Genomic DNA, 90206 nt, shown 5'->3' with positions numbered 1-90206 from the left:
TAACAAGCGCACTCAGCAGTTCATCGTCCGCGATCGTAGGGGCTAATCGACCATGGCACGTTCACTCAAGAAGGGCCCGTTCGTCGATCACCACCTCGTCAAGAAGGTGGAGGCCGCTGCGGGCAGCAAGAAGCCGATCAAGACCTGGTCGCGCCGTTCGATGATCCTGCCTGACATGGTAGGCGTCACCATTGCCGTGCATAACGGCAAGAACCACATTCCGGTTCTCGTCAACGAGAACATGGTCGGCCACAAGCTCGGCGAATTTGCCATCACCCGGACCTTCAAGGGTCACGGTGGTGACAAGAAGTCGGGCAAGTAAGGAGAGATGACAATGGAAGCGAAAGCCATCCTGCGCACTGCGCGCATCTCCCCGCAGAAGGCTCGTCTGGTCGCTGACCAGGTGCGCGGTCTGCCGGCCGAACGTGCGGTCAACCTGCTGAAGTTCTCGGACAAGAAGGCTGCCCACCTGATCAAGAAGGTGGTGGAGTCGGCTATTGCAAATGCCGAAAACAACCAGGGCGCCGACGTCGACGAGCTGAAGGTTCAGACCATCATGGTTGATGAAGGTCCGACCCTGAAGCGTTTCATGGCGCGGGCGAAAGGCCGCGGTACCCGCATCCTCAAGCGCACCAGCCACATCACTGTGGTTGTGGGCGCCGCCAAGTAAGCGGATAAGGAAAAGACCATGGGTCATAAAGTTCATCCGATTGGTATCCGCCTCGGCATTTCCAAGGACTGGAACTCCAAGTGGTACGCCAACAAGGCCGAGTTCGCTGGTTACCTGGCAGCCGACCTGAAAGTGCGCGAAATGCTGCGCAAGAAGCTGGCTCAGGCCGGCATCAGCAAGATCCTGATCGAGCGTCCGGCCAAGACCGCTCGCGTGACGATCCACACCGCCCGTCCGGGCGTGGTGATCGGCAAGCGCGGTGAGGACATCGAGAAGCTGCGCAAGGAAGTGAGCGAGATGATGGGCGTCCCGGCGCACATCAACGTCACCGAAGTGCGCAAGCCGGAACTGGACGCTCAGCTCGTTGCCGAGTCGATCGCCCAGCAGCTGGAGCGTCGCATCATGTTCCGCCGCGCCATGAAGCGCTCGGTCGGCAACGCGATGCGCCTGGGTGCCCTGGGCATCAAGGTCAACGTGGGTGGCCGCCTCAACGGTGCAGAAATCGCCCGTTCGGAGTGGTACCGCGAAGGCCGCGTGCCGCTGCACACCCTGCGTGCCGACATCGACTATGGCTTCGCTGAAGCCAAGACGACCTACGGCATCATCGGCATCAAGGTCTGGATCTACAAGGGCGAGGTCTTCGATTTCTCCCAGGTTGGCCAGGAAAAGCAGGACGACACCCCGTCGCGCAACGATCGTCACGATCGCGGTGACCGCGGTGACCGTCAGCGCCCGGCTCGTGAAGCGAGGTAACGACAATGTTGCAACCCAAGCGAACCAAGTACCGCAAGGTGCACAAGGGCCGTAACGACGGCCTGAGCTGGAGCGCCAACGCTGTCAGCTTCGGCGAATACGGCCTCAAGGCAACCGCCCACGGTCAGCTGACCGCGCGTCAGATCGAAGCGGCCCGCCGCTCGATCAGCCGCTACGTGAAGCGCGGCGGCAAGATGTGGATCCGTGTGTTCCCCGACAAGCCCATCACCAAGAAGCCCATCGAAGTTCGAATGGGTTCGGGTAAGGGCAACGTGGAATACTGGGTGGCCCAGATCCAGCCCGGCCGCATGATCTATGAAATCGAGGGTGTTTCGGAGGAAGTGGCACGCGAGGCGTTCCGCCTGGCCGCCGCGAAGCTCTCGGTCACCACCACTTTCGTGACCCGGACGGTGCGCTGATGGAACTCAAAACTCTCCGTGAAAAGTCGGCTGACGAACTCAAGGCCCACCTGATCGACCTGCGTAAGGAACAGTTCTCTGTCCGTATGCAGCAGGTCACCGGCCAGCTGCCGAAGACCCACGACATCCGCCGGGTCCGTCGCGAGATTGCTCGCGTCAAGACCCTGCTCGGCAGCACGAAGTAAGGATGGCCGCTATGAGCGACAATACTGAAAACAAGACGCTGCGCACGGTCGAAGGCCGTGTCGTCAGCAACAAGATGGACAAGACGGTTACCGTCCTGGTTGAGCGTCAGGTCAAGCACGCGCTGTACGGCAAGTACATCAAGCGCTCGACCAAGCTGCACGCCCACGATGCCGACAACGCCTGCAAGGAAGGCGATGTCGTCCGCGTGACCGAGATTGCTCCGATGTCCAAGACCAAGAACTGGCGCGTGGTGGAAGTCATCACGCGTGCGGCTGAATAAGGAGTCTGAATCATGATCCAGATGCAGAGCTACCTTGACGTCGCGGACAATTCGGGTGCCAAGCAGGTGATGTGCTTCAAGGTGCTGGGTGGTTCCAAGCGCCGTTACGCCGGCATCGGCGACATCATCAAGGTCACCGTGAAGGATGCGATTCCGCGCGGCAAGGTCAAGAAGGGTGAAGTGTATGACGCCGTCGTGGTGCGTACCCGCAAGGGTGTGCGTCGCGCCGACGGTTCGCTGATCCGCTTCGACGGCAACGCTGCCGTCCTGCTCAACAACAAGCAGGAGCCGATCGGCACCCGTATCTTCGGGCCGGTGACTCGTGAACTTCGTTCGGAGAAGTTCATGAAGATCGTCTCGCTCGCTCCCGAAGTGCTGTGAGCGACAGGAGATAATCATGGCTAACCGTATCAAGAAGGGCGACCAGGTTGTCGTCAACGCTGGCAAGGACAAGGGCAAGCAGGGCGAAGTCGTCCGCGTCGACGGCGACCGTGTGGTCGTCGGCAACGTGAACATCGTCAAGCGCCACACCAAGCCGAACCCGCAGGCAGGTGTTGCCGGCGGCGTGGTCGAGCGCGAAGCTTCGATCCATATCTCCAACGTGAATGTGCTGAACCCGGCTTCGGGCAAGGGCGAACGCGTTGGCTTCAAGGTGCTGGAGGATGGACGCAAACTGCGTGTGTTCCGCTCCAGCGGTGAGGCGCTTGACGCCTGAGGAATGAGAAGATGAGTTCCCGTCTCGAAAAGTTCTACAAGGAAGAAGTGGTACCGGCGCTGATGAAGCAGTTCGGTTACACCAATCCGATGGAAGTGCCGAAGCTTGTCAAGGTCACCCTGAACATGGGTGTCGGCGAAGCGGCCACCAACAAGAAGATCCTGGAAAACGCCGTCGGCGACATGACCAAGATTTCCGGCCAGAAGCCGGTTGTCACCAAGTCGCGTGTGTCGGTTGCGTCGTTCAAGATCCGTGATGGTTGGCCGATCGGCTGCAAGACCACGCTGCGTCGCCACAAGATGTACGAGTTCCTGGATCGCCTGATCAACATCTCGCTGCCGCGCGTGCGCGACTTCCGTGGTGTGTCCGGTCGTTCCTTCGACGGTCGCGGCAACTTCAACATGGGTGTGAAGGAACAGATCATCTTCCCGGAAATCGACTTCGACGCTGTCGACGCGATCCGCGGCATGGATATCGCCATCACCACCACTGCGAAGACCGATGCGGAAGCGAAGGCGCTGCTGGCAGCGTTCAAGTTCCCGTTCCGTAACTGATCCGTCGAGGAATCCGAAATGGCAAAGACCTCCATGGTCAACCGCGACATCAAGCGGGAAAAGCTGGCAAAGAAGTACGCTGAAAAGCGTGCTGCTCTGAAGAAGATCGTGTCCTCCGTGGACGCGACCTACGAAGAGAAGATCGACGCCGCAACCAAGCTGGCCAAGCTGCCGCGCGATTCGTCGCCGAGCCGCCAGCGCAACCGTTGCGAGCTGTCGGGTCGTCCGCGTGGCGTCTACAGCAAGTTCGGCCTGGGCCGTAACAAGCTGCGTGAAGCCACCATGCGCGGCGACGTCCCGGGTCTGCGCAAGGCCAGCTGGTAATCCCAGTCAGCCCTGCGATCAGGGGCCCCTCCGGGGGTTCCTGAACCGGGCAGGGGAGGCGTTCAGCCTTCCTTGTGCAAAAAAACCGAAGAGCCCGGCGCAAGCCGGGCTCTTTTGGCGTATACTCCCGCGTCTTGCTCTGTGCAAACGGGGTAGCAGGGCAGGCCTTCGGCCTGCTGCAACAAGGGACCTGGCCCGTTTCCAGGAGACAACAGATTTTCGCGAAAGCGGATATCGGTGCACTCAAAGGTACTCATATGAGCATGACTGATCCCATCGCCGACCTGCTGGTCCGCATCAAGAATGCGGCTGCGGTTGGCAAGCAGACGGTGAAAGCCCCGTCGTCCAAGATCAAGGTTGCGATCGCCCAGGTCCTGAAGGACGAGGGTTACATCACCGACCTGCGCGTGACCCAGCTGGAAAACAACAAGTCCGAGCTGGAAATCGTGCTGAAGTATTTCGAAGGCAAGCCGGTCATCGCGACCCTGAAGCGCTTCTCGCGTTCGGGCCTGCGCCAGTACCGCGGCAAGAGCGAGCTGCCGAAGGTCATGAATGGCCTGGGTATCTCCATCATTTCCACCTCCAAGGGCATCATGACTGATGCGCAGGCGCGCCAGCTGGGCGTCGGCGGCGAAGTCCTGTGCTTCGTGGCCTAAGGCGAAAGGAGTAATACTATGTCCCGCGTAGCCAAGAAGCCCGTCACCCTGGGTAAGGTTGAACTGAACGTCCAGGCCGAGTCGGTCACCGTCAAGGGCCCGAAGGGCACCCTGTCGCTGCCGAAGCCGGCTGGCATTGCCATCAACGTCGACAACGGCGTTGCCACCCTGAGCACCGAGAACGCTGACCTGGTCCCGCTGACCGGCACCGTCCGCGCCATCCTGTCCAACATGGTCAAGGGTGTCTCCGAAGGCTTCGAGCGCAAGCTGGAGCTGGTCGGCGTGGGTTACCGTGCTGCCATGCAGGGCAAGGACCTGAGCCTGTCGCTCGGTTACTCGCACCCGATCGTGTTCGTGGCGCCGGAAGGCATCACCATCACCACCCCGACCCAGACCGAAATTCTGGTGCAGGGCGCTGACAAGCAGGTCGTCGGTGAAGTCGCCGCCAAGATCCGTGCGTTCCGCAAGCCGGAACCGTACAAGGGCAAGGGCGTGAAGTACTCCGACGAAGTCATCATCCGTAAGGAAGCCAAGAAGGCCTAATCAGGCGCTTCCGCTTTCAAGGAAAAAAATCATGAACAAGAACATCGCCCGCCTGCGTCGCGCCAAGTCGACCCGCTCCCACATCCGTGAGCTCGGTGTCGCCCGCCTGTCGGTGCTGCGCACCGGCCAGCACCTGTACGCCCAGGTCTTCACCGCCGACGGTTCCAAGGTGCTGGCTGCTGCCAACACCACCCAGACCGACGTCATGGAAGGCCTGAAGAACGGCAAGAACGCCGATGCCGCCGCCAAGGTCGGCCGTATCGTTGCTGAGCGCGCCAAGGCCGCCGGCATCGAGAAGGTTGCCTTCGATCGTTCGGGCTACCGCTACCACGGCCGCATCAAGGCCCTGGCAGAAGCCGCCCGCGAAGCCGGCCTGCAGTTCTAAGGGACAAGGGCAGGGAACCTCTGGTTCTCTGCCCGCCTGCTCGCCCGCCTGAGTGAGGCGGGGCGGCGCCGCTCTTCTGCAGCGGCCCACCGCACCAGCGCGTTACTTCACAACCATAAGCGGCCTCGAGCCGTACATACCCAAACTACCAAGGAATCAAGATGGCAGAAGAACGTCAGCAGCGGGGTCGCGATCGCGACCGTAACCGCGAAGAGAAAGTCGACGACGGCATGATCGAAAAGCTGGTCGCGGTCAACCGCGTCAGCAAGACCGTCAAGGGTGGCCGCCAGTTCACCTTCACCGCCCTGACCGTGGTCGGCGACGGCGAAGGCAAGGTCGGTTTCGGCTATGGCAAGGCCCGCGAAGTGCCGGTCGCCATCCAGAAGTCGATGGAACAGGCCCGCAAGAACCTGGTCAGCGTTGACCTGAACAACGGCACCCTGTGGCACACCATCAAGGATGGTCACGGCGCAGCCCGCGTGTTCATGCAGCCGGCTTCCGAAGGTACCGGCGTCATTGCCGGCGGTGCCATGCGCGCCGTGCTGGAAGCGGTTGGCGTGAAGAACGTGCTGGCCAAGGCCACCGGTTCGCGCAACCCGATCAACCTGGTGCGTGCCACCGTGAAGGGCCTGTCTGCTGCGCAGTCGCCGGCTCGCATCGCGGCCAAGCGCGGCAAGAAGGTGGAGGAACTCAACCATGGCTAATGAGTCCAACAAGACTGTGAAGGTGCGCCTGGTGCGCGGCCTGCGTGGTACCCAGTCGCGTCACCGCCTGTCGGTGCGTGCCCTGGGCCTGAACAAGCTCAACGATGTCCGTGAACTGAAGGACAGCCCGCAGGTTCGCGGTCTGATCAACACCGTTCACTACCTCGTCAAGGTTGAGGAGTAATCGATCATGACTCTGCGTCTCAATGAACTGAGCCCGGCACCGGGCGCCCGCACCGAGCGCACCCGCGTCGGTCGCGGTATCGGCTCGGGCCTGGGCAAGACTGCCGGCCGCGGCCACAAGGGTTCGTTCGCCCGTAAGGGTGGCGGCAAGATCAAGGCTGGCTTCGAAGGCGGCCAGACCCCCATGCAGCGTCGTCTGCCGAAGATCGGCTTCCGTTCGCCGATCGCCAAGGACACCGCTGAAGTGCTGCTGTACGCGCTGGACAAGCTGCCGGCCGGTGAGATCGACTTCGCCGCCCTGCGTGCTGCCAAGCTGGTCCCGAGCACTGCCAAGAAGGCCAAGGTCGTCGTCAAGGGCGAAGTGACCAAGGCGTTCACCCTGAAGGGTATTGCTGCCACGGCCGGTGCCAAGGCTGCAATCGAAGCTGCCGGCGGCAGCGTGACGGAGTAAGAAAATCATGGCGCAAGCTGGCATCGGTAACCTCGCGGGCGGAATGGGCAAGTTCACTGAACTTCGCCAACGTTTGCTGTTCGTCGTCGGGGCTTTGATCGTCTATCGCATCGGCTGCTATGTGCCGGTGCCGGGCGTCAATCCCGATGCCATGCTTGCCATGATGCAACAGCAGGGCGGCGGCATCGTGGACATGTTCAACATGTTCTCGGGCGGCGCCCTGCACCGTTTGAGCATCTTCGCGCTCAACGTGATGCCGTACATCTCGGCATCGATCGTGATGCAGCTGGCCACCCACATCTTCCCCGCCCTGAAGGCGATGCAGAAGGAAGGTGAGTCCGGCCGTCGCAAGATCACCCAGTATTCGCGCATCGGCGCCGTGCTGCTGGCGGTGGTGCAGGGCGGTTCGATCGCCTTGGCGCTGCAGAACCAGGTGGCACCGTCGGGCGCTCCGGTCGTGTACGCACCGGGCATGGGCTTCGTGCTCACCGCCGTGGTCGCGCTGACCGCCGGCACCATGTTCCTGATGTGGGTCGGTGAGCAGGTCACCGAGCGCGGCATCGGCAACGGCGTGTCGCTGATCATCTTCGCCGGTATCGTGGCGGGCCTGCCGGGTGCGGTCATCCACACCTTCGACGCCTACCGCGACGGCAACATCCAGTTCATCCAGCTGCTGCTGATCGCCATCGTCGTCCTCGCCTTCACCTTCTTCGTGGTGTTCGTCGAGCGTGGCCAGCGCCGGATCACGGTCAACTACGCGCGCCGCCAGGGCGGTCGTAACGCGTACATGAACCAGACCTCGTTCCTGCCGCTGAAGCTGAACATGGCCGGCGTCATCCCGGCGATCTTCGCCTCGAGCCTGCTGGCCTTCCCGGCCACCCTGGCCATGTGGTCCGGCCAGGCCGCCAACCAGAGCGCTGTTGGCCAGACCCTGCAGAAGGTCGCCAATGCCCTGGGTCCGGGCGAGCCGCTGCACATGATCGTGTTCGCTGCGCTGATCACCGGTTTCGCGTTCTTCTATACCGCGCTGGTGTTCAACTCGCAGGAAACCGCCGACAACCTGAAGAAGTCGGGCGCGCTGATTCCGGGCATCCGTCCGGGCAAGGCCACCGCCGACTACATCGACGGCGTGCTGACTCGCCTGACCGCTGCCGGTTCGGCCTACCTGGTGATCGTCTGCCTGCTGCCGGAACTGATGCGCACGCAGCTGAACGCCTCGTTCTACTTCGGCGGTACTTCGCTGCTCATCGTGGTGGTGGTGGTGATGGACTTCATCGCCCAGGTGCAGGCGCACCTGATGTCCCACCAGTACGAGAGCCTGCTGAAGAAGGCCAATCTGAAGGGCGGCAACCGCGGCGGTTTTGCCCGCGGCTGACAAGCCTGTTATACTTTCGTCTTCCTGACGTGATGGTCCTCCGCTTCGCGGACTCTGGCCACACAAACGAAGGGCGGCCCCCGCAGCGGTTCCGGGTGGGGGTGTGGCGAGGTGGTCCTGCGCTGGAGTAGCGCGGGCGGCCCCGGGGAAACCCAGGTCCAACCTTGCCCGGCGCCGGAGCCTGGGCACACTCCCCAGGCCGGGTCCATGAAACTTCATTGTTTCACGGGCTTCCATGTAAACCGGAACCTTGTTAGTATCGCTAGTTCACTTTTTTGATCCATCCTGCCGGATTGGCGTGCCCGAGGCGCGCTGTCGGCCATCACTCAGCTGGAGAACCGCGTCATGGCGCGTATTGCAGGCGTCAACCTGCCAGCCCAGAAGCACGTCTGGGTCGGGTTGCAAAGCATTTACGGCATCGGCCGTACCCGTTCGAAGAAGGTCTGCGAAGTCGCAGGCGTTGCTTCGACCACCAAGATCCGCGATCTGTCGGAGCCGGAAATCGAGCGCCTGCGCGCCGAAGTCGGCAAGTACATCGTGGAAGGCGATCTGCGCCGTGAAATCGGCATCGCGATCAAGCGCCTGATGGACCTGGGCTGCTACCGCGGCCTGCGTCACCGTCGCGGCCTGCCGCTGCGTGGCCAGCGCACCCGTACCAACGCCCGCACCCGCAAGGGCCCGCGCAAGGCGATCAGGAAGTAAGGGACCTATAAATGGCTAAGCCCGCTGCTAAGACCAAGAAGAAGATCAAGCGCGTCGTCACCGACGGCGTTGCCCACGTCCACGCTTCGTTCAACAACACCATCGTGACCATCACCGACCGTCAGGGCAACGCTCTGTCGTGGGCGACCTCCGGTGGCGCTGGCTTCCGCGGTTCGCGCAAGTCGACCCCGTTCGCTGCCCAGGTGGCTGCCGAAAAGGCCGGTCGCGCTGCGCTGGACTACGGCGTGAAGTCGCTGGAAGTCCGCATCAAGGGCCCGGGTCCGGGCCGTGAGTCGGCCGTGCGTTCGTTGAACAACGTCGGCTACAAGATCACCAACATCATCGACGTGACGCCTATCCCGCACAACGGGTGCCGTCCGCCGAAGAAGCGTCGCGTCTAAAGGGAGCGATAAGAAATGGCTCGTTATATCGGTCCTACCTGTAAGCTCGCCCGTCGCGAAGGCGCCGACCTGTCCCTGAAGAGCCCGGCGCGTGCGCTGGACTCCAAGTGCAAGCTGGAGCAGAAGCCCGGCCAGCACGGCGCCACTGCCCGTAAGGGCAAGCTGTCCGACTACGCCACCCAGCTGCGCGAAAAGCAGAAGGTCAAGCGTATCTACGGCCTGCTGGAGCGTCAGTTCCGCAACTACTACAAGAAGGCCTCGACCAAGAAGGGCAACACCGGCGAGAACCTGCTGCAGCTGCTGGAAACCCGCCTGGACAACGTCGTCTACCGCATGGGCTTCGCCGTGACCCGTCCGGCTGCCCGTCAGCTGGTGTCGCACCGCGGCGTCACCGTGAATGGCAAGTCGGTCAACCTGGCTTCGTACCAGGTCAAGGCTGGCGACGCCATCGCTCTGTCTGAAAAGGCTGCCAAGCAGCTGCGCGTCCAGGAAGCTCTGACCGTCGCCGCCCAGCATGACCTGAGCCCGTCGTGGGTTGAAGTGGATTCCGGCAAGTTCACCGGCATCTTCAAGGCTGTTCCGGATCGTTCGGATCTGCCTGCGGACATCAACGAAGCGCTGATCGTCGAGCTGTATTCGAAGTAATTCACATTGGAGAGCCCCCGGCGACGGCCGGGGGTTCACTAGGAGAACCCGCAACATGACGGTTACCGCCAACCAGGTTCTGCGTCCTCGCGGTCCGCAGATCGAACGCCTTACCGACACCCGTGCAAAGGTCGTTATCGAACCTTTGGAGCGGGGTTACGGGCATACGCTGGGCAACGCCCTGCGTCGCGTGCTGCTGTCGTCCATCCCGGGCTTCGCCATCACGGAAGTCGAAATCGACGGCGTGTTGCATGAGTACACCACGGTCGAAGGTCTGCAGGAGGACGTGCTCGAAGTCCTGCTGAACCTGAAGGACGTGGCCATCCGTATGCACTCCGGCGACAGCGCCACCCTGTCCCTGTCCAAGCAGGGCCCGGGCGTTGTCACGGCTGCTGACATCAAGGTCGACCACAATGTGGAGATCCTGAACAGCGACCACGTGATCTGCCACCTGACCAAGGATACGGCGATCAACATGCGTCTGAAGATCGAACGTGGTTTCGGCTACCAGCCGGCTGCCGCGCGTCGTCGTCCGGACGAAGAAACCCGCGCCATCGGCCGCCTGGTCCTGGATGCCTCGTTCTCGCCGGTCCGCCGCGTCGCCTATGCCGTGGAAGCGGCCCGCGTCGAACAGCGTACCGACCTTGACAAGCTGGTCATCGATATCGAGACCAACGGCACCATCGATGCCGAGGAAGCCGTGCGCACCGCCGCCGACATCCTCAGCGACCAGCTGTCGGTGTTCGGTGACTTCACCCACCGCGACCGCGGTGCGGCCAAGCCGGCCAACAACGGCGTGGATCCGGTGCTGCTGCGCCCGATCGACGATCTGGAGCTGACCGTGCGTTCGGCCAACTGCCTGAAGGCTGAAAGCATCTACTACATCGGCGATCTGATCCAGAAGACCGAAGTGGAGCTGCTGAAGACCCCGAACCTGGGCAAGAAGTCGCTCACCGAGATCAAGGAAGTGCTGGCTCAGCGCGGCCTGTCCCTCGGCATGAAGCTGGAGAACTGGCCGCCGGCCGGCGTCGCCAGCCACGGCATGCTGGGCTGATATCGGTAATGCCTGGAGGCTCCACCGTTCGCGGTGGAGCCTTCAACGCAACACAACATGCCACGACGAACAACAGGTTCGCGGGCAGGTCGTCCAGGACGGGCGGCCAGGACCATCCGCAGTCCGCGCAGTAACGCCAGGATGGCGACAACGATCCGCACAGCCTCATCATTAACCAAGGAATATCACCATGCGTCACCAGAAGTCTGGCCGTAAGTTCAGCCGCACCAGCGCCCACCGCGAAGCGATGTTCAAGAACATGGCCGCCTCGCTGTTCAAGCACGAGCTGATCAAGACCACCCTGCCGAAGGCCAAGGAACTGCGCCGCGTTGCCGAGCCGCTGATCACCCTGGCCAAGGTCGACTCCGTCGCCAACCGCCGTCTGGCCTTCGCCCGCCTGCGCGACAACGAAGCCGTGGGCAACCTGTTCACCATCCTGGGCCCGCGCTACGCGAACCGTCCGGGCGGCTACCTGCGTCTGCTGAAGTGCGGCTTCCGCGCCGGTGACAACGCTCCGATGGCCTACGTCGAGCTGGTCGACCGTCCGGCCGTGGCCGAGGAAGTGGCCGAGTAATCGGACCGCTCCAACGCGACACAGCGAAAGCCCGGCCTCTGCCGGGCTTTTGCGTTTCCGGGGTCGGATGATCCCATTCCGCAGCAATGGGATCTGACCCACACCGTTCCGACAGGCGTGCCGTGTGGCGGTTCGAACGGGGCGCGCGGTCGGTTACGCTTGGCGCCTGATCCGTTCGAGCGTTCCCGATGAATCCACTGCGCTGGCCCTTCCGCGCCCAGTTCCTGCTGGGCTTCCTGATCTGCGCGGGCCTGCTGGGCTTCGCCATTTTCCTGCAGTTGAAGATGGGCCTGGAGCCCTGTCCGTTGTGCATCTTCCAGCGCCTGGCGTTTGCCGCGCTTGGCCTGCTGTTCCTGATCGGCGCACTGCATGGGGCGTCCAATCGCCCGGGCCGTGCGACCTACGGCATCCTCGCCTTCATTGCCGCCGCGGTCGGCTTCGGCATTGCCGCACGCCACGTGTACGTGCAGATGCTGCCGCCGGAAATGGGCGCCACCTGCGGCCCGCCGCTGAGCTTCCTGAGCGAGACGATGGGGCCGCTGGAAGTGTTCCGCACCGTGCTGACCGGTACCGGCAACTGCGGCAACATCGACTGGACCTTCCTCGGCCTGACCATGCCGATGTGGTCGGGCGTATGGTTCGTGCTGCTGGCGCTGTGGGCACTGGGCGTGTCGCTGCGCAAGGTGAAGCGCTGAAAGCAGAACGGGGTCGGATCCCGTTGCATGGCAAAGGGCTCCGATCCCGTTTCCTGAAAGCGATGCTGTAGTGCCGAGCCCATGCTCGGCTCCGCCAAGCGTCCGACAGTTCAGCCGAGCGTAGGCTCGGCTCTACAGGTGACCTGCCGGGCCACACGCTGAGCGTTGTCAGAAGTCCTGCTGCAGGCTCAGGTAGGCGCCGCGGCGCGGGCCCCACTGCGGGGCGAACACGCCGACGCCACCACCATCGCGCAGCTGGTAGCTGCGGTCCAGTGCGTTGATCAGCGCCACCTGCACGTGCAGCGGGTGGCCGCTGTCGGCATTGAAGTCGTGGCCGGCGCTGAGGTTCACCTGCAGGTAGGACGGCAGCTCGCCGCCGTTGGGCACCGTATCGGTGTCCGAGCGCAGCCCGCTGCCGAACACATAGTTCGCCCCGATGCGGTTGTGGCCGGCGAAGTCATAGCTGAATCCGCCCGACGCGGTCAGCTTCTGGTCGTGGTCCAGGTGGATCCAGTGATCGGCCACATAGGCCAGGGCATCCGGATCGAGGTTGTACTGGCTGGTGATGACGTCGATACCGATGGCCTTGTTCAGGGCTGCGTTGAAGTAGGCGCTGAAGGGACCGTTGCTGTAGTCGGCGCTGAATTCCAGGCCGCGGATGTGGCCGCGACGGTAGTTGAACGTCGAGTAGATGTAGGCAGCACCGAACTGGCCCTCGTCCTGCAGGCGCGAGACGCGGCGGTCATACGCGTCCAGGCCGAGGGTCAGGTGGTCGCCTGCCTGCTGGGACACGCCGATGTCGTAGTAGTCGCTGCGCTCGGCCAGCGGAATGTTGTTGCCACCGGACGGCTGCGCATTGGTGGTGCCGTCGTACAGGCTGATGTCGCTGGTGGCGATCAGCTCGCTGGCCGGCGGGGTGAAGTAGCGCGAGTAGCCGGCGTGCACGGTGGTGCTGTCGCTGGCCGTCCAGACCACGCCCAGGCGCGGGCTGAGCTGGCCTTCGGTCTGGCCGAAGGCCTTGTAGCGGTCACCGCGCAGGCCGTAGTTGACCGTCCAGTCATTGCCGATTTTCCATTCGTCCTGCACGTAGACCGCCGTCGTGGTGGCCTTGAACGCGCTGTTGTCTGCGATCTGCAGCGGCGTGGTGCTGGCCTGCGCGCCGTCGTCGTCGACCGGAAATACCCAGCTGTTGTTGCTGGCGCGGGCGCGTTCCTGGTTGCCGTACACGCCGTAGCGCAGCGTATGGTTGTCACCCAGTGGCGTGGAAAAGTCCGCCTGCAGGGTGTTGGCGCGGTTGCTGCGCCGGACCTGCGAGGCAACGCCACTGAAAACCAGATCGCCCACCACGTCGGGGTTGAAGCCCACATCGCTGTAGCGCTGCCCGGCCGACACCTGGTAGGCGGTCTGGCCCAGCGAGCCCTGCAGCACCAGCATGCCGAAGCGGGTCGTCTCGCGTTGGGTCTCATCCAGCTGGCTGGAATCGAAGGTGGTGGTGTCCAGGTAGCCGAACTGCGGGGTCTGGCCCGGGTTGACCGGAATCTGGAAGCGGTTGTTGGCAAAGCCGGCGAACACGCTCAGGCGTGTGCTGTCGTTGACCAGGTAGGTGAGGTCGGCGAAGGCCTTGCCCTGGTGGGTGTCGTCATGTTCCGGCCTGCGCGAGGCGGTCGGGCTCTCCAGGCCGACCTCGTTCTGGTCGTAGTTGCCGGTCAGGAACCAGCTCCAGCGGCCCTGGGAGCCCCACCATGAGGCGTTCGGGTTGACCTTGCCGAACGAGCCGGCGGTGATGCCGACGCTGCCGCCGTTGCCAAGCTCGGCGCCGCTGCGGGTGGTGATGTCGACCACCGCCGCGGTGCGCTCGCCGAACTGTGCCGGCAGCGCCCCGTCCATCAGGCGGATGCTCTTGATGGTGCGCGCATCCAGGGTCTGGCCGAAGCCCGAGATCGACTCGGGCAGCAGCACGCCGTTGATGCGGTACTGCAGGTTGGCGTGGTCGCCGCGCACGTGCACGCCGCCGTAGGAATCCTGGACCACGCCGGGGGCCTGCAGCAGCACCTGGCTGAGCGGCGCGGAGGCGCCCAGCGGCTGCTTCTGGATGTCCTCGGCGGTGATCTGGTACTGGCTGCTGCCGATGTCCGGCGACAGCGCGTTGCGTGCCTGGTCGAGCTGGGCGCTGACGGTGACCGTATCGAGGTCCTTGACCGGCGCCGTGTCGGCGGTGGCATCGGCGGCCAGGGCGAGGGAGGGCAGACTGGCCAGGGCCAGGGCGAAGGTGATGCCGGTAGCGAGCAGGGAGGGCTTCATGGCGGATGGGCTGTGGAAGGGGCCGGTGGGAGTGGGTTTGTTACTTCGTAACACTGCGTGGCGCATCATGCGCCTGTCCGCACGGCTGTGGGCGTGCGGTTTGTGGCCGATGGTGTTGCCCTTTCCCCGGTGTTCAGTGATGTGCAGAACCACCCCGGGCCTTTGCGACAGCGGCTGGCTCTGCGACCATGGCCGCCCCCCACCCGGAATCCTGCAATGAGCCTGTCCGCCGTTCCGCCCGTCTCCGATCCCGCTGCGACCACTGCTGGCGCTGGCTGGTCGCCGGAGAGCTGGCGTGGCAAGACCGCCCTGCAGATGCCGACCTATCCCGATCCGATCGCGCTGGACGCGGCCCTGCATGAGCTGAAGCGGCTGCCGCCGCTGGTGACCTCCTGGGAGATCCTGGCGCTGAAGCAGCAGCTGGCCGAGGCGCAGGAGGGCAAGCGCTTCCTGCTGCAGGGCGGTGACTGTGCGGAGAACTTCAGCGACTGTGAATCGGGCACGATCTCCAACCGGCTGAAGGTGCTGCTGCAGATGAGCCTGGTGCTGGTGCACGGCCTGCGCCAGCCGGTGATCCGTGTCGGCCGCTTCGCCGGCCAGTACGCCAAGCCGCGCTCGGCTGATACCGAGACCCGCGACGGTGTGACCCTGCCCAGCTACCGCGGCGATGTGATCAATGCGCCGGCCTTCACCGAGGCGGCACGCCTGCCGGACCCGAAGCGCATGCTGCAGGCCCACGCGCATTCGGCGATGACGATGAACTTCGTGCGGGCGCTGATCGATGGCGGCTTCGCCGATCTGCACCACCCCGAATACTGGAATCTGGAGTGGGTAAGTCACTCGCCGCTGGCCGCCGAGTACCAGAAGATGGTGGCGTCCATCGGCGATGCCGTGCACTTCATGGAAACCCTGGCCGGGGCCCGAGTGCACAACCTCAACCGCATTGATTTCTACACCTCGCACGAAGCGCTGCTGCTGCCCTACGAACAGGCGCTGACCCGCCAGGTGCCGCGCCAGCAGGGGTGGTTGAACCTGAGCACGCACTACCCGTGGATCGGCATGCGCACCGCCGCACTCGATGGCGCACACGTGGAATACCTGCGGGGCGTGCGCAATCCGATCGCGATCAAGGTGGGGCCGTCGGTGCAGCCGGACCAGCTGCTGCGCCTGATCGACGTGCTGAACCCGGACGACGAGCCGGGCCGCCTGAGCTTCATCCACCGCATGGGTGCTGCGCAGATTGCCGACAAGCTGCCACCGCTGCTGGATGCGGTGAAGCGCGATGGCCGCCGCGTGCTGTGGGTGTGCGATGCGATGCATGGCAACACCGAGAGCACGACCAATGGTTTCAAGACGCGTCGCTTCGACAACGTGCGGAGCGAGGTGGAGATGTCCTTCGATCTGCATGCGGCGGCGGGCACGCGGCTGGGGGGCGTGCATCTGGAGCTGACTGGCGAGGACGTGACCGAATGCACCGGCGGTGCGCGCGAGCTGACCGAGCGTGACCTGGAGCGTGCGTACCGTTCGACGGTGGATCCGCGGTTGAACTATGAGCAGTCGCTGGAGATTGCGATGGCGATCGTGCGCAAGCAGGAGCAGGCGAGCTAGGTTCTTCTGCAGGGCTTGCAGCCCTGCACCTGCTGCAAGCCAGAGCAACGTCAAAAGCCTGCGTCCCGTGGGATGGCGGGGCTGTTGGTAACGGCGACGGTTGTTCCGCGCGGCTGTTGGTAGGTGTCGACCTTGGTCGACACATCTGTCAGATATCGAATGAATTCATCCGTGTCGACCAAGGTCGACACCTACCAGAGCAGGATGCCGTACCGCCAGATTGCGGAAAACTGTCGAAGGCGGGGTGGGTCCGGTTGAGGGGGTGTGAGCGGCATGGATGCCGCGACCGAGCCCCCATGGATGGGTTCACGGCGTCCCCCTCAACCGGACCCACCCCGCCAACCCACGGAAAGCCAGCTTTTGAAGTTGACGTTGCCTCTGCGGGTGCAGGGTGCAAACCCTGCATACAACACACTCATGCCCCATGCGCGACCCTGTCCACTCGCGTGTTCGAGTGGAGGTGGCAAGGGTGCATTGGGAGCACATGCAGGCCTATGCATGGCCGTTGGGGCTGGCGCTGGTGATCGGCGGCATCGGTGCATGGGTGATCCTGTGGGTCCATCACCGGCTGAAAGGGCGCGACAGGCGCCGTGCGCGCATCGGCCGCGTGCTTGGCCTGCCGCTGGCCACCGCGTTGCCGCTGCTGCTGCTGATTCCTGCACTGCAGGCGACGCCGTTGCAGGATCCGCTGCTGGGCCATCTGCAGCGCATCGTGCACATCAGCCTGGTGGCCTGCTTCATCTGGTTGCTGGTGCGCGGTGTCAGCGCCATCGAGCGCGCGATCCTGCGCAGCAATCCCATCGATGTGGCCGACAACCTGGAAGCGCGCCGCATCCAGACCCAGACCCGTGTGCTCAGCCGGGTGATCATGGGCGGCATCATCGTGCTCGGCGCCTCGCTGGTGCTGCTGCAGTTCGACATGGTGGCCAAGATCGGTTCGGCGCTGCTGGCCTCGGCCGGCCTGATCGGCCTGGTCGCCGGTATTGCGGCCAAGCCGGTGTTCGGCAACCTGATCGCTGGCCTGCAGATTGCGGTGACCCAGCCGATCCGCCTGGATGACGTGGTCATCGTCGAAGGCGAGTGGGGGCGCATCGAGGAGATCGGCAGCAGCTACGTGGTGGTGCGCATCTGGGACGAGCGGCGGATGGTGGTGCCGTTGACCTGGTTCATAGAGAACCCCTTCCAGAACTGGACGCGACGCAGCGCCGACCTGCTGGGCACTGCCTTCTTCTGGCTGGATTACCGCGCGCCCATCGCGGCGATCCGTGCCGAGCTGGAGCGCATCTGCCGGGGCGAGCCGCTTTGGGATGGCCGGGTATGCGTGACCCAGGTGACCGACACCAGCGAGCGAGCGATCCAGGTACGCCTGCTGGTCAGTGCGCGCAGTTCCGGTGATGCCTTCGACCTGCGCTGCCTGGTGCGCGAACGGATGCTGGATTTCCTCGCCCGCGAACACCCGCAGTCGCTGCCGCAGGTACGCGCGCGCCTGCAGCACGACGATGAGCTGGACATGCCGCGCGGGCCACGTGCGCGTACGGCGGACGTGCGTTCGCCCGGCGCCGAGGATGGTGAGGCGGCGATCGTGCCGGGGGAGCCGGAGCCCTTGTAGAGCCGAGCCCACGCTCGGCTCTACAGGATCGCGGCTTACGGATCGCCGGCGTCGATCAGGGCGTCGGTGGCGAACTGCGGCGGCTGCCGTGCGCGGGTGCGCTGTTCGTAGGCGTAGGCCATCTCGATCAGCTTGGGCTCGCTCCAGGCGGTACCCATGAACAGCAGTCCGGCAGGCAGGCCATCGATCTGTCCCATCGGCACGGTCAGGCTGGGGTAGCCGGCCACCGCCGCGGCGCTGTAGCTTTCGCCAGGGAAATCGTCGCCGCTGCTGCGGATCGGCCAGGCGATGCCGGTGGTCGGTGCGATCAGGCCGTCGAGCTGCTGCGCGGCGAGGACGGCATCGATGCCTTCAGGCCCCGCCAGCCGGCGTGCATCGCTGCGCGCCCGGATGTAGGCGGGGTCGGCCAGGCCGGTGGTGGCGTCGGCCTCCTGCAGCAGCTGCTGGCCGAACAGGCCCAGTTCCTGCTTCGCATGGGCCTGGTTGAAGGCGATCAGTTCGGACAGGCTGCGCAGCGGCGCCTTGTAGGTGCCGAAGTAGCGTTCCAGTCCGGCCTTGAACTCATACAGCAGCACGGTGCGCTCAGCCTCGTCCCAGGCGCCCTGGTTGGGCATCGCCACCGGCACCACCACGGCGCCGGCGCGGCGCAGCTCGGCCACCGCCTGGTCCATCAGCGGCGGCATCCCGCGGTACTTCAGCAGCGGCGTCTGCAGCAGGCCCAGGCGCTTGCCGCGCAGGCCCTGCGGATCCAGCCGCGCGGTGTAGTCGTAGACGGCGCGCCCGGGCATGGTCGCGGTGGCCGGATCGGCGTCATCGCGGCCGGCGATGGCGGTCAGCACGGCCGCGGCATCGGCCACGCTGCGGGTCATCGGCCCGGCGGTGTCCTGGCTGAAGGAAATCGGGATGATGCCTTCGCGGCTGATCAGGCCGACGGTGGGCTTCAGGCCGACCACGCCGTTGATGGCGGCCGGGCAGACGATGCTGCCGTCGGTTTCGGTACCGATGGCCACGCTGGCCAGGTTGGCAGACACCGCCACCGCGCTGCCGCTGCTGGAGCCGCACGGCGAATGGCTCAGGCGGTACGGGTTGCGGGTCTGGCCGCCGCGCGCGCTCCAGCCGGACACCGAGTCGTTGCCACGGAAGTTGGCCCATTCGCTGAGGTTGGTCTTGCCCAGCACCACCGCGCCGGCCTCGCGCAGGCGACGCACCAGGTAGGCGTCATCCGGATGGAAGCCCTGCAGCGCCAGCGAGCCGGCCGTGGTCGCCATCGGTGCGGCGTTGATGTTGTCCTTCAACAGGACCGGGATGCCGTGCAGGGGGCCGCGCAGGCGTCCGGCGCGGCGTTCGCGGTCACGCTCGGTCGCTTCCTTCAGGGCATCGGGGTTCAGTTGCAGCACCGCGCGCAGGCGCGGGCCGGTGCGGTTCAGCGCGGCGATGCGCTGCAGGTAGGCGGCGGTGAGGGTGGCGCTGTCCAGCTCGCCGGCGATCATCCGTGCCTGCAGGTCGGCCACGTCGGTTTCGGCGTAGGGGAAGGGCACGTTGCTGCTGCTGGGTTCGGCGGCGTGCGCGGCCGGTGTTGCCGGACTGCAGCCCACGGCAAGCAGCGCGGGCATGGCCGCGGCGAGGCAGATCAGCAGGGAAGGCAGGAACGGGCGCATCGGACGGCTGGGTCGGCTCCAAACGTCAGTGTAGCGGCTGCTCAGTGGCGGCGCTTGCGCAGGTCGCGGGCCAGCACGTAGACGACGATCAGGTTGATCGCCAGCACGCTCCAGGAGGCCCAGCCGGGGTGGCGGATGACCGCGTAGATATCAAAGGGCAGGTAGATCGAGGCGGTCAGGCAGCCCAGCCACGAGGCCCAGGCCCTGGCCTTCCACAGGCCCCAGGCTTCGACCAGATGCAGCAGGCCGTAGCCGATCATCGCCGCCGCGGCCAGATGCACCGCGTCGGGACTGATCATGTTCAGCAGCGAGGGCAGGGTGCCGTGATCCGGGTCCAGGCTGAAACGCCGGATCAGGGCATTGACCCCATCGCGAAGTGGCTGCGGACCGAGCATTTCCAGCCCGGTCGCCGCCAACAACGCCAGCATCGCCTTGCTCGCTTCGAGCAGGGCGATGACGTGCAGACCCGGATGCCGGTGCGGATCCGGGTTGTAGCCGTTCTGGCTCACGTTCTGCAGGCTCAGCCGCCGCGCGAAGCCTTCTTGCGGTCGCTTTCGGTCAGGAACTTCTTGCGCAGACGGATCTCCTTCGGGGTGATCTCGACCAGCTCGTCGTCCTCGATGAAGTCCAGGGCCTGTTCCAGCGAGTACTTGATCGCCGGGGTCAGCTGGATCGCATCGTCCTTGCCCGAAGCGCGCATGTTGGTCAGCGGCTTGGTCTTGATCGCGTTGACGGTCAGGTCGTTGTCCTTGGAGTGGATGCCGACCAGCTGACCTTCATACACGTTGTCGCCTTCAGCGGCGAACAGCTTGCCGCGTTCCTGCAGCGGGCCCAGCGAATAGGCGGGGGTGACGCCCGGTGCATTGGCGATCATCACGCCGTTGATGCGCTTGGCAATCGCGCCCTGTTCCTTCGGACCGTAGTGGTCGAACACGTGGAACAGCAGGCCCGAACCCTGGGTCAGGGTCTTGAACTCGTTCTGGAAGCCGATCAGGCCACGGGCCGGGATCGAGTATTCCAGGCGCACGCGGCCCTTGCCGTCCGGCTCCATGTTCTTCAGCTGGCCCTTGCGGGTGCCCAGCTTTTCCATCACGCCGCCCTGGTGCACTTCTTCGATGTCCACCACCAGCTGCTCGATCGGCTCCATGGCCTGGCCGTCGATCTGCTTGATGATGACTTCCGGGCGCGACACGGCCAGCTCGTAGCCTTCGCGGCGCATGTTCTCGATCAGCACCGACAGGTGCAGTTCGCCACGGCCGGAGACCAGGAACTTGTCGGCGTCTTCCAGCTGTTCGACCTTCAGGGCCACGTTGTGGACCTTTTCACGGTCCAGGCGGTCCTTGATCTGGCGGCTGGTCAGGAACTTGCCACCGGACAGGTCCTTGTTGCCAGCGAACGGCGAGTTGTTGACCTGGAAGGTCATCGAGATGGTCGGCTCGTCGACGGTCAGTGCCGGCAGCGCTTCCGGGGTATCCGGGTGGCACAGGGTGTCGGAGATGGTCAGCTCCGGAATACCGGAGATGGCGACGATGTCACCGGCTTCGGCGCTGTCCTGCTCGATGCGCTCCAGGCCCAGGAAGCCCAGCACCTGCGCGACCTTGCCGTTGCGCTTCTTGCCTTCACGGTCGATGACGGCGACCTGCATGTTCTTCTTCAGGGTGCCGCGCTGGATGCGGCCGATGCCGATGACGCCCACGAAGTTGTTGTAGTCCAGCTGGCTGATGCGCATCTGGAAGGCGCCTTCCGGATCGACTTCCGGCTTCGGCGCGTGCTGCATGATCGCTTCGTACAGCGGGGTCATGTCGCCGTCGCGCACGGTGTCTTCCAGGCCGGCGTAGCCGTTCAGGGCCGAGGCGTAGACGATCGGGAAGTCCAGCTGCTCGTTGGTGGCGCCGAGCTTGTCGAACAGGTCGAAGACCTGGTCGATCACCCACTCCGGACGCGAACCCGGGCGGTCAACCTTGTTGACCACGACGATCGGCTTGAAGCCCATCGCGAAGGCCTTCTGGGTGACGAAGCGGGTCTGCGGCATCGGGCCGTCCATCGCGTCGACCAGGATCAGCACGGTGTCGACCATCGACAGCACGCGCTCGACCTCGCCGCCGAAGTCGGCGTGCCCCGGGGTGTCGACGATGTTGATCCGGTTCTTGATGCCGGTCTTCTTGTCTTCCCAGGTGATGGCGGTGTTCTTGGCCAGGATGGTGATGCCGCGTTCCTTTTCCTGGTCGTTGCTGTCCATCACGCGCTCGGCGAGGACGGTACGCTCGGACAGGGTGCCGGACTGCTTCAGCAGCTGGTCGACCAGGGTGGTCTTGCCATGGTCGACGTGGGCGACGATGGCGATGTTGCGAAGGTTTTCGATGGACATACGAAAGGGGGCCAGTCGGCGCCGGATTTGGAAAAAGAAGTCCAACATTATACGTCGAAGTTGACGATTGGCGAAAACCTGCGTTTCAGACCCGGTCGGGTGCCCATTCAGGCGCCTGGCGGACCAGCCTGAACGGCACCCCCCGAGCGGCCCGACCGGTCCGCTTGGCCCATGGTCGTAGCCGCCGCCGCCACGAGCCGGGTGTAAACTAGGTGGCTAGACGCATTCCCATCTGCATCAAGGATCTTCATGTCCCTCATCGCCACTTTCGACACCACCCAGGGCCCGATCAAGGTCGAGCTGTTCGCCGACAAGGCCCCGCTGACCGTTGCCAACTTCGTCAACCTGGTCAAGCACGGTTTCTATGACGGCCTGATCTTCCACCGCGTCATCGCCGACTTCATGATCCAGGGCGGCTGCCCGCAGGGCCGTGGCACCGGCGGCCCGGGCTACAAGTTCGAGGACGAGAAGAACGGCGTGAAGCACGAGGTCGGCTCGCTGTCCATGGCCAACGCCGGCCCGAACACCAACGGCAGCCAGTTCTTCATCACCCACATCAAGACCGACTGGCTGGACGGCCGCCACACCGTGTTCGGCAAGGTCCTGGAAGGCCAGGCCATCGTCGATTCGGTCAAGCAGGGCGACGTGATCCATTCGATCACCCTGGAAGGCGACGTCGACGCCGCGCTGGCCGCACAGGCCGACCGCGTCGCCGAGTGGAACAAGATCCTCGCCGCCTGATCCCCCTTCGAAACGGCCACCAGCAGGTGGCCGTTTCCCTGTTCCCCGCCGCCCGCCAGGCCTGCGTGCCCCGCCCGCGGCGTTCCATCCAACGCTTGCAAGCAAGAGGAAACCCCCATGAAAGCACCCGTTCGTGTTGCCGTGACCGGCGCTGCCGGCCAGATCGGCTACGCCCTGCTGTTCCGCATCGCCTCCGGCGAAATGCTGGGCAAGGACCAGCCGGTCATCCTGCAGCTGCTGGAACTGCCGGTCGACAAGGCCCAGGCCGCCCTGAAGGGCGTGATGATGGAGCTGGAAGACTGCGCCTTCCCGCTGCTGGCCGGCATGGTCGGCACCGACGACGCCGAAGTGGCCTTCAAGGATGCCGACATCGCCCTGCTGGTCGGCGCGCGTCCGCGCGGCCCGGGCATGGAGCGCAAGGACCTGCTGCTGGAAAATGCCAAGATCTTCACCGCCCAGGGCGCAGCGCTGAACAAGGTCGCCAGCCGTGACGTGAAGGTGCTGGTGGTCGGCAACCCGGCCAACACCAACGCCTACATCGCCATGAAGTCGGCCCCGGACCTGAAGCCGGAAAACTTCACCGCCATGCTGCGCCTGGACCACAACCGCGCGCTGAGCCAGCTGTCGAACAAGCTCGGCAAGCCGGTCGGCGGCATGGAGAAGCTGGTCGTGTGGGGCAACCACAGCCCGACCATGTACCCGGACTACCGTTTCGCCACCGCCGATGGTGCCTCCATCGCCGATGCGATCAACGACCAGGAATGGAACGCCAACACCTTCATCCCGACCGTCGGCAAGCGCGGCGCGGCGATCATCGAAGCCCGCGGCTCGTCCTCGGCTGCTTCGGCCGCCAACGCTGCCATCGACCACGTGCGTGACTGGGTGCTGGGCAGCAACGGCAAGTGGGTCACCATGGGCGTGCCGTCCGACGGTTCCTATGGCATTCCGGAAGGCGTGATCTTCGGCTTCGCCGTGACCACCGAAAACGGCAAGTACACCCTGGTCAAGGATCTGCCGATCGACGACTTCAGCCAGAAGTACATCGACAAGACCCTGGCCGAGCTGGAAGAAGAGCGCTCCGGCGTCGCCCACCTGCTGGGCTGATACAGCCGTTGCCGGCTTCGTCTGGCATTGCTGCGATGGAACGGGGAAGCTTCGGCTTCCCCGTTTCTGTTTTGAGGGCCAGGGAACCTGATGATCCACCTGCATTACATCGATGACGCACTGCTGGTGGCCGAGAAGCCGGCCGGCCTGCTGTCCGTGCCCGGCCGCAGCGAAGAGAACCAGGACTGCGTGGTGACGCGCCTGCAGGTGCTGTACCCGGATGCACTCACCGTGCACCGCCTGGACCAGGTGACCTCGGGCCTGCTGCTGCATGCGCGCGGCAAGGTGATGCAGGCGGCACTGTCGATGCAGTTTGAACAGCGCAACGTGAGCAAGCGCTACGAAGCGGTGGTGCAAGGGCTGCTGGAGGCCGATGCCGGTGACGTGGACCTGCCGTTGATCGTGGACTGGCCGAACCGGCCGAAGCAGAGGGTCGATCATGAGCGCGGCAAGCCGGCACTGACGCGCTGGCAGGTGCTGGCGCGGGATATGCAGGCGCAATGCACGCGCGTGGCGCTGGAACCGGTGACCGGGCGCAGTCATCAGCTGCGGCTGCACATGGCCAGTCTGGGCCATCCCATCGTGGGGGATGTGTTGTATGACGCCGTGCCGGCGCAGCGGGTACATCTGCATGCGTGTGCGCTGGCGTTCACGCATCCGGTGACGGGAGCCGCGCTGGCGTTCGAGTCAGCGGCTCCGTTCTAGCTGGGAGGTGGGTTCGGCAGGGCTGCGCCCTGCACCTGCAGAAGCAACGTCAACGTCAAAGGCCTGCTATCAGTGGAGTGGCGGGGCGGCGCGCGGCTGTTGGTAGGTGTCGACCTTGGTCGACACACCTGCCAGAAATCGAATGAATTCATCCATGTCGACCAAGGTCGACACCTACCAGAGCAGGATGAGCCCAGTAGATCCACGCCATGCGTGGATTGATCTGTCAGATATCGAAATTCTTCTGGGGTCAGAGCCCGTTGCGCAGCAACGGGATCCGACCCCGTGTCGACCAAGGTCGACACCTACCAGAGCAGGATGTCGTTCCGGCAGATCGCAGGAAACTGTCGAAGGCGGGGTGGGTCCGGTTGAGGGGGTGTGAGCGGCATGGATGCCGCTCACACCCCCATGGATGGGTTCACGGCGTCCCCCTCAACCGGACCCGCCCCGCCAACCCACGGATAGCCAGCTTTTGAAGTTGACGTTGCCTTGGCTCGAAGCAGGTGCAGGACTGCAAGCCCTGCAGGACAAACCCCACCCCCTACCAAGGTAGGGCGGCCCGCGTGCCAGCACCGGACTATCCTCGATTGCATGACTTTGTCTGGGAGGGCTGCGTCATGAACTACGAGGAAACCTACCGCCGCTCGATCGACGAGCCGGAGGCGTTCTGGGGCGAGGAAGCCAAGCGCATCCATTGGCATGTGCCGCCGAAACAGGTGCTGGACTACAGCAACCCGCCGTTCCGCCGCTGGTATGTCGGCGGTGAAACCAACCTCTGCTACAACGCCGTCGACCGCCACCTCGTTGATCGGCCCGACCAGCTGGCGCTGGTGGCCGTTTCCACCGAGACCAACATCACCCGCGAAATCACCTACCGCCAGCTGTACCGCGAGGTGAACGACTTCGCCGCCGTGCTGCAGCACCTGGGCGTCGGCCACGGCGATCGCGTGGTGATCTACATGCCCAACATGGCCGAGGCGGTGTTTGCCATGCTCGCCTGCGCGCGCATCGGTGCCGTGCACTCGGTGGTGTTCGGTGGCTTCGCCGCGCACAACCTGGCGCTGCGCATCGACGATGCCAAACCGAAGCTGCTGATCGCCGCCGACGCCGGCATGCGCGGTGGCAAGGTCATTCCGTACAAGGCCATGGTCGACGCGGCCTGTGCCGAAGCGGCCAACCCGCCGCCGCACGTGCTGATCGTCTCGCGGGGGCTGGATCCGGCCGAGCCGCGCGTGCAGGGACGCGATGTCGAGTACGCCGCACTGCGCGCGCAGGTGGGCGAAAGGGACGTGCCGGTGAAATGGCTCGAATCCAGTGAGCCGAGCTACCTGCTGTATACCTCCGGCACCACCGGCAAGCCCAAGGGCGTGCAGCGCGATGTGGGCGGCTACGCAGTGGCGATGGCGCAGTCGATGGAGACCGTGTTCGACTGCCGGCCCGGCCAGGTGATGTTCTCCACCTCGGACGTGGGCTGGGCTGTCGGCCATTCCTACAACGTGTACGGGCCGCTGATCGGCGGCTGCACCTCGTTGCTCTACGAAGGCCTGCCGACCAATCCGGACCCGGGCATCTGGTGGGCACTGTGCGAGCAGTACAGCGTGCGTACGATGTTCTCCTCGCCCACGGCCATCCGCGTGCTGAAGAAGCACGATGCCGACTTCATCCACCGCCACGACCTGGATGCGCTGAAGTACCTGTTCCTGGCCGGCGAGCCGCTGGATGAACCCACCGCGCACTGGATCAGCGAGGCATTGGGCAAGCCGATCATCGACAACTACTGGCAGACCGAAACCGGCTGGCCGGCACTGACCCTGCTGCCGGGGCTGGACATGAAGCCGGTGCGCTTCGGTTCGCCGGGTTTCCCCAATCTCGGCTATCGCATGAAGGTGATCGACGAGAACACTGGCGAGGAGGTCGCCGCCGGACAGAAGGGCGTGCTGGTGGTCACCCCACCGCTGCCGCCGGGCTGCATGAGCACGGTGTGGAACGACGATGCGCGCTTCATGCAGAGCTACTTCAGCCACTTCAAGGAACTGCTGTACAGCTCGCTGGACTGGGCCATCCGTGATGACGATGGCTACACCTTCATCCTGGGCCGCACCGACGATGTGATCAACGTGGCCGGCCACCGCCTGGGCACGCGTGAGATCGAAGAGGCCATCTCGGGCCATCCACGCGTGGCCGAGGCGGCAGTCATCGGCGTCAAGGATGAGCTGAAGGGGCAGGTGCCGCTGGTGTTCGTCACCCTCAAGCAGGGCCTCAACGGGGAGGATCCCGCGCCGGTGGTGGCCGAGATGATGGCGGCCGTGACCGCCTCGCTCGGCGCGGTGGCGCGACCGGCGCATGTGCACGTGGTCAATGCGCTGCCCAAGACCCGCTCGGGCAAGCTGCTGCGGCGCTCGCTGCAGGCGCTGGCCGAACAGCGCGACCCGGGCGATCTGTCGACCCTGGATGATCCAGGGGCGCTGGAGGAGATCCGCCGCGCGCTGGGGCGGTAACCCTGATCTGTAGAGCCGAGCCCGCGCTCGGCTGCGTTTGCCTGGTAGAGCAGCCGAGCATGGGCTCGGCTCTACCCAACCGCTGGCGCACATGCGCTAAGCTCGCCCTGTCATCGGCCTGCAACAGTACCGGCGCTTCGGGGAAGCTGCGCCGGCTTCGGCGATGGCAACCAAGGGGACGCGCCCGCAAGGGCGCGTAGACGAAGCGCATCATGGATCGGGGGGATGCATGGCTCTGCTGTATGCCAAGACGGCTGCTGGCCGCCAGGAAATCGAAGACCGTGGCCGGCGCCTGCCGGCGGGACTGCGGTCGATTCTGCTGATGGTCGATGGCCAACGGGATGACAATGAACTACGCGGCCTGTTCGAGGGCCTGCGCGCGCCGGTCGACGCGCTGCAGCAGCTGGCGGCCGAAGGCCTGATCGAAGTCGTCGGCGGTTCGGCCGAGCCGGTGCCGGTACGCGGCCTCAGCAGTGGCCGCGAGCAGGACCCGGCGCTGTACCAGCAGTTGTATGACGCGATGAGCGAGGCGGTGCGCCGCCATCTGGGCCTGAAGGGCTACTTCATGCAGTTGAAGATCGAGCGCTGCAAGGATGCATTGGCGCTGGAACGGCTGTGCCCGGAACTGCTTGCGGCCGTAGGCAGCGCGCGCAGTCCTGCACTGGCCCAGCGCTGGTGGCAGGAGACGCGGGCGCGGCTGGACGGCGGCAGTGTCGAGGTCGTGCAGGCGTAGCGCGGCGGGTAAAGTGGGCGATGGATTCCACTGCCCATGAGGATGCCTGCGTGCAGGACGAACACGACACCACCGACACGCCCGGCTGGGATGCGATCAATGCGGCGCTGGCGCCGCTGTATGCCGGCCAGGAGCCGCGCCACTATGGCACCGCGCTGCCGTACACACTGGGCGGCCAGGATCCGCTGGATGGCATCAGCGTGTACTGGTCCGATGCGCCGGTGCCGCACTGGCATTACGTCACCTACGGTTTCTCCGAGCTGTATGCCAAGGAAAGCAGCGATGCGCAGGCCAGTGGCTATGGTTTCGAGCTGACCTTCCGCCTGGCGGCCGGCCCTGGCGAGGATGCCGCCAGCACGCCGCCGGCGTGGCCGCTGAACCTGCTGCAGAATCTGGCGCGCTATGTGTTCGGCAGCGGCAATGTGTTCGAGGATGGCCACCATCTCAATGCCAACGGACCGATCGCGCTGGAAACCGATACCCGACTGTGCCACCTGGCTTTCATCGCCGACCCGCAGCTGCCGGCGCGTGATACCGCCAACGGTCACCTGCAGTTCCTGCAGCTGGTCGGCCTGACCGATCAGGAGATGGAAGCCGTCAAGCGCTGGTCGACCCGTGGCGTGCTGCAGGCCCTGCAGCCAGCGATGCCGCTGTGGATCACCGACCTGTATCGCGGCAACCTGCTCGATGATCCCGTGCTGGCGGCACGGGTGCGGGAAGACAGTGAACGCGAAGGTTCCAGCACCGGCATGCTGTTCATCGAGACACTGCAGTGGCGGCAGGAGGCAGGAGTGACCACGCTGGTGCTGGGTGCGGGGCAGGTCCCTGCCATCGGCGAACTGCTGCCCCTGCGGCTGCGCCATGGCCGGTCGCTCGAACTGGTCAGCCGTGAGCGCCAATGGACCTTCACCCCGGCCGATGGCGAGGCAGTGAACGAGGTGCAGGATGACAGCGCGCGCTGGGCGCTGGATGAGGCGGGGCTGCAGGCGCTGGCGGCAGTGCCGGCCGAACGCGGGCTTTACCCGGTGGCCGAGGCGCTGCGCATTGAGGTGGTGCCGACCCAGCTGCGTGACGGCAAGGGCGAGGTCATCCGCGAGATCGGCTGAGCGCGGCAGACGCGTAGCATCGAGCTTGCTCGACGGATGGACCCGTGGTCATCGGGGTCGGAGCCGCCCGCTGCGCGAACGGCTCTGACCCCGTCCAAGGCCTCAGGCCAGGCCTTCGGCCTTCAGTACGGCCTGGACGCCGGCATCGGCCTCCATGCGGGTCTTGAACGCAGCCACGTTGTCCAGGCCGACCAGGTCGACCTTGGCCGCCGCTGCCCAGCGCAGGGTGATGTAGAAGTACGGATCGGCGAAGCTGCGGAAACCGGCCAGCCACGGCTTGTCGGCCAGCTGCTTGTCGGCGGTCTCGAACAGGCCGCGCAGGCGCTTGCGCGCGGCGGCGCGGATGGCGTCGAACTGGCCTTCATCGGCAATGAACTTGGCCGGCCCGAACAGCGGCGAGAACGCCGGGTGCACGTCCGAGTTGACGAAGGACAGCCAGCGGGTGGCCTCGGCGCGCTGCTGCGCACTGCCATCACCGGCCAGGCCGGCCTGCGGGAAGCTGTCGGCGATGTAGCCCATGATGGCCGCGTTCTGCAGCAGGATGAAATCGCCATCGACCAGCGCGGGTACGGCGCCGGCCGGATTGATCTTGAGGAATTCCGGACCCTTCAGGGTGTCCTTGTCCAGCAGTTCCACTTCATAGGGCTGGCCGGTCCACTGCAGGGCGATGTGGTCGGCGGTGGAACAGGCACCGGGCTTGCTGTACAGCTTCATGGTGACTCCAGGCAGGGCGTGGCGGGAAACGTCCACTATCCCAGAGCCTGCCGGCGCGCGGCAACGCTGCCGCCGGCAACAGATCGTTACGACTGGCGAGGCTTGAGGTTCTGCACCTTATAGAAGGTGTGGTCGCCGATGGTCGCCACCTGGTAGGCATTGCGCCAGTTCGGGCTGGCGATGGACAGCGCGGCGAAGTGGCTGGCGCCGGGCACGATCTCGCGGCGTTCGCCGGCCGGCAGCGCCCAGTTGCGCTCGGCGTCGAAGGCCACGTTCATCGCCTCGCTCCAGGCCGCGTCGTTGCCCAGCTGGGTGCCGGGGGAGACGATGGTCGGGGCGAACTGCTTGCGCGCGGTGACCACCTGGCACATCGAATCGCCCCACAGGCCACTGTCGAGGCGGCGCAGTGCGACTTCGGCGACGGCCTGCTGGCCGCGCAGGGTCTGGTCGCGGGCTTCCAGGTAAACGGTGGTGCTCAAACACAATGAATCAGCGGCCGGCTGCGGCAACAACTGCGACAGCCAGAGAATCCAGGCCAGTTTCATATGACTCCTTGCTCCGTATGGGCCGCACCTCGGGGTTCCCGCAGCGGGGGCTGTGGGCCGGGGTACGACTTGGCGTGATGGGGAGGCGGCCATCGGGGCCGCCCCGTGGGCGACCCCCAAAAGAAACGATCAGTCCGATCGAGGGGGGCGCGCCGGCTCACCGGAAACTGGCTGGTGAGCAGAAAGTTGGCGCAAGGTAGGGGGGCATTGCAGAACGCATCCTGAACCGGCCTGCTTGACATTCAGGTATTGGTGGGGAGACGGAAATCACATTCTGTCCCCCATTCAGGCCCGGACTACAGCGCGGCAGCCACCCGGCTGCCCTGGTCGATTGCGCGTTTTGCATCCAGTTCGGCGGCCACATCCGCACCACCAATCAGCTGTGCGGCGATGCCGGCAGCCTGCAGTTCGGCCATCAACGCGCGGTTGGGTTCCTGCCCGGCGCACACCACCACATGGTCGACCGGCAGCAGCTGTTCGCTGCCGTCGACACGGATGCGCAGGCCCTCGTCGTCCACGCCCAGGTACTCCACGCCACCGAGCATGCGCACGCCCTTGGCCTTCAACGTGGCGCGGTGGATCCATCCGGTGGTCTTGCCCAGCCGCGCTCCCGGCTTGCCCGGGCTGCGCTGCAGCAGCCAGAGGCGACGCGGCGAGGCCTCGACCTCTGGGCGGGTCAGTGCGCCACGTGCCTCGAAGCGGCTGTCCACGCCCCACTCGGCCATCCAGCGCTGCGGGTCCAGCGACGGCGAGGGGCCGGCATGGCTGAGGAATTCGCCCACGTCGAAGCCGATGCCACCGGCACCGATGATCGCCGCGTTGGCACCGACCTCGACCCGGCCCAGCAGCACGTCCAGATAGGTGACCACCTTGGCGTGGTCGGCACCCGGGAAGTCGACCTTGCGCGGGGTGATGCCGGTAGCCAGCACCACGTGATCGAAACCGGCCAGGGCGGCCGCGTCGGCGTGGGTGTTCAGCCGCAGCTGCACCCCCGTTTCGGCCAGCGTGTGGCGGAAGTAGCGCAGGGTCTCGTGGAACTCCTCCTTGCCCGGGATGCGCTTGGCCACGTTGAACTGGCCGCCGATCTCCTCGCCGGCATCGAACAGGGTGACCTGGTGGCCACGCCCGGCGGCCACCGTGGCACAGGCCAGGCCGGCCGGGCCGGCACCGACCACGGCGATCTTCTTCGGTGCGGTGGTGGGGCGGTAGACCAGTTCGGTCTCGTGCGCCGCACGCGGGTTGACCAGGCAGCTGGCCAGCTTGTTCTCGAACACGTGGTCCAGGCAGGCCTGGTTGCAGGCGATGCAGGTGTTGATGGCCTCGGCACGGCCGGCGCGGGCCTTGTTCGGCCACTGCGGGTCGGCCAGCAGCGGGCGTGCCAGCGAGACCATGTCGGCACCGCCGCCGGCCAGGATGCGCTCGGCCACCTCGGGCATGTTGATGCGGTTGGTCGCCACCAGCGGCACCTTCACGTGCGGCTTGAGCTTGGCGGTGACCCCGGCGAAGGCCGCGCGCGGCACCGAGGTGGCGATGGTCGGAATGCGCGCCTCATGCCAGCCGATGCCGGAATTGATGATTGTCGCGCCGGCGGCCTCGATGGCCTGCGCCTGCTGCACGATCTCTTCCCAGTTGCTGCCGTCATCGACCAGGTCGACCAGTGACAGCCGGTAGATGATGATGAAATCCGGGCCGCAGGCCTCACGGATGCGGCGCACGATCTCCACCGCGAAACGCATGCGCTGGCGCGCGTCGCCACCCCAGGCATCGGTGCGCGTGTTGGTGCGCGGGGCGATGAACTCGTTGATGAGGTAGCCCTCCGAGCCCATCACTTCCACGCCGTCGTAGCCGGCCTCGCGGGCCAGCCTGGCGCTGCGCGCGTAATCGGCGATATGCCGTTCAACGCCGCTGGCCGACAGCGCACGCGGGGTGAACGGGTTGATCGGCGCCTTCAGCTTTGACGGTGCCACCGACAGGGGGTGATAGGCATAACGACCGGCATGCAGCAGCTGCAGGCAGATCTTCGCGCCGTGCTGGTGCGCGGCCGCAGTGAGCTGGCGGTGTGGGCGTACTTCCCAGGGCCAGGACAGTTTGCCGCCGAACGGCTTCAACCAGCCCACCACGTTCGGCGCGAAACCACCGGTGACGATCAGGCCGACGCCGCCCTCGGCGCGCTCGGCGAAATAGGCGGCCAGGCGCGGGAAGTCACGGGCGCGATCTTCCAGGCCGGTGTGCATCGAGCCCATCAGCACCCGGTTGCGCAGTTGGGTAAAGCCCAGATCCAGCGGGGAGAACAGGTGCGGGTAGGCGGTTTCGTTGGCTGGCGACATGATCGATACGCTTGCGTACGGAAGCGCGCAGGGTGCCGTGAAACCGCGGCCGGGGCAAGGGCTGGTAGTGCCGGCCGCTGGCCGGCATCCCGATCCGATCAGGGCGCCTGGGGGTGCCGGCCAGCGACCGGCACGACCACCGGGCGGCCGATGCCGAACCAGCCCAGGGTGAAACTGCACAGCGGGCCGATCAACAGGGCGAAGGCCAGCGTGCCCAGGCCGATGTTGCCGCCCAGCCACGCGCCGATCACCAGCACACTGCCTTCGATGAGGGTGCGCACCTTCCAGATCGGCCAGCCGGTGCGGGCATGCAGGCCGGTCATCAATCCATCACGCGGGCCGGGGCCGAGGCGGGCGCCGATGTACAGGCCGGTGGCCAGGGCGATCAACAGCAGGCCGGCGCTGAACAGCAGCAGCTGCCACCCCAGGCCGGCCGCGGGTGGCAGCAGCCACAGGCCGAACTGCGCCGAGGGGCCGATCAGCAGCACGTTGAGCACCGTGCCCACGCCGGGCTTCTGCCGCAGAGGCCACCACAGCGCCAGCACCAGCAGCCCGACCAGGTTGGTGACCAGCCCGAACGACAGCGGCGCGTGCAGGGTGATGCCCTGCGAAAGCACGTCCCACGGCGCCACGCCGATGGCGGCCCGCACCATCAGCGCGATGCCGAATCCATAGAGGAACAGGCCAGTGACGAGTTGCAGCAGGCGCAGGGGCAGGGCGGTGGACATGAACGCTCCGGGGACGGGGAATCTGTTTCCACCGTAGTCCCGGTTGCGACTTCGATATAGATACAGATGAAGTCCAATGCGAGCGCACAGCAATGAACAGCGTCCTGGACCGGGATAAAGCCGTCGCGCACGCGCGACGCTGCGGGTAAATCCATGCAATCGACGCGATGACGTAATCGGCACGGCGGCGTTCGCCGCCCGCATACCGTCCCGGTACAGGCCCGGGTAAAGGTTCCTCACGTCGATGGGCGCGCGCTGAATCTCCTCGCGGAGGCCTCCGCAAAACCTGTCGCGCATTCCCCTTAATCCCCTCCAAACCCTTGTCGCACGTGGGTCTTGCGGATCTTCATCATCCTGTATAGGGTTTCAACGTCGGACCGGAGGCCGGCCGGGTGCGACGCTTCACATGTTACGTGACTGTTAACATGGCCTTCACCCGCCTGAGCATAATGTTCGCGGCGGTGGCGTGCTGAATCGGCTGTCGAACCTCGACGCAGTAGTGCTGGCCCATGCCTCTACCGGTTTCATACCCCCGAAATAGGAGCTGTACTCAATGAACAAGAAGATCCTTACTGCCGCGCTGCTGGGTGGTCTGGCTTTCGCCCAGGCTGCGTCCGCGCAGGAGTTCGATGACCGCTGGTACCTGACCGGTTCGGCCGGCTTCAACTTCCAGGACAGCGACCGTCTGACCAACGATGCTCCGTTCGTCACCCTGGGCCTGGGTAAGTTCATCAGCCCGAACTGGTCGCTGGACGGTGAGCTGAACTACCAGAACCCGAACTTCGACGCCAACCAGGATCAGAACTGGTCGCAGTACGGCGTGTCGTTCGACATGCGTCGCCACTTCATCAAGGAAGGCCGCGGCTGGAACCCGTACATCGTCGGCGGCCTGGGCTACCAGAAGTCCGAAGAAGAGTACCTGAACACCGTTGGCGTGCTGACCGACCGCAAGGACGGCAACCTGTCGGCCAAGCTGGGCGTCGGCCTGCAGACCACCTTCGAAAAGCGCGTTGCTGTCCGCGCTGAAGTGGCCTACCGCGCTGACTTCGACGACCAGAGCGTTGCTGCCCGTGACGAAAGCTGGTTCGGCGACGTGCTGGCTTCGGTCGGCGTCGTGATCCCGCTGGGCCCGGCCCCGGTGGCTGCTGCCCCGGCTCCGGCTCCGGTTGCCCCGAGCTGCGCCGACCTGGACGACGACGGTGACGGCGTCAACAACTGCGACGACAAGTGCCCGAACTCGCAGCCGGGTCAGACCATCGGTCCGGACGGTTGCCCGGTGCCGGTCTCGATCGACCTGAAGGGCGTGAACTTCGACTTCGACAAGTCGAACCTGCGTCCGGACGCCGTGGCCATCCTGTCGGAAGCTTCGGAAATCCTGAAGCGTTACCCGGATCTGCGCGTTGAAGTGGCCGGTCACACCGACTCGAAGGGTACCGACGCTTACAACCAGAAGCTGTCCGAGCGTCGCGCCACCGCCGTGTACAACTACCTGACCCAGAACGGTGTGGACGCTTCGCGTCTGCAGGGCCCGATCGGCTACGGCGAGAGCCGTCCGATTGCCCCGAACACCAACCCGGATGGTTCGGACAACCCGGAAGGTCGCGCCAAGAACCGTCGTACCGAGCTGAACGTCCAGAACTGAGTTCTGACGCTCCGCCAGTAAGACACAGCAGGACCCGGCTTCGGCCGGGTCTTGTTGTTTGTGCGAACCGAAACCGCAGGCATCGTCCAGGGCAAGCGACCGTTCGTCGGTATTTTGTCCATGAAACCAACAAGTTGCCGTATTCATTGAAAGTGGCGCTTGAAAGCTGTCGCGGCATTGCTAAACTCGCCGCGTCACCTTCCTTTCGTGGATGCCCTTCATGCTGCGCTCTGCATCGGCCGCCGTCCTGGCGCTGGCCCTGGTTCCCGTCGCCCACGCGGCGGTCGATTGCTCGGTCAACACCAGCGCATCGCCGCTGCCCCTGCCGGCTACGGCCATCGCGCCGGTGGCCGATGAGCTGTACATCCGCGGTACCCAGCTGGGCATGTCCAGCGGCGTGCTGGGCAGCAGCTATGATCCCTCGCAGTCGCTGGACCAAGTGCTGCAGCGTCTGCGCATCGACGGCTGCCAGAACATCGCCAAGGCCATTCCCAGCGCACCGGCGGTTAAGCCCAACGACCCGGCCGCCTACAAGCCGCAGACCGAGTTCGACAACACGCCGTGGCGCTTCGACATGAGCCAGAACGGCAAGCGCATGACCGCCGAGGAGTTCGATGCCTGGATGAAGGCGCGCGGCGTGCGCGTGGTCAAGGCGCGACCGGCGCCGGCCGCTGCCGCTGCCCCGGCCACCACCGAAGCACCGGCTGAGACCAAGCCGGGCGAGAAGAAGTAAGCCGCGCGGGGAGCAGAGGCTTGCGCACGCGTCGCCCTCCTGCCACCCTCGCCGCCCGCTCCCACGCGCCGCGTGGGCGTGCGAAGCCCGCTGCCGCACCCGCCGGTGTCCGCCATGGCCTGGCGCGCGTGCTGTCCAAGGCGGGCGTCTGTTCACGCACCGAAGCCGCGCGCTGGATCGCTGACGGTCGCGTGCGGGTGTCCGGGCGCATCGTCCTCGATCCCGAATTCCCGATCGCCCAGCCCGCTCCGCCCATCGAGGTGGACGGCCAGCCGCTGGGCGCGCCGCAGCGCCTGTACCTGATGCTCAACAAGCCTCGCGGGGTGGTGACCACCGCGCAGGACGAGCGTGGCCGCGATACCGTCTACCGTTGCTTCGATGGCGCCGGGCTGCCCTGGATCGCGCCGGTCGGACGGCTGGACAAAGCCAGTGAAGGGCTGCTGCTGTTCAGCAATGACCCGCAGTGGGCTGCGCGCCTGACCGACCCGCAGACCGGGCCGGACAAGACCTACCACGTACAGATCGACCGTCTGCCGGACGAGGCCACGCTGGCCGCGCTGCAGGCCGGCATCGAGGACGAGGGCGAGTTCCTGGTCGCCCGGGCCGTGCGCGTGCTGCGCAGCGGTGACAAGACCGCATGGCTGGAAGTGGTCCTCGAAGAGGGACGCAACCGCCATATCCGCCGCCTGCTGGCGGCCTTCGACCTGCAGGTGCTGCGCCTGGTCCGGGTTGCGATCGGTGGGCTGGCGCTCGGCGATCTCGGCAAGGGCCAGTGGCGGGTGCTGGAGGTCAGCGACCAGCAGCGGCTGGGGGCCGCTGCACCGGGCTGAAGCTGTGGCCCATGGCCGGCGGCTGCCGGCCACCGTTCCAGGTGCAGGGGGCGCCTGGTTTTCGATTCATTTGAACGGAGCGTTGCCCATGTACCCGACCCTCGACCGAACCCTGCGCTGCGCCGGCCTGTTGCTGCCGCTCGCACTGCTGACCGCCTGCAGCGGCCACAAGAAGGTGGCCAAGGCAGAAGCCCCGGTGGAAACGCCGGTGGTGGAAGTGAAGACCCCGGAACTGGACGGCCGCGGCAGCTACCGCTTCATGATGAGCAACGGCGACCACAAGATGACCGCCGACGAGTTCGATGCCTGGATGAAGGCCAACGGCATCCGCGTGGCCAAGGGCAATACGCAGAATGCGGCCGCCACGCCGGTGGTGGTGGCCAGCAAGGATGAGCCCAAGGACAAGAAGAAAAAGAAGAAGTGACGGGCGTCGTGCGCTGCACCTCTGGTAGGTGCCGACCTTGGTCGGCACTGGCGCTGCGCTCCTGGTAGGTGCCGACCTCGGTCGGCACGCCATCAGGCTCGGTAGGTGCCGACCTCGGTCGGCACGCCTTGCCCGGCGGGATCAGCCCTTGATCACGCCCAGCTCCAGGCCGATGCGGGTGAACGCATCAATGGCGCGGTCCAGGTGTTCGCGCGTGTGCGCGGCGCTGATCTGGGTGCGGATGCGCGCCTGGCCCTTGGGCACCACCGGGAAGAAGAAGCCGATCGCGTAGATGCCTTCTTCCAGCAGGCGCTCGGCGAACTTCTGCGCCAGCGGTGCGTCGTACAGCATCACCGGGCTGATCGGATGCACGCCCGGCTTCACGTCGAAGCCAGCGGCGACCATCTTCTCGCGGAAGTAGCGGGTGTTTTCCACCAGCGTGCTGCGCAGGTCGTCAGCGGCAGCCAGCATCTCGAAGGCCTTGATGCCGGCGGCGACCACGTGCGGCGGCAGCGAATTGGAGAACAGGTAGGGACGCGAACGCTGGCGCAGCAGTTCGATCACCTCGGCGCTGGCACAGGTGAAGCCGCCCAGCGCGCCGCCCATGGCCTTGCCCAGGGTGCCGGTGATGATGTCGATCTTCTCCAGCACGCCCTTCACTTCGGCCGAGCCGCGGCCGCTGGCACCGAGGAAGCCGGTGGCGTGGCATTCGTCGATGTGGACCAGGGCGTTGTACTTCTTCGCCAGCGCAGTGATCTCATCCAGCGGGGCGATGAAGCCGTCCATCGAGAACACACCGTCGGTGGTGATCAGCTTGGTCCTGCAGCCGGCCGCATCGGCGGCCTGCAGCTGCGCTTCCAGGTCGGCCATGTCGCAGTTTGCGTAGCGGAAGCGCTTGGCCTTGCACAGGCGCACGCCGTCGATGATCGAGGCGTGGTTCAGTGCGTCGGAAATGATCGCGTCGTTTTCACCGAGCAGGGGCTCGAACAGGCCGCCGTTGGCATCGAAGCAGGCTGCATACAGGATGGTGTCCTGCTTGCCGAAGAAGTCGGCGATCTGCTTTTCCAGCTGCTTGTGCAGGTCCTGGGTGCCGCAGATGAAGCGCACCGAGGCCATGCCGAAGCCGTGGGTATCCAGGGCGTCCTTGGCCGCCTGGATCAGGTCCGGGTGGTCGGCCAGGCCCAGGTAGTTGTTGGCGCAGAAATTGAGCACGGTGCGGCCATCGTCGAGGGTGATCTCGGCCGACTGCGGGCTGGTGATGATCCGCTCGGACTTGAACAGGCCCTGGGCGCGGATGGCGTCCAGTTCCTCGGCGTAATGGCGGGTCAGCGGGGCAGAGGTGGCGTCGCTCATGTCAGGCAGTCTTCGGCACGGGAAACCCGTGATTTTACCCGTCGGCGCACCCTCCCGGGGCGTGATCGGGCGGTCTGGCCGGGCCTGGCGGGGGGGAACTGTTTCACACGTGATTGTTGCATCGCAATATCAATACGGTTAAAAAACCGTAAACACCCGCCGCACCGCCCACCCCCACGTCTGGAGAGACCCCGCATGAACCACGCCACGCGCTGTACCGCCGCCGCTGTGCTCTGCGCCGCCCTGCTTGCCCCGTTCGCCGCCAGTGCCCAGGACGAGGCCGCATCACCGTTCAGCTGGAACATCACCGGCGTCTCCGACTACATGTTCCGCGGCGTGTCGCAGACCGACGAGAATCCCACCGGCCAAGCCGGCCTCACCTACACCTCGCCGGTGGGCGTATACGCCGGTGTGTGGGGGTCGGGCGTGGATTTCGGTGATGGCAGCCCGGAGTTCGAGGTCGACTACTTCGTCGGCTACAACGTCGACTTCAGCGAGAACGTGAACTTCGACGTGATGCTCAACCGCTACACCTACCCGGGTGCCAGCGAGCTGGCCTACAACGAGCTGATCACCAAGACCAGCTTCGCCAAGAACTACAACGTCACCGTGGCCTACACCAACGATGTGTGGAACAGCGGCACCGATGGCTGGTACTACGCCGTGGGCGGCGAATGGCCGCTGCCGAACGACTTCTCGGTCACCGCCAATGTCGGCCGCAGCACCTTCGAACACGGCCTGGCCAAGGACTACACCGATTTCAACATCGGCGTCAGCCGCGCCATCGGCATGGCTACCGTTGGCCTTGGCTTCTACGGCACCGACGGCAACGGCCGCGACAACTCGGGCAAGCTGGCCGACAACCGCGTGGTGCTGACCGTCTCGGTCGGCAAGTGATCCTGCGCTGCTGACGCCCATGAAAAAGGCGCCCGATGGGCGCCTTTTTCTTTGCGGCAACGCCGGGCATGGCCCGGCGCTACCGTATGCCGGATCAATTCCAGCTGAGGACGACCTTGCCGGCCTTGCCTTCTTCCATCAGGTCGAAGCCCTTCTGGAAGTCATCGATCGGCAGCTGGTGGGTCATCACCTTGCCCAGCGGGAAGCCGGACAGCACCAGCTGGGTCATCTTGTACCAGGTCTCGTACATCTTGCGGCCGTAGATGCCCTGCACGGTCAGGCCCTTGAAGATGATCTTGTCCCAGTCGCAGCCGGCGCCCTTGGGCATGATGCCGAGCATGGCGATCTTGCCGCCGTGGTACATGCAGTCGAGCATGTCGTTGAAGGCACGCGGGTTACCGCTCATTTCCAGGCCCACGTCGAAGCCCTCCATGTGCAGTTCCTTCATCACGTCCTTCAGCGACTGGTTGGCGACGTTCACCACGCGGGTGGCACCCATGTCGGCCGCCAGCTTCAGGCGGAAGTCGTTGACGTCGGTGACCACCACGTTGCGCGCACCGATGTGCTTGCAGATGCCGGCGGCGATGATGCCGATCGGGCCTGCGCCGGTGATCAGCACGTCCTCGCCGATGACGTCGAATTCCAGCGCGCAGTGCGCGGCATTGCCGTACGGGTCGAAGAAGGCGGCCAGCTCGGACGGGATCTGGTCGGGGATCGGCCACAGGTTGCTGGCCGGCATCACCATGTATTCGGCGAAGGCGCCGTTGACGTTGACGCCGATGCCGACGGTGTTCGGACACAGGTGCGGGCGGCCGCCGCGGCAGTTGCGGCAGTGGCCGCAGACGATGTGGCCTTCGGCCGAGACGCGCTGGCCGATTTCATAGCCGGTGACGGCCGAGCCGAGTCCGGCGATGCGGCCGACGAACTCGTGGCCGATGGTCAGGCCCGGCTTGATGGTGCGCTGGCTCCACTCGTCCCACAGGTAGATGTGCAGGTCGGTGCCGCAGATGGCGGTCTTTTCCAGCTTGATCAGGACCTCGTTCGGACCGGGCGTCGGCACCGGAACCTCTTCGAGCCAGATGCCCTTGGCTGCTTCGCGCTTGACCAGGGCCTTCATCGTTTGCTGCGCCATCGGGTGGAACTCATCAGGGGGAAAACGCGGATTATAGAGGGCTGCGCGGAATTCCCATGTTGCGCTGCGGGTGCTTTGGCGCTCCCGTTAGCGCCGGGCCATGCCCGGCGGAGGGCAGTGGGCCGGCCCATGACTTCCGGGGATCGGGGCGGGGCAGGGGGCTGGGCTACACTCGGCGGTTCTTTCACCAGGGGCCGCTCGATGCGCTCGAACCTGCTTGCATTCTCCGTCGTCGCCAGCCTCGGGCTGGTCCAGGTCGCCCATGCCGCCGAAGGCATGTGGGTGCCGCAGCAGCTGCCGGAAATTGCCGGCCCGCTGCAGAAGGCCGGCCTGAAGCTGTCCCCGCAGCAGCTGGCCGACCTGACCGGCGACCCGATGGGCGCGGTGGTTGCGCTGGGCGGCTGCACCGCCAGCTTCGTCTCCCCGCAGGGCCTGGTGGTCACCAACCACCACTGTGCCTACGGCGCCATCCAGCTCAATTCGACCGCGCAGAAGAATCTGATCAAGGACGGCTTCAACGCCCCGACCCAGAAGGACGAACTGAGCGCCGGCCCGAACGCCCGCGTGTTCGTGCTCGACCAGATCACCGACGTCACCACCCAGGCCAAGGCCGCCATCGCTGCCGCCGGCAAGGATCCGCTGGCCCGCAGCCGCGCCCTGGATGCCTTCGACAAGGCACAGGTCGCCGCCTGTGAAGCCGATGCCGGCTTCCGTTGCCGCCTGTACTCGTTCAGCGGCGGCAACACCTACCGCCTGTTCCGCAACATGGAAATCAAGGACGTGCGCCTGGTCTACGCGCCCCCGGGCAGCGTCGGCAAGTTCGGCGGCGACATCGACAACTGGATGTGGCCGCGCCACACCGGCGATTTCTCGTTCTACCGCGCTTATGTGGGCAAGGACGGCAAGCCGGCGGCATTCTCGGCCGACAACGTGCCCTACCAGCCCAAGCACTTCCTGAAGTTCGCCGACCAGCCGCTGGGCGCCGACGACTTCGTGATGGTGGCCGGCTACCCGGGCCGCACCAACCGCTACGCCCTGGCCGGCGAGTTCAACGAGACCGCCAGCTTCACCTACCCGACCATCGCCCGCCACTACAACGCGGTGCTGAAGATGATCGACGAGGCCGGCAAGGCCGATCCGGACGTGAAGGTGAAGTACGCCGCCACCGCGGCCAGCATGAACAACGTGGCCAAGAACTACCTGGGCCAGCTGGAAGGCTTCAAGCGCATCGACGCGGCCGGCCAGAAGCAGGCCGAAGAAGCGGCCGTGCTGGCCTGGCTGAAGAAGCAGGGCGCCGCCGGCAAGCCGGCCCTGGCCGCGCACGCGCAGCTGCTCAAGCACCTGGACACCAGCAAGGCCACGCGTGAGCGCGACCTGTTCGTGTCGCAGTTCAACAACACCTCGGCAGTCAGCGCCGCCATCACCCTGTACCGCCTGTCGATCGAGCGCAGCAAGCCGGACGCCGAGCGCGAAGCCGGCTACCAGCAGCGCGACCTGACCACCATCGAAGGTGGCCTGAAGCAGATGGACCGCCGCTACGTGGCGAAGATGGACCAGCAGCTGCAGACCTACTGGCTGGACCAGTACGTCGCCCTGCCGGCCGCGCAGCGCGACAACGAGGTGCTGAATACGTGGCTGGGGGGCAGCGACGAGGCCGCCGTGAAGTCGCTGGTCGGCAAGCTGTCGGGCACCCAGCTGGGCAGCCTGGACACGCGCCTGAAGTGGTTCAGTGCCGACCGCGCCGCCTTCGAAGCCAGCAATGATCCGGCCATCCAGTACGCGGTGGCGGTGATGCCGGCACTGCTGAAGCAGGAAGAGCAGAAGAAGATCCGCGAAGGCGAATCGCTGACCGCCCGTCCGCTGTACCTGCAGGCCGTGGCCGACTACAAGAAGAGCCAGGGCGAATTCGTCTACCCCGATGCCAACCTGTCGCTGCGCATCACCTTCGGCAACGTCATGGGCTATGGCAAGGACGGCGTGCAGTACACCCCGTTCACCACCCTGGAAGGCGTGGCCGCCAAGGAAACCGGCGAAGACCCGTTCGATTCGCCCAAGGCGCTGCTGGATGCGGTCAAGGCCAAGCGTTACGGCGGCCTGGAAGACAAGCGCATCGGTTCGGTGCCGGTGAACTTCCTGTCCAACCTGGACATCACTGGCGGCAATTCCGGTTCGCCGGTGCTGGACGCGCACGGCAAGCTGGTCGGCCTGGCCTTCGACGGCAACTGGGAATCGGTCAGCTCCAACTGGGTGTTCGACCCGGTGATGACCCGCATGATCGCCGTGGACAGCCGCTACATGCAGTGGATCATGCAGGAAGTGGCGCCCGCGCCGCAGCTGCTGAAGGAACTGAACCTGGCGAAGTAAGGTAGTGCCGGCCGCTGGCCGGCAACGCCCCCGGGCGGAGCATCCACGCATGGCGTGGATCTACTGGCGCAATCGGTGTGCAAACCTGAAGCCCCGCGACGCCGGTCGCGGGGTTTTTTCATGCCCCGACCGGGCCGGTCCGCCGAACAGGTATCATCCCTGTTCCGCGCACTTCACAGGATGTGAACGAAGCGCGGAAACCTCCTCCCCCCAGGACCCCTTGTTCGCATGCGCATCCTGCTTGCCCGTCACGGCGAAACGCCGTGGAACGCCGAAGGCCGCTACCAGGGCCAGATCGACATCCCGCTTTCGCCCATCGGCGAAGCCCAGGCCCAGGCCTTGGGCGCCCGTCTCGCTTCGGTGGACATTACCCGTGCGGTGGCCTCGCCGCTGTCGCGCGCCCAGCTGACCGCCCAGCTCGCCCTCGGTGCCGACCGCGCCGCCATGCTGCAGACCGAACCGGAACTGCAGGAGATCGCCCACGGTGAGTGGGAAGGCCTGCTGGCCAGCGAGATCAATGAAAAAGATCCGTCGCGCCTGAAGGCCTGGCGCGAGGAACCCGATACCGTGCTGATGCCCGGCGGCGAATCGCTGCGCCTGGTGCTCGAGCGCAGCTGGCGTGGCCTGGCGCGTGCCGCCGAAGGCCTGGGCGAAGATGACACCCTGCTGGTGGTCGCCCATGACGCGGTCAACCGGGTGATCCTGTGCAAGGTGCTCGGCCTGCCGATTTCCCGTCTGTGGACCTTCCGCCAGGCGCCGACCACCCTGAACCTGCTCGAAGGTCCCGACCTGGACAGCCTGGAAGTGGTGCGCCTGAACGACTGCGCCCACCACACGCCGTTCTTCGGTGAAGCCAAGCACCGCGCCCTCTGATTCCCGAACCACCTGCTTCTGCTGGAACCGCTGCCGTGACGAACACCCCGACCACCCTGGCCGACTGGCTGGACTACATTGAACGCCAGCACCCGGCGAGCATCGACATGGGCCTGGAGCGCGTGCGCGCCGTGGCCACGGCGATGGGCCTGGGTGCGCCGGCCAGGCACACCATCGTGGTCGGTGGTACCAACGGCAAGGGCTCCACGGTTGCCTTCATCGAGGCCATCGGCCGTGCCGCCGGCTGGAAGGTCGGCGCGTACACCTCGCCGCACCTGCAGCGTTACAACGAGCGGGTGCGCATCGATGGCCAGGACGTGGACGACGCCGCGCTGGTGGCGGCGTTCAACACGGTGGAAGCCGCGCGCGGCGACATCACCCTGACCTATTTCGAGTACGGCACGCTGGCGGCACTGCAGTTGTTCGCCGATGCCGGGCTGGACCTGGCCGTGTTGGAAGTGGGCCTGGGCGGGCGCCTGGATGCGGTCAACATCATCGATGCCGACGTGTCGGTCATCACCACCGTGGACATCGACCATGCCGAGTGGCTGGGCGAGGACCGCGAGGCGATCGGCGCAGAGAAGGCCGGCATCATCCGCGGCTGGAAGCCGGTGATCCTGGGCGAGACCGACCCGCCGTCCAGCGTGCTGGCGCGCGCCTACCTGGTGGGCGCCAACGCGATCCGCGGCGGCAGTGATTATTTCTACGAGCCGATCGACGCCCAGCGCTGGCGCTGGCGCGATGTCGGCCTGCGCATGGAGCTGCCGACCCCGGCCCTGGCCGGCCCGATCCAGCTGGCCAATGCCGGTGCCGCCATCGCCGCGCTGCGCGCGCTGGACCGGCCAGTGCCACGCGCGGCCTGGGCGGCTGGTGTTGCCGCTGCACGCATCAACGGCCGCATGCAGGCCTTCGAGCGTGACGGCGTGCAGATCCGCGTGGATGTCGGCCACAACCCGCAGGCGGCAGCGCAGCTGGCGCGCACGCTGAACGCCGAAGTGGCCCCCGGCCGCACCCTGGCGGTGTACGCGGCGCTGCAGGACAAGGACGCCGTGGGCGTGGTGCAGGCGCTGCAGGACAGCGTCGCGCAGTGGACCCTGGCCGGCCTCGCGGGCCCGCGTGGGCAGAGCGCGCAGCAGCTGCAGGCACGCCTGGCCGATACGCCGGCCGCCACCGCCGCGCTGGCCGACAGCGTCGAGCAGGCGCTGCAGCAGGTGCTGGCCCAGGCGGGGCGCGGTGACCGGGTGCTGGTGTTCGGCTCATTCCACACCGCCGCCCAGGCGCTGCAGTGGCTGCAGACCCCGGCCTGATCCGCGTTCAGCCAGCGCCGACGCCGTCTGCTCCGGCACCCGTATAATCGACCCATCTCCAGCCTGTCGCCTGCCTCACGTGGATACGCCCCTGAAACAGCGTCTGATTGGTGCCATCGTCCTGGTGGCCTTGGCCGTGATTTTCCTGCCGATGCTGGTCAAGGGGCCTGCCCCGGACAGCGGTGTGGCCAATGTGCCGATCACCGCGCCTGACGCGCCGGGCGATGGCCAGTTCGAAACCCGTGAGCTGCCCCTGGTCGCCCCGGCCGGTGGCGCCACCGGTCTGCAGAGCGGCCAGGCCAAGCCGGTCGAGGAGGCTGCCGCGCCGGCCACCCCGCCCACCGTCGATACCTCGCCGGCCGTTGCTGCCGGGAACTACGCGGTTACCTTCGGCGCCTACGGCAGCCAGGCCGACGCCGATGCGGTCATCGCCTACCTGAAGCGCTCGCAGCTGCCGGGCTTCGCCGAAGCCGCCTCCATCAACGGCCGCCAGGCCTGGCGCGTGCGCGTGGGGCCGTACGCCGACCGTGCCCAGGCCGAAGCCGCCCGCCTGCAGGCGGTGAAGGTGCGTGGTGACGTCAAGGCCGAAGTGATCACCCTGGACGCCAGCACGGCGCCGTCCCCGGCCGTGGCGGCCACCCCGGCCGCACCCAGTGCCAGCACCCCGGTCGCTGCGCCGTCGCCGTCGGCAGCCGCCAATCCGGTGCGCAGCGAGAGCCTGCCGGCCAGCACCCCGACCGCAGCGACGCCGGCGACCCCGAAGCCGGAAGCGCCCAAGCCGCAGCCGAAGCCGGAACCGGCCAAGCCGCAGCCGAAGCCGGAAGCGACGGCCAGCAAGCCCGAGGTCCCGGCCACGCCGGCCGCCCCGGCTGCCAGCAGCGTCGGCTTCGCCGTGCAGCTGGGGGCGTTCGGCCAGGCCGGTGATGCCAATGCGCTGCGCGACAAGGTCCGCGCCGCGGGTTTCAGTGCCTTCGTCGAACAGGTCCGCACCGAGAAGGGCACCCTGCACCGCGTGCGCGTCGGGCCGGTGGCCAACCGCGCCGATGCCGAACAGCTGAAGGCGCAGGTCGCCGCCAAGGTCGGCGTGGCCGGCATGGTGCGGCCACACCCATGACCTGTCGGCAGCCCTGTTGCCAGCGCCGCCGAAGGAGCGGGGCGCCATGATCGACCTGGTGCTGCTGATCGTGATTGCCGTTTCGACCCTGCTGGGGTTGCTGCGCGGCTTTGTAAGCATCGTCATCGGCACGGTCTCATGGCTGGTCGCCGCCTGGGCGGCTTTCGCCTTCGGCAACGACGCAGCGCGCTGGTGGGCAGCACCGGCTGCGCCCGGCGGCGAGCACTTCGTCGGCGGCTACCTCAGCGTCGGCATCGGCGTGATGGTGGTGGTCGCGGTGTTCGGCATGGTCATCAAGCACATCGTCCAGCGCAACATGCTGGGCAGCCTGGACCGTCTGCTGGGCGGCATGCTGGGCGCCGTCCGTGGCGGCCTGATCGCGGCCATCCTGGTGCTGCTGGCCAGTTTCACCCCCTTGTCCTCCGAGCGCTCCTGGCACGCCTCCAACGTGCGCCCGGTGCTGAACCCGGCCGTGGCCTGGATGAACAGCAAGCTGCCGCACTGGCAGGTCCCGGGAGCCGATCTGCTGCCCAAGGGCTTGCCGAAGGACACTTTGTCCCCATCTGCGTTGATGGAACTGAGCAGGAGTGCCAGCGCTGAACTGGGCAAGGCGGGCGCCGGGTTGGGCAAGCCGGGCGCGACAGGCGATAATGGCATCCTCAACCAGGTAGTGGCGGGCAGCGGATGGCTGCGGCCTGCGGAAGCGGAACAGGGCGACAACCATGATCCGGCCAAAGTGGGCCCGGATGCCTCTGCACTGCCAGACAACATCGAGCCGGTTGATCCGGCCAACGTCGACCGCAGGCGCGGCGACCACTAAAGGCCAGGCACGGCCACCTTCCTTGTAACTGGGCATCGCCCAGCGGAGACCTCGCACCATGTGTGGCATCGTCGGAATCGTCGGCAACCAGAACGTCGCCGGGCAGTTGTATGACGGCTTGACCGTCCTCCAGCATCGCGGCCAGGACGCGGCGGGCATCGCCACCGCCAACGGCAGCCGCCTGCGCGTGCAGAAGGCCACCGGCCTGGTGCGCGACGTGTTCGATGCCCGCACCATGTCCACCCTGGAAGGCAGCGTCGGCATCGCCCATGTGCGTTATCCGACGGCCGGTTCGGAAGGCATGGATGAGGCGCAGCCGTTCTACGTCAATTCGCCCTACGGCATCGCATTGGCCCACAACGGCAACCTGATCAACACCGAAGCCCTGCGCCAGCAGGTGTTCGAGCAGGACCGCCGCAACGTCAACACCGATTCGGACAGCGAAGTGCTGCTGAACGTGTTCGCCTATGAACTGGAACAGCAGCGCCAGCTCAGCCCGGAAGCGGCCATCCGTGCCGTGGCCGGCGTGCATCGCCGCTGCAAGGGCGGCTATGCCGTGGTCAGCGTGGTGCTGGGCCTGGGCCTGGTCGCCTTCCGCGACCCGCATGGCATCCGTCCGCTGGTGCTGGGCAAGCGCAGCCACGCCGAAGGTGACGAGTACATCGTGGCCTCAGAATCGGCCGCGCTGGACGTGCTGGGCTTCCAGCGCGTGCGCGACGTGCAGCCGGGCGAAGCACTGGTGATCACCGCGCGTGGCGAGCTGTTCTCGGAGATCTGCGCCGAGCCGGCCGAGCACACCCCGTGCATCTTCGAGTACGTTTATTTCGCGCGCCCGGATTCGATGATCGACAACGTATCGGTGCACAAGGCGCGCATGCGCATGGGCATCAAGCTGGGCGAGAAGATCCTGCGCCTGCGCCCGGACCACGACATCGACACCATCATCCCGATCCCGGACACCTCGCGCGACGCCGCGCTGGAAATCTCCAACGTGCTCGGCGTGAAGTACCGCGAAGGCTTCATCAAGAACCGCTACATCGGCCGCACCTTCATCATGCCGGGGCAGGGTGAGCGGGTGAAGTCGGTGCGCCGCAAGCTCAACCCGATCCATCTGGAGTTCCGCAACCGCGTGGTGCTGCTGGTGGACGATTCGATCGTGCGCGGCACCACCAGCCAGCAGATCGTGCAGATGGCCCGCGATGCAGGCGCACGCAAGGTCTACCTGGCCAGCGCCGCGCCGCCGGTGCGTTTCCCGAACATCTACGGCATCGACATGCCGGCGGCCGAGGAACTGGTCGCGCACAACCGCACGGTGGAAGAGATCGAAGCGCACCTGGGCTGCGACTGGCTGATCTACCAGGACATCGAGGACATGGAAGCGGCGGTGAGCGAAGGCAACACGGCGCTGCGCAGCTTCGATTCGTCGTGCTTCAACGGCCATTACCCGACCGGCATCGAGCCTGGCTACTTCGAGCGCATCCAGCAGCTGCGTTCGGACGACGCCAAGCACCAGCGCCGCGCCTGAGGCCCAGGCCGTGGTGGATGTCCCCGACGTGGGTGGCGACCTGCTGCGCGCTGCGCAGCAGTGCCTGGCCGAAGCCGATCCGCTGCGTAAGGTAGCGCTGACCCGGGCCTACGCGGCCGCGTTCCGTGCCGGCCGCTTGAGGGTGGCCGCCGACGCGCCCCCGCCCGACGCGATCCGCATGCCCGGCCGTCCCGCGCGGCTGGTGCTGGTACACCCGCGGCAGGTGCCGCGTCGCGGGTTGGGCGGGGTCGAAGGCCGCGCCGCCTTCATCCACGCCATCGCCCACATCGAACTGAACGCGATCGACCTGGCCTGGGATGCGGTGTATCGCTTCCGTGGCCTGCCGGCGGCGTTCCATGCCGACTGGGTCAGCTGCGCCGATGACGAGTCGCGGCACTTCCTCCTGCTGCGCGAGCGGCTGCAGGTGCACGGCCATGAGTACGCCGATTTCCCCGCGCACAACGGCCTGTGGGAGATGTGCGAGAAGACCGCCCACGATGGCCTGGCGCGCATGGCGCTGGTACCGCGCGTGCTGGAAGCGCGCGGGCTGGACGTCACCCCGGGCATGATCGAGAAGCTGCGCAATGTCGGCGATGCTGAAACGGCCGACGTACTGGAAGTGATCTTGCGCGAAGAAGTGGCGCACGTCGCTGCCGGTTCGCGCTGGTACCGCTGGTACTGCGAGCGCGCCGGGGTCGAGCCGCGCGAACGCTTCAAGGAACTGCTGCAGGAATACGCCGGCGGTTACCTGCACGGCCCGTTCAACCTGGAAGCGCGCCTGCTGGCCGGCTTCGATGCCGACGAACTGGCCAACCTGATCGAACAGGCGGGTTGATCAAAAAAGGGGACGGAGGGGATTAAGTCGTTTTGCCACAAACGACTTAATCCCCTCCGTCCCTCTTTTTCATGCGTTCGGCAGGACCGCGCGTTTGCCATCCACGGTGGGGCGGTTGATGTAGAACAGCCCCGGTCCGGGGCGGTACGGCAGCTCGCTCACGCCCGCATCGGCGGTGTAGGTCAGCGCGGTGTCGCCCAGTGCATCGAAATTCCAGTGCGCCGACTGCATCAGGTAACGGCGGCGCAGCAGCGCTTCCTGGGGCGGGGTCAGTGCCTGGCCCGCCAGAAGCCGCCGCGCGATCGGCTGCAGTGCGGTGGGCAATGCCCAGTCGGGCACATCGGCGGCCTGCGCGGTCCACTGTACGCCGGCCTCGCTGGCCTGCCGCTGCATCACCTGCAGCGCGATCAGCTGGTAGCGCCAGTCGATGCGCCGGCGCAGGACCACCGCTGCCGTCACGTACAGGACCGGGGCCAGCAGCACGCTGCGGCTGCCGGCGCGGCGCTGCTGCTGCCACTGGTGCCACACATCCACCCAGACCTCTTTTTCATCCAGCCCCAGCTGCTGCCGCCAGCGTTCGGCATCGGCCTGCGCTTCGGCATATGCCGTGGTCGCCTGCAACTGCGCCAGGGAGGGCGTCTGGTAGTCGGCCAGCGGCGCGCGGCGCAGCAGCTGGCGGCGTGGCCGGCTCAACAGCTTCGGGCCCTCTTCGGTCTGGTCGTAGCCACCGCCGATATTGGCGTGGACGCCGGGCAGCACGATCTCGGCATGGGCTGGGGCGACGGTGGTCAGCGGGTAATGCTGGCGGTGTTCATCGCGGGCCACCAGTTGCACCACGCGGCCGGCGACATGTGCGGGCAGGGCCAGCTGCGGTTGCTCATCGGCACGGCCACCGCTGACGGCCACCACGGTGTCGAACAGGCCGATGAAACGCAGCGCGGGGCGCTGCACCATGAAGTCCACCGCGCACGCCAGGCCGGCCTGCTGCAGCAGCTGGCGCCAGCGCGCGCCCTCCCAGCCCTGCAGCTGGTTGGCGACGTCACGGGCAGCGGCCGCGCCGCGCGAGTAGCCGAACAGATCCACCTGCACACTGTGCAGCGGGGTGGGCCGCTGGCCGGCGAGGGCGGCAAGGGCGCCGGGCAGCAGCACCTGCAGCGCGCGCTGCACTTTGGCGCGTACGCCGCTGGCGCCCACGCCGAAGGCCAGACCGATCAGGTCGTCCTCGGCGTCATCGCGGGTGCCGACGCCTTCGACGTAGATGGCCAACGAGGCGCCAACAGCGGGCGTGCGCCGGCTGTCCGGGTACAGCTGGTAGAGGCGCGCGATGTTGGTGGTGCCGTTGTCATAACTGCTGGTCAGCCGGCTCTGGTAGGTCGAGTCGTCGTCTGCGCGCAGCTGCGCGGGCCGCGGCTGCGGTGCCTGTGGACGACCCCGTGCCAGGTTGTGCGCGTTGTTGCGGGTGCCGTCGAAGAACAGGCCGATGCGCAGCACGCCTTCGGGGTCAGCGGAGATTGCCGTGGTCGGGTCGGGGGCCATGTTCAATCCTTGTCGTGGCGATGTCACGGTGACGCGAAGAGTTGGTGTTTACGACGCGTGATGACGTTTTTGACCTGTATGAACCCAGATGCGGTCGATCACAATTCCTGATTCTCATTCCCATTGTCTATTGAATTCACGTAGTCGGCGCAGGCCGAATGGCCACACCCGGCAAACCGGGTGGTGATCCATCAAGGCAGTCCACCTCACTTCAGGAGCGACCAGAATGATGTCCAGATCGATGGGTAGAACGGCGGTTGGCGTGTTGTTGGGCCTTTCAGTGGTGGCAGCGGCCGGTGCCGCGCCGTTGTTTGAACCGGTGACCATCCTCAGCCGCGCTTCGGCCGGCAGTGATCCCGCGCTGGCGCGGTTGCTGTCTACGCCCTCCACCGCCACCGTGCAGGACGTTCGCATCGACGCGGCCGCCACCGCGCAGCCGCAGCTGGAATTCGAACTGCTCGGGCAGAAAGTGCAGGCGGTCCGCAGCAAGGTCGAAGCGCTGCCCGGTGGTGGCAGCGTCTGGTACGGGCAGATCCGCACGCCGTCGGACCGCCTGCAGAAGGCGACCTCCAACGGCCAGGACGATCCCGGCAATTCACTGATCGTGGTGCGCTCGGGCAACACCCTCACCGGTTCGATCCGCAAGGACGGCAGGCTGTACCGCCTGCGCCCGCTGGGCGACCGCCACATCCTCGTGGAGGTGGATGAAAGCCGCATGCCCGCAGACCATCCGGCCGACTACAACCAGTTGCCGAAGATCCCGATGCCGGACAATGACCGTATCGGCATCGCCCAGGCGTCGTCGGGTACGCCGGCCACGATCCGCGTGCTGGTGGTAGCCACCAATGCCGCCGTGGCGGCGTATGGCGGCAACATGCAGTCGCTGGTGCAGCTGGCCGTGGCCGAATCCAACCAGGGCTATGCCAACAGCAACGTCGGCATCACCATGCAGCTGGCCGGCTATGAAACCACCAGCTACGCCGAGTCGGGCAACTTCACCACCGACCTCGCCCGTTTCCGCAACACCAGTGACGGCTACATGGACAGCATCCATACCAGCCGCAACAACACCGCCGCCGATGTGGGCGTGCTGCTGATCAACAACACCAGCTACTGCGGCCTGGCGTCGGGCATCGGCTCGACGGCATCCACCGCCTTCGCAGCGGTGTACTGGGATTGCGCGACGGGCTACTACTCCTTCGCCCATGAGATCGGCCATCTGCAGAGTGCCCGGCATGACATCAGCAACGACCCGAGCACCTCGCCGTATGCCTATGGCCACGGCTACCGTTACGAGCCCGCATCCGGTTCGCGCTGGCGAACCATCATGGCCTACGACTGCTCGGCGGGCTGCCCGCGCCTGAACTACTGGTCCAACCCCAACATCAGCTACAACGGCGTGCCGATGGGGATCGCCAGCAGCGCGGACAACCAGCGGGTGCTGGTGAACACCAAGGCGACGGTGTCCGGCTTCCGCTGAGGCCATTGCTGGACGGCACGCGCCGACCAGGGTCGGCGTCTACCGGCCTGCGCGCGCTGGTAGATGCCAACCTTGGTTGGCACCCGGCAATCCGTCATTCGCGCTTGAGGGAATCCAAGCGCCAGCCGTCGGCATCCACGCGCAGCACCGAACCCTGTTCGTACCAGTCGCCCAGCACGATGCGGGTGCGGCTGCGCCCGCCGGCCTGCAGCGTGTGGATGGCCGGGCGGTGGGTGTGGCCGTGGATCATCGTGTCCACGCCATGGCGGACGAAGGTGGCCTCGACTTCGGCCGGGGCCACGTCGGTGACCGTCTCGAACTGCGCGCGGTCGCCCTGCTTCATCTCCGACTGGCGTGCCTGGCTGGCATCGCGCGCCTTCTGCGCGAAGGCAATGCGCGCGGCCAGCGGCTGCGACAGGAACTGCGCCTGGAACACCGGGTCGCGGGTCTGCGCACGGAACTGCTGGTAGGGAATGTCATCGGTGCACAGCAGGTCGCCGTGCTGCAGCATCACCGGGTGGCCGTACAGCTCGATCACGCAGGGGTCGGGCAGGATGCGCAGGCCGGCACGGCGGGCGTAGTCCTCGCCCAGCAGGAAATCGCGGTTGCCGCGCATGAAGAACACCGGCACGCCGCTGTCGGACAGCACCTTCAGCGCATCGGCCACCGCATCGGCGGCCGGCGAAGGCGTGTCATCGCCGATCCAGGCTTCGAACAGGTCGCCGAGGATGTACAGCGCGTCCGCGCCGGGCGCGTCCTCGCGCAGGAAGCGCAGGAACAGGTCGGTGATGGCTGGACGGCTGGGGTCCAGGTGCAGATCGGAAATGAACAGCGTGGTCATGCGGGCATTCTAGGGCATCGGCTCGCCGGGCATGGTCCGGCGCTGCCGGTAGCGCCGGGCCATGCCCGCCGGATCGAGCGGAATTACACCGGCAGCGGCAACCAGGCCAGGCTGGCCGCGGCCAGCAGTGCGGCAATGCCGGTGGCGGCCAGCACGTCGCTGGGGTAGTGCAGGCCCAGCACCACGCGCGACAGGCCCACGCCGAAGGTGAACGGCACCAGCAGCGGGGCCAGCCACGGGTAGTAGGCCAGGGCCACGATGGTGAACGACACCGCGTGCAGGGTGTGCCCGGAGGGGAAGCTGAACTCATCCAGCGGCGCCACCCAGGCGCGGATGCGCAGGTCGGCCGCGTACGGCCGCGGGCGCCGGGTCCACCGCTTGAGGCCCTTGTACAGCAGCAGTGCGGCCAGGCCGGTGGCGGCCATGTGCACCGATGCGCGCAGGCCGTCGAAGCCATCGACCAGCACCAGTGCGCCCATCAGCACGTACCAGAACACGCCATCACCCAGGCGGCTGATGACCGAGAACAGGCGGCGCACGCGACGGCGCCGGCAGTAGTGGTTGGCCCGTCGGCACAGCCGTGCTTCGCGGCCGGCAAGTCCTTCAAGCGGCGTTGTGCGCATGTCCGGTCCTCCGTGCCTGGGCCAGTTCGGCCAGCAGCGTTTCGAATTCGGCCACCACCTGCTGCGGGTGCAGGCGCTTCATCGCGCGGGCGGCGTTGCTGCCCAGTTCGCGGCGCAGCGCATCGTCGCTGGCCAGCTGCACGGCCGCCTCGACGAACGCCTCGTCGGTATCCACGGCCGCGCCGTTCTCACCCGTGCGCAGGTACTCGCGCGCGGCGCCGTAGTCGAAGGCCACCGTGGCCAGGCCGCAGGCCATGCTTTCAAGGGTCACGTTGCCGAACGTCTCGCTGCGGCTGGGGAACAGGAACAGATCGCCGCTGGCGAAGTGGCGGGCCAGGGCGTCGCCGCGCTGGATGCCGCAGAAGATGAAGTCCGGGTTGTCGTGGGCCAGCTTCTCGCGTGCCGGGCCGTCGCCGACGAACACGAAGCGTGCCTTCGGCCTCACCTGCTGCAGGCGGCGGAAGGCCTTCACCGCCAGTCCGAGGTTTTTCTCGGCAGCGATGCGGCCCACGTAGATGGCGACCAGGCCGTTGCCGTCCACGCCCCATTCCTCGCGCAGCGCCGGGTCTCGCCGGGCGGGATCGAACTGCTGGCTGTCCACGGCGCGCGCCAGCAGGCGTACGCGTTCAAAGCCCTGGTCGGTGAGGAACTGCTGCAGCTCGCGGGTGGGTACCAGGGTGGCATCGGCCTGGTTGTGGAAGCGGCGCATCCAGCGCATCGCCGCCGTCTGCAGCCAGGCCACGCCGTAGTCGGGCAGGTATTCGTCGAAGCGGGTGTGGAAGCCGGTCGCCACCGGGATGCCAAGGCGACGCGCGGTGCGCAGTGCCGACCAGCCCAGCGGGCCTTCAGTGGCGATGTAGACCGCATCGGGGCGCTGCTGCTGCCAGTGGCGGCCCAGCCGGATCGGCGCGGGCAGGCCGAAGCGCAGGCCCGGGTAGCGGGGCAGGGCGGCGCCCGGCACCAGCAGCGTGCCGGGCGCCGGATCCAACGCTTCACTGGCCTGTCGTGGACGGATCAGGTCGACCTCATGGCCGCACGCGCGCAGGCCCTGCTCCAGGCCCTGCACGGTGAGCGCGACGCCGTTGACTTCCGGCGGATAGGTCTCGGTGACAATGGCATGGCGCATGGCGGGCCTCCGGTTTTCCGGCATGCTCGGCCCTGCCCATGTAGTGGTTGTGACCACATTGCGACCGTCGGATGACGGCCGCGCCGGCCAGTAAAAGCACGGCCCCGAAGGGCCGTGCCGTCGATCAGAAGCGCTGCTGGTACTTCATGTAGATGAAGCGGCCGATGTCGTAGCCACCGTAGTAGGAGAAGACCGAGTTCGGCTTGGTGTACATCACCGGGCCGTACTTCTCGAACACGTTGTTGGCGCCAACCGACACCGTGGCATCCCACGGCAGGCTGTAGCGGAACTGCACGTCGTGGAAGGTGACCGAACCACGTTCGTTGTAGTTGCGGGTGCCGGCGTACCACGGTGCACGCACGCCCGGGTCGGAGCATTCGTCCGGATGCGCGCTCAGGCTCAGGCACTGTTCCTTGACGCCGGAGTAGTAGCGGGCGGTCCAGGTGACACCGAAGTTGCTCAGATCCCAGCCCACGGTCAGGTTGGAGCGCACGCGGAAGCCGCTGCCGATGCCGTTGGTCGGGGTCGGCACCACGGTGGTGTCGTTGGTCGAACGGAAGATGTTCGAGCTGACGTAGGTGGTGGACCAGGCGCTGGTGAACTTGCCGTACGAATCGGTATCCCAGCGGTAGGTCACGTCCATGTCGTAACCTTCGGTTTCCAGGAAGCCGGCGTTGCGGTTGCCGTAGGTCAGCTTGTTGACGATGCCGGTGACCGGATCACGGGTGAACTGTCCGCAGCGCGAGGTCACGCCCTGCTCATAGCAGTCGATCAGGATCTGGTTCGGGCTGTCGGCAACGATGGTGTTGTCGATGCGGATCTTCCACCAGTCCAGCGAGGCGTTGAAGTTCGGGATGAAGCTCGGGCTCCACACCAGGCCCAGCGTCTTGCTCTTGGACGTTTCCGGCTGCAGCAGCGGATTGGAGCCGCTGGTGAACGGCACCGGGGTCTGGTCGGTGCTGCTGGTGATCGGCACCATGCCCTGCTTCAGCTGGCGGTAGTTGTTGGCATCGGCGATGTCACGCGCGCAGCGGGCACGGACTTCGGCGCTGGTGCGCGAAGCGCCGTACACGGTGTCGCAGGGATCGGCATAACCGGTGGTGAAGGTTTCCGAGCCGCCGCCGTACAGATCGTTGATGGTCGGCGCACGGAAGCCCTCGGCCCAGGTACCACGCACCAGCAGCTGGTCGAACGGCTTCCACTTGAAGCCGAACTTGCTGTTGAGCGTGTTGCCGAAGGTGTCGTAATCCGAGAAGCGGGTTGCGGCGTTGAGCGTCAGCTCCTTCGCGCCCGGCAGGTCGGCCAGCACCGGCACATTCAATTCCAGGTACGCCTCGTTCACCCGGTAGCCGCCGCCGGTCGGGCCTGCGGCCAGGTTGGTGGTGGCGCCGGTCTGGGCCAGGGCATCGGGAATGAACTCACCGCTTTCCTTGCGGTTTTCCACGCCGAACGCAAAGCCCAGGTCACCGGCGGGCAGGGTGACGATGCTGCCGGCGATGGTGGCGAAGAAGTTCTTGCCGACGGTCTTGCCGGAGGAATCCTCGGCCGGCATCAGGTAGTCGATCAGCGCCTGGTTGCCGGTCAGGCCGTAGGGATTGACCACGCCGGCAGCGATCAGCGGGTTCCATACCATGCAGTTGGCGATCGGCGCAGCCGCAGTACCGCACTCGACCTTGCCGGTGGCGGCGTTGTAGTACGACGGGCCGACTGCATCCTTCACGCGCTGCTTGTGCAGGTTGCCGGTGGCGTGCTGGCGCAGTTCGTTCTTGTTGTACTGGTAGCCCACTTCCCAGTCGAAGAAGCGCTCACCGATGTTGAACGAACCGTCGAAGGCGGCCACGGCGCGGTAGGTCTTCAGCGAGCTGTCACTGACACGCGGCACTTCCCAGGTGCGGTGGTTCCAGGCCACGGCGGTCGGGGTGGCGTAGCCGTGCTGGCTGCCGAACGGGTTGAAATAGCTGTTGACCGACATCGCGCCGATGCCCGCAGTGGACGACTGCAGCGGGTAGCCGGCGATCTGGCGGCTCGAATCACGCTTGTTGTAGCCCAGCTGCGTGCTGAAGTGGATCGCGTCGGTGATGTTCAGGCGGCCATCGACGAACACCGAATCCCGCTTCAGCGGATAGTTCAGGTGCATCTGCTCGTTGGTGTTGCTGACATCGCCGTTGGGCGCAGTGGCGTTGGTGATGTGGTAGTTGGCCGGGTTCAGCGGGTCGCTGCCGCGGTTGAGCGAGTAGCTGCAGCTGGCGGTCGCGCAGCCCGGGCCCTTCAGGCCGGTGATCTGGCCGTACTGGCTCACCGTGGTCCAGGCTTCGGTGGGGTGCAGGTCGGTGTTGCCGTAGGCGCTGAACCAGCGGTCCCTGGCCCACACGGCCTTTTCTTCGGCATGCTCGGCCGAAACGGTGATCGAGCCGCGGTCGTTGGACCAGCCGGCCACCACGTCGATGCGGTCGCGGCCACCGTCACCCTGGCTGTACTGGCCGTGGTAGACGTTGGCGGTCACGCCGGTCACGTCATGGCGGGTGATGATGTTGACCACGCCGGCCATGGCGTCGGAGCCGTAGATGGCCGAGGCACCGTCCTTGAGGACTTCGATGCGTTCCACCGCCGACACCGGCAGGGTGGAAATGTCCTGGTAGCCGGAGGTGCTGATGCCCAGGCGCTTGCCGTTGACCAGCACCAGGGTGCGCTGGGTACCCAGGTTGCGCATGTCGATGTAGGTGCCACCGGCGTTCTCGCCGGCCGTCAGCACGTTGGCGCGGCTGATGGTCGGGCTGCCCATCGCGGTGACGTTCTGCAGGATGTCGGACACCGAGCTGAAGCCCTGGCGTTCGATGTCGGTGCGCGAGATCGCGAGCACCGGGTTTGCGCTCTCCACGTCGACCTGGCGGATGCGCGAGCCGGTGATTTCGATGCGGTCGAGGGTCGTGGGGGCGCCGTCCTGGGCAAATGCAGGCAGCGCAATCGTTGCGGTGCCGACGATCAGGGCCTGGCGGATCGCCTTGCCCAGCACGGTGGTGCGTGAAGTCATCGCGTCTCTCTCTCTCTCAGAAGCTGCGGGCGCGGGGCCAAAAGAGCCCCGCAAATGCCAGCTCAGGGCAGAAGCGACTGAGCCGGTGACTTCGATTTATTCTCGTTCGTTAAAGCGATGTAAAGGGGGTGTGCCGAAATGTATCGAACTTTGTCACACCGGCTTAACTTAAGTCGAATAAAAGCAAAGAGTTACGGTCTGCCGCGAATCGAGGTCTTTGCAGCGATGGGTGAACCTGAATCCCCATTCAGATTGAAAACTGCGCAAACCTGCACAGAAAGACGGCCCCATCATGGGGCCGGCGTCAGGCTTGTCAGGGGGCATCGCGCCTGGCGTTGCCAGGCCGAACTCAGGCGACGAAGGGGCGGAACTGGATGCCCAGCCCGGCCAGGCCCTCGGTCTCGCCGATCAGGTCGGCGCGCAGCAGCGGCCGGGCGTCAATGAACGCCTGCGGCACGATCAGCGACAGGCGCCCCTCGTCGGCGGTCAGTTCCAGTGCCGGCAGCGGCACGTCTTCGTGCGCGCGGTTGAGCAGCACAGCCAGTCGCAGCAGGGCGGTCAGGCGGCGTGCGGTCAGCAGCAGGCGCTCGGGCAGGGCGTCGAAGGCGGATTTGCCGACGTTGCGCCGATGGCTGCGCACCAGCGCGGCCAGCATCTGCTGTTCCTGCCTCGAAAAACCGGCGATGTCGGAGTTTTCCAGCACATAGCTGCCGTGCACGTGGTAGCCGCTGTGGGCGATCATCAGCCCCAGTTCGTGCAGGCGCGCGGCCCAGCCGAGCATGCGGGCGTCGTCGGCATCCAGCTTCCAGCGCTCCTGCACCTGCTCGAGCAGCGACAGGGCGGTGTCCTGCACGCGATCGGCCTGCACGGTGTCGATGCCATAACGCTGGGTCAGCGCCGCCACCGATTCGTCGCGTGGGTCGTTCTCGCCGGCACGGCCGACGATGTCGTACAGGATGCCTTCGCGCATGGCCGCCTTGCTGACCAGCAGCTTCTCCAGGCCCAGCGCCTGGAAGGCCGCCTCCAGCACCAGGATGCCACCGGCGATGATCGGCCGGCGGTCGGCGGACAGCCCGGGCAGCACGATGTCGTCGATCTTCTTGGCCTTCAGCAGTTCGTCGCGCAGCTGCGGCAGGGCTTCGGCGGTGATCGCGCCCTTGCTCAGCTTCATCGTGGCGCAGATTTCGCTGATCGCCTTGTGTGTGCCCGACGAGCCGAGGGCTTCCTGCCAGCCCAGCGCGCGGTACTTGCTGGCAAACGGCTGGAACTCACGGCCGATCTCGGCCAGCGCGTCCTTCCAGCGCTTGCGGCTGAGCTTGCCGCCCGGGAAGAAGCGGCGGGTACTGGCGATGCAGCCGGCCTGCAGGCTTTCGCGTTCCAGGGTCTGCATGCCCTTGCCGATGATGAATTCGGTGGAGCCGCCGCCGATGTCGATGACCAGACGACGCTGGTCGGCCTTGGGCGGCTGTGCATGGGCCACGCCGAGGTAGATCAGGCGCGCTTCTTCGCGGCCGCTGACCACTTCGATGGCATGGCCGAGCGCGGTTTCGGCCGGCACCAGGAACGACTGCGGCGAACGCAGCTGGCGCACGGTGTTGGTGGCCAGGGCGCGTACGCGGTGCGGAGGGACGTTGCGGATGCGCTGGCCGAAGCGGGCCAGGCATTCCAGCGCGCGCTGCCGTGCGGCGGTGGACAGGCCGCCCTTGCCATCCAGGCCATCGGCCATGCGCACCGTTTCGCGCAGGCGGTCGATGACGCGCAGCTGGCCGAGCGTGTAGCGCGCGATGACCATGTGGAAGCTGTTGGAGCCAAGGTCGATGGCGGCCAGCAGGTCGCCATCCTGCAATGCGGGCGGAGTCGTGGTGGTGTGCGGCATGGGCGAATGTTAGCCGAAGGGACGGTGTGCTCGTCACCGCGCGGCCTTCACATTGTGTAGGGGGGCGTGCGGTAGTGCCGGCCGCAGGCCGGCAACCTCCACGTCAAAGGCGGGCTATCCGTGGAATGGCGGCGTCCTGTGCTGCTGTTGGTAGGTGTCGACCTTGGTCGACACGGTAGATCCACGCCATGCGTGGATGAATCCCAATGTGCCGACCAACGGTCGGCACCTACCGGTTCACAGCCCCTGCATCAACGCCATCTGCGCCGAATGCGGCGCTTCATCGTGGGCCGGGGTGCGCTTGTGGTAGATGCCTTCGGCATCCAGGTCCCACGCGTTGAGGTTGTCGTCCAGGTAGTTCTGCAGCACTTCGCGGTACACGCGCTTGGCCAGGTCCGGGTCGAGGATCGGGAAGCAGGTCTCGACCCGGCGCAGCAGGTTGCGTTCCAGCCAGTCGGCGCTGGCGCAGTACAGCTCCGGTGCGCCGTCGTTGCCGAACCAGTACACGCGGCTGTGCTCCAGGAAGCGGCCGACGATGGAGCGCACGCGGATGTTGTCCGACACCCCCGGTACGCCCGGGCGCAGGGTGCAGGCGCCGCGGATGATCAGGTCGATCTGCACGCCGGCCTGCGAGGCCGCGTACAGCGCGCGCACCACCTGCGGCTCGTTCAGTGCGTTCATCTTGGCGATGATGCGCGCCGGGCGGCCGGCCGCGGCAATGCGCGTCTCGCGCTCGATGCGGCCGAGAATGCCGGTGTGCAGGGTGAAGGGCGACTGCAGCAGGCGCTTGAGCTTCATCTTCGAGGCCAGCCCCGACAGCTGCTGGAACAGCAGGTGCACGTCGTTGCCGATATCCGCATCGGCGGTGATCAGGCTGATGTCGGTGTACGCGCGGGCGGTGCCGCTGTGGTAGTTGCCGGTGCCCAGGTGCACGTAGCGACGCAGCTTGCGGCCTTCGCGGCGCACGATCAGCAGCATCTTGGCATGGGTCTTGTAGCCCACCACGCCGTACACCACCTGCACGCCGGCTTCCTGCAGGCGGTCGGCCAGGCCCAGGTTGGCTTCCTCGTCGAAGCGCGCGCGCAGCTCGACCACCACCGTCACGTCCTTGCCGTTGCGGGCGGCCTGGATCAGTGCATCGACGATCAGCGAATCCTTGCCGGTGCGGTACAGGGTCTGCTTGATCGCCAGCACGTTCGGGTCCACCGCGGCCTGCTTGATCAGGTCCAGCACGGCGGTGAAGGCATCGAACGGGTGGTGCAGCAGCAGGTCCTGGCGCGCGGCGATCTCGAAGATGCCGTCGCTGTCGCGCAGGGTGCGCGGGTTCATCGGCGGGTACTTCAGGTCCGGCTGCGGCACCAGGTCGTACAGCTGGATGATGCGGTTGAGGTTGACCGGGCCATCGATGCGGTACACCGCGTTCTCGGTGAGGCCGAAGTTCTGCAGCAGGGTACGCACGATGTCCTTGGGCGTGTCCTCGGCGATCTCCAGGCGCACCGCTGGCCGGTAGCCGCGGTCGACCAGTTCATCGCGCAGGGCCAGCGCCAGGTTCTCCACTTCTTCCTCGTCCACCACCAGTTCGGAATTGCGGGTGACGCGGAACTGATAGGCGCCCTGGACTTCCATGCCCGGGAACAGCTCGTCGACGAAGGCCGACAGCACCGAGGACAGGAACACGAAGTTCTGGCCGCCGCCCAGACTTTCCGGCAGCTGGATGATGCGCGGCAGCGAACGCGGTGCGCGCACGATGGCCAGGTGGCCGGCGCGGCCGAACGCATCGGTGCCCTTCAGCACGACGACGATGTTCAGCGACTTGTTGAGAATCTTCGGGAACGGATGCACCGGGTCCAGGCCCAGCGGCGACAGCACCGGCATGATCTCGTTGCGGAAATACGCGCGCAGCCAGCGCTTCTGCCGGTGGTTCCAGGAATGCCGGCCGAGCACGCCGATGCCGGCCTCGGCCAGCGCCGGGCGCAGCGTCTGGTTCCAGCAACGGTACTGCTGGTCCACCAGTTCGGCGGCGCGGTCATGGATGGCATTGAGGATGGCCTGCGGGCTCATCCCGTCCGGCGCCGGCGGCAGGCCGAATTCCTGCGCGTGGCGTACGGCCGCGGCGCGGATCTCGAAGAACTCGTCCAGGTTGGTGCAGGAGATGCACATGAAGCGCAGGCGCTCCAGCAGCGGCACCTGCGGGTCCATGGCCTGGGCCAGCACGCGGAAGTTGAAATCCAGCTGCGACAGTTCGCGGTTGATGTACAGCGCCGGGTCACGCAGTGGATCGTTGTCCGGGCTCACGGGGAGAGGAAGGGATCCGAGGCTGCTCATGGCTTCATTCTTCGATGGAGGTCAGGGGGGCGGACTCGCGCGGGCGCACGTGGTCGGCATCGAAATGGCAGGAGAACACCGAGCCCTTGCCCACTTCGCTTTCAATTTCCAGCCGCGCGTGGTGCAGGCCGAGGATGTGCTTGACGATGGACAGGCCCAGGCCCGTGCCGCCGCTTTCGCGCGAGCGGCTGCTGGAGACGCGGTAGAAACGTTCGGTCAGGCGCGGCAGGTGGGTGGCCGGGATGCCGTAGCCGCTGTCACGCACGGCCAGCACGGCACCGTCGCCTTCGCGGCGGAACTCCACGGCGATGCGGCCATCGGCCGGCGTGTAGCGCACCGCGTTGGTGACCAGGTTGGAAAACGCGCTGTGCAGCTCCTTGGTCGAGCCCAGCAGGTCCACGCCGGCCAGGTCGTCGATGCTGATCTGGTGGCGACCCTGGCTGTGCGCTTCGGCCTCGCGGCGCAGGGTGGCCAGCATCGGCTGCATGGCCACGGTCTCTGCTTCGCTGTGCTCCTGCGATTCCAGCCGCGACAGGGTCAGCAGGTCTTCCACCAGCTGGGCCATGCGCTGGCTCTGCTTGCGCATTTCTTCCAGCATCGGGCCGGTCCCGGGGAAATCCTCCGGGTCCATCATGTCCAGGTAGCCATGCACCACGGTCAGCGGCGTGCGCAGTTCGTGGGAGACGTTGGCGACGAAGTCGCGGCGCACCTGTTCCAGGCGCAGCAGCTTGCTGACGTCGCGGGCGATCAGCAGCCAGTAGTCCGACGAATACGGAATCAGGCGCAGGTTCAGCCGGATCGCGGGGTCCACCGGCGAGGGTACGTCGAGGATCGGTTCGGCATTGCGGCCACCGGCCAGCCAGTGGGCCAGCGGCATCGGCTGCAGGCGCTCGACCAGGGCTTCGCCGAGGTCGCCGGGGTGGTGCAGGCCGAGCAGGGCGGTGGCCGCTTCGTTGAACCACTGCACGCGCTGGCTGTTGCGGTCCAGCACCACCACCGCATCGGGCAGGGCGGCGGCAGCGGCGCGGTAGCTGCGCAGCATGTCCAGCAGGCGGCGCTTGCGCACGCGCATTTCCACCTGGTTGCGGTACAGCAGGCGGTCCAGCTCGTTCCAGACGCCCGTGCCTTCCTCGGCGGTGTCCCAGCGCTGGCGCGCGGTCAACCGGCGCAGCACGCGGCGCAGGCGCCAGTAATGCCAGGTGAGCGTGCCCAGCGCGGCCAGTGCGATGCACAGCCACAGATGCCCACTGAACCACCCGACCACACCGGCCAGCACCAACAGCGCGGCCACGGTGGCCAGCGTCTTCAACCAGGCGGAGCGGATGTGGCGGGGCATTGCGGTCTCGTCGTTGGAGGCGGCGGTTCACGCGGTGAACCGAGGGTTATAACAGAGTTGCCGGCACCGGCACCGGCAGGTGCGCGGTGCCGGCACGACGAGGCTCAGGTGGCAGTGGAGAAGCGGTAGCCGGCGCCGCGCACGGTCTGCACCATGTTCTCGGCGTTGAACGGTTCCAGCGTCTTGCGCAGGCGGCGGATGTGCACGTCGATGGTGCGTTCTTCCACGTACACGCTGCCACCCCACACATGGTCCAGCAGCTGGGCGCGGGTATAGACGCGCTCGGGGTGGGTCATGAAGAAGTGCAGCAGGCGGTATTCGGTCGGGCCGATCGGCACCGGCTGTTCGTTGGCGAACACGCGGTGGGCGGCGCCGTCGATGCGGATCGGGCCGACGGCCACGCTGCCGTCCTCGTCATCTTCGCGGGCACGGCGCATGACCGCGCGGATGCGGGCCAGCAGTTCGCGTGCCGAGAACGGCTTGACCACGTAGTCGTCGACACCGGCTTCGAGGCCGCCGACGCGATCATTCTCTTCGCCACGCGCGGTCAGCATGATGATCGGCACTTCGCGGGTCAGGGTTTCCTTGCGCCAGCGACGGGCCAAGTCCAGGCCACTGGTGCCGGGCAGCATCCAGTCCAGCAGGATCAGGTCGGGCACGCGGTCGGCGATCGCGGTCTGGGCCTCGCGGGCATCGCCGGCGTGGACAGGTTCGTAATCGCCCTTGCGCAGGGCGAAGGCGACCATTTCGCGGATCGCGGGCTCGTCATCGACGATCAGGATGCGTTTCTGCACGAGGACACCGTAGGGCTCGGTTACTGGAGTGGTGCCAGTAGACTACGGTTTGATGACAGGTTTGTGACGTCCTGGCCAGGATCAGCGTCCATTGCCATCAGCCGGTCATGCCAGGCTCAGCGGCGGTCCAGCTCCGGGTCGCGCACGCCCTGGCGGCGCAGCTCCAGCACGGTCGGGGTGATGGTCTCGATGCGCGCATCCACCCGCGCCCGGCCGACGTAATCCAGCTCGGGATTGCGCTTGAGCGCCTGCAGCTGCATCAGCGCCTGTTCCGGGCGGCCGCCGAGGAAGGCCGCCTCGGCATAGGCCTCACTGGCGCGCACGCTGTCCCCGGCCAGTTCGCTGGCGCGGGCGTAACGCTGCTGGAAGACCGGATCGTTACCGCTTTGCGACAGCAGCGGGCGCAGCATCGCCTGCGCGCGCTGGCCGGCCTCGCGGCCGCCCTGTTCATTGAGGATCTCAGCGTAGGTCAGCGCCACAGGCCGGCTGTTGGGGTGCTCGCGCAGCAGCTGCTCGAAGCGGGCGTTGGCCTGCACCGGCTGGCCGGCACGCGACTCGGCCTCGCCCAGGGCCAGGGCCACGAACAGGTTGTCCGGGTAGGTCTTCTGCAGGCCGGCCAGGGTCTGCCGGGCCTGGCTGGCGCCGGCGCGACCGCCGCGCATGGCGGCCAGGGCCTGGCCATAGCGCTGGGCATCGGTCAGGCCGTCCTTCTGGCGGCGGGCCAGATCGGCATACTCGCGCTCCAGGTCCGGGGTGGTGTCGGCACTGAGCACGCGCAGGCGCTCGCGGGCCCAGTCGAAGTCACCGCTGGCGCCGCGGCTGAGCTGGCCGATCGGCAGGCGCAGCACGCTGCTGGGCAGCAAAGGGTTGGCGCCGCGCAGCAGCGGCTCGGACAGGCTGGGGTCGGCCGGGTTCACCCGTTCCTGGCGCTCGCCACTGGGGGTGCTGGTGGTGAGCAGCACCGTGTCCTTCTTCATCTGCTGGGCGCGGGCCTTGGCCTCGCTGATGCGGGTGGTGTTGACCGGGTGGGTCTGCAGGAAGTCCGGGGTCTGGTAGCCGCCGTCGTTGCCGCGCATCGCCGCCGACATCCGCTCGAAGAAGCCGGCCATGGCGTCCACGTCGTAGCCGCTGCGGGCCAGGGTACGGATGCCGAGGCGGTCGGCTTCGGATTCGTTGGAGCGGGTGTAATTGATCTGCCGTTGCTGCATCAGGCCCATGCCGGAGCTGATGGCGGCCATCGTCGCGTTGCCCGACGAACTGCTGTTGCTGGCCTGGGCGGCCACCACCGCCGCCAGCATGCCCAGCAGGATCGGGATCTGGTCACGCTGGGCCCGTTCGACCCCGCGCAGCACGTGCTGCTGGGTGACGTGGGCGATTTCGTGGGACAGCACGGCGGCCACCTCGTCCTCGCGCTCGGCGGTCAGCACCAGGCCGGCGTTGACCCCGATATACCCGCCCAACGTGGCGAAGGCGTTGATCTGGCGGTCCTTCATCACGAAGAACGTATAGGGCTGGCGTGGCTGGTCGCTGTTGGAGCCGAGCCGGGTGCCCATGGTCTGCAGCCAGTCGTTGACCAGCGGGTCGTCCAGCAGGTAGCCGTAGTTGCGCAGTTCGCGCAGCATCATCGCGCCGTACTCGGCCTGCCGGGCCGGGGTCAGCAGTTCGCCGGCCGACGAACCGATGTCCGGCAGCTTGTCCTGGGCATGGGCCAGGGGCATGGCCACGGCCAGGGTCACAGCGGTCGACAGCAGCAGGGCTCGCAAGCGGAAGGTCCTCGGGCAGGGCGCGCCCAGCGTGGCAGGGCAGGGGGCAACCATTCGTTAATCCACAGTGTTGCGGTCGTGGCGTGGAAATTCCAGCGCACCGGTACCATATATGGACCGTCGATCCATCGTGGAGTTTCCAGTGACAGCCCAGCCCGCTGGCGGTTCGCCCGCCATCACCATCTATTCCACCGCCGTCTGCCCGTACTGCGTGGCCGCCAAGAACTTCCTCAAGAGCAAGGGCCAGCAGTGGACCGAGGTCCGCATCGACCTGGACCCGGTCGAGCGCGAGAAGATGATGTCCCTGACCCGCCGCACCAGCGTGCCGCAGATCTTCGTCGGTGACGTCCATGTCGGCGGCTATGACGACATGATGGCCCTGCATCGTGAAGGCAAGCTCGAGCCGCTGCTGGCCGGGCAGGGCCAGGCATGAGCGCGGCCGACGACGGCAGCAAGGACCGCATCGCCGAATTCACTGATTTCCGCAAGCGCATGAACGAGCGCATCCTGGGCGAACCGAACCAGGTGGTGCGCCGCTTCTTCGCTCTGGACACACAGACCTACCAGGCCGGCGCGCTGGACGTGAAGACCAAGGAACTGCTGGGCCTGGTGGCCTCGATGGTGCTGCGCTGCGACGACTGCATCAGCTACCACGTGGCCCAGTGCAAGGATGCCGGGGTGACCCGTGAAGAGTTCTTCGAGACCTTCTCGGTCGGCCTGGTGGTCGGCGGCTCGATCGTGATTCCGCACCTGCGCCGCGCGGTCGACTTCCTCGACCAGCTCGAAGGCGGCGCCGCCGCCCCCGACGCGCACGAGCACTGAGGTAGCGCCGGGGCATGCCCGGCGGACACCTGAACGAAAAGCCGCCGGGCATGGCCCGGCGCCATCGGGCGCGCTCACGGGCCTTTACCGCTATCTCTCAGCCCAAGAGCCCCTTCTTGTTGAAGGGGCGCGCCGACAGGCGGGGGTAGAGGAGGAATGCGCGGGCAATTATGCCTTTGCCGGGGTCGGGACCATGGTCTACTTGGGTAGCCGGGCCCGGCTAAGGCATAATTGCGGGTGAAACTTCCTTAGCGCCGGCGTTTCCGGGCACGTCCGGACGGCGTATTCCCCCCTGTTCGGAACATCGATCAATGACGCAGAAAATTACGGTCATCCGCGGCGACGGCATTGGCCCGGAAATCATGGACGCCACCCTGTTCGTCCTCGACCAGCTCAACGCTGGCCTGGAGTACGAAGATGCGGACGCCGGCCTGGTGGCCCTGGAAAAGCACGGCGACCTGATGCCGGCGGTGACCCTGGAATCGATCGCGCGCAACAAGGTCGCGCTGAAGAGCCCGCTGACCACCCCGGTCGGTGGTGGCTTCACCTCGATCAACGTCAGCCTGCGCCGCCACTTCGACCTGTACGCCAACGTGCGTCCGGCCCACACCTTCCCGAACACCAAGTCGCGCTTCAACAACGTCGACCTGATCACCGTTCGTGAGAACACCGAAGGTGCGTACTTGGCTGAAGGCCAGGAAGTCTCGGCTGATGGCGAGACCGCCTTCTCCGGCACCCGCATCACCCGCAAGGGCTCCGAGCGCATCGTGCGCTACGCCTTCGAGCTGGCCCGCAGCGTCGGCCGCAAGAAGGTCACCGCCGTGCACAAGGCCAACATCATCAAGTCGACCTCGGGCCTGTTCCTGAACGTCGCCCGTGAAGTCGCCGCCCAGTACCCGGAGATCGAGTTCCAGGAAATGATCGTCGACAACTGCTGCATGCAGCTGGTGATGCGTCCGGAACAGTTCGACGTGATCGTGACCACCAACCTGTTCGGCGACATCATCTCCGACCTGTGCGCCGGCCTCGTCGGCGGCCTGGGCCTGGCCCCGGGTGCCAACATCGGCAAGGACGCGGCGATCTTCGAAGCCGTGCACGGCACCGCGCCGGACATCGCCGGCCAGGGCAAGGCCAACCCGTGCGCGCTGCTGCTGGCGGCCGCACAGATGCTGGACCATGTCGGCCAGCCGGAAAACGCCGAACGCCTGCGCAAGGCCATCGTGGCAACCATGGAAGCCAAGGATTCGCTGACCGGCGACCTCGGCGGCACCGGTACCACCATGAGCTTTGCCCAGGCCATCGCCAGCCGCCTGTAAGCGGCCGGCCAACCTCGGTTGATCCACTGCGGGGCGCCTTCGGGCGCCCCGTTGCGTTGGTGCGTTTTCCAGTAGATCCACGCCATGCGTGGATGATCAGCCTGTGCGTTTTACGCACAGATCATGTGCTCGAACACGGCTGGTTCGTGCGCCTGCCGCTCCGCATCCTGTGCCCACTTCCCACCGCACAGGAGTTGCCCCATGAACCTTTCCGCCTTCGGCCTGGCCAGCCTGATCGGCATGGCCACCGCCGCGCCGGTCGCCGCCGCCGAGCCGGCCCATCCCACCATCCGCCACATGGCCGGTGCACCCTCGGTCACCGCGCTGGATGCCGCGAAGACCGCCGTGCTGGTCATCGATTTCCAGAACGAATACTTCGACGCCAGCGCTGCGCCGGGCTTTGCCGGTGGCCGCATGGTCATCCCCGATGGCGTGGCCGCGCTGCGCCAGGCCAAGCGCGTGGTGCAGTTCGCCGACGCCCATGGCATCCGGGTGATCCATGTGCAGCACGTGCTGCCGGCCGGCGCGCCGCTGTTCGCACAGGGCAGCGTCAATGCGGCGTTCCATCGCGACCTGCAGCCGCGCCCGGGCGAGGCGGTGGTGCAGAAGGACAACGTCAGCGTATTTGCCGGTGCCTCGGCCGCTCAGCTCGACAAAGTGCTTGAGGACGCCGGCATCGACACCCTGCTGGTCACCGGTCTGCAGACCCATGCCTGCGTGGTCGGTGCCGCCCGCGATGCAGCCGCCGCACCGCGCGGCTACCGCGTGATCGTGGCCGGTGATGCCACCGCCAGCCGCGACCTGGATCTGGCAGGCGGCCAGCGCATCGGTCATCGTGCGCTGCACGAAGCCTCGCTGGCGCAGATCGAAGATGCCTTCGGTGAGGTGGTCAGCACCGATGCCCTCCTCGCACTGCCGGTGCGCAAGGCTGGCGACGGCGCTTGATAAGCTGGCGGGGCCCGCAGATCGCGGGCTCCGCTGCCGGGAGCCGACCTCGATGGATCACTTCGCCGCCCTGCGCGCGCTGCGCGCCATCGTCGAGGCGGGCAGCTTCAGCGCCGCTGCCGAGCGCCGGGGCACCACCCACTCGGCGATGTCGCGGCAGCTGCGGCAACTGGAAGAACACCTGCAGGTGCGCCTGCTCGACCGCAACAGCCGGCGCCTGTCGCTGACCGAGGCCGGGCGCGACTACTATCGCGAAGCCGTGGCCCTGCTGGATCGCCTGGAAGCTGCCGATGACCGCGCACGCGCGGGCCAGGCCGAGCCCAGTGGACGCCTGCGCATCAGCGTGCCGCAGGTGGTGGCCAGCCAGGAACTGCCGCACTGGCTGCCCGGCTTTCTGGCCCGCTACCCGCAGGTCTCGCTGGACCTGTCGGCCGATGACCAGCTGGTGGATGTGGTCGGCGGTGGTTTTGACCTGGCCCTGCGCATCGCACCGTCGCTGCCGGACAGCCAGCTGGTGGCGCGCGAACTGGCCAGCTGCCCGCGCATCCTCGTGGCCGCCCCCGCGTACCTCGCCCGGCACGGGCTGCCACGGCAGGCGGCCGACCTGCAGCAGCACATCCTGCTGGGCTTCAGCCCGACTGCCGCCAGTGCGCCTTGGCAGCTGCAGGGGCCGCGCGGCGCGGTCGCGAGCGTTGAAGCGGGCCAGCGCCTGCGCGTGGATTCGACTCCCGCGCTGCATGCGGCGGTGATGGCGGGAATGGGCATCAGCCTGTTCACCGCGCTCACCGTGCAGGAGGATCTGCGTGCCGGCCGACTGATCCGCGTCCTGCCGAGCTGGCATGCCGGCCAGCGCCGCTACTTCGCGCTGTATCCACATGCCCGCGCATTGGCGCCGAAGGTGCGCGCGCTGGTCGATCACCTGTCCACGCACTACGCTGCATGGCCGGGCGGGGCAGGGTAGCCACGCCACGGCAACGAGGAACGTGATGGATCCGGTGTATCTGCTGGTGGCGGTTGGCGCGATTGTCGCCGGCTTCGTGCAGGGCCTGTCAGGCTTTGCGTTCGGCATGGTCGCGATGTCCTTCTGGGCCTGGGGGCTGGACCCGCGCCTGGCCGCGGCGTTGTCGGTGTTCGGTGCGCTCACCGGCCAACTGCTGGCGGTGTTCACCGTGCGCCGCGGCTTCAACCTGCGCCTGCTGCCGTTCGTCTTCGGCGGGCTGGCCGGGATTCCGCTGGGCGTGCTGGTGCTGCCGCACTTGGACATGGCCTGGTTCAAGGCGCTGCTGGGCGGGTTTCTTGCGGTCTGGTGCCCGGTGATGCTGATGGTGCGCCGGCTGCCTCCCATCACCGTCGGCGGCCGCTTCGGCGATGCCGTGGCGGGCATGGCCGGTGGCGTGCTCAGTGGCATCGGCGGCTTCGCCGGGCCGGTGCCGACGCTGTGGAGCACGCTGCGTGGCTTTGCCAAGGACGAACAGCGCGCGGTCATCCAGAACTTCAACCTGGCCATGCTGGCGGTGACCATGGCCACCTATGCGGGCAACGGCATGATCACCCGGCAGATGCTGCCGTACTTCGCCATCGTGGCCCCGGCCATGCTGGTGCCGACCCTGCTGGGCGCGCGTCTGTACATCGGCATCAGCGAGGCGCGCTTCCGGCAGATCGTGCTGGGCCTGCTCACCGCGTCCGGCATCGCCCTGCTGTGCTCGGCATTGCCGGTGCTGCTGTCGCGGTGAGGGTCAGGCCGGGCGGAACATGCGGAAGCGCTGCGCGGCGCTGACCCGGAAGTAATCGGCCGGGCCGCCACCGCGCAGGATCGGATCGGCGGCGGCGGTGTCGTAGATGCCATCGACCAGCAGCCGCGCGTCGATATGCACGGCCACCACCTCGCCCAGCACCAGCCAGCCGTTGGTGTCCTGGCCGGCGGCATCGCGCAGGCGCACGATCTGGGTGCAGCGGCATTCCATGCTGACCGGGCTCTGCGCCACACGCGGCGGGCGCACCTCGGTCGAGGCCAGTGGCGCCAGGCCGGCCAGGCTGAACTCATCGACCTCCGGCGCAACCGCGCGGCAGCTTTCGTTCATCGCCTCGGCCAGGTCGAAGGTGGCCAGGTTCCAGACGAATTCGCCGGTGGCCTCGATGTTGTGCAGCGAGTCTTTGCGCCCCTGGCTGGAAAAACCGATGATCGGCGGGGTGTAGTTGAAGGCGTTGAAGAAGCTGTACGGCGCCAGGTTCAGGGCGCCGTCGGCATCGCAGCTGGAGATCCAGCCGATCGGGCGCGGGCCGATGATGGCGTTGAAGGGATCGTGCGGCAGGCGATGGCCGTCGGCAGGGCGGTAGCTGTGGAAGGTGTCAGGCATGGGGGAGCTGGTTCCGTAGCGTCGAGCTTGCTCGACGGGTTTTCTGTAGCGCCGAGCCCATGCTCGGCTGCTTTTACGCCAAGAGCAGCCGAGCATGGGCTCGGCGCTACCGCCTCTCCGGTTTACGAAAAAGCCGCGACCCTCGCGGATCGCGGCTTGTCGTTTACGGCTTGATCGGGCTCAGCGCTGCTGGATCTTCGACAGCAGGCGCAGGAATTCCACGTACAGCCAGACCAGGGTCACGATCAGGCCGAATGCGCCATACCACTCCATGTACTTCGGAGCGCGCTGGGCCACGCCGGTTTCGATGAAGTCGAAATCCAGCACCAGGTTCAGCGCGGCCACCACCACCACGAACAGGCTGAAGGCGATGCCCAGCCAGCCGGAGCTGTGGATCATCGGCACGTTGATGTTGAAGAAGCCCAGCACGAACGAGGCCAGGTAGAGCAGGGCGATGCCGCCGGTGGCAGCGACCACGCCCAGCTTGAAGTTCTCGGTGGCCTTGATCAGGCCGCTGCGGTAGGCGAACAGCAGGGCAAACAGGGTGCCGAAGGTCAGCAGCACCGCCTGGAACACGATGCCCGGGAACTTCATGTTGAACACGGCCGAGATCGCGCCCAGGAACAGGCCTTCCACCAGCGCATACATCGGCGCGGTGACCGGCGACCATTCCTTCTTGAAAATGGTGATCAGCGCCAGCACCAGGCCGCCGATCGCGCCGCCGATGGCATACATCGAGGCACCGGCCATCACCTGGCCGTAGTCATCGACGGACTGGTTCCAGGCAAAGGCGGCGGTCAGCACGGTCAGCAGCAGCAGGAAGCCGGTCTTGTTGACGGTGCCGTTGAGGGTCATCGCCTGGTCGGGGTGGGACACCACCGAGCCGCTGGCCAGATCGAGGAAGGTCGACTCGGAAAGAGCCGGGTTGCCGCTGCGCATGCGAGATCTCCGTGCGAAAGGGGTGGTCATGGCCATCCGGCCGATGCCAGCGAGCATAGCCGATGGCGGCGCAGGGTAGTGTGGCGGCCGCGTGTGCCCGGGCCCGCCGCGTTGACAGGCCCGGCCGCGCTTGTTCACAATGACCAGCTCCCCGGGCCCTGCCCGAGGGGATTGCAACACCGGGGTATAGCGCAGTCTGGTAGCGCGCCTGCTTTGGGAGCAGGATGTCGGGGGTTCGAATCCCTCTACCCCGACCAATCCCACTACGTCGGATTGGACGCCGTTCCGGTTCGGGCGCCCGTAGCTCAACTGGATAGAGCACCGGCCTTCTAAGCCGGCGGTTACAGGTTCGATTCCTGTCGGGCGCGCCATCGGCACGACATGCAGGGCAATGCTGGCGGATGTGAAGAAGTGCTTGCAAAAGCGCGAACACTCCACCAGAATGTCGGACTCGCTTCGGCGGACACGAACTTCGGTAAAGGTCCTCGGGCAAAGCATCAGGCTCCAGCGCCAGCAGCATCGGCGATGAAGCAGACGTTTCAGTGGTGGCTGTAGCTCAGTTGGTTAGAGTACCGGATTGTGATTCCGGTGGTCGGGGGTTCGAATCCCCTCAGCCACCCCACTGTTTCAACCGCATCGGCAACGCCGACACGGTATTGCAATAGACGGAATGCACGCTACAATGTGCGTCTGACTTTCAAGGGCTGTTAGCTCAGTTGGTAGAGCAGTTGACTCTTAATCAATAGGTCCAAGGTTCGAATCCTTGACAGCCCACCAAGACGGAAGCCACCTGGTATGCCAGGTGGCTTTTTTCTTCAGTTAGTGCGGTACCCGGAGCAGTGCGGACGTCAACGTTGTTGAACGAAGTACTTGCATCCCCCCGGCGGATAGGGTCATAATTCGCGCCCCGATTTCGGGCTGTTAGCTCAGTTGGTAGAGCAGTTGACTCTTAATCAATAGGTCCAAGGTTCGAATCCTTGACAGCCCACCAGACGAAAGCCATTTGGTTCGCCAAGTGGCTTTTTTCTTGTCTGTGGCCCAGTGGTTCGCTGCAGGTACGCATCCACGCATGGCGTGGATCTACTGAAGCGATGCTTAAAACTAGGTCGCATGCGTCATCAGTGTTTTCAATGCTGTGCGCTGCATCTCACCGCTCACGCTTCGCATCACTCCCAATGGATGTTTTGCGCCAGAGGCGCATGCAGGTGGAGTGGGATCTGATGATGGCAATGAAACGGAATGCGGGGCTGATCGTGTCCGGTGTGCTGCTGTTCGCGCTGGTGGGCTGCGCGGCAGGCGAGACGCCCGAGACCACCGAAGACCACGCACAGACGGTCGAGCGTGATGCCGGCACGGCGAGCGTGGCGGCACAGCCGGCGGTGCCGTCGCAGGACGGTGGAACGGCTGGGCCGGTCGAACCTGCGCAGCCGACCTAGCCCACGCAGTAACCCTGCCGGGCCCGCGGTGGCTCAGGCCATCCGGGCCCGGACCGGCGCTGCTCGCAGTCGCGGCAGGCGGCGTCCCGTCTCGTAGCCCAGCAGTGGCAGTGCCCAGCTCACCACCAGCAGGCTGGGCACCATCACCAGTGGCGATGCCAGCTGCATCAGTGGCGGCACCAGCAGGAGCAGGCGGAAGACGGCGGGCGACAGGGTGACCAGATAGCTGCGCAGCATCCAGCGCCGGTGTGCATCGACCTCGCCACGGCGGATCGTGCGGTAGCCGCGCAATGACGTGATCAGCCAGGCGAGCCCGGTGGCAGCAAACGCAAGTTTCAATGCCAGCCAGCCCTGGGTGGTGACAAGCAGCCCGACCACGGCGGTACTGCCCAGCAGGATGCCCAGCAGGTAGGTGCGCCCCAGCCAGCGGTGCACGGCGGGCCAGCGCCGGCGCAGTGCCGCCACGAACTGGCTCGCCCCGGCCAGCATGGCCAGGCTGCCGCCGGCCACATGCAGCCACAGCCAGGTGCGCCGGTCCCAGAACATGCCGTAGGCCTCGGGCGTCACCTGCGCATAGCGCTGTGCCGTCACCCACAGGAAGTGGCCCGCCACGGCCAGGCCCAGCAGCCAGAATGCTGCCTTCCACCGGGTGGCCCGGGCGCGCGGGGAGGGGGCGGTAGCGGTCATGCGTTCCATCGGGCATTCCGGACGGGCGTCCCGGCGAGTCTGCGCGATAACCCTTGAATTGCACATTCAGCTTTGTCACGCCTTCCGCTTTCCAGCCCCGCCTGCGACAATGAACCCCTGTGCCGGCCACGCGAAAGTGGCGGAATTGGTAGACGCCCTGGATTTAGGTTCCAGTGCCGCAAGGCGTGGGGGTTCGAGTCCCCCCTTTCGCACCAGTGCCGGCCTGTCTCCGCCCTGATCGGGCCGCCGACGGACCCTTGACCGCCCTGCGCTGGCAGTGCAGGCCGAATTGGGCGAAACTAAAGGGCTGCGGCAAGCAGGCGCGTCCCAGACGTCGTGTCCTTACAACCGTTTCATCCATCATCGAGCCGGGGGCCAGGGCGCCACCGGTGGCAGGAGTCAACATGCAAGCTTCGATCGAAACCATCGGCAACCTGGAACGCCGCCTGAGCTTCTCGCTGCCGGAAGACCGTCTGCAGAGCCACATCAACGGCCGCCTGGGCGAAATCGCCCGTACCACCCGCATCAAGGGCTTCCGTCCGGGCAAGGTGCCGGCCAAGGTGATCGAGCAGCGCTTCGGCGCGCAGGTCCGTGGCGAGGCGCTGGACGGCCTGCTGCGCGAAACCTTCGACGCGGCCGTGCGCGAGCACGACCTGCGCATCGTCGGCAGCCCGCGCATCGACAAGGGCGAGGAAGGTGAATTCTCCTTCGTGGCCACCGTGGAAGTGGTGCCGGACTTCGGCGACATCGACGTCAGCAAGCTGACCGTGGTGCGCCACACCGCTGAAATCACCGACGCCGACATCGACCAGATGATCGAGAACCTGCAGAACCAGCGTCGCACCTGGGCCCCGGTCACCCGTGGCGCGCAGGACGGCGACCTGGTCGCGCTGGAAACCTGGTCGCAGGCCGGTGAAGAGCGCCTGCCGGCCGAAGGCACCGAGAAGGGTTCGATCGTGCTCGGCCAGGGCATGATGTTCGAAACCATCGAAAAGGGCCTGGTCGGCCTGGCCAAGGGTGAGGAAAAGACCCTGGACGTCGAGTTCCCGGCTGACTGGCGCGTGCCGGTGCTGGCGGGCAAGACCGTGCAGGTCACCGTCAAGGTCGTCGAAGTCTCCGAGCCGGTCGTGCCGGCCGTCGATGAAGCCTTCATCAAGAGCTTCGGCGTGAAGGGCGGCGACGTCGAGCAGTTCCGCAGCGACATCCGCGCCAACCTGGAGCGCGAGCTGAAGGGCGCGCTGATGAACCGCCTGCGCCGCGAAGTGGGCGAGCAGCTGATCGCCGCCTATTCGTCGGTGGAAATGCCGCCACGCCTGGTCGACAACGAAGCCCGCGCCATGCTGGGCCAGCAGGTCGAGCAGGCCCGGCGCAACGGCCAGAACGTCGGTGAAATCCCGGCCGATGCCCACGAAGGCTTCAAGGACGCTGCCGCCAAGCGCGTGCTGGTCGGCCTGGTGGTGGGCGAAGTGGCCCGCACCAACGACCTGCGCCTGGAAGCCAAGCGCCTGAATGAAACGCTGCGTCTGATCGCTTCGACCTACGAAGAGCCGGAGCAGGTCATTGAGATGTACCGCAACGACCCCCAGCTGATGTCGGGTCTGCAGAACCGTGTGATGGAAGAGCAGGTGATCGACTGGATCGCCGAGCGCGCCCAGCACACCGAAGAAAAGCTGTCGTTCCAGGACGCGATCCGCCAGTAATCCCGGGGCGGATCTCCCCATACCCCGCGCCTGCACCGGCGCGGGGCTGTTTCCCCCAAGACAGGTACCTCACGAAATGGACAACCGGACCAAAGCCCTGAACATGGTTCCCATGGTGGTCGAGCAGACCAGCCGCGGCGAGCGTGCCTACGATATCTATTCGCGCCTGTTGAAGGAGCGCCTGATCTTCCTTGTGGGCCCGATCGACGATCACATGGCCAACGTGGTGGTGGCGCAGCTGCTGTTCCTGGAAGCGGAAAACCCGGAAAAGGACATCAGCATCTACATCAACTCGCCCGGTGGCGTGGTCACCGCCGGCATGGCGATCTACGACACCATGCAGTACATCAAGCCGGACGTGAGCACGATCTGCGTCGGCCAGGCCGCCTCGATGGGCGCCCTGCTGCTGGCCTCGGGCGCTGCCGGCAAGCGTTACGCGCTGCCGAACTCGCGCGTGATGATCCACCAGCCGCTGGGCGGCTTCCAGGGCCAGGCCACGGACATCGACATCCATGCCCGTGAGATCCTGACCCTGCGTTCGCGCCTGAACGAAGTGCTGGCCAAGCACACCGGCCAGTCGCTGGAGACGATCGCCCGCGACACCGAGCGCGACAACTTCAAGAGCGCGGTCGACTCGGTGGCCTACGGCCTGGTCGACCAGGTGCTGGAGCGTCGTCCGGAAGAGTCGATCCAGGCCGGTTGATCGGCCTGCACGGGGCCAGGGAGGCCCCGTTCCTGCAGGGTCGGACCGGGACTGGCGTCCCTCCGGCCCTGTGCTATTCTCGAATCGAACCCCCGTTCAGCGGGTGGGGTAACTGGGTAAGCGAAGCATGAGCGAAGACCGCCAAGGTCGTTCCACGGACACCGGCAAGATCCTCTACTGCTCTTTCTGCGGAAAGAGCCAGCATGAAGTGCGCAAGCTTATTGCGGGTCCGAGCGTGTTCATCTGCGATGAATGCGTGGAGCTGTGCAACGACATCATCCGTGAAGAACTTGAGGAAAAGGCGCAGTCGGCGCGCAGTTCGCTGCCCAAGCCGCGCGAGATCCTCGAGGTGCTCGACCAGTACGTGATTGGCCAGAACCGGGCCAAGCGCACCCTGGCCGTGGCCGTGTACAACCACTACAAGCGCATCGAGAGCCGGCAGAAGAACGATGAGGTCGAACTGGCCAAGTCGAACATCCTGCTGGTCGGCCCGACCGGTTCGGGCAAGACGCTGCTGGCCGAAACCCTGGCCCGCCTGCTCAACGTGCCGTTCACCATGGCCGACGCCACCACGCTGACCGAAGCCGGTTACGTGGGCGAGGACGTGGAGAACATCATCCAGAAGCTGCTGCAGAAGTGCGACTACGACGTCGAGAAGGCACAGCAGGGCATCGTCTACATCGATGAAATCGACAAGATCTCGCGCAAGAGCGAGAACCCGTCGATCACCCGCGATGTGTCCGGCGAAGGCGTCCAGCAGGCCCTGCTGAAGCTGATCGAAGGCACCGTGGCCAGCGTTCCGCCGCAGGGCGGCCGCAAGCACCCGCAGCAGGAATTCCTGCAGGTGGACACCAAGAACATCCTGTTCATCTGCGGCGGCGCGTTTGCCGGCCTGGACAAGGTGATCCAGCAGCGTTCCAACGACGCCGGCGGCATCGGCTTCGGCGCCAAGGTGAAGAGTGCCGAGCGCAAGGTGGAAGTGGGCAAGGTGCTGGCTGAAGTCGAGCCGGAAGACCTGATCAAGTTCGGTCTCATTCCCGAGTTCGTCGGTCGCCTGCCGGTGGTGGCGACCCTGGAAGAGCTGGACGAGCCGGCCCTGATCAAGATCCTGACCGAGCCCAAGAACGCCATCACCAAGCAGTTCAAGAAGCTGTTCGAGATGGAGAACGTCGAGCTGGAGTTCCGCCCGGACGCGCTGTCGGCCATTGCCCGGAAGGCGCTCAAGCGCAAGACCGGCGCCCGTGGCCTGCGTACCATCGTCGAATCGGTCCTGCTGGACACCATGTACGACCTTCCCTCGCAGGAAAACGTCAGCAAGGTGGTGGTGGATGAATCGGTGATCGAGCACAAGTCCGAGCCGTACCTGATCTACCAGACCCCGGCGGCCCCTGAACAGAAGGCCGCAGGCGCCGAGTGATCCTTTCAAGTTTTTGATTTGGAAGGATTTTCAACGAACGCCTTGCATCTGAAAGCCGATGGCCCCATAACGGGGCCATCGGCTTTTTTTGTCTCCGGAAGATGCCCTCCCGGAGACGGTTTTCCCCTTCCCTGGAGCCCCCATGGCCCGTTCCCCAAGTGAAACCCTCGACCTGCCGGTCCTGCCGCTGCGCGACGTAGTGGTGTTCCCGCACATGGTCATCCCGCTGTTCGTCGGCCGTGACAAGTCCATGCACGCGCTCGAACAGGCAATGGAGGCAGACAAGCGCATCCTGCTGCTGGCGCAGAAGTCGGCCGAGACCGACGACCCGCAGGCCGCCGACCTCTACCAGGTCGGTACGCTGGCGCAGGTGCTGCAGCTGCTGAAGCTGCCTGACGGCACCATCAAGGTGCTGGTGGAAGGCCTGTCGCGCGTGCAGGTCACCCATGTCGACGAGCGTGATGGCGCGCTGCACGGCCAGGCCGTGGAGATCGACGCGGCCGACCCGCGCGAACCGCGCGAGATCGAGGCCATCGCCCGCTCGCTGATGTCGCTGTTCGAGCAGTACGTCAAGACCAACCGCAAGCTGCCGCCGGAGCTGCTGCAGACCCTGGCCGGCATCGATGAACCCGCCCGCCTGGCCGACACCATCGCCGCGCACATCAGCGTGCGCCTGGCCGACAAGCAGCGCCTGCTGGAAACGCTGGCCGTGGGCGAACGCCTGGAAATGCTGGTCGGTCTGGTCGATGGCGAGATCGACGTGCAGCAGATGGAAAAGCGCATCCGCGGCCGCGTGAAGTCGCAGATGGAAAAGAGCCAGCGCGAGTACTACCTCAACGAACAGATGAAGGCCATCCAGAAAGAACTGGGTGACCTGGACGACGCGCCGGGCGAGCTGGAAGAGCTGGCCCGCAAGATTGCCGAAGCCGGCATGCCCAAGCCGGTGGAAGCCAAGGCACGCAACGAGCTGAACAAGCTCAAGCAGATGTCGCCGATGTCGGCCGAAGCGGCCGTCGTGCGCAATTATCTGGAGTGGCTGCTGGGCGTGCCGTGGAAGAAGCGCACCAAGGTGCGCAAGGACCTGAAGGCCGCGCAGGATACCCTCGACGCCGACCACTACGGCCTGGACAAGGTCAAGGACCGCATCCTGGAATACCTGGCGGTGCAGTCGCGTGTGAAGCAGATGAAGGGCCCGATCCTGTGCCTGGTCGGTCCGCCGGGCGTGGGCAAGACCTCGCTGGGTCAGTCCATCGCCAAGGCCACCAACCGCAAGTTCGTGCGCATGTCGCTGGGCGGCGTGCGCGACGAGGCCGAGATCCGCGGCCACCGTCGCACCTACGTCGGTTCGATGCCGGGCCGCATCGTGCAGAACCTCAACAAGGTCGGCAGCCGCAACGCGCTGTTCGTGCTCGATGAGATCGACAAGATGTCGATGGACTTCCGTGGCGATCCGTCCTCGGCGCTGCTGGAAGTGCTCGACCCGGAACAGAACAACGCCTTCAACGACCACTACCTGGAAGTGGACCTGGACCTGTCCGAAGTGATGTTCGTGGCGACCTCCAACTCGCTCAACATCCCGGGCCCGCTGCTGGACCGCATGGAAGTGATCCGCATCCCCGGCTACACCGAGGATGAGAAGCTCAACATCGCCACCCGTTACCTGTCACCGAAGCAGATCAAGGCCAATGGCCTGAAGCCGGAGGAACTGGAAATCGGCAGCGATGCGATCCAGGACATCGTGCGCTACTACACGCGCGAATCCGGCGTGCGCAACCTGGAACGCGAGATCGCCAAGATCTGCCGCAAGGTGGTGAAGGAAATCGCGCTGGCCGGCCCGCAGCCGGTGAAGGCGAAGAAGGGCGCGAAGAAGTCCAAGGCCCTGGTCAGCGTCACCAGCAAAAACCTGGACAAGTACCTGGGCGTGCGTCGCTTCGATTTCGGCCGCGCTGAAGAGGCCAACGAGATCGGCCTGGTCACCGGCCTGGCCTGGACCGAAGTGGGTGGCGATCTGCTGCAGATCGAATCCACGCTCGTGCCGGGCAAGGGCCAGCTGATCCTGACCGGCCAGCTCGGCAACGTGATGAAGGAATCGGCGTCGGCGGCGTTGTCGGTGGTGCGATCGCGCGCCGTCGGTTTCGGCATCGATGCGGACTTCCTGCAGAAGCACGACGTGCACGTGCACGTGCCCGACGGTGCCACGCCGAAGGACGGCCCCAGTGCCGGTGCGGCGATGGTCACCTCGCTGGTGTCGATGCTGAGCAAGGTGCCGGTGCGTGCCGACGTGGCGATGACCGGTGAGATCACCCTGCGCGGTCGCGTCACCGCCATCGGTGGCCTTAAGGAAAAGCTGCTGGCGGCACTGCGTGGCGGTATCCGCACGGTCATCATCCCCGAGGAGAACCGCAAGGACCTGGCCGACATCCCGGCCAACGTCACCCGCGATCTGCAGATCGTGCCGGTGAAGTACATCGAGGAAGTGCTGGACCTGGCGCTGGAGCGTCCGCTGGCACCGAAAAAGGCGCGCAAGACTGCGCAGCGCGTCACGGTGCGCAGCAAGGCCAAACCGAGTGGAAACGCGCGCGTCAAGCATTGACGCGCGCTGTCGAAATGCCTGAAACCCGCGTCATTGCTGGCTTTCCAGCTTGCGTGGGGGTAGGGGCGCTGGTATAAAAGCAGCACCCGCGAATGAGTGATCGCAGTCTGGTGATCACTGAATTCGGCGAACAGTTTCCACATGGCGGCCGTGCGCGTATCGCGTGCGGTTGCTTCCCTGTCGAATAAGCGGAACCCACCGCCAAAGGAGTTGTACAGAATGAACAAGACCGAATTGATCGATGCCGTTGCTGAAGCCGCCGACCTGACCAAGGCCGAGTCCAGCCGCGCTGTCGATGCCGTCGTTGCTGCCGTCACCAAGGCGCTGAAGGACGGCGATGCGGTCACCCTGGTTGGCTTCGGTACCTTCCAGGTCCGCGACCGTGCGGCCCGCACCGGCCGCAACCCGAAGACCGGCGACACCATCAAGATCGCTGCTTCGAAGAATCCGTCGTTCAAGGCTGGTAAGGCCCTGAAGGATGCTGTAAACTAAGCGGCTCGCTGGGGTGCTTAGCTCAGCGGTAGAGCGTCTCCTTTACACGGAGAGGGTCGGGGGTTCGAAACCCTCAGCACCCACCACAGCACCGCAGTAAAAGTTTGAGTGTGGAGCGGTAGTTCAGCTGGTTAGAATGCTGGCCTGTCACGCCGGAGGTCGCGGGTTCGAGTCCCGTCCGCTCCGCCACTTCGACGCGAGGCCCCCGGGCGACTGGGGGCTTTGTTTTCTTCCGGGGCCTGGCCCAGCGAGAAAACAGCAACACAACTGGAGCGGTAGTTCAGCTGGTTAGAATGCTGGCCTGTCACGCCGGAGGTCGCGGGTTCGAGTCCCGTCCGCTCCGCCAGTTTCAAGGGCTTCCGGGCAACCGGGCGCCTTGTTTCAACCGGCCTCGGCCGGGGGAGACAGAAAAGTTTGCAACACACGTGGAGCGGTAGTTCAGCTGGTTAGAATGCTGGCCTGTCACGCCGGAGGTCGCGGGTTCGAGTCCCGTCCGCTCCGCCATGTTGCAAACAGGGGTATCTGGAAGTGCTGTGGAGCGGTAGTTCAGCTGGTTAGAATGCTGGCCTGTCACGCCGGAGGTCGCGGGTTCGAGTCCCGTCCGCTCCGCCATCCCGGATCCCAACAAGTTCTGCCCATGTGGAGCGGTAGTTCAGCTGGTTAGAATGCTGGCCTGTCACGCCGGAGGTCGCGGGTTCGAGTCCCGTCCGCTCCGCCAGCAGAGTTTGAAGTGTCATCGAAGATGCCCGTCGGTCCTGGACCTGCGGGCATTCTGCTTTCTGGCCGTCGGGATTTCCGCCGCGCGTGGCGCGACGCTACCGCAGCGACGCGACGCGTTCGAGCACCGATTGCACGCGCATATGGCGCTGCACCGACGCCTGCAGCGTCGCCAGCCCCGGAAACGCATCGGCCTGCAGCGCGCGGGCGAACAGCGCGGGCAGCTGGTCCAGATCGCGCAGCCACAGCCCCGCACCCGCCGCCTGCAGTCGCGCGGCGTGGTCGAACTGGTCGTAGTCCAGCGGGTACACCAGCGACGGCACGCCTGCACGCAGCGCGTGGTACATCACACCTGCGCCACCGTGGTGCAGCACGCGGTCATAGCGGTGCAGATGGCGCGCGTAATCCACGAAAGGCAGCCGGTGCAGGTTCGGCAGCGGCTGCAGGGCGGCGCTCTCTTCATGCTGATGGCCATCACTGACGTGGATCTGCCAGTCTGGATGCAGCGCCGCCAGCGTTGCCGCTGCCTCGGCCAGGCGCGGCTTGATCCAGTCCTGGTGGGTGCCGGCGGTGACCAGCAGATGCCGCGCGCCCTCCACGAAGGGCGGTGCCGCATGGGCGCTGTCGGGGGTGTGCAGCATCGGCCCGATGAACTGCAGCGCCTGCGGCCAGGTACGCGGGAATTCCAGTTCGGGCACGCCCAGCGCAAGGATGCATTCGGCTGAATACGCCCGCTCGCTGCCATCGGCGCGATAGATGGAAGGCACGCCCAGCCGCTGCATCGCCGGGCGCTGCCAGGCGTGCACCCCGCGCTTGAACAGGCGGATCAGCTGGCGCCCCCCGGCGTGCTGCAGCGCCTGCCAGCCCGTGTGCGCCGGTCGCATGCCGCCCAGGTACGGTGGCGGACCATCCACGCAGTCCAGCACGCAGGGCGAGGGCAGGCTGGTCCACCAGCGGATGCCGAGTCCGGCGGCCAGCAACCCGGCCGGCGGCAGGGTGAAATCGACGACGACCAGATCCGGGCGTGCGTGCTGCCAGCGCTGCTGCAGCGATTCCCGCATCTGTTCCATCAGCTGCAGGGCCTGGGTCAACTGGGCATGCAGGCGCAGCGGATTGGCCTTCACGGGCCTGGGGGGATTGGCAATCTGCCACAACGCGGTTTCCTGCGCTGCCGACAACAACACGTCACCTTTCAGCCCGCTGGCGCAGATCGCCGCCTGCGCGCCGGGAGTGCTCAGCACGGTCACCTGGTGCTGCGGCTGCAGCTGCCGTGCGATCGCCAGGATCGGGTGCAGATGGCCGCTGTACGGCGGGGCCAGCAGTTCAATCTTCATGTGTGTTCCTGCTGCAGGCGCGCGGCCAGGGCGCGGGCGATGGCCAGCACGGGCGGCTGCTGCAGATAGTCCATGTGGCCACTGTCGACCCACTGCCGCGCACCGCGCCAGCCCAGTCGCGAGACCCAGTCCTGCCGTCCCACCAGCACCTGCAGGTGCGCCACGCTGGGGGCCTGGCGCGCGACCGGCCCGTAGGCCAGTACGCTGCAGCGCTGCCTCAGCGCCGGCGGCAGGTCCAGGTTGGCCAGCAGTTCCAGCCCGCAGCTGCCGGCCAGCAGCAGGGTGTGCGGTGCGGCCTGCAGCAGCTGGGCCATTGCCGGGCCATGGGCGGCGGAAAAGCCCGGCTGGCGCGAACGCAGGTAATGGCGGGTGTTATGAAAGCTGGCGGCCAGCAGCGCAGCGGGCTGGTGCTCGGGGGTAGCAGCGTCATAGGGGAAATTACAGGGGTGCAGCGTGCGTCCAGGGGCCAGCAGGGCTTCACCGAACGCGCGCTGGAGCGGACTCAGCGCACAGCGCGCCGGATCACTCTGCCCGGTCAGGAACGCCAGCTGCAGCTGCGGTGCGGCACCGGGCATCTTTTCAGCCTCCCCGGAAATCATCATTGGCGCGCACCTGGTACAGCCGTGTGCGCCAGCGGATGCGGCGCAGGCAGAGCGCATGCAGCAGATGCAGGGGCTGCAGCAGTTCGGCCAGCAGCGAGGCCAGCGCGCGGTGTCGCATTTCGCCTGTGGCGCGGTGCTGCAGGTGTCGCAACAGACCTGTGCGCAGCAGCAATACCAGCACAGCAGCGACGGCGGGCAGGCCGATCGGCGGCAGTACGGCCAGCACCAGCAACGCCCACAGCAGCAGTGGCGGCAGACCATGCAGCACGCCGATCAACAGGCGCAGGCGCGGTGATTCATCGCGTAGCAGCAGCACCGCGAACAGCATCCAGCGATGCATCTGCTGGCGGTAGCGCTGCAGGGTCGGCACGTGGGTCTGCACCTCCACCGGCGCGGTGGACTGGAACAGGCGCGCGCCCTGCCGGCGCAGCGCACGGGCCAGGGCCAGGTCGTCGGCCAGCATCCGCAGCAGCGGGCTGAACCCGCCCAAGGCGCGCAGGCGTTCGCTGCGCAGCGCATAGCACATGCCGTTGATCGACAGCGGCGGCAGCCACGGCAGCAGGCCGAGGTAGGTCAGCACGGCATTGTTGTTGACGAACTGCGCCATCAAGCGTGCCCCCGGCGCGCCGTCATCGCGGTAGCAGGGCAGGGCGGTGACCAGGTCGGCTCCGGTCGTCTCCAGTTCATCCACCAGCTGCGCCAGCGCTGCCGCCGACAGGCGTGCATCATCATCCAGCACCAGCAGCATCGGTTCGCGCACCTGCGCCAGCACCGCGTCCAGCTTGAAGGTCTTCGGGTTGGTTCCTTCCGGCGCGCCCGGATAAACCAGGCAGGTGATCTGGTGGCCGGGATGTGCCGCGCACAGCGCGTCCGCAGCGGCACGTCCGGTGCCGTCAGCCTCGTCCAGCAGCCAGTGGAAGTGCGCGCCGGGCAGCGCCTGCAGGTTATGTCGCAGCACCTGCGCCAGCAGCGGGTCGCCGCCGAGGATGGGTTGCAGGATGGCCACACCGCGCCCGTCGCAGGCATCGGCCGCCTGCTGCCGTGGCGGGCGCTGGCCGAGGATGCGCAGCGCGCCGGCAGCCTTTACGCCCACCAGCAGCAGGTACAGGACCGCCAGCCCCAGGCTGGCCAGCGCCACGGCATCCAGGCTCAGGCTGCCCATTGCGCACGCTGCTCATCGATGAAACGTTCGATACCGTCCTCCAGCGAAACCCGCGGCGGCCCCAGGTCGGCCAGCATGCGCTGCGGATTGAAGGTTTTTGAATAGGCGAAGGCGGCCACCCCGAAGCGGGTGATCGGCGGTTCGCTGTGCAGGCGCAGGGCACGCCAGCCGGCTTCGATCACGCTGGCCGCGCGCAGGGCCAGGGCGGCCGGAACGCGGCGGCGCGGCGGTGGCAGCTGCAGGGCGCCCAGCAGCCGCCGCAGCAGGGCGTGCAGGTCCACCGGGGCGGCGTTGGTCAGGTTGTAGGCCGGGCCCAACTGTGGGGCCTGGGCGGCGCGCAGCAGGTACTCCACCAGCGTGTCGATGTGGATCAGGTCCACCTGCGGCGGGCCGCCGGGGCTGACCAGCAGCGGCACGCCGCCACGGCGCGCCGCTGCAAGCAGGCGCGGCAGCAGCACGGTATCGCCCGGCCCGAACACCGCGCGCGGGCGCAGGATGCAGGACGGGCCCTCGTAGCCGGCCAGCAGGCGCTCGGCCTCGGCCTTGCTGCGCGCGTAGTCGTTCAGGAAGGCCGGGCCGATCGGGCTGCCTTCATCCAGTTCGTACTGGTGGGCCTCGCGGTAGAACACGGCGGTGCTGGACACCAGCAGCAGGCGCGGGAGGCCGGCGCGGCGGCAGAAGTCGATCACCCGTGCGGTGGTGTCCACGTTCTGCCGGCGGAACTGCGCCGGGCTGCCCCATGGGGCGACCCGCGCGGCGGCATGCACCACCACATCGGGCCGGAACGGCAGCTCGAACGGCTGCGACAGGTCGCGTGCGGCGTAATGGGCCAGCGGCAGCGACCGCCGGCCGACGCCGAAGGCCTCCACGCCGGCCGTATCGGCCAGGCGGCGCAGCAGGGCCCCGCCCACGAAGCCGGAGGCACCAGTGACCAGGATGCGCATGGACGTGTTCCTCCTTGTGCCGGTGACGCGCCACCGCCGGGGCAGGCGCCCGGATGACCCCCCAGTATGCGCCGGGCAGCGCGCGTGCGGCCATCGCGGCCGGGGCGAAGGTGCCGCGTGCGCGGCGCAGATCCTTGCCCTGCCTGACTCCGCGCCGTTTTTGGTGCGGGCCGCGAAGCGGGTTACACTGCCGGGCTCGCCACTCAGGCCATGTGATTCCTCACCATGCTGCAGAAACTCCGCGACAAGACCTCAGGCTGGATCGTCACCGTGATCCTGGGGCTGCTGATGATTCCGTTCCTGTTCGTGATCGACAACAGCTACCTCGGTGGTGTCGGCGCACAGAACGTGGCCAAGGTTTCGGCACCGCCGACCTGGTGGCGCTCGGCGCCGTCGTGGTGGCCGGTGCGCATGCTGTGGCAGCACCATGAGATCAGCGCGCAGGATTTCCGCACCCGCTTTGAACAGGAGCGCATGCGTGAGCGCCAGCAGCAGGGCGAGAACTTCGACCCGCGCGCGTTCGAAAGCACCGAGAACAAGCTGGCCGTGCTCGACCAGCTGATCGACGAGCAGGTCGTGCGCCTGGTGGGTGAACAGGCTGGCGTGGTCATCGGCGATGGCGCTGTGCGCGACTACATCATGACCATCCCGGCCTTCCTCGGCAGCGATGGCAAGTTCAACGAGAACAACTACCGGCTGGCGCTGGGTGGGGGCAACCCGCCGCGTACCCCGTCGCAGTTCCAGGAAGAAGTGCGTGCCAGCCTGCAGCAGTCGGTCATTCCGGCCGGCCTGCAGAACTCGGGCTTCGTCACCCAGGCCGAGACCGAGCGTCTGCTGAAGCTGCTGGGCGAAACCCGTGACGTCGAACTGGTCGCGCTGCCGGAAGTGCCGGCCGATACCGCACCGGTCACCGATGCGCAGATCAAGCAGTGGTACGACAGCCACGGCAAGGATTTCCGCCAGGCCGAATCGGTCTCGCTGGAATATGTCGAACTCAACGGTGCCAACCTGCCGGCACCGGTGCCGGCCGATGAGGCCACCCTGCGCAAGCGCTACGAGGAAGAGAAGGCCAAGTTCGCAACCCCGGAACAGCGCCAGGCCTCGCACATCCTGGTCACCGGCGACGGTGCCGAAGCCAAGGCCGCCAAGCTGGCGACCGAAGCCAAGGCCGCCGGCGCCGACTTCGCCGCCCTGGCCAAGGCCAATTCGGAAGATCCGGGCTCCAAGGACCAGGGCGGTGACCTGGGCTGGGTCGAGCGCGGTGCGATGGTCAAGCCGTTCGAAGATGCGCTGTTTGCCGCCAAGGCCGGTGACATCGTGGGCCCGGTCAAGACCGACTTCGGTTACCACATCATCAAGGTCGCGGCTGTGCGCGGTGGCGAAGGCAAGTCGTTCGAGGAAGTGCGTGACGTGCTGGCCGCCGAACAGCTGAAGGCCGACGGCGAGCGCGGCTTCAACGACCTGGCCGGCCGTCTGGTCGATGCCATCAACAAGAGCCCGAGCGATCTGATGGCTGCGGCCAAGTCGGTGGACCTTCCGGTGCAGACCCTGGGCCCGATCACCCGCGCCACCGCCAGCGGCATTGCTGCCGATCCGGCCGTGCTGCGCTCGGCGTTCTCCGACGTGATGGTGCAGGACGGTACCGCCAGCGATCCGATCGCCCTGGGCGGCAGCAGCAACCACAGTGTGGTGATCCGTGTTGCCGCGCATACCCCGGAACAGGCGCTGCCGCTGGACAAGGCCCGCGAGCAGGTCATCGCCGCGATCCGTGCCGACCGCCAGCGCCAGGCCAGTGCCAAGGCTGCTGATGCGCTGCTGGCCAAGCTGAAGGGCGGCGCCAGCCTGCAGTCGCTGGTGGCCAGCGACAAGCTGCAGGTCAGCCCGATGCCGGGCCTGCCGCGCAGCCAGCCGGTGCCGACCCCGGAAATCAACCGGGCCATCTTCAGTGCGCCGGTGCCGGCCGAAGGCAAGCCGAGCTTCGGCAAGGTCGACGTCAACGGCCATGCGCTGGTGTTCGCAGTGAACAAGGTCACCCCGGGCGACATCAAGGAAGTGACCCCCGAGCAGCAGAAGCAGCTGAAGGATCAGCTGAGCCAGATCGATGGCATGGCCGCGGCCAAGGCCTACATCGACGCGATGCGCAAGAAGTTCGTGGTGCAGACCACTGAAGCCAACCTGTAAGCCGGGAGGCTGGCAGGACGAAAAGGCCCGGCAATGCCGGGCCTTTTTTGTTGGTGCGTCCGCTGTATGTAGAGTCGAGCTTGCTCGACTGCTTTTTTGTGGAGACGTGCAGAAGCAGTCGAGCAAGCTCGACTCTACAAGGGCAGAAGGGCGGTCGAGCAAGCTCGACCTCTACAGAGATCGGGTTGCGGTCAGTCTTCGATACGCAGCACGGCGCCGGGCTTCAGCACGCTGCTGCCGCTCAGACCGTTCAACGAAAGCAGGGCCTTCACCGGCATGCCGTAGCGGCGAGCGATGGTCCAGGCCGATTCGCCATCGCGTACGGTGTGGCGCCGATTGCGCGGGCGGTCTGCCACGCTGGCCACGGCCTTGGCGACCTGGGGGGCTGGCTGCAGGCTGGCAGTGGCCGCCACGCTGGGGGCGGTGGTTGTCACGGTGGCGACATCGGCCACCGTCGCAGAGGCAGCAGACACCGGCGCCAGCACCCGGGTGGGGCCCGACGGACGGCCGCTGCCGGCCAGGGCCGGGTTGAGGCGGGCAATGCGCGCCGGATCCAGCGCGCGCTGCGCGGCCCACTGCTGCACGCTGGTGCCCGCCGGCAGGGTGTGGCCCTTCAGCACCGGTACCGTGCGGTCCAGCGAGGCCATCACGCTGGGCTCGTCTTCCACGTCTTCCAGCACGCAGGCCAGCGCGTGCAGCTTCTCGACGTAGGCATGGGTGACCGGCGAAAGCCCGGGCAGGGCGGCCGGCTTGGCATTCTGCGCATTCATTCCCGCTTTGCGCATCGACTGCAGTACGCGGTACTCGCCGGCGTTGTAGGCCATGGTGGCCAGGCGCCAGTCACCGCCGAACATGCCATGCAGGGTCTTCAGGTAACGCACCGCGGCCTGGGTGGAATCCACGGCCGACAGGCGGCCGTCATAGCCGTTGGCCATCGGCACGCGGTGGTTGCGCGCGGTGGTGGCGATGAACTGCCACAGGCCGGTCGGGCCGCTGCCGTTGCGGGCGTTGGGGCGGTAGCCGCTCTCCACGAACGGGATGAGCGCGAATTCGGTGGGCAGGCTGGCCTTGCGCAGCTCCTCGACCACATAGCCGAACAGCACCAGCGCATCGTCATCCTGGTTGGCCAGGCGCGAGGGGGCGTGGGCGAACTGCTTCTGCCAGCGCGGGCTGGTGGCCTCGGCGTCGCAGGTGGGCTCGGCCAGGCCCTCGCGGAAGCTGGCGAAGATCTCCTGGCCGTTGCGGACCGACGCGGCCGGCAGCGTCGACGGGTCCAGCGGCACAGCCGAGGCGGCGGCCAGGTTCTGGCTGATGCCGGCGCCCAGTGACTGCGCGCCCGCGTTTCCGGCCAGCCCCAGGACCAGGCCCAGGGCCAGCGGCAGACTTCGGCGCATCATGCGCGGAAGCCGTCTTTCCAGTGCCGGAGACCGGCCATGACATCGACGTCGTCCACGACATCGCGCCCCAGGTGCGCCGACACCGCCGCGCGGATCGGCGCGGTGTGCACACGCAGGAACGGATTGCAGTCCAGTTCGTTGGCCAGGGTTACCGGCAGGGTGGAACGGTCATCGCGGCGCATGGCCAAAGCCTCCTCTTGGCGCTGCCACAGGGCAGCGTTGGCGGGGTCGACATGCCGCGCGAAGACGGCATTTGACACGGTGTACTCATGGGCGCAACACAACAGCAGTTGCACAGGCAAGGTACCCAGCTTGCGCATCGACGCCAGCAGCTGGGACGGCGTACCTTCGAACAGGCGCCCACAGCCCAGGCTGAACAAGGAATCTCCGCTGAAAAGATGTTCAGCGGTGTGAAACGCGATGTGGCTGCGGGTGTGCCCGGGCACGGATAGTACGTGGAACATCCGGCCCAGTGCCTGAACGCGTTCACCTTCGCCCACCCGTTCGGTAGCGGTGGGGATGCGCTCCTCCACCGGCGCGATCACCCGCGCGCTGGGAAAACGCGCCTGCAGCGCGGGCACGCCGCCGATGTGGTCGTCGTGGTGGTGGGTCAGCAGGATCGTGTCCACACGCAGGCCCTGGTCGGCCAGCGCCAGCACCGGCGCGGCATCGCCGGGGTCGACGACCACGGCGGCGCCATCGTCGGCGATCAGCATCCAGATGTAGTTGTCCGCCAATGCGGGCAGGGCAGTCAGTCGCATAGAATTGGACCATGCCCCTGCTGCAGAGCCACCGTCAAGCGAGCCTGGTGCCGTGGTTCGACAGCGAGCCGGCCGCAGCGCTGCGCCTGCTTGAGCGCCAGCTGCTG

The 90206-nt window shown here is 66.4% G+C and carries 87 protein-coding genes and 12 tRNA genes (1 of these 99 cut by a window edge); 70 read left to right on the top strand and 29 right to left on the bottom strand.

Annotation, left to right across the window (positions count from 1 at the left end; all coding sequences use genetic code 11):
* Positions 1–52 precede the first annotated feature (52 nt).
* The 23 genes from rpsS (at position 53) to VER16_RS15285 (ending at position 12269) form a co-directional block, all read left to right on the top strand.
* On the top strand, positions 53–322 hold the full coding sequence (gene rpsS, locus VER16_RS15395) for a 30S ribosomal protein S19 (protein WP_004154485.1): 270 nt from the start codon (positions 53–55) through the stop codon (positions 320–322).
* A gap of 12 nt (positions 323–334) precedes the next feature.
* Positions 335–670, top strand: a complete 336-nt coding sequence (rplV, locus tag VER16_RS15390) for a 50S ribosomal protein L22 (RefSeq protein WP_004145348.1) — start codon at positions 335–337, stop codon at positions 668–670.
* Between the two features lie 18 nt (positions 671–688).
* The gene (rpsC, locus tag VER16_RS15385; protein ID WP_004145350.1) at positions 689–1423 is read left to right on the top strand and encodes a 30S ribosomal protein S3; all 735 of its coding nucleotides are present in this window, start codon (positions 689–691) and stop codon (positions 1421–1423) included.
* Positions 1424–1428: 5 nt separating this feature from the next.
* The gene (rplP, locus tag VER16_RS15380; RefSeq protein WP_004154486.1) at positions 1429–1842 is read left to right on the top strand and encodes a 50S ribosomal protein L16; all 414 of its coding nucleotides are present in this window, start codon (positions 1429–1431) and stop codon (positions 1840–1842) included.
* Positions 1842–2027 carry a 50S ribosomal protein L29 gene (gene rpmC, locus VER16_RS15375; protein ID WP_004145353.1) on the top strand — a complete coding sequence of 62 codons (186 nt, stop codon included), beginning with the start codon at positions 1842–1844 and terminating at the stop codon, positions 2025–2027. The genes rplP and rpmC overlap by 1 nt, the downstream gene beginning before the upstream one ends.
* Positions 2028–2038: 11 nt before the next feature.
* Complete coding sequence (gene rpsQ / locus VER16_RS15370; RefSeq protein WP_053519744.1) at positions 2039–2308, top strand: 30S ribosomal protein S17; 270 nt, start codon at positions 2039–2041, stop codon at positions 2306–2308.
* 12 nt (positions 2309–2320) lie between these two features.
* Positions 2321–2689, top strand: a complete 369-nt coding sequence (gene rplN / locus VER16_RS15365) for a 50S ribosomal protein L14 (RefSeq protein WP_010483978.1) — start codon at positions 2321–2323, stop codon at positions 2687–2689.
* A gap of 16 nt (positions 2690–2705) precedes the next feature.
* On the top strand, positions 2706–3023 hold the full coding sequence (gene rplX / locus VER16_RS15360; protein ID WP_079220756.1) for a 50S ribosomal protein L24: 318 nt from the start codon (positions 2706–2708) through the stop codon (positions 3021–3023).
* A gap of 11 nt (positions 3024–3034) precedes the next feature.
* Complete coding sequence (gene rplE, locus VER16_RS15355; protein ID WP_079220757.1) at positions 3035–3577, top strand: 50S ribosomal protein L5; 543 nt, start codon at positions 3035–3037, stop codon at positions 3575–3577.
* 18 nt (positions 3578–3595) lie between these two features.
* Entirely contained in the window at positions 3596–3901 is a 306-nt protein-coding gene (rpsN, locus tag VER16_RS15350; protein ID WP_005408209.1) for a 30S ribosomal protein S14, read from the top strand.
* Positions 3902–4158: 257 nt separating this feature from the next.
* Positions 4159–4557, top strand: a complete 399-nt coding sequence (rpsH, locus tag VER16_RS15345; RefSeq protein ID WP_005408210.1) for a 30S ribosomal protein S8 — start codon at positions 4159–4161, stop codon at positions 4555–4557.
* Between the two features lie 18 nt (positions 4558–4575).
* Positions 4576–5100 carry a 50S ribosomal protein L6 gene (rplF, locus tag VER16_RS15340; protein WP_108764163.1) on the top strand — a complete coding sequence of 175 codons (525 nt, stop codon included), beginning with the start codon at positions 4576–4578 and terminating at the stop codon, positions 5098–5100.
* A gap of 31 nt (positions 5101–5131) precedes the next feature.
* Complete coding sequence (gene rplR / locus VER16_RS15335) at positions 5132–5485, top strand: 50S ribosomal protein L18 (protein ID WP_324809563.1); 354 nt, start codon at positions 5132–5134, stop codon at positions 5483–5485.
* Positions 5486–5646: 161 nt separating this feature from the next.
* Entirely contained in the window at positions 5647–6189 is a 543-nt protein-coding gene (gene rpsE, locus VER16_RS15330; protein ID WP_004145411.1) for a 30S ribosomal protein S5, read from the top strand.
* Positions 6182–6373 (top strand): 50S ribosomal protein L30, encoded by a 192-nt coding sequence (rpmD, locus tag VER16_RS15325; protein ID WP_004154497.1) that lies wholly within the window; start codon positions 6182–6184, stop codon positions 6371–6373. The genes rpsE and rpmD overlap by 8 nt, the downstream gene beginning before the upstream one ends.
* A gap of 6 nt (positions 6374–6379) precedes the next feature.
* Positions 6380–6823: a 50S ribosomal protein L15 gene (gene rplO / locus VER16_RS15320; RefSeq protein ID WP_004154498.1), complete on the top strand. Its 444-nt coding sequence runs from the start codon at positions 6380–6382 to the stop codon at positions 6821–6823.
* A 7-nt stretch (positions 6824–6830) separates the two neighbouring features.
* A complete protein-coding gene (gene secY, locus VER16_RS15315; RefSeq protein ID WP_079220761.1) occupies positions 6831–8198 on the top strand; it encodes a preprotein translocase subunit SecY in 1368 nt (455 codons plus the stop codon).
* 345 nt (positions 8199–8543) lie between these two features.
* Positions 8544–8900 (top strand): 30S ribosomal protein S13, encoded by a 357-nt coding sequence (rpsM, locus tag VER16_RS15310; protein WP_004145437.1) that lies wholly within the window; start codon positions 8544–8546, stop codon positions 8898–8900.
* A gap of 11 nt (positions 8901–8911) precedes the next feature.
* Positions 8912–9301 carry a 30S ribosomal protein S11 gene (rpsK, locus tag VER16_RS15305; RefSeq protein ID WP_004145443.1) on the top strand — a complete coding sequence of 130 codons (390 nt, stop codon included), beginning with the start codon at positions 8912–8914 and terminating at the stop codon, positions 9299–9301.
* A 15-nt stretch (positions 9302–9316) separates the two neighbouring features.
* On the top strand, positions 9317–9946 hold the full coding sequence (gene rpsD, locus VER16_RS15300; protein WP_004145446.1) for a 30S ribosomal protein S4: 630 nt from the start codon (positions 9317–9319) through the stop codon (positions 9944–9946).
* 55 nt (positions 9947–10001) lie between these two features.
* Entirely contained in the window at positions 10002–11000 is a 999-nt protein-coding gene (locus VER16_RS15295; protein WP_079220762.1) for a DNA-directed RNA polymerase subunit alpha, read from the top strand.
* 190 nt (positions 11001–11190) lie between these two features.
* Positions 11191–11574 (top strand): 50S ribosomal protein L17, encoded by a 384-nt coding sequence (rplQ, locus tag VER16_RS15290; protein WP_053519752.1) that lies wholly within the window; start codon positions 11191–11193, stop codon positions 11572–11574.
* A gap of 188 nt (positions 11575–11762) precedes the next feature.
* Positions 11763–12269 carry a disulfide bond formation protein B gene (locus tag VER16_RS15285; RefSeq protein ID WP_324809556.1) on the top strand — a complete coding sequence of 169 codons (507 nt, stop codon included), beginning with the start codon at positions 11763–11765 and terminating at the stop codon, positions 12267–12269.
* A 168-nt stretch (positions 12270–12437) separates the two neighbouring features.
* Here the strand turns inward: VER16_RS15285 and VER16_RS15280 are convergent, their stop codons facing one another.
* On the bottom strand, positions 12438–14570 hold the full coding sequence (locus tag VER16_RS15280; protein WP_324809554.1) for a TonB-dependent receptor: 2133 nt from the start codon (positions 14568–14570) through the stop codon (positions 12438–12440).
* A 216-nt stretch (positions 14571–14786) separates the two neighbouring features.
* Between VER16_RS15280 and VER16_RS15275 the strand changes: the two genes are divergently transcribed.
* Both VER16_RS15275 and VER16_RS15270 read left to right on the top strand, forming a co-directional pair.
* A complete protein-coding gene (locus tag VER16_RS15275) occupies positions 14787–16178 on the top strand; it encodes a class II 3-deoxy-7-phosphoheptulonate synthase (RefSeq protein ID WP_324809552.1) in 1392 nt (463 codons plus the stop codon).
* A gap of 424 nt (positions 16179–16602) precedes the next feature.
* The gene (locus VER16_RS15270) at positions 16603–17787 is read left to right on the top strand and encodes a mechanosensitive ion channel family protein (RefSeq protein ID WP_414716055.1); all 1185 of its coding nucleotides are present in this window, start codon (positions 16603–16605) and stop codon (positions 17785–17787) included.
* A gap of 35 nt (positions 17788–17822) precedes the next feature.
* On the opposite strand, the gene VER16_RS15265 is transcribed toward VER16_RS15270, so the two are convergent.
* From VER16_RS15265 to typA, 3 genes are read right to left on the bottom strand one after another with little or no spacing between them, the layout of a single operon-like run.
* Entirely contained in the window at positions 17823–19445 is a 1623-nt protein-coding gene (locus tag VER16_RS15265) for an amidase (protein WP_324809548.1), read from the bottom strand.
* Positions 19446–19486: 41 nt separating this feature from the next.
* Positions 19487–19954, bottom strand: coding sequence for a DUF2127 domain-containing protein (locus VER16_RS15260; RefSeq protein WP_108764168.1), 468 nt, complete (start codon positions 19952–19954; stop codon positions 19487–19489).
* 11 nt (positions 19955–19965) lie between these two features.
* Positions 19966–21813, bottom strand: a complete 1848-nt coding sequence (gene typA, locus VER16_RS15255) for a translational GTPase TypA (RefSeq protein ID WP_324809546.1) — start codon at positions 21811–21813, stop codon at positions 19966–19968.
* A 249-nt stretch (positions 21814–22062) separates the two neighbouring features.
* On the opposite strand from typA, the gene VER16_RS15250 reads away from it, so the two are divergent.
* From VER16_RS15250 to VER16_RS15225, 6 genes are all read left to right on the top strand, one after another.
* Positions 22063–22554, top strand: a complete 492-nt coding sequence (locus VER16_RS15250; protein WP_053520333.1) for a peptidylprolyl isomerase — start codon at positions 22063–22065, stop codon at positions 22552–22554.
* A gap of 117 nt (positions 22555–22671) precedes the next feature.
* A complete protein-coding gene (locus VER16_RS15245; RefSeq protein ID WP_108748672.1) occupies positions 22672–23658 on the top strand; it encodes a malate dehydrogenase in 987 nt (328 codons plus the stop codon).
* A 90-nt stretch (positions 23659–23748) separates the two neighbouring features.
* The gene (locus VER16_RS15240) at positions 23749–24363 is read left to right on the top strand and encodes an RluA family pseudouridine synthase (protein ID WP_324809541.1); all 615 of its coding nucleotides are present in this window, start codon (positions 23749–23751) and stop codon (positions 24361–24363) included.
* Positions 24364–24980: 617 nt separating this feature from the next.
* Positions 24981–26861, top strand: coding sequence for a propionate--CoA ligase (gene prpE / locus VER16_RS15235; RefSeq protein WP_324809539.1), 1881 nt, complete (start codon positions 24981–24983; stop codon positions 26859–26861).
* 229 nt (positions 26862–27090) lie between these two features.
* Complete coding sequence (locus tag VER16_RS15230; protein WP_324809537.1) at positions 27091–27594, top strand: hypothetical protein; 504 nt, start codon at positions 27091–27093, stop codon at positions 27592–27594.
* Between the two features lie 50 nt (positions 27595–27644).
* Positions 27645–28700 carry a suppressor of fused domain protein gene (locus VER16_RS15225; protein WP_324809589.1) on the top strand — a complete coding sequence of 352 codons (1056 nt, stop codon included), beginning with the start codon at positions 27645–27647 and terminating at the stop codon, positions 28698–28700.
* A 102-nt stretch (positions 28701–28802) separates the two neighbouring features.
* On the opposite strand, the gene VER16_RS15220 is transcribed toward VER16_RS15225, so the two are convergent.
* From VER16_RS15220 to VER16_RS15205, 4 genes are all read right to left on the bottom strand, one after another.
* Positions 28803–29414 carry a glutathione S-transferase N-terminal domain-containing protein gene (locus VER16_RS15220; RefSeq protein WP_324809535.1) on the bottom strand — a complete coding sequence of 204 codons (612 nt, stop codon included), beginning with the start codon at positions 29412–29414 and terminating at the stop codon, positions 28803–28805.
* 86 nt (positions 29415–29500) lie between these two features.
* Positions 29501–29959, bottom strand: coding sequence for a cell wall hydrolase (locus VER16_RS15215; RefSeq protein ID WP_004154513.1), 459 nt, complete (start codon positions 29957–29959; stop codon positions 29501–29503).
* Between the two features lie 296 nt (positions 29960–30255).
* Entirely contained in the window at positions 30256–32286 is a 2031-nt protein-coding gene (locus VER16_RS15210; protein WP_324809532.1) for an NADPH-dependent 2,4-dienoyl-CoA reductase, read from the bottom strand.
* A gap of 98 nt (positions 32287–32384) precedes the next feature.
* Complete coding sequence (locus tag VER16_RS15205) at positions 32385–33014, bottom strand: hypothetical protein (protein ID WP_324809530.1); 630 nt, start codon at positions 33012–33014, stop codon at positions 32385–32387.
* Between the two features lie 553 nt (positions 33015–33567).
* Here VER16_RS15205 and VER16_RS15200 point away from each other — a divergent pair.
* From VER16_RS15200 to VER16_RS15185, 4 genes are all read left to right on the top strand, one after another.
* The gene (locus tag VER16_RS15200) at positions 33568–34656 is read left to right on the top strand and encodes an OmpA family protein (protein ID WP_324809528.1); all 1089 of its coding nucleotides are present in this window, start codon (positions 33568–33570) and stop codon (positions 34654–34656) included.
* A 220-nt stretch (positions 34657–34876) separates the two neighbouring features.
* A complete protein-coding gene (locus VER16_RS15195) occupies positions 34877–35389 on the top strand; it encodes a hypothetical protein (RefSeq protein WP_108767867.1) in 513 nt (170 codons plus the stop codon).
* A gap of 20 nt (positions 35390–35409) precedes the next feature.
* Entirely contained in the window at positions 35410–36219 is an 810-nt protein-coding gene (locus tag VER16_RS15190; protein WP_324809526.1) for a pseudouridine synthase, read from the top strand.
* Between the two features lie 88 nt (positions 36220–36307).
* Positions 36308–36643, top strand: a complete 336-nt coding sequence (locus VER16_RS15185) for a hypothetical protein (protein WP_324809524.1) — start codon at positions 36308–36310, stop codon at positions 36641–36643.
* Between the two features lie 141 nt (positions 36644–36784).
* Here the strand turns inward: VER16_RS15185 and kbl are convergent, their stop codons facing one another.
* On the bottom strand, positions 36785–37996 hold the full coding sequence (kbl, locus tag VER16_RS15180) for a glycine C-acetyltransferase (protein ID WP_324809522.1): 1212 nt from the start codon (positions 37994–37996) through the stop codon (positions 36785–36787).
* A 195-nt stretch (positions 37997–38191) separates the two neighbouring features.
* Here kbl and VER16_RS15175 point away from each other — a divergent pair, with 195 nt between their 5' ends.
* The gene (locus VER16_RS15175; RefSeq protein WP_324809520.1) at positions 38192–38893 is read left to right on the top strand and encodes a TorF family putative porin; all 702 of its coding nucleotides are present in this window, start codon (positions 38192–38194) and stop codon (positions 38891–38893) included.
* A gap of 94 nt (positions 38894–38987) precedes the next feature.
* Here VER16_RS15175 and tdh read toward each other — a convergent pair whose 3' ends face one another.
* The gene (gene tdh / locus VER16_RS15170; protein ID WP_108752295.1) at positions 38988–40010 is read right to left on the bottom strand and encodes an L-threonine 3-dehydrogenase; all 1023 of its coding nucleotides are present in this window, start codon (positions 40008–40010) and stop codon (positions 38988–38990) included.
* A 216-nt stretch (positions 40011–40226) separates the two neighbouring features.
* Here tdh and VER16_RS15165 point away from each other — a divergent pair, with 216 nt between their 5' ends.
* The 7 genes from VER16_RS15165 (at position 40227) to VER16_RS15135 (ending at position 48863) form a co-directional block, all read left to right on the top strand.
* A complete protein-coding gene (locus VER16_RS15165) occupies positions 40227–42389 on the top strand; it encodes a S46 family peptidase (RefSeq protein ID WP_324809518.1) in 2163 nt (720 codons plus the stop codon).
* A gap of 228 nt (positions 42390–42617) precedes the next feature.
* Positions 42618–43262, top strand: coding sequence for a histidine phosphatase family protein (locus tag VER16_RS15160; RefSeq protein ID WP_164073029.1), 645 nt, complete (start codon positions 42618–42620; stop codon positions 43260–43262).
* Positions 43263–43297: 35 nt separating this feature from the next.
* A complete protein-coding gene (folC, locus tag VER16_RS15155) occupies positions 43298–44569 on the top strand; it encodes a bifunctional tetrahydrofolate synthase/dihydrofolate synthase (RefSeq protein WP_324809515.1) in 1272 nt (423 codons plus the stop codon).
* Positions 44570–44648: 79 nt separating this feature from the next.
* On the top strand, positions 44649–45683 hold the full coding sequence (locus VER16_RS15150) for an SPOR domain-containing protein (RefSeq protein WP_324809513.1): 1035 nt from the start codon (positions 44649–44651) through the stop codon (positions 45681–45683).
* Positions 45684–45729: 46 nt separating this feature from the next.
* Complete coding sequence (locus VER16_RS15145; protein ID WP_324809511.1) at positions 45730–46503, top strand: CvpA family protein; 774 nt, start codon at positions 45730–45732, stop codon at positions 46501–46503.
* A gap of 58 nt (positions 46504–46561) precedes the next feature.
* On the top strand, positions 46562–48028 hold the full coding sequence (purF, locus tag VER16_RS15140) for an amidophosphoribosyltransferase (protein WP_324809510.1): 1467 nt from the start codon (positions 46562–46564) through the stop codon (positions 48026–48028).
* 10 nt (positions 48029–48038) lie between these two features.
* Positions 48039–48863 carry a ferritin-like domain-containing protein gene (locus VER16_RS15135; RefSeq protein ID WP_324809508.1) on the top strand — a complete coding sequence of 275 codons (825 nt, stop codon included), beginning with the start codon at positions 48039–48041 and terminating at the stop codon, positions 48861–48863.
* Positions 48864–48932: 69 nt separating this feature from the next.
* Here the strand turns inward: VER16_RS15135 and VER16_RS15130 are convergent, their stop codons facing one another.
* Entirely contained in the window at positions 48933–50399 is a 1467-nt protein-coding gene (locus VER16_RS15130; protein ID WP_324809506.1) for a phospholipase effector Tle1 domain-containing protein, read from the bottom strand.
* 226 nt (positions 50400–50625) lie between these two features.
* Here VER16_RS15130 and VER16_RS15125 point away from each other — a divergent pair, with 226 nt between their 5' ends.
* On the top strand, positions 50626–51879 hold the full coding sequence (locus VER16_RS15125) for a M12 family metallo-peptidase (protein WP_324809504.1): 1254 nt from the start codon (positions 50626–50628) through the stop codon (positions 51877–51879).
* 94 nt (positions 51880–51973) lie between these two features.
* On the opposite strand, the gene lpxH is transcribed toward VER16_RS15125, so the two are convergent.
* The 9 genes from lpxH to VER16_RS15080 form a co-directional block, all read right to left on the bottom strand.
* Positions 51974–52720: a UDP-2,3-diacylglucosamine diphosphatase gene (gene lpxH, locus VER16_RS15120; protein ID WP_324809502.1), complete on the bottom strand. Its 747-nt coding sequence runs from the start codon at positions 52718–52720 to the stop codon at positions 51974–51976.
* A gap of 83 nt (positions 52721–52803) precedes the next feature.
* Positions 52804–53343, bottom strand: a complete 540-nt coding sequence (locus tag VER16_RS15115; protein ID WP_108767881.1) for a phosphatase PAP2 family protein — start codon at positions 53341–53343, stop codon at positions 52804–52806.
* Positions 53324–54469 (bottom strand): glycosyltransferase family 1 protein, encoded by a 1146-nt coding sequence (locus VER16_RS15110; RefSeq protein WP_324809499.1) that lies wholly within the window; start codon positions 54467–54469, stop codon positions 53324–53326. Before VER16_RS15110 ends, VER16_RS15115 begins: the two co-directional genes overlap by 20 nt.
* A 124-nt stretch (positions 54470–54593) precedes the next feature.
* Positions 54594–57500, bottom strand: a complete 2907-nt coding sequence (locus VER16_RS15105; RefSeq protein ID WP_324809497.1) for a TonB-dependent receptor domain-containing protein — start codon at positions 57498–57500, stop codon at positions 54594–54596.
* Between the two features lie 349 nt (positions 57501–57849).
* Entirely contained in the window at positions 57850–59376 is a 1527-nt protein-coding gene (ppx, locus tag VER16_RS15100) for an exopolyphosphatase (RefSeq protein ID WP_324809495.1), read from the bottom strand.
* Positions 59377–59613: 237 nt separating this feature from the next.
* A complete protein-coding gene (gene ppk1, locus VER16_RS15095) occupies positions 59614–61701 on the bottom strand; it encodes a polyphosphate kinase 1 (RefSeq protein ID WP_324809493.1) in 2088 nt (695 codons plus the stop codon).
* 4 nt (positions 61702–61705) lie between these two features.
* A complete protein-coding gene (phoR, locus tag VER16_RS15090) occupies positions 61706–63037 on the bottom strand; it encodes a phosphate regulon sensor histidine kinase PhoR (protein WP_324809491.1) in 1332 nt (443 codons plus the stop codon).
* A 104-nt stretch (positions 63038–63141) separates the two neighbouring features.
* Positions 63142–63831, bottom strand: coding sequence for a phosphate regulon transcriptional regulator PhoB (phoB, locus tag VER16_RS15085; protein ID WP_053519436.1), 690 nt, complete (start codon positions 63829–63831; stop codon positions 63142–63144).
* 116 nt (positions 63832–63947) lie between these two features.
* The gene (locus tag VER16_RS15080) at positions 63948–65648 is read right to left on the bottom strand and encodes a M48 family metalloprotease (protein WP_324809486.1); all 1701 of its coding nucleotides are present in this window, start codon (positions 65646–65648) and stop codon (positions 63948–63950) included.
* Between the two features lie 88 nt (positions 65649–65736).
* Here VER16_RS15080 and grxC point away from each other — a divergent pair, with 88 nt between their 5' ends.
* From grxC to VER16_RS15050, 6 genes are all read left to right on the top strand, one after another.
* The gene (gene grxC / locus VER16_RS15075) at positions 65737–66027 is read left to right on the top strand and encodes a glutaredoxin 3 (RefSeq protein ID WP_079225103.1); all 291 of its coding nucleotides are present in this window, start codon (positions 65737–65739) and stop codon (positions 66025–66027) included.
* Positions 66024–66416, top strand: coding sequence for a carboxymuconolactone decarboxylase family protein (locus VER16_RS15070; protein ID WP_324809483.1), 393 nt, complete (start codon positions 66024–66026; stop codon positions 66414–66416). The genes grxC and VER16_RS15070 overlap by 4 nt, the downstream gene beginning before the upstream one ends.
* A 311-nt stretch (positions 66417–66727) precedes the next feature.
* Positions 66728–67732, top strand: a complete 1005-nt coding sequence (locus VER16_RS15065) for an isocitrate dehydrogenase (RefSeq protein WP_324809481.1) — start codon at positions 66728–66730, stop codon at positions 67730–67732.
* A 201-nt stretch (positions 67733–67933) separates the two neighbouring features.
* Positions 67934–68677 (top strand): cysteine hydrolase, encoded by a 744-nt coding sequence (locus tag VER16_RS15060; protein WP_324809479.1) that lies wholly within the window; start codon positions 67934–67936, stop codon positions 68675–68677.
* 52 nt (positions 68678–68729) lie between these two features.
* Complete coding sequence (locus VER16_RS15055) at positions 68730–69638, top strand: LysR family transcriptional regulator (protein WP_324809476.1); 909 nt, start codon at positions 68730–68732, stop codon at positions 69636–69638.
* Between the two features lie 25 nt (positions 69639–69663).
* Entirely contained in the window at positions 69664–70410 is a 747-nt protein-coding gene (locus tag VER16_RS15050; protein WP_324809473.1) for a sulfite exporter TauE/SafE family protein, read from the top strand.
* A 3-nt stretch (positions 70411–70413) separates the two neighbouring features.
* Here VER16_RS15050 and VER16_RS15045 read toward each other — a convergent pair whose 3' ends face one another.
* A complete protein-coding gene (locus tag VER16_RS15045; RefSeq protein ID WP_324809471.1) occupies positions 70414–71034 on the bottom strand; it encodes a flavin reductase family protein in 621 nt (206 codons plus the stop codon).
* Positions 71035–71214: 180 nt separating this feature from the next.
* On the bottom strand, positions 71215–71973 hold the full coding sequence (locus VER16_RS15040; protein ID WP_324809469.1) for a Bax inhibitor-1/YccA family protein: 759 nt from the start codon (positions 71971–71973) through the stop codon (positions 71215–71217).
* A 180-nt stretch (positions 71974–72153) separates the two neighbouring features.
* Here VER16_RS15040 and VER16_RS15035 point away from each other — a divergent pair.
* The 6 genes from VER16_RS15035 (at position 72154) to VER16_RS15010 (ending at position 73409) form a co-directional block, all read left to right on the top strand.
* A tRNA-Pro gene (locus tag VER16_RS15035) sits at positions 72154–72230 on the top strand.
* Positions 72231–72267: 37 nt separating this feature from the next.
* A tRNA-Arg gene (locus VER16_RS15030) sits at positions 72268–72344 on the top strand.
* 174 nt (positions 72345–72518) lie between these two features.
* Positions 72519–72595 (top strand) — tRNA-His (locus VER16_RS15025).
* Positions 72596–72674: 79 nt separating this feature from the next.
* Positions 72675–72750, top strand: a tRNA-Lys gene (locus VER16_RS15020).
* Positions 72751–72888: 138 nt separating this feature from the next.
* Positions 72889–72964, top strand: a tRNA-Lys gene (locus VER16_RS15015).
* Positions 72965–73202: 238 nt separating this feature from the next.
* Positions 73203–73409, top strand: a complete 207-nt coding sequence (locus VER16_RS15010; protein WP_324809465.1) for a hypothetical protein — start codon at positions 73203–73205, stop codon at positions 73407–73409.
* 33 nt (positions 73410–73442) lie between these two features.
* Here VER16_RS15010 and VER16_RS15005 read toward each other — a convergent pair whose 3' ends face one another.
* Positions 73443–74096: a DUF2306 domain-containing protein gene (locus VER16_RS15005; RefSeq protein WP_324809463.1), complete on the bottom strand. Its 654-nt coding sequence runs from the start codon at positions 74094–74096 to the stop codon at positions 73443–73445.
* A gap of 130 nt (positions 74097–74226) precedes the next feature.
* Between VER16_RS15005 and VER16_RS15000 the strand changes: the two genes are divergently transcribed.
* The 12 genes from VER16_RS15000 to VER16_RS14945 all read left to right on the top strand — a co-directional run bounded on the left by VER16_RS15000 (position 74227) and on the right by VER16_RS14945 (position 81719).
* Positions 74227–74311: transfer RNA gene (locus VER16_RS15000), tRNA-Leu, on the top strand.
* A 189-nt stretch (positions 74312–74500) separates the two neighbouring features.
* Complete coding sequence (gene tig, locus VER16_RS14995) at positions 74501–75796, top strand: trigger factor (RefSeq protein WP_324809461.1); 1296 nt, start codon at positions 74501–74503, stop codon at positions 75794–75796.
* Between the two features lie 76 nt (positions 75797–75872).
* Positions 75873–76499 (top strand): ATP-dependent Clp endopeptidase proteolytic subunit ClpP, encoded by a 627-nt coding sequence (clpP, locus tag VER16_RS14990; protein WP_079220811.1) that lies wholly within the window; start codon positions 75873–75875, stop codon positions 76497–76499.
* Positions 76500–76626: 127 nt separating this feature from the next.
* Positions 76627–77916: an ATP-dependent Clp protease ATP-binding subunit ClpX gene (clpX, locus tag VER16_RS14985; RefSeq protein ID WP_108758290.1), complete on the top strand. Its 1290-nt coding sequence runs from the start codon at positions 76627–76629 to the stop codon at positions 77914–77916.
* A 142-nt stretch (positions 77917–78058) separates the two neighbouring features.
* Positions 78059–80509 (top strand): endopeptidase La, encoded by a 2451-nt coding sequence (lon, locus tag VER16_RS14980; protein ID WP_324809458.1) that lies wholly within the window; start codon positions 78059–78061, stop codon positions 80507–80509.
* A 219-nt stretch (positions 80510–80728) separates the two neighbouring features.
* The gene (locus tag VER16_RS14975) at positions 80729–81001 is read left to right on the top strand and encodes an HU family DNA-binding protein (RefSeq protein ID WP_004146343.1); all 273 of its coding nucleotides are present in this window, start codon (positions 80729–80731) and stop codon (positions 80999–81001) included.
* A gap of 11 nt (positions 81002–81012) precedes the next feature.
* Positions 81013–81087: transfer RNA gene (locus VER16_RS14970), tRNA-Val, on the top strand.
* 26 nt (positions 81088–81113) lie between these two features.
* A tRNA-Asp gene (locus tag VER16_RS14965) sits at positions 81114–81190 on the top strand.
* Positions 81191–81270: 80 nt separating this feature from the next.
* Positions 81271–81347 (top strand) — tRNA-Asp (locus tag VER16_RS14960).
* Positions 81348–81428: 81 nt separating this feature from the next.
* Positions 81429–81505 (top strand) — tRNA-Asp (locus VER16_RS14955).
* Positions 81506–81536: 31 nt separating this feature from the next.
* Positions 81537–81613: transfer RNA gene (locus tag VER16_RS14950), tRNA-Asp, on the top strand.
* Positions 81614–81642: 29 nt separating this feature from the next.
* Positions 81643–81719: transfer RNA gene (locus tag VER16_RS14945), tRNA-Asp, on the top strand.
* Between the two features lie 97 nt (positions 81720–81816).
* On the opposite strand, the gene VER16_RS14940 is transcribed toward VER16_RS14945, so the two are convergent.
* The 4 genes from VER16_RS14940 to VER16_RS14925 are packed head-to-tail and all read right to left on the bottom strand — an operon-like array spanning position 81817 to position 85760.
* Positions 81817–83052, bottom strand: a complete 1236-nt coding sequence (locus tag VER16_RS14940) for a glycosyltransferase (RefSeq protein ID WP_324809456.1) — start codon at positions 83050–83052, stop codon at positions 81817–81819.
* On the bottom strand, positions 83049–83654 hold the full coding sequence (locus VER16_RS14935; RefSeq protein WP_324809454.1) for a hypothetical protein: 606 nt from the start codon (positions 83652–83654) through the stop codon (positions 83049–83051). The genes VER16_RS14940 and VER16_RS14935 overlap by 4 nt, the downstream gene beginning before the upstream one ends.
* Complete coding sequence (locus tag VER16_RS14930; RefSeq protein ID WP_324809452.1) at positions 83632–84816, bottom strand: glycosyltransferase family 21 protein; 1185 nt, start codon at positions 84814–84816, stop codon at positions 83632–83634. Before VER16_RS14930 ends, VER16_RS14935 begins: the two co-directional genes overlap by 23 nt.
* The gene (locus VER16_RS14925) at positions 84804–85760 is read right to left on the bottom strand and encodes an NAD(P)-dependent oxidoreductase (RefSeq protein WP_324809450.1); all 957 of its coding nucleotides are present in this window, start codon (positions 85758–85760) and stop codon (positions 84804–84806) included. The genes VER16_RS14930 and VER16_RS14925 overlap by 13 nt, the downstream gene beginning before the upstream one ends.
* Before the next feature lie 225 nt (positions 85761–85985).
* Between VER16_RS14925 and VER16_RS14920 the strand changes: the two genes are divergently transcribed.
* Positions 85986–87941, top strand: a complete 1956-nt coding sequence (locus VER16_RS14920) for a peptidyl-prolyl cis-trans isomerase (RefSeq protein WP_324809448.1) — start codon at positions 85986–85988, stop codon at positions 87939–87941.
* Positions 87942–88132: 191 nt separating this feature from the next.
* Here the strand turns inward: VER16_RS14920 and VER16_RS14915 are convergent, their stop codons facing one another.
* Together VER16_RS14915 and gloB are read right to left on the bottom strand one after the other, a co-directional pair.
* A complete protein-coding gene (locus VER16_RS14915) occupies positions 88133–89338 on the bottom strand; it encodes a lytic transglycosylase domain-containing protein (protein WP_324809446.1) in 1206 nt (401 codons plus the stop codon).
* Positions 89335–90099: a hydroxyacylglutathione hydrolase gene (gene gloB, locus VER16_RS14910; protein ID WP_324809444.1), complete on the bottom strand. Its 765-nt coding sequence runs from the start codon at positions 90097–90099 to the stop codon at positions 89335–89337. Before gloB ends, VER16_RS14915 begins: the two co-directional genes overlap by 4 nt.
* 11 nt (positions 90100–90110) lie before the next feature.
* On the opposite strand from gloB, the gene VER16_RS14905 reads away from it, so the two are divergent.
* Positions 90111–90206, top strand: the 5' end (the start) of a protein-coding gene (locus VER16_RS14905) for a class I SAM-dependent methyltransferase (RefSeq protein WP_324809441.1). The gene runs 549 nt beyond the window's last position; 96 of the gene's 645 nt are visible here — the first part of the coding sequence; it begins with the start codon at positions 90111–90113; its stop codon lies off the right edge, out of view.

Source organism: Stenotrophomonas sp. (assembly GCF_035634915.1).
Classification (GTDB): domain Bacteria; phylum Pseudomonadota; class Gammaproteobacteria; order Xanthomonadales; family Xanthomonadaceae; genus Stenotrophomonas.
The sequence above is the reverse complement of the archived record's forward strand: the minus strand, read 5'-3'. Positions and strand labels throughout refer to the sequence as shown.

Excerpts from the sequence above, each read along its gene's own strand:
- VER16_RS14975 (WP_004146343.1), top strand. The coding sequence starts at position 80,729 with ATGAACAAGACCGAATTGATCGATGCCGTTGCTGAAGCCGCCGACCTG.
- tig (WP_324809461.1), top strand. The coding sequence starts at position 74,501 with ATGCAAGCTTCGATCGAAACCATCGGCAACCTGGAACGCCGCCTGAGC.
- VER16_RS15240 (WP_324809541.1), top strand. The coding sequence starts at position 23,749 with ATGATCCACCTGCATTACATCGATGACGCACTGCTGGTGGCCGAGAAG.
- rpsQ (WP_053519744.1), top strand. The coding sequence starts at position 2,039 with ATGAGCGACAATACTGAAAACAAGACGCTGCGCACGGTCGAAGGCCGT.
- rpsN (WP_005408209.1), top strand. The coding sequence starts at position 3,596 with ATGGCAAAGACCTCCATGGTCAACCGCGACATCAAGCGGGAAAAGCTG.
- VER16_RS15220 (WP_324809535.1), bottom strand. The coding sequence starts at position 29,414 with ATGAAGCTGTACAGCAAGCCCGGTGCCTGTTCCACCGCCGACCACATC.
- VER16_RS15215 (WP_004154513.1), bottom strand. The coding sequence starts at position 29,959 with ATGAAACTGGCCTGGATTCTCTGGCTGTCGCAGTTGTTGCCGCAGCCG.
- VER16_RS15230 (WP_324809537.1), top strand. The coding sequence starts at position 27,091 with ATGGCTCTGCTGTATGCCAAGACGGCTGCTGGCCGCCAGGAAATCGAA.
- VER16_RS15070 (WP_324809483.1), top strand. The coding sequence starts at position 66,024 with ATGAGCGCGGCCGACGACGGCAGCAAGGACCGCATCGCCGAATTCACT.
- rpsH (WP_005408210.1), top strand. The coding sequence starts at position 4,159 with ATGAGCATGACTGATCCCATCGCCGACCTGCTGGTCCGCATCAAGAAT.
- phoR (WP_324809491.1), bottom strand. The coding sequence starts at position 63,037 with ATGCCCCGCCACATCCGCTCCGCCTGGTTGAAGACGCTGGCCACCGTG.
- VER16_RS15295 (WP_079220762.1), top strand. The coding sequence starts at position 10,002 with ATGACGGTTACCGCCAACCAGGTTCTGCGTCCTCGCGGTCCGCAGATC.
- VER16_RS14940 (WP_324809456.1), bottom strand. The coding sequence starts at position 83,052 with ATGAAGATTGAACTGCTGGCCCCGCCGTACAGCGGCCATCTGCACCCG.
- ppk1 (WP_324809493.1), bottom strand. The coding sequence starts at position 61,701 with ATGAGCAGCCTCGGATCCCTTCCTCTCCCCGTGAGCCCGGACAACGAT.
- VER16_RS15145 (WP_324809511.1), top strand. The coding sequence starts at position 45,730 with ATGATCGACCTGGTGCTGCTGATCGTGATTGCCGTTTCGACCCTGCTG.
- VER16_RS15060 (WP_324809479.1), top strand. The coding sequence starts at position 67,934 with ATGAACCTTTCCGCCTTCGGCCTGGCCAGCCTGATCGGCATGGCCACC.
- rpsD (WP_004145446.1), top strand. The coding sequence starts at position 9,317 with ATGGCTCGTTATATCGGTCCTACCTGTAAGCTCGCCCGTCGCGAAGGC.
- rpmC (WP_004145353.1), top strand. The coding sequence starts at position 1,842 with ATGGAACTCAAAACTCTCCGTGAAAAGTCGGCTGACGAACTCAAGGCC.
- VER16_RS14925 (WP_324809450.1), bottom strand. The coding sequence starts at position 85,760 with ATGCGCATCCTGGTCACTGGTGCCTCCGGCTTCGTGGGCGGGGCCCTG.
- rpsC (WP_004145350.1), top strand. The coding sequence starts at position 689 with ATGGGTCATAAAGTTCATCCGATTGGTATCCGCCTCGGCATTTCCAAG.
- VER16_RS15010 (WP_324809465.1), top strand. The coding sequence starts at position 73,203 with ATGAAACGGAATGCGGGGCTGATCGTGTCCGGTGTGCTGCTGTTCGCG.
- kbl (WP_324809522.1), bottom strand. The coding sequence starts at position 37,996 with ATGAGCGACGCCACCTCTGCCCCGCTGACCCGCCATTACGCCGAGGAA.
- VER16_RS15105 (WP_324809497.1), bottom strand. The coding sequence starts at position 57,500 with ATGACTTCACGCACCACCGTGCTGGGCAAGGCGATCCGCCAGGCCCTG.
- rpsE (WP_004145411.1), top strand. The coding sequence starts at position 5,647 with ATGGCAGAAGAACGTCAGCAGCGGGGTCGCGATCGCGACCGTAACCGC.
- rplV (WP_004145348.1), top strand. The coding sequence starts at position 335 with ATGGAAGCGAAAGCCATCCTGCGCACTGCGCGCATCTCCCCGCAGAAG.
- rplN (WP_010483978.1), top strand. The coding sequence starts at position 2,321 with ATGATCCAGATGCAGAGCTACCTTGACGTCGCGGACAATTCGGGTGCC.
- secY (WP_079220761.1), top strand. The coding sequence starts at position 6,831 with ATGGCGCAAGCTGGCATCGGTAACCTCGCGGGCGGAATGGGCAAGTTC.
- VER16_RS15115 (WP_108767881.1), bottom strand. The coding sequence starts at position 53,343 with ATGCGCACAACGCCGCTTGAAGGACTTGCCGGCCGCGAAGCACGGCTG.
- prpE (WP_324809539.1), top strand. The coding sequence starts at position 24,981 with ATGAACTACGAGGAAACCTACCGCCGCTCGATCGACGAGCCGGAGGCG.
- VER16_RS15280 (WP_324809554.1), bottom strand. The coding sequence starts at position 14,570 with ATGAAGCCCTCCCTGCTCGCTACCGGCATCACCTTCGCCCTGGCCCTG.
- VER16_RS14920 (WP_324809448.1), top strand. The coding sequence starts at position 85,986 with ATGCTGCAGAAACTCCGCGACAAGACCTCAGGCTGGATCGTCACCGTG.
- VER16_RS14915 (WP_324809446.1), bottom strand. The coding sequence starts at position 89,338 with ATGATGCGCCGAAGTCTGCCGCTGGCCCTGGGCCTGGTCCTGGGGCTG.
- VER16_RS15175 (WP_324809520.1), top strand. The coding sequence starts at position 38,192 with ATGAACCACGCCACGCGCTGTACCGCCGCCGCTGTGCTCTGCGCCGCC.
- VER16_RS15130 (WP_324809506.1), bottom strand. The coding sequence starts at position 50,399 with ATGGCCCCCGACCCGACCACGGCAATCTCCGCTGACCCCGAAGGCGTG.
- rpsM (WP_004145437.1), top strand. The coding sequence starts at position 8,544 with ATGGCGCGTATTGCAGGCGTCAACCTGCCAGCCCAGAAGCACGTCTGG.
- VER16_RS15250 (WP_053520333.1), top strand. The coding sequence starts at position 22,063 with ATGTCCCTCATCGCCACTTTCGACACCACCCAGGGCCCGATCAAGGTC.
- VER16_RS14935 (WP_324809454.1), bottom strand. The coding sequence starts at position 83,654 with ATGATGATTTCCGGGGAGGCTGAAAAGATGCCCGGTGCCGCACCGCAG.
- VER16_RS15285 (WP_324809556.1), top strand. The coding sequence starts at position 11,763 with ATGAATCCACTGCGCTGGCCCTTCCGCGCCCAGTTCCTGCTGGGCTTC.
- VER16_RS15050 (WP_324809473.1), top strand. The coding sequence starts at position 69,664 with ATGGATCCGGTGTATCTGCTGGTGGCGGTTGGCGCGATTGTCGCCGGC.
- VER16_RS15080 (WP_324809486.1), bottom strand. The coding sequence starts at position 65,648 with ATGGTTGCCCCCTGCCCTGCCACGCTGGGCGCGCCCTGCCCGAGGACC.
- VER16_RS15160 (WP_164073029.1), top strand. The coding sequence starts at position 42,618 with ATGCGCATCCTGCTTGCCCGTCACGGCGAAACGCCGTGGAACGCCGAA.
- clpP (WP_079220811.1), top strand. The coding sequence starts at position 75,873 with ATGGACAACCGGACCAAAGCCCTGAACATGGTTCCCATGGTGGTCGAG.
- VER16_RS15200 (WP_324809528.1), top strand. The coding sequence starts at position 33,568 with ATGAACAAGAAGATCCTTACTGCCGCGCTGCTGGGTGGTCTGGCTTTC.
- rplQ (WP_053519752.1), top strand. The coding sequence starts at position 11,191 with ATGCGTCACCAGAAGTCTGGCCGTAAGTTCAGCCGCACCAGCGCCCAC.
- VER16_RS14930 (WP_324809452.1), bottom strand. The coding sequence starts at position 84,816 with ATGGGCAGCCTGAGCCTGGATGCCGTGGCGCTGGCCAGCCTGGGGCTG.
- lpxH (WP_324809502.1), bottom strand. The coding sequence starts at position 52,720 with ATGACCACGCTGTTCATTTCCGATCTGCACCTGGACCCCAGCCGTCCA.
- VER16_RS15040 (WP_324809469.1), bottom strand. The coding sequence starts at position 71,973 with ATGCGCAGCGGCAACCCGGCTCTTTCCGAGTCGACCTTCCTCGATCTG.
- VER16_RS15185 (WP_324809524.1), top strand. The coding sequence starts at position 36,308 with ATGTACCCGACCCTCGACCGAACCCTGCGCTGCGCCGGCCTGTTGCTG.
- rplO (WP_004154498.1), top strand. The coding sequence starts at position 6,380 with ATGACTCTGCGTCTCAATGAACTGAGCCCGGCACCGGGCGCCCGCACC.
- VER16_RS15045 (WP_324809471.1), bottom strand. The coding sequence starts at position 71,034 with ATGCCTGACACCTTCCACAGCTACCGCCCTGCCGACGGCCATCGCCTG.
- rpmD (WP_004154497.1), top strand. The coding sequence starts at position 6,182 with ATGGCTAATGAGTCCAACAAGACTGTGAAGGTGCGCCTGGTGCGCGGC.
- purF (WP_324809510.1), top strand. The coding sequence starts at position 46,562 with ATGTGTGGCATCGTCGGAATCGTCGGCAACCAGAACGTCGCCGGGCAG.
- ppx (WP_324809495.1), bottom strand. The coding sequence starts at position 59,376 with ATGCCGCACACCACCACGACTCCGCCCGCATTGCAGGATGGCGACCTG.
- rplP (WP_004154486.1), top strand. The coding sequence starts at position 1,429 with ATGTTGCAACCCAAGCGAACCAAGTACCGCAAGGTGCACAAGGGCCGT.
- VER16_RS15270 (WP_414716055.1), top strand. The coding sequence starts at position 16,603 with ATGCGCGACCCTGTCCACTCGCGTGTTCGAGTGGAGGTGGCAAGGGTG.
- rplE (WP_079220757.1), top strand. The coding sequence starts at position 3,035 with ATGAGTTCCCGTCTCGAAAAGTTCTACAAGGAAGAAGTGGTACCGGCG.
- lon (WP_324809458.1), top strand. The coding sequence starts at position 78,059 with ATGGCCCGTTCCCCAAGTGAAACCCTCGACCTGCCGGTCCTGCCGCTG.
- VER16_RS15165 (WP_324809518.1), top strand. The coding sequence starts at position 40,227 with ATGCGCTCGAACCTGCTTGCATTCTCCGTCGTCGCCAGCCTCGGGCTG.
- VER16_RS15055 (WP_324809476.1), top strand. The coding sequence starts at position 68,730 with ATGGATCACTTCGCCGCCCTGCGCGCGCTGCGCGCCATCGTCGAGGCG.
- VER16_RS15005 (WP_324809463.1), bottom strand. The coding sequence starts at position 74,096 with ATGACCGCTACCGCCCCCTCCCCGCGCGCCCGGGCCACCCGGTGGAAG.
- tdh (WP_108752295.1), bottom strand. The coding sequence starts at position 40,010 with ATGAAGGCCCTGGTCAAGCGCGAAGCAGCCAAGGGCATCTGGCTCGAA.
- VER16_RS15210 (WP_324809532.1), bottom strand. The coding sequence starts at position 32,286 with ATGTCGCCAGCCAACGAAACCGCCTACCCGCACCTGTTCTCCCCGCTG.
- rplR (WP_324809563.1), top strand. The coding sequence starts at position 5,132 with ATGAACAAGAACATCGCCCGCCTGCGTCGCGCCAAGTCGACCCGCTCC.
- rplX (WP_079220756.1), top strand. The coding sequence starts at position 2,706 with ATGGCTAACCGTATCAAGAAGGGCGACCAGGTTGTCGTCAACGCTGGC.
- VER16_RS15065 (WP_324809481.1), top strand. The coding sequence starts at position 66,728 with ATGACGCAGAAAATTACGGTCATCCGCGGCGACGGCATTGGCCCGGAA.
- VER16_RS15110 (WP_324809499.1), bottom strand. The coding sequence starts at position 54,469 with ATGCGCCATGCCATTGTCACCGAGACCTATCCGCCGGAAGTCAACGGC.
- VER16_RS15125 (WP_324809504.1), top strand. The coding sequence starts at position 50,626 with ATGATGTCCAGATCGATGGGTAGAACGGCGGTTGGCGTGTTGTTGGGC.
- VER16_RS15245 (WP_108748672.1), top strand. The coding sequence starts at position 22,672 with ATGAAAGCACCCGTTCGTGTTGCCGTGACCGGCGCTGCCGGCCAGATC.
- VER16_RS15275 (WP_324809552.1), top strand. The coding sequence starts at position 14,787 with ATGAGCCTGTCCGCCGTTCCGCCCGTCTCCGATCCCGCTGCGACCACT.
- clpX (WP_108758290.1), top strand. The coding sequence starts at position 76,627 with ATGAGCGAAGACCGCCAAGGTCGTTCCACGGACACCGGCAAGATCCTC.
- gloB (WP_324809444.1), bottom strand. The coding sequence starts at position 90,099 with ATGCGACTGACTGCCCTGCCCGCATTGGCGGACAACTACATCTGGATG.
- rpsS (WP_004154485.1), top strand. The coding sequence starts at position 53 with ATGGCACGTTCACTCAAGAAGGGCCCGTTCGTCGATCACCACCTCGTC.
- typA (WP_324809546.1), bottom strand. The coding sequence starts at position 21,813 with ATGTCCATCGAAAACCTTCGCAACATCGCCATCGTCGCCCACGTCGAC.
- VER16_RS15195 (WP_108767867.1), top strand. The coding sequence starts at position 34,877 with ATGCTGCGCTCTGCATCGGCCGCCGTCCTGGCGCTGGCCCTGGTTCCC.
- rpsK (WP_004145443.1), top strand. The coding sequence starts at position 8,912 with ATGGCTAAGCCCGCTGCTAAGACCAAGAAGAAGATCAAGCGCGTCGTC.
- VER16_RS15265 (WP_324809548.1), bottom strand. The coding sequence starts at position 19,445 with ATGCGCCCGTTCCTGCCTTCCCTGCTGATCTGCCTCGCCGCGGCCATG.
- rplF (WP_108764163.1), top strand. The coding sequence starts at position 4,576 with ATGTCCCGCGTAGCCAAGAAGCCCGTCACCCTGGGTAAGGTTGAACTG.
- VER16_RS15205 (WP_324809530.1), bottom strand. The coding sequence starts at position 33,014 with ATGTCCACCGCCCTGCCCCTGCGCCTGCTGCAACTCGTCACTGGCCTG.